Raw genomic sequence first — 115,343 nt, forward strand, 5'->3', positions numbered from 1 at the left:
GCCAGAAACAAGATGAACTTGTCGACTATGGGCTCTGGGTCACCACCGAAGAACCACTTCAGATTGAGCTTGGTTCGATCGCCCTCTGTATCCAATCCGACCAGGAATTGCGCAAGAAGCATTGAATGCACATGCCGGGCAACAATACGGTCGGAGCTCAGAGTGACAGTTGGCGCGGCGATCTTGGTGACGAACGGCCACGTAGAATTCCGGAAGACGCGCATTTCCCGTGGGTTTGCCTTGCACAGGGTGTAGGCGATCGCGCGCGATTCCCGGCGCCGGCCGGCACGGCCTGCTCGCTGCAGATAGTTGGCAGGATGAGGAGGCACGTTGTTCATCACGACCGCTGTGACACCGCCGATGTCGACACCCATTTCCATGGTCGTTGAGCAGTTCAATGCATTGATGCGGCCGGTCTTGAACATCGCCTCGTACATCTGGAGCCGATTGGCCTCTTGCTGCGCGGAATGTTCTGCCGTGCGGTAGTAATAGCCACCCTCGGTCGTGCGATCGCAAAGATCGGTCCAGAGACCGTCGCGTCGGAGCGTCGCCACTGTCGGATCTGCGGAGACAAGTCTGCGCACCACGGTGGCGACGGACTCTGCTTCCCCGACGGGGCAAAGCGTACGGTATTGGGCAGGGATACCAGGCTGCAGCGGTAGGCTTCGACGTCGAACTTTGACGGCAGGTAGGCGTTACGCCCCGCAGAGTCGTGTCGATCAATCGGCGGGTCACAGGACATAGCCATGCCCGAGTTGGCAGGGAAAACGTCAGGACATCGCGATCCAGTGCGTAGGTGCCTTCGGATGACACCAGAATCCTGGCGTTGACCAACGCAGTCAGGCCGCCTGCAACCACCCGTCAATCAAGTCAGCTTGGTCGCGTTGCTTTCGATCAAGATCTGCCGCACCTCCAGAATCTTGATCAGGCGTGAAGCTTGCCCGAGTTTTACATGGGGCCATTTCTTGACCGTGCTGCTTTCAAGCATCGGCCGTCGGCGGCATCAGCTTTTTCGGCATAAACCGTGAGCCCATCCAATCGCGCATCGCCGGTAGCACGCTAACGAACGAGTTCTCGCGCACGTGGGAAATCAGCGCAACTTTCAGGAAGTCTCGCCAATCGGCGACATCCAGTGGCCGCCGGTTACCAGCCGCATCAGCAGCAGTTCGCGATGTCCAACTGGCCGGCGCATGTTGAATATCCTCCCAGTCCGCGATATCCGACGCGGAGAAGCCCGAGTGTTTCAGTGCTGTTCTGATTCTTCGGGCGCCGGTAGAACTCTCTGGCTAGCAAGAGTTCGGACATCACCATACTTCCCGCATTGTCCGTGAAGAGCAGAGGGTTTGCGTGGCGGTTGTAGTCGGTAATCGATGTCAAATCCGAGGTGCCGGCTGAGCCTTTGTGCGACAGTCCGCCACTCAACTTCCTTACGAGGCGATGCGTCCCCGCCGGATCGAACGGCAAGTGCTTGTTGCTCAAGCATCAGAGCCTGTTCATTCATTCCAAGGTCGCGCAATGTCTGGAGCTGCCCGATCAAGCTCTTCGGGCGTCTTGTCAGCGCGTGTGAAATTGGCCTCCGAGCTCGCTTGTGCGTTTCGGACCAGCTCGAAAACCAATCCGCGAAGACGCGATCGCTCTGCTTCCTGCTGCATCCTCACCGCCAGTCGTGCTGTCCCTTGGCGGCTGTCAGTAAACGTGATCACGCGGCGACCACGGCCGGGCAGCTCTTCAGGCGATCGGCCATTCAACTCGGACTTCTCAGGATCTGGGCAGAACTCGAGCACCGTCGGCACGATGCCGGTCCAGATAGAACGGGGCGCCTAGGTGAACGCCGCGAAGGAAATCCATGCCGTTCCTGGATGTTGCGTCGCATTCCCAACAGGTCGCGTCGGCCTTCAAGCACATCGAGATCGAGAACGCACCGGGGTCGCTTGCGTGTCCGATGCGGTGGGTTTCGCGCGCAACCCGCTGTAACACATAGCCCTCGCCTGCTTGAGTCAGGGGCGCGAGACAGAGGGCGCTGCGGGAGCTGTCCAACTCAGCTGCGGCTTCGCCATTTGCCTCTTCGCTGTCGGTCGCGACGTCCTCGATGATTGCAAATTCGTCGCCAGCATCGGGCGAGACTTGGCGAAGGACGCCACCTGCATCTTCCGCAAGCAAATGCGGCGCCTTACATCCATTGCAAAAGGCAAGCTCACAGACCGGCGCGCCGCACTCGCACGATCCGCGCTGCGTCGCATAAACATTGCCGAACGCCCATGACCCCAAACTCGCTGGCTTTACCCGACAGTCGGGGTCAACACAGGACCACAGCCCCTGTAACACGCGTTGGAACAAATGGCCACGGACTTTCAGAAAATGATCGCCACCTGCCTTGTCGGCCGTTCCCGTCATCAAATCGATCCATGACAAGACCTCGAACTTGCGCTCCGCATCGGTCACGCCAACAAGTGAGGCAGAAACATGCGCGACGATTTCATCCAGGAGTGCCGGGGTTCCCCTGTCGACGATAAAGTCGCGAATAGAGCGGCCGAGGTAATTCTTCGAGAGTGCTTGGTATCGCGCCGACGACGCCTCGTTTCCGGGATCGATGGCCAGCAAGTGCTCGATTGACTCCTCGCCACCCGGTCTGCCTGCTGCTAGCGATGGGACTGCTCTATTACCGCCGACGACCACTACCTGGTGTTCCGGAACACCAGCTAATCCAGCGAGATACTTCGTCAACTTCTCTCTTGCATCGCCGTCAGCGATCGTCGCCGATGTCGCGACGAACCGAATCTCTTCTGGACGCTTGCCAAAAGCCTGCACGACCCGACGCAGCAACAGTGAAAGCTCCGCGGCCTGCGATCCGACATAGGTATGCGCTTCGTCAAGCACGATCCAGCGAAGAGACTTGGCCTCACGCGATGCCTCGATGATTGGGCTATCGATCTGCCGGATCATCATGTATTCGAGCATCGTCGCGTTGGTCATCAGGATCGGCGCTGGCTCCCGGCGGAGCAGTTCTCGCGACAAGATCTCGTTCGGCCGATTGCTCTGGTCCTTCCTTACACTTTCGGCCCGGTCTTTCGTATTTCCGTTGTACAGGCAGAAACGAATGTCCCCATCAAAGGGTCGCGTCCAGGCGTCCAGGCGTTCTCGCTGAGAGTTGATCAGCGCGTTAAGGGGATACAGAAACAACGCCCGGACGCCTACCAGTTTGCCCGTCTGCTCTCGGTCACTTACAAGATCCTCGAGAATCGGAATCATGAAGCACTCAGTCTTACCTGAGCCGGTCCCGCTGGTGATCACAACCGACCGCGGCTCCTTTTCCAGCAGGGCACGCCAGGCCACCAACTGATGGCTGTACGGCTTCGTTTCTCTGTTGAATTGGTAAAGCCCTGAAGCCGAGAGCCCGTCAAGCAGACGCGTCGATAGCAGCCCACCTTCGAGATCGCTGAGCGGCTTGTCCTCCTGTTGCCAACCAAAGGTGTGCTCGAAAACCGGCGAGCCAAGCAGGCTGTCGCCCGTGCCGCCTGGTTCGTTCGCAAGCAGTTGACGAACATGATCTCGCAACTCGGAGTGGCGGATGCCGAGCAGACCCATTGTTGATTCTCGGGATCGCTGCAACGACTGCGAGATCAAACTGTGAAAGTAGGACATGACACCCCTGGATCAGTTGCTTCTGGCGAGATGACAGGTCATCAGCGCGTGAACAGGCGCGAACCACCTGATTCGGTCAAAATTCGCGACATAGCGTACGGCGTGTTTGAGAAATGCTGGCGAAACACCTGGCAGTTCAAGCGAAGTGCGGCCGGCAGTCACATATGCGAGGAACATCGGCACGTACGTCACCGCACTCACGTGGTTCTGTACCGCAAGCTCCTTTACTGAAGCGGGCAGTTCAGTTGAATCCACCCATCGCCGCAGTTCGGCGCCACATTGTGTGGGCCAGCGGTCGTCCAGATGGTGGTCACGTCGAAGATCGTCATGCCAGTGCTTTAGGACAAGCAGCGGCGAAGCATTGGGTAAAGTGCCCCCTGGAGGTAGTCGCCAAGGTGCAGAAGCCCCGGCCAGAGCGCCTTGATTTTTCGATCAGCGTTTTCTGTGAGCTGCTTGACCAGTAACGGCGGCAGGTCAATTTCGGTTAGCCACCGGGTATAGGCCGTTACTGCATCTCGCCAGTGACCAATAGGGGATGGCCTCCCAGACCACAGCCAACTCGGTTTGAATGCGCAAACAAAGATCCAGGGCAGATCTGCTCGAAGCACCGCGAGCGCGAGGCAGCGCGCATCGCCGGCGACTGCCTTCCAGAACTCGAAAACCGAAAGCGGTAGATGCGAATAACCGTCCTTTAGCTTTCGCAGATAGTCCCACCCGGGGTGATTGACATCGGACCCCATTTCGGAAATTTGCTCGGCGATCAACGTAGGACGATTGACCGGATGAAATTGTCGGATCGCTTCGCCAAGTGGCCCGACTTCGTCGATGGTCCGACGTTCTGGATTTCCACGAATGAACAACGGACGAAACCGATTCGCGATTCACGGGAGCGAAGACAATCCAAGGCCCATCGTTCTCAAGTTGCTTAGGAACACTATAAACACCCGTATCGAGTGAAAAGTCTTCCCGGAACTCTAGGGGAGACGCGTCGGGAGTAGGTATGCACATTGCCGCAACAGCAACGTCGCTTTCCCGCGTCACGTGATCGGTTTCAGAAACTATGATGTGCCCAACTTGCTGCGCAGGCATCGCCCGATACTTGTATCGAGCGACTTGAAATGCGACGTGCGGGATGCCCGATTCGATAGACAATCTCACCTGACCGTCCTGGTTCGGCGACGCGGCAAACAGTGACGCGATATCCTCGGCATAGCTGTTGAGGCGGAGCCGAACTGGCTCGTCGGCGACACGAATATTGGAATACTGCGTGGGCGTAGCACCCTTTTCGCCAATCAAAGTGAGGACGACACGAAACGTTGTCGCGCTGTCGGTACCCCCAAATAGCAGCGCTCCATTCCAGGTAGATGGCCAGCGGTGTCACACAAGCGATACTGCACAGCACCGCAGACTAACCCCCCGCTAAGCGCACGACGTTGTCCGTTGACGACATGTTGAACATCTTGCGCGGCACGGCTACCAGAGTCATCACGCAAGATGCGCGGCCATCCAAGATACGTCTGTTCAGGCCGCGTCGCCGTCAAAGAGACGGTTCCGGAAAGTCTGTATTGGCAGGAATCGACTTCAGAAAATCCAATCCTGACGCGCTCTTCATTTGCGGTGAAGGTCACATTTGAGCTGACCTCAATCCATGAAGCACTCTCGTCAGTCGCAACAACCTCGCCATGTCCGGATTCGATGGCCCAATCTGCTGGCAACCGAACTCGCACGCGTTCCGAGCGGGTATTGCAAGAGTCCGACGCGAGGTACGACCAGACGCCCTCACCGCCGAGCTCAAAAGTGACGGGAGACTCTGAGCCGACAATTGCCGAACCAGTGAGGGAAATGGCAAGGACTGTCGCACCTGCGTCAAGCACTCTGAGGCTGAGCGAGAGACTCACATCGCTTCGGCGCACCTCGATTCGCGCCTTAGGACTCTTGAAGCGAACCTGGCCATCGACGCACTCGGCATACACAACGCCAACCTGTTGAACAAGGCGTTCGCTTTCAAAACAGGTGAGTTCGAGCCGAGTACTCGATAGGCCAAGTGCAGGGATGGGAAAGGAAATTTGCCGTTGAATTTCGATGATTGAAACGACTTCACGAAGACTGGTTGCATCTCCCGTCAAGCGATGTGCGCAGGTGCTTGGCCGATCAAGCAGTCTTCGTTCCTGGTCGCGCCTTCCGCGGTCGGCTTCACGCAGCCATTCACTGATGACTTGACCCGCATTGGCGTCGTCAAGTGGGATTGGAAAATCGCTGCGCCATGTCTGCATCTCCTTATCAAGCGTTTCGAGCGGATCCGCGCCCTCGCGGAGCCGACAGTGTTCGACGATCGCAATTAACTTTGCCCGACGATGCCCGCAAGAAGTAAGCACACTTCCTCGGACCGAAACGAACGAGGAAATATTCTTGAAACTCTGTCATCCGACCGGCAACCGACCGGTTGCTTTCATTGTCTTCATAGAAGTGGAGAATGCCACTTCTTACCGCGCGGCCGAATCCATGAACCGGCGATCTCAATAGGGCCCAAGGTAGGCCGCCCTCTGCGAACAAGGAACCCAGATAGTCATTTCCTCGTTCGTATCGACGAACCGGCCGCTTCCAATACTTCAGTCCGGCGAGGGTGATCTCGCCCTTGTCGGTCGGCAAAATCTCGAGCCCGAGTGGCCGATCGAATTGTTCCCAAGTCCAGCCTTGCTCCGGATCGTGATTGCGTCGATAGGACTCCGCAATGTAGATCGCGTAGCAACCAGCCCAGTGTTTAAAGGATCCAGGATTTCGCCAGTTTCTTCCTTCAGTCCGCAAGACTACTTTGAGTTCCGCGAATTCTTCTTCCGAAACACGATACGCATACAGCGCTCCTCCCGAAGGTTCTCTGATTCTCCGATCAAAGAAGAACTGCGCAAGCCAAAGTGTTGCTTGGGACACCATGACACCCTCCCTCAAGCACGAACTTCTCTGTGCTCTATTCGACCCAATGAGATCCGTGAACAGAAAGCTTGGACTCTCCGAAGGCAATTTGATGTGAGCTATGCGGCCACGTTTGCTTCCGGACTGACTTGCGGTCGATAGTAGTTCGCTTCCGCTTTGTCAGGCGAGACGTTCAAGACCGACTCCGGCAGCCGGTGGCCGCCCTCCCTGGCGACATCGTGCCGTTGGTGCTGATCCTTATGCTCGACGCGCACACGCTCGACTATGGCGCGATCGAGAATCCGGTTCTGCCTCACGCCTGATTGGTCTGCGTTTGCGCAATCGCTCTGTCCATCACGACGACATGATGGTGGCCGCAGTCTTTTGCGCTGTCGTCAGATCGATCGGAGTTGCAAGCAAGCGCGGCTCCATCTGGATCATGCGCTTGAGGCCAGCCAATTCCGACGCCGGGCGGTTACTGGCGATGGCCAGTGCCTCGACCAACGCAAGCCATTCGCTGGGTCCCGATGCGTGCCCGCTGATCGCGTGAAGGATCGTCTGATGCGCGCCGCGTACACGCTTCCAGCGCAGGATCGCCGCAGAAACTGCATCGTAGACATCGCCGCCTGCCTTCACGATCGCATCCAATTCAGCGAACAACCATTGCAGGAACGCTGCGAACTCCTGCGCGCTCCACTTCACTGCGGATGGTTTCGATTTTCTGCGCAGGAAACTCGAGACATCGAGGTAGTCCTCCAAAGCAAGCGGCTTCAATGCACGAGACGCGCGCGCTTGTGGCGCGCGCCGCAATCGGGCGCAGGCGCTGAACGATCCGAGTTCGCAGGCGTCCGCAACCATTCCGCCCCAGCCCGCCGCCATCATCTGCGGTACCCGAACGACCTCCGGTGTATCGCCGGCCTTGTCGCTTTCGGCACGCACCGCACCAGGGATCGCCGAGGTGACATCGGTGAGCAGTTGGTAGTCGAGCGCGATCTGGACACGTTCGCCGCCGCGGCTCTCAGCAAACCGATGCGACGCGGCCATGCGCGACAGGGTCGACACCGAGGCTTCGGCGTTGCCATGACGGATCGGCAGCGAAACGCGTCCCGGTTGGCCAGCCTGCCACTGCACGTCGACTGCGCCTTCGACCTTCTGGTCGAATCGGGCGAAGATGCGGATCGTGTCGCCGGAGTAGAACTGCTGCGGCACATGCGTCCACGTCGGCGTGCCCGGCCACTGGATGCCGATGATCTTGCCGGCGCCCTTGCGCACGCGCTGGAAGTGGCGCACGACACGCGTGGCCATGTCCTCGTTCGGATGCACGATTTCGGCCGCGCCACCGGTCGCCTTGGCGAAGGCCTGGAAGACGTCGACGCCACCTGCGAGTCCGACGCCGACCACGAAGATGCGGATGCCGGACGCGCGGCAGCGTGCCGTCAGCGCGTCGATCTGCGTGGAATGAATGGCGCCGTCGGTGATCAGGAAGATGATGCGCGTGCGCTCATCCTTGCGATTCGTCCGCTCAAGAATCGTCGCGGCGGCCTGCAGGGCCGGGACGGTTTCGGTGCCACCCAGATTTGCGTCGGTAGCGGTGATGTATTGCTCGAGCAGGCTGCGTGTATCGCGCGTCAGTTCGCGCATCGCGCCGAATGCGGCGGCGTGGCTGGATCCAAAACGAATCAGTTCGACGCGGTCGGTCTCTTGCAGTCCGGCGACAATCTGCTTCATGGCGCTGCGCGCTTGCGCAATCGACGTGCCGCCCATCGATCCGCTGCAGTCGACGACCAGTGCGACGTCCAGCTGTTCGTCCGTGCCCTCGAAATCCGCCGCGATCGCGACCGACACGATGTCGCCGTCGTGATCCCGGTCGGCGACGGCGCTGCAACGATCGACGTCGTCGAAACGCGCATCGAGCAGGAAGTCGCGATCCATCCACGCGGACTTCAGTGTGAGCACCGTCGCGTCGCCATTCTGGCCCATCACCAACAGATGCGAGGGCGATGCGAGTTGCGACTTCGCGAGCAGACCGCGCACGCGCACCTCGGCCGCGAACTGGTATTGCGCGAGCAGGTCGGTGACTGGTTGGTCGCGCGGCGACATGTCGGGCGTGCCATAACGGGGTGCGATGGCCGTCGGCATGCGAAAGCGGACGTCGTTGCCGTTGAACGCCAGCCACTCGGCGAACTTCAGGCGCACCGAGATGGTCTCGCCGGGACGCAGGTTGCCGATGTTCGCGGTGAGCATGCCGTCGTGGGTGCGTTCGACCAGGATCGCGCTGTCACCTGCGGCGATGGCTTCTTCGTATTCGCGGTTCGCCTGCTGTTTCTCGACGACGCGACCTTCAAGTTCGCGTTCACCCAGCGTCGCTGACAAGCCGAGGAACACGGCGTCGACCGGAATCGGGAACGTAAACACAGCTTCGATATCGGTAGAAGACGCATTGCGAAAGCGCTGCGTCAGTGTGTATGCGGCGAGCAGATCGTCGATCGCGACGTCGATGCGGGCGCCTTCCAGCGGGGACAAGCCGGGACCCACGAGAATCTGGGTGTGCGCGGCGACGGACGGAGATGCAACAGCCATGGGCCTACTCCTTGCGTTTCGGGGACGGACCAACGGCTTTGTCGGTCGCGTCGAGGATGCTGCGGATCAACTGCCGCAGTTCAGCTTGGTCGAGTTCGATCTCATCGGGCGAGATGACCAGTTCGATGCCGGCGCGCAGGTGCACATGCGTGCGCACGGCGATTGTCCCGGGCTCGGGCGCGAGCTTCGGCGGTGCGGCGTCGGAGGAGAGAAGTCGCGCGATGCGTTCCAGCGACAGCCCGTCTTCGGACCAGCGGCGAATGCGCAGCAACTGCTCGACATGCTTCGTCGAGTAGTACGCGCCGCGTTTCTCCCCGAACGGTCGATCCACCAGCTCACGCTGGATGTAATAGCGGATCGTCCGCGCCGGCACGCCGGTCGCGGCCTCGAGTTCGAACAGGGTGTATTGGGTGTCGTCCATGGGCTGGCTTTATACGCCAGCATTAACGACAGTGCAAGTGTCTATTAAAATCGCTTCTGCTCGAAGTGATGTCGCCAGCCGGACAAAGGCATTTTCGTATGCGTAGTCGTGTGTGGATGCACGACGCTGTAGCCAAAGTCCCTTGAGGGCGCAATGAATCGATCCACTCTCCGATCAATACCCAAAATAAACTTGCTTTTGCAAGCGGGAGATGTAATTTAATTTGGTATGGCAAAGCGAACCCCTCCCACCCATCCCCGCATGCAGCGCCAGATCGAAGCGCTGGGGCAGCGCCTGCGCGCCGCCCGGATGCGCCGCTCAATGACGCAACAAGTGTTGGCGGAACGCGTCGGGGTCAGCGTCCCGACGATGGCCAAATTGGAGAGCGGCGATCCGTCGACCAGTCTGGCGACCGTGCTGCGCGCGCTGACCGTGCTGGGTCTGGCTGGTGACATTGATTTGGTCGCTGCGCAGGATGTTTTGGGTCGCGAATTACAGGACAACGCACTTCGGCGCACCAACGCCCGACCGCGGACGCCGAAGTCGTGAATCGTCTGGACGTTTGGATCGATGACGCATCCCTCGGTGGCTCGGCCCTGATCGGCCGCCTGACGAAGACGGCGAACAGGACCGGCGACACGATCAGCTTCGAATACGACGCCGGTTGGCTGGCGGGTGCCGGCCCGGTGGCGGCGTTCCCGCTGGATCACGCGCTCCACTTGGGCGCCGGGCCGCATTATGCGAAAGCAGGTGCCAGCGCGCTGTCGGGCATCTTCCAGGATGGTGCGCCGGATCGTTGGGGCCAACGCCTGATGGATCGTCGTGAGGCGATCGAGGCGCGCGAAGCCGGGCGCAAGGTGCGCAACCTGCGCGCACGGGTTATCTGGTCGGCGTCCATGACGCGTCCCGCATGGGCGCGCTGCGTCTCGTGGATGCGCAGTCCAATCATTACGTGGACGATCGCCCGCTCAGCGTCCCGCCGACCACCGAGCTGCGCCAGCTTGAAGCGATCGCCGCTCACATCGAGCGCGGCGACGCCGATCTGTCCGGCTGAGATGGTCCGCTGGATCAAGCAGATCGTGGCGCCCGGCGCGTCACTCGGCGGCGCACGACCGAAAGCCAGCTTCCGTGATCCATCGGGACAGCTGTGGCTCGCCAAGTTTCCTTCCCTGGATGACCGAATCGACGTGGGCCTGTGGGAGTACCTCACCTACCAACTCTCACGCGACGCCGGCATCGACATGCCCGAGGCAAAGCTGATGCAACTCTCGGATCGTGGCCACACATACGCGGTGCAGCGTTTCGATCGCACCCCGACGTCGCGCCGCATGTTCTCGTCGGCTGACGCGACTGGACGTCGCCGAGAGCGAGGCTGCAGTTACCTGGACCTCGTGCGGGCCATCGAGACCAGCGGCACCTCGACGCAAATTGCGCGCGAACTTGAACAGCTGTTCCGGCGCGTCCTCTTCAACATCCTGATCGGCAACCGCGACGATCATCTGCGCAATCACGGCTTCCTGCGTGTGGGCGACGGCTGGCAGCTGTCGCCGGCGTTCGACGTCAACCCGAACCGGACAAGGATCATCACGTGCTCGCCATCGACGATCGGGACACATCGCCCGATTCGCGCCTGCTGCTGACCACCGCCGACTACTACCGCATCCCCAAGAAGTCCGTGGACATGGTGGCGGGGCAGGTGTGCACAGCGGTGCGTGGCTGGGAGAAACGCGCACGCGCGCTGGGCGCACCTTTGGGCGAAATTGCATTGATGCAGACGGTTATCGATCCGGACCGGTAAGTCTCGCCGGTCCAAGTTGACACGTGGCTGCGCCACGGTCGGAAATCGGCCGCAGCAAACCATCGAAGTGGCGATGCGCCCAGGGGACACACGATAGGCCCAAGATGGGCAAGCGGCTGGCTAGGCAACACCTTTGAATTGGGCGGCGCCGTGCATGTTCGCCAAGTCCGCGCGGCATTTAAGAACAGGGATCGCAATTCAAGCGAATTGCACGGTCGAGTGGGAGCACAGCCATGTAATGACGAAGCTGCTTGATGTCATGAGGCGTCGGAGCGTGTTGCTTGCATTCCACGATGACGGCTCGTCCCTCCCTATCTATCAGGAGCACGTCGAGGCGAGTTTTGTCTTTGAACACACGCTCTCTGATTTTCGAGTTTGGATGGGGAAGAAGTCCGTCCTCGAGTCGGTTCGGGTAGTTCGCTATGAAATCTGACAACGCGCTCTCGTATCGAAAGCTGCCGAGAAGGTTGACCCAGTTCGACTGGTCATTCATTTGTCCTTTCACGTCGTCTAACGACATTGACTTGACGCGCGACACTGTTGGTCGAAGCTCGCCATTTGAAAGGGTTTTCCCTGTGGGTAGCTGGACTACCAAGTCTGCGTTATCAGGGCCAACGGTGAGATCCCAGCGAACGAGAATGCGCCGACCCATTTCGCCATCAGGAAGGCCAGGCCCCTTCGGCACAATGGCGCCCAATGTTCATCCCGACTTCGCCCAGCCGTAATTTTGCCCCAGTCGGCCAATTCGGTGTCCACGCAACCCAACAACCACGGGAGTCGCCAAGCTGCATCGCCTTCAGGGCATTGCGCGCGGCACTCCACCCTTTCCGCCTTCGGACTTTCATCCAGCTTGTAGCCCCAGTCCGCAGCCCAGCCATTGGCAACGCATTGATTTTTGTACCAACGTTGCCACATGCCGGGATATACGTCTTCTTGGCAAGCAACCTTCCATAGAATCGTCATGCTTCCTCTGTGATCAATAGATCGAAAGCGCAGCATCTTCGATCCTGACCGAGCAAATCGGCGCGATCAAGGCCGAAGGAGGCTTAAAGCGCGCGCTACTGTATTAGCTGGGCAACCTTCGCGCGGTGGCGCTCACCATCCCTAGCGGCGAGGATTGGGGGAAAGATGAGCTGGAAAGATGTACAGACATTGCGCAAGCAGGGGGACGTGCCGGCCGCGAAACGATTGGCCTACGAGCTTTTAGAAAAGGACCCCAAGGATTTTCGAGTTCGGTCCCAACTGGAGTGGGCAATCTACGACGGGATCAAGCCGACTCTGAAAAAGGCACAGCTCGCGATCAAGGAAGACAAGCGTCCACAGCAGGGAGACATTCGGAAGATCGATGAGGCATTGATCAGGTTCACCAAGATTCACCAGACGGCGAGGCATGGCGTGTTCCGTGCTGCTTAGTCAGCTCTGTCGAGTTGCGCCGGAATTTCCGAGTTCGCCGCGTTTGCGGAATGGGTGGGCGTAGGGGACCTACGCGAAGACTGGCAACCTCATGAGTTCGAGGGCGGCCAGTATCCTGCCCTCGTTGTTCTTGTCGCTCGAGCACTCGCGAAATGGGCCAAGGGACGCGCAGATGCAACCAAAGGAGCGTCTTGAGCAGGTGTTGAACTGGCTGGACGCGAGCCGGCCAGCGCATCGGGCGACGACCAGTTATGGCTGGAGTGGGACAGCGCCGGGATCCTTCGACGATTGGGGCGGCACGCGGAGGCCGCCAAAGTTCTATCGACAGTCATTAAGGCGAAACGCAACGAATTTTGGGTCTGGGCCGAAGCCGGAAGGCTGCATGTGCATGACGATCCAGATCTCGCGCTCGCATGCTTTTGTCGTGCACTCGAGTGCCCCACCGATGCGGAATTCGTAGTCAAGGTCCGTAGAGAGCTTGCAGAGCTCCTGGCGGAGCGATGTGAGTATGCTCAAGCCAGCATCGAGATAACCACCGCGGCCGCAGCGCGTGTAGCGCAAGGCTGGGGTCTGGGAAAGGAGCTTGAGGCCCTGATGGGCGAAAGCTGGTACGAGCAGGAACCGAAAGGTGCCGAGGAGCCGAAGCGATACTACGCGCAGCACTCTGGCGAGGCCCTGACTCTGTGCTTCGACCACGTGGAAACACGGCCGGCCAACTACCTCGGCTTGTTTGTGCCTCCGCCCAGTACCTCGAAGCCGGATCGAAAGCCGCGCCCAAAACCGCGCTTTGCGATCATGAACTCAGACGGCGAATCGCTGAGCATTCTCGGGCCGCACTCACGCAAGACGAAATGGAAACCAGGCGAGCCCCTGTCCTTGATAACAGGACGCATGAACAACCACCCGCACGAAGTGGTCATCCAGATCCTGCCGCGCGCTGACGGACAGAGCTGGGACCGAACGTTACCCGGCGTCGGGGTCGTGACTCGAGCCTTATCTTCCGCATCGTCAATGCACGTGTTTGCTGGAAAGGAAATCAGCGACATCACTGTCGACCGCGATGTCTGCCCTTCTGAGCCCATCGCCGTGGGGACGGAGTTCAGCTGCAGCTAACCCGCAATGGGATTAGTGGTCGGTACGAGGGCCATGCGGTTCAACCGGGGCCGTTCCCGGCAGGGGACGTGGAGTCAGGTGCAGGGGCGTTTGAAGCGGTCAAAGACGGCGCCTTTGCCTTCGTGGAGGATGCGTTCGTCTCGCCGCCGATCTTGAAGACCGTTTCACCGGACGTCGTAGAAGTCTCCGCGATCTGTATTTATTCCTGGAATGACAAGAAGAAAGAATTCAGCTGGCGCGCCATACGCATCGATGCTGTGACTTAGATTCTCTTGAGCGCCCGTCCAAAGGCATCAACAAGAGAATGATCGCCGGGTGGCTTTCCGACCCAGTTCGAACTCTTGATTCGGCCCCTACCGTCGCTGTAAATGGCCACCTGGGCCTGAGTCTTAGGGTTCGAAAGAGTGATGCGAAGATTCCAAGACTCCTCCACGACACTCATCACTTCCAATCCCTCGGCATTTACAGCTGCCCGAAACACTGGAAAGAACTCGTTGAAGACTTCCCTGGCGAACTTCCCCAGCGCGGGATCGGGCGCGTTGTCATGGAGAAACCGACGGCCAATAAGGGGGGAAAGACGTGCGGCGATCGCCACTCCAAAGGTCAGATCGAGGAATCGGATAACGCTACCCACCACGCCCCTCCGTTGTAGGAGATGTTCACTCTCGCTGAGCCCATCCGTCCGAAACGTGCACCGCTTCCTGGTACGCATGGTGATCAATGCCATCCACCTTGAAATCGGCGGATTCGCCCTGAGAGCTCAATTACCGCAGCGTCGAGGCGTTCGACAAGTCTTGCTTCTCGCATTCGTCACCATTCGGTCGAGGCACTTGAGCAGGATCTGCAGGCTCTTCGATGTCGCTCCAAGGAGTGAACCTCGGAGCACCAAGCAGGTGAAGCTTCCCCTTGGCGCGGGTGATCGCCGTGTAAATCCAGCGAAAGTACGCCTCACTGGACATGCTCATGCCGCCCATCCTGCAGCTTACGAACGCACTCTCCCACTCGCTACCTTGGGCCTTATGGCAGGTCAGGGCATATCCAAATTTGACTCGGAGGGCGTTGAAATAAGCGTCTGCCCGAAGCGCGTCCCGCAGCAACTTTCCATGCCTCGACAAGCCCGGGTTACGTATCCTGAAATCAATGTAAAGCGCCTTGCTTTCGTCCGGAACTCAGATTCGCTGATCGTTGTACGCAAGGGTTTCGATGATCTTCACTCTCGCGTAGTAAGCGGTTCCGCTCGAGTCGCGGTACCCGATCCGCATGTCACCGGAACGCAAGCTTGATGTCGATCTCGGTGACGGCCCGGTATCCGGGTTCTTTGACTTCAATCGGACGGTACGAATCTCGGGCTCCGAGCCAACCTCCGTGACATAGACAAGGTCACCGTTGTTGAGGGCGATCCCATCGAGAACGCAGTTGGTGACCACGACAAGCTTGTCACCCGCGTACGCGAAGCTATCGGGGAAAAGTCGACTTCGGACAAGTTCATTGAGCGACGCGACATCTGCGTTAGACCACGCGATGATCATTTACGTTGTCGCTGACCCTGCTCACTCGCTTCCAGTTATCTTGAAACAGGATCTGGTTGTCGCGCAGGGGTGAACGTCCGAACTTTCCTCGGGATGCAATCCGGCTGAAAATCTCGTAGTTGAACCCCTGACGTCGCTGGCAGAACGCAATATTCCACTGCCCGATTCTTGCCGAACTACTTGCGTGAGTTCATAGCTGGGCGGCTGATGGACGCCAAACGTCTTGCTGAGGTAACTTGGATTGAGGGCCGGGGAAAATGGCATGCCTATTGGCGGCAGCTGCGCGGGGTCACCAATGAATATCAGCTTCTTGTCGTGATCGTTGTGGTCCAGGTTGATGTACTTGAACAGATCACTTAGTAGCCGCCCGGTTCCAAACCGGAAGAACTCTCCTTCCGAATAGACGTCGGACACCATCGATGACTCGTCCACGATGTACACCGTATTGTCGGCATCCTCGTTGACTCTCAACTCTGCATAGAACTTGTAAGTCTCAGACCCGTCCAGGCCTTCGACCTTGTACTCCTTGACATCGTTTGTTGAGTAGATCTTCTTGTGGATGGTCGTGGCCACCCGGCCTGACTTCTGCGTCAGGACCCTTGCAGCCTTTCCAGTCGGCGCGGCGAGAACGCATTTTCGTCCCGTTGCGGAAAGGAAGTTGGACATCCACTTCCCGCGGCGAACGTCGCTCCGGTTCCGGCATAACCGTTCATCAGGAAAACGCCGCCTCGAATCCTCAGAAGGCCTGAAGCTCTGCAACGAGATCGGATTGGTCAGCTGTCAGCTGATCGTCAAGAAAGCATCTGCCAGGGTTATGTGTGGTGTCCACTCCGCACTTGTCTGCCTAGCGGCCTCGTGCGCACGAATTGCAAGCGCGTCATAGTCAACTTGCTTGGCCTGGTTCAGAGCAGCAGTCTCGCGGAGGCGCGCATCAAAGCTTGCCTTGAGCCGATCAACTTCCCGGCTCTGCTCCTCGGCGAGGGCGAAGGACGCGTCGGCATCCCGACTTCGCTCTTCGAGGAGGCACCGGGCCTTTTCTTCCTCTTCCCTGAGAGATTCGATGAGCGCGGTGTTGACGGCGCTAGATTCCCGCTCTTTGTCCAGCAGAGCTTTCAGGCGGTCAATTTCAATCCTGAGCGTGCGTTCCTCGTCGTGCCAGTCGCGCGAGGCGATGGGCGGGCCAGGCGGAAGTCGGGCCGGGGTTTCCGAAGTGCTCGGTGGTACCAGATACGGAAACTCTCGTGCCGGAGCGGAGCGCATCGACAACGTCACTTCAGAAAACTCTGCTTAGCTCATGCGCCGCATCGTTGCCCTTCACCCGCAAGTGGTGAAGCAGACGGACGACCTTGGTGTCCATCTGGATTCGAGGAGCGACCGCCGCGATAAGGTCGGCGAAAATCATTTCTCGACCGGACGTGAGCCCGACCTGTGCTGCAAGGGACCTGACCAAGTGTTCCGCCAGTTGGCGGAGCTTAACGAGGGTCGAGTTTGGGTCCTTTGAGAACGTATTCTCCGGCGAGGCGGCGATTTCCAGTAGAGGGGGATCGTGCCCGACGAGTAACCCCAGTTCGGCGAGAAGGTCTTCCCCATCTGTCGTTCCACAGGTCATGGCTTGGGTCCCCGGTACGGAGAGTGTAGTCCCCTCGCAATGTCTTTTAGCGACTGGTCTGACCTGCCGGCTCTCATCGGCATGTGTCAGCCAGCGCCTCAAAAATCTACGCCTCATATGCGCCTCCGTACAAGGTCGGCTTGAACCCTGTTCGGCGAGCTTCTGAACACCCGCGGTGGTCCGCCAACGAATCAAACCGGGCGGTCGATATCGGAACGACGATCAATCTTGCGCCGCGCACTTACGTCACCGACACGCCGGCCCAGAATTTTCCTCTCATCATGTCCGTGTGCCTACATCGCGCTTCGCTCCGCCGCTGCCTGCAATCGCTCAAGCACTTCGCGAGTCCGGTCTGCGTCCAAATGAGCGTCGTCGGGGATGTAGCGCCGCACTTGCATCTCGCCCACGATGCCGGCGAAGTCGGCTGCACGGCACATAACCAGGCGGCGGACAGCGTTGACGTGTTCGAGGCGCGAATCGCGCTGGGTCTGATGGGCGATCCATTGCCAGAACGCGTCCGTCAGTTGGTGCGGGCGCAGCCGGTATTCGGGCTGGTTCGGCGTCTGTGTTCCTGGCGCAATGCGTGCCGAAATCGCCAGCAAGAGGTGGCGGCAGCGCGCAGCTAATTCGGCACGCTCGACGGGAATGCGCGTACGAACCTCGGCAAGGTCTCTCGTGGTCTTCTGCGCAACGGTGTAGAGCGCGTCGAGCGCGAGGTCGTTGTACGGATTGGGGAGGCGAGGCTTCATCGGCGCGACGGTATCGCCGTCGAGTCTCAGCGGTTGGGCAATACCCCACCTTTTCGCCCACGAGCTAGATCCGATCTTTCGGCTGCTCACGCGCTGAGACAAAGCCATGCATCCTTGGCGCATGGCGACTTCCTACAACACGTGGACCCTGCGCATTGAAGGCACCGCCTACGCCTTGTCGATGCGACGCATTTACGAGCACGTGGTGTACCGGCAGGTTTGGCCGTTCCCGGCCGACATCGACGGCACACGGGATCCGACTGCCGTCATCGACGTGGTGCGCTTAGAACTCGGTCAGGAATATCTGGCCGGCTTCACGCTCGCAGAGTTGCAGGGCGAAGACTCGCCGGACGTGATGCGTCGATCGCTGACCGAATGTCTTGCGAAGACTCCGACACTTCAGACGTGGATCGACGGCGTCCGTGGCCGGCTCCAAGAACGACGGGCGCGGCGCGGTTTGCGCAACCGGCCGGAGCGTTTTCTGCCGACCGATACGGATGCGCCGTTCCGGTTGCTCAGCCTGCGTTCGGCATTGCTCGACTGGTTGCACGCGCACCGCAACGACGTGATGCCGCCCGCGCAGTGGGCGGGTCGTCTGCGCAACCTGCCTGGCCTGCGCCGAGATGAAGTCGAGTGGCTACGGCTCGACGATCTCCTAGCGGCTTTCCCAAAGAGCGCACGAATCCGTGGCAACGAGCTGCTCGCGGGAATCGATGCGCGATCGTTACGGCTGAGCGTGATTCCAGTGACGGTGCAAGGTAACGCCCAGCTCGACCTGAGGCCGGTCGATTCCATCTATTGGCCGCGATTGCCGCGGGCGCGGTCGCGACGCCTGAAGCAGGTGGTCGAGGTCTTGCGCGATCCGTTCCTCGGCTATTCGATGGAACGTCGATGCTGGGACGACCTATTCGGCGCGATGGAGATCTGGATGATCTACGACCATCGCGGTGAACTGATCCGCACCCGCGCCGCGCCGCGCGGTCACTTCCTGAGCCGTGACCAGGCGCTCAAGGCAGCGCAACGCCATGCCGGCGAGATTTACCCGAAGCTGTCGACGATGGGACGTTGGTCACACCATCGTCTGACCGGCGGTGCGCGGTATCGCGAATGGCTGGTCACGTTGCCGTGGTTTGCAGCGAGCTACTTCACATCGCACTTCCCGCACCGGAACATCCTGCTGCATGTGCGCGGTGACCTGCGGGAGGGGTTGCAGGGTGAGCGCGTGCTGTTCCTTCAGGAAATCCAGAGCGACTGGGCGCAAACGGCGCGCCGTAATCTCAAGGACGGCGACGCGTCGACACTGGTACCGCCCTGGCTCGACGAATGGCCAGCGTTGGCCCTCAAGTTGATGCTCATGCATGCCGTGGACCAGGGGTTCGAGGCGATCGCGTGGACCACCGGACGTGAGCAGGCAAAACGCTGGGACAAATTGGGCGAACGCGGCCTGCGCGAACTGTACGATCGCACGATTCCGCGAGAAGCCTCCCGACTTCTGAAGCCTTTGGGTGCCGCAGTCACGGACATCGCCTTTTACCGGCCGATGAACTTCGCCATCGAACCGACGGACGATGGCTATGTCGTTCTGGATGCGGGCGGCGAGGTGGCGGCCGAGTGCAAGCAGTGGAGCGAAGTCGCCGCCGCGATCCCCTGCGGCGCTGTCGAGGACGCGCTCACCATGCCCGGCATCCGCATCGATGCGGCGCTGAAGTCGGCGATCGCGAAGCATGGGCTACATGCATGGGGCAATGCCTTGGGTTGGTGATGGCCGGGCGCGGCACCGGTCGACGATGGGCCAGTCACGCCCCGGCGTTCCAACGATGAAGATCCGTTGGCGGCGCTCAGTTGCTTCAGAGTTCGCACGGAGGTCGCTTTCAATCCAATGCAAGAGTTCAGGCACCAAAGCCTTTTCGTTGCGTTCATCCCGCTGCCGCAGCCTCCGTCTGCGGCACCTCGGCAGCCTCTACCCGCAGGAACACGCAGGTCACGCCGCCATTGGTCACCACAACGCTGTATCGCAAATCGCAATTTGCAGCGGCGAATATCACTGGCAGTTGCTCGTTGCCGAAGCGGCTGGGCAGGAAGACGATGCGCTGGCCGGGCTTGCAGTGTGCGGGCGCTGCCATCTCCTGAGTCTCGCAATACTCGCCTTGATTGAGCGTCGATGGATCGTCCTGTGAAATCGGACTCACCGAGGCTGGGTTGTTGCAGCCAACGAGGTTCGAGAGGACAGCCGCGGTCACGATGACGTTGATGATTCGGCTCATGGCGTCAGTTGTCCTTCGCTTCGCTGGCCGCGGCCAGCGAACCATTGAGCACTTGTCCAACGTCGTCGATCTTGTGGCGCTTGAATGCGAGTTGGGCTTCCATGCTGAGGCCGCCATCTTCCTTGGGCTCGACCGCGAACCAGAGAATGCCGAGCTTGCGCTAGAAGGCGTTGAACCTCGCCCCGGAGTCCAGCGCGATCACATTGACCTCGCGCGCGCCGTCTTCTTTGGCGATGGCGATCGGGCCGAACTTGGTCTGAACCCACGTCAGCGCCCAGAAGTAGTGGGAGTAATTCGGCCGACCATCGGTTTCCCAGATCGAATCCCAAGATCGCCAGCCACTGCACTTGTTCACGAAATCGTTCTGCCGCACGCAACCGGTGCCCTGCCCGACCGACTTGCCGTCATCGGACAGAAACAGCCCGACAGTCTTGCCGGTCTCGATATGCAACAGCGCATAGTCCTGAGTGTCGTCGCGCTTGCCGAAGAGATGGCCCACGGACTTGCCGATCTCCTTGAACGAAACTTCTTCTTGCGGAATCCGCTCGATCAAAACGAATCCGGTTCCGGATACATCGCCGTTCTGGAGCGGGGCGACATTGAAACCGTCGGGGATCGCGAATGCTTTGGCGCCTTTGCCGATCGAATAGCGCGCGATGCTCTCCTTGCGGGTCACGATCAACCCGTCGCTGACAGGCACCACAGACTCACCGCCTGCGGTCTCGCCACTCACCGCACGAAAGTCGGCTCGATCACCGCGCAGGGCAATCCGGCCAATTAGGATCGGCTCGAGGTCGCTATTGATGTTGTGGTGCTTGACCAGCAGATCGCCATTGCCGATATCGACGAAGTAGGTCACACGTCCCGTCATCGGATCGGCACCAAACTGGTTCACCTTGCCGTCGATGTCGATGAAGACCTGCCCGTTCGCGAGGAAGCCATCGCCCTTGCGCTCGAAGCGGGTGAAACGGGTCGACGCCGTGGGCTCGGCTGCGAGCTGCGAAAAGCGTTGAATCCTGCGCCTGTGCCGGAGGCTGCGCGATCGGTCCTTGCATTGCGCCGGATCCCAGAGCACGGCGCATCCCCATCGCCTCGCCCATCATGCGAATCTGGGTATCGCCCATGTTCTTGATCATGGCGATCTCCTGCTCGGTGGTCATCGCCGGCATGTGGGCGTCTTCCCATTGCTCGCGCATGTCTTTCAGCGCGCGCTTCTCGTCCTTGGTCAGCGGCGGATCGATCGCGAGATCCTGGGCGGATACGGCAGATACGCCAAGCAGCGCGGCGAACAGTATTTTCTTCATCGACATTCCCAGGTAGTGGTTCCGTTGGTTGTGCCCGCACGCCCGGATCGCAGCGGTGCGATTTTCGGCGTCTCCGAGCAATCTGGTTTTTAGATATCCCAAAATCATATCTAGGTTGTGGCCGCCATTCGAGACCGGCGGCCATGTCAAAGACGCTTCATCGACCCGAAACCCAATTGCTGATCGAACTGCTGCGGGATTCCCGGGTGGCGGCCGACCTGACCCAAGCGCAGTTGTCGGAACAACTCGGGCGCGCGCAGTCCTTCGTCAGCGATGTCGAGCGCGGACAGCGCCGGCTCGATCTGGTGCAATTGCGGGATTGGTGCGCCGCCATCGGATCGACGCTGCCCAAGTTGGTTCGCGACTTCGAGCAACGCATCGAGGCCGCGGACAAACCCGCGAAGAGCATGCGTCGGCCACCTACTCGGCACCCCTGACGGGCGATTGCGGAGAATCCGAACGCCATTTGCACGTGGTCATTGCGCATCCGCGCCCCGCGATGCACGTCGGGCTCCGCGCATTCTCCACAACTCATCTGATCAAACGCGTTGACCACGCTACCGATCGCGAGCCGCTTCTTCCGAGCACCGTTGCGCCACTCACCGCCAAGCAGCGCCTGCATCGTCAGACCGACAGACTCATCTGCCTGCATGAGATCAGCGAAGGCCGAGGCCAGCCGGTTGTAGGCGATGCGTTCGTGCCCAAGCGCCTGCGCCTCGCGGGTCTCGGAACCGTCCTCATAGGCCCAAACCTTGCCGAGATCGTGGAGCAACGCCATCGCCACGCCAATGTCGCGCATCTCCGTGGACAGGTTCGCGGCCGAGGCCACCATCGTCGCGACCTCCAGTGTGTGCAGTGCGAGGCCACCGGCCTGCGCGTGGTGATCCCGCAATGATGCGGGGCAAGTCCAGAAGTGGGGGAATGCGCCGTCGAGTGTCAGCGCATGCTCGACAAGCGCCTGAGCGCGGACGAGCCGATCTGCGCGATCAGACCCAGAATCTGTTCAGCGACGCCGTAGATCGGACAAGTCTCGGGCGACACGATGGCGTCGAGCGACATGTGGTCCTCGTACTTGAACCCGAGTGCTGCATAGAGACAACGATCGCCTTCGGGGTCCAGTGAACCCAGGGTCACGAGTCCCGTCAGCACGCGCCCGTAGAGGGCGTCATAGGTATGGGTCGGCATCCAGCTGAGTGCATCGAATTCGCCATTCGCTGAATAGATGCGGATGCGCCAGCCGCCCTGGCTGTCGACGGAGGACAGCGGCTTGATGACGGCTGGAAACTGGTAGATCGACGCAGGAGGGGATTCGCGGACATCGATGCGCTCCTTGCAGGATTATCGGGAGTCGGCCATGGCGAGCAGTTTCTTCAGCTCGTTTGGCGAGGGACTTGAGCTTGATCAGCGCCTCGTCGGCCTTTGTCGGCTGCGCGGGTGGCGTGCTCGCACGATTGACCAGCCCGACGAAGGCCTGTCCGTCCTGACGCGTCAGGTTGGGTACGAAGCGTGAGTAGACGCGGAACAGCATTGACGTGTTGGCGTGTCCCAGCACCATCGCGATCCATTCCGACTCTCGCCAGAGGCCAGCATCAGCGTCGCCGCCGTATGGCGGGTCTGGTACGGCGGCGCTTCTCCAGCTCCAGAAAGCGCAACAGCGGATACCAGATGCGATTCGTGAAGTTGCGCCCGTCGATCGGGCCGCCAGTTCCGGTCGAAACACCCATGGGCATTCAGGATCTCGGTCCTGAACTGCGCGTCTATCGCAGCACGGACCATGGGCAGCATCGGAAGTCAGCGCTGCGAAGACTCGGTCTTGGTGCCTTCCTCGGCCTCGCCCTCGACGAGGGTTTCCCGAACGAGGATCAGGTTGCGCTCGAAGTCGATGTACTTCCACTTCAGACCGTTGATCTCTCCGGTGCGCATCCCGGTGAAGAATCGCGTGGTCATGTAGTTGCGGTAGTCGGCGCGAATCGTGTCCAGAATGCGCTGCACTTCATCCATCGAAAACGGATGCACGTCGCTCTTCTTCATCTTCAGCGGCTTGACCTTGCGGAACGCCGGCGTAAATTCGAACCGGTCGGCGGCCTCGTTGAGGATCTGACGCAGGAAGCACATGATCTTGTTGATGCGCCCCGGCGTCAGCGTTTCAGACTTGCGGCCCGGCAGCTTCGCCAGATGCGCGCGGAACGCTAGCACATCCGACTTTTGAATCGACGCGACCGGGCGTGAGCCGAACAGCGGCAGGATGTGCTTGTCGAGCACGTCGCGTACGCAGGCACGATGCGACCGCCGCCACTGTGGCGTCATTTCGGCGAACCAGACGTCACTGAATTCGGAGTGGCGGCGTCGCAGATGCAGGCAGCGCCGCAGTAATCGCCGTCGCCACCGCGTTCCGGGCAAGCTCATCATCACGCGCGAAAGCGATTGCGCGCGGACTACCCGGAAAGGTCGCCGCGTAGTCAAAGGACCCGCGTGAGATTTCCTTCTCGACGCGATTGAGCTGTGTCTGGACCTTCTTGCGATTCTCCGGGGTGTCGGCGAGCGCCGTCAGCTCGCGGCATCGCTTCCCACGAAAATAGAAGTCCAGAAACAGATTGCCGTTGTCCGGCCGCGCCCGCACCTTAGCCATGCGCGACGCTCCCGTTCGCCATCGGGATCGCGGGCGCGTGCCGGGCCGAGGCTTGGGAGATGTCGCGCTGGATGGTTTCCCAGATGAACAGCAACTTGCGCCCGCCAAACGGGCGGATGTAGTGCACGCCTTCCAGCAGCACCACATCCTTGAGGCGCGTCCGGATGGTGCGAGCGTCGTAGTGGATGCGCTCGGCCAACTGGTCAGTGGTCAGGTACGTTTCGCTCATTTGCGTGCTCCATTGCTTGCTATGATTGTCGAATGATCATTTGCGTGATCATTTGACGATAGTTGTAGCACGCTTCTGATGGTTGTCAACATCATTTGATAACTATTTTGATCTTTTGACGATCAGGACTGCAAAATGCTCCGGTTCAAAGTCTCGGAACGAATCGCCGACAAGGAGTTCAGGAGCGGCGTCGGATTACCGCCATAGAGATTTCGAGGCGATGGGCATCAATCGGATGACGCTGTCAAATTGATGAACAAGCACGGTGCAAACGTGCAGACGGGATGCCTCTTGAACGGCTGTGCCGCTATTTTGAGTGTCGAGTTGGGGACTATGTGAGCATGTCGCCGAGTAATTCAGCTGCTCAGCGCGACGAATGATCTGAAAGACGCAATGTTGGTAGTCGTTGCCGACATTCGAGATCGGATGTCCGTTCAACTGCCCTCTCCATACTTCCCCTTCGCGATTGCGTCGCAATGATCGCGGCGACCAGATCCGCCCCGTCCAGAGGTCCGTTATGAACCCAAGCATTCGGGATTCATCCGGCGCCTATTGCCCAGGTCAATCGACAAAATGTTTCCCGTGGGCTTGGTGGATAACCACGCCCACGACAGCTCTGCGTCTTCGGCGATGCCGATGACGATCCAGAGTCATATCAACTGGGAAACAAGGCGACAGACCATGAACGCGAATGATCGAAGAATTGCCGGATGCGGCAGAGCAAGTGCGAATCCAACCCTTGGAAGAGGTTCGACCCAGAGCTCGAACTTATGGTCGACCCGACTTCGGGGAAGCAGTCATGAGCGTGCGCCGCGACAAGCAGTTCGACTCGGTGTTCTGTTGTCCGCATTGCTTCGCATTGGCTGCCGTGAAGCGCACGCTCCCAAGCGAGGCGCTCGGCGTCCGCAGCTACACAGATGGTTTGGTCATCGGCCGTCGTTCATTGACACCCGCTCATCGCCCGCTGCGCCTCCTGCCACCACTTCTATTGGTGCGACGACGGCGATGCAGCATTTGCCTTGCGACGCTGTGAGCTGTCGGATGCCGAGTATGCGACCGAACTCGCGGGCGTAAACTGGATTGACGACCTGGCCGAGTCTGAAGTTTACGAAGCGCTTCGCATCGGGCCTGCGCGAAAACGTCGATGACGAAATGAGGCTCCGCCGCGAAGCCTTGCAGCGCCGTAACGACGCCTATCGCCATTCGGACCCGGACGAAATCGCCGAAGCCCCTTTCATGCTCGATGATTGCTGTGCGAATCTGCGCGCTCTCATCGACATCCTTGACGAGAAGGACTCGATGCAGGCTTTGCTGAAGTGCGAGGCGCTCCGCGAGCATTCCCAGTTCGAGTCTGCTCTGAAGTTGCTATGTCGCATTACCGACAAGAAGCTGGCCGCGCGTGTCGCGAAGCAGCAGGAACTTTGCCTTGCTCACGACTCTCGCGTTCGACAGTACCCCGTGGAGAAGCGTCGAGCGCGGAAGCGCGCGCAGCAGCCCGCTTAGTCCTACCTCAATGTCGTCGTAGAAAGCGCTGATCGCAAGAAGGCCGCATTGCTCGCGGTGCTGTGCATCAACTCGGTGACCTTTGCGGCAATAACAGCCTGATCCGCTCCGCCTGCCTCTGCGGCCTTGCCCGCTGCGTCGTAGGCGGCGCGCACGTCCGCACCGGTGATCTCGTAGCCATGCCCGCGGGCGATCCAGTGCAGGGCGATCAGTGCGCAGTTCTGGGCGAACGTCGGTCGTGACGTTGCGAAATCGCGCGCGGCGCGGGTCAGGGTGAGCGGGTCGGTTGGGCTGCGTGCGGCGAGTTCGACCGCCATGTCGAACAGCTCGGCGTCCTTGGCCGCAGCGAACCATTTGCCCTCGCTACCGGGATGTCGCACCACCAGGTCGCGCAGAATGTCGCTATCGCTCTTGTGTGGATAGCGCTTCGCTATCGCGCGAAAGGTCGCGAGGTTGGTTTGGCCGATGTTGGCTGCCAGCGCATATTGTTCGTAAGCATCGTCGATCCGACCCATCGACAACAGGATCGATTCGCATGTCGCCGCGATCCGTGACGACGGCATGTTCCGGCCTTCGGAATCTTGCGCGTAACGCAACGCTTCTTCCATCTTGCCCTGCGCGACCAACGCCTTCGACCGCCCATTCCGGTAGTTCCAGAGCGGCGCGCGTGCCGTGGCCACCAACGTCAGCAATTCTTCGTGGCGGCCGGCCGCGAACAATGAGGCCAGAACGATGATCGTGCCCTTGAAGTATCCGAAACCGGAACGGTCGTTCCACGCCATATGCACGATATGCAGGAAGCGGTCCGCCCATTCATTCGCGATTTCGGCGGACGCACAGAGATCGCCCCAGAAGTCACCGATGTACTCGCTGTACGAAATCTCGTCTTCGTCGATCGCGATCCAAAGCCGCTCCAACCACTTCCGACGCGTGCGAAGGTCAACCTCCGCTTTCGCAATCACCGGCACCAGAGTTTCGATCGCGCGGTTCACCGCCGTGGTCATCGCGCCCGACGAACTATCTACCTGACCGAGCGACGCCGAGATCTTCTCCAAAAATTTCACGGCGCCTTCAGCGGCGACGATCGGTTCGGTACGCGCAACCTTGCGGATCTCGGCGACCGCCTCCTTGATCCGCTTGATCGGCAAATCGGATCGCCAACCGGAGGCGTTGCGACGGAAACGCGAAGCGAACTGCCATGTATGTGTGGACTTGGTCATGCGGTAGTTTCTTGGGTGCGTTGTGATCTGTCGAGGACGCGGAGCATTCCGCCGGTCTGGCTTCTGCTGCGCAGCGCACCACGTGGCTGGACGGCAGAAGCAACTCGAGTTGATCGCTGGCGCCGATTGTCGCTCAACAGCTTCGATTGTGGTGGCCGAATGCATGTGACCAAGTGAAGACCTTTGAAGGTTCACTCTGATCCCGGAGCTGACCGGGGTATCAAATTCGACCAACCTGCGTACAGCTCGCTCGGCGCTACTTCCGAATTGAACAAGCGAAGTAAGCATTTTGTAGGTGCCGCCGCTAGGCTTGATGCGATAGGAAATTCGCACTCTATTGAAGAACCAAATCGGTGAGCGGTGAGGGGAGTATGTCGATTCTGCAAGAAGTACTTGCTTGGACACAGACGCTACCCGCGTGGCAAAGCGATGCCGTTGCGCGCCTACTCACGAAGGGATCCCCAACCAAAGACGACCATGACGACTTGTTCGCGCTCTTGAAACTTACGCATGGCATCCCCGATGCGAAGGGACGGATCCCCAAGCCTCTTACTGCCGAGCAAATTCCGGCGCCGGTCAGTAAGTCCACGCATATCGTGTTGCTGGCGATGAAGGACATGCGCCACGTCAACGCGATTGCGGAGAACCAGCGACTGCCAATCAGCGCCACTGGCATGACCATCATTTATGGTGACAACGGTTCAGGAAAATCGGGATATTCACGCGTCCTAAAACTTGCCTGCCGCGCCCGCGATCAAGCCGAGGCGATCCATCCGAACGCCAATTTGCCGGCCAACATGACCGGGATTGCGAAAGCTATTTTCGAAATCGCGGTGGATGGCGTCGCCAAGGACGTGCTGTGGACACAGGGCAAGGCAGCACCTCCCGAGTTGTCTTCGTTTTCGATCTTTGACGCGCGCTGCGCTCGCGCGTATCTCGACAGCGAAGATGATTTCTCCTATGTCCCCCAAGGTCTCGACGTCTTCGAGGCACTCGCAAAGGTCTGCAAGCAGCTGAAGACATCTCTTGACGCAGAAATCGCGCAGTCTGCCGTTGACCTCTCGGCGTTCGCGCTTCTGCAGGGAGACACGGCAGTCGGCAAATTGATCAGGGCACTTTCCTTTCTACGAACGCCGTCACCAAGGGCGCGGTCCTGGATAGCGCCGTCGTTACCAAACTGCGTGGACTCGCCGACAGCTTTCGTGCAGCGCAGGCGGCTGCAGCTCTTGCTGCCACCGACTTCAAAGAGCGCGAGCGCTTGCTGCCTGGCACCGGCGGCGAAGCTTGGCGAGACCTCTTTGACGCTGCTCGGAAGTTCGCAATCGAATCCCATCCCGGCAAGACTTTCCCTGCGCTGGGCGAAGACGTGCCCTGCCCTCTGTGCCAGCAGCCGCTGGCCGAGGGGGCCGACCGTCTGCAGCGGTTTGAGATTTTCATACAGCAGGAGTCGGAGAAAGCTGCGCAGTCACGCCGTGCCGCCCTATGGCGGCGGAATATAGGCCATTCATGGCGCACAGCTTGGCTCTGAACTTCGACGACGCAACCCACGACGAGATAAACGCTCTGGATCCGCAACTTGCGGCCGACACGAAGGCATTCGAGGCGCAGCTACTCGGCACGTCGAGAAGCCATCAAGTCAGCGGTGATCTCCCACGAGTGGGGTGATGTCCCGGAAGCTTTGGCAAGCCCCGCGACGCGACTGCGGGCGCTCGCCGATAGGCTCAACACCGAGGCCCAGACATTGGAGGACGCGTCCGACGAGAAGTCCCGTGCAGCTCTTCAGAAGCAGTTCGCGGAACTCGATGCGCGAGTCAAGCTGAGACAGATCAGGGACGCAGTAGTCGCAGCAGTAGGCAAACTCATCCACCAGGCTAAGCTCTCCGAGTGCCTCTCGGCAGTGAAGACCAATGCCATTTCGCTTAAGGCATCGGAGATGGCCGAGAAAGTTGTCTCGAAAGAGCTGGCTGATGCGCTGAACCGCGAATTCAAAGCGTTGGGCGTCGGCGCCTTGAGGGTTTCGCTGCAGAGTCGCGCCGACCGCGGCAAGGCATTGCACAAGCTCAAGCTGGAGCTGCCGCAGAACCGTAATCCAGGTGACATTCTGAGCGAAGGCGAACAACGCGCCGTGGCGATCGGCTCATTCCTTGCCGAAGTGGGACTGAGCGGGGGCAACAGCGGAATTGTGTTCGACGACCCCGTGTCCTCGCTCGACCATCGCCGGCGAGAGCGCGTCGCTAAGCGTCTTGCCAAAGAAGCATCCATTCGCCAGACGGTGGTGTTCACCCATGACATCTACTTCCTGTGCCTGCTGATGGAAGAAGCCAAGCTGTCCGGCACGACGATTTCCACGCAAAGCCTCGTCCGCCGCGCCGAGGGATTCGGATTCGCAGATCCAGAACTGCCATTTGAGGGCAAGAGTGCTAGCAAGCGAATCGGCGCGCTGAAAGCTCAGCAGCAGTTGATCGCCAAGCTGCACAGGGACGGCGACGAGCAAGAGCATCGGAAGCAGACTGTAGACGCCTACGTCCGGCTACGCATGACTTGGGAACGTGCCGTCGAGGAGGTTCTACTGCGTGAGGTTGTAATTCCGTTTCCGAAAGGGCGTGGAAACCCAGCGGCTCGCCGGCGTCGTGGTTGACGACGGGGACTACGCGAAGATTAGCGCCGGCATGTCGAGGTGCTCCAACTACGCCCACGATAAAGCTATAGAGGGCGGCATTGCGATTCCCGACCCCGACGAGTTGCTGGCCGACATCAATACGCTGGAAACTTGGCGCTCGGATGTGGAGAAGCGCAGCGTCGAAACAGGCAAGAAGCGCAAGGCAGGTAGCTCGTGATTTTCACGAAATTTCGGCAATTCAGTGGCTAGATGTCCGCTGAGGGTCGATAGCACTCGGTCGGTACACGCGCACAGGAAAGTCGCAGCGCAGAATCCCGCTCGTCAAATTCTGACACCCGAACTAAACACGTCGAGTCCGATTTCAGTCAGGCCCGATGCCGCCGGCTTGCGCCGACAGTTTTGGGCACGAAGTGCCAGGGTCATTCGAGTCGCAAACGCGGACACGGCCGAAAAATCTTGGGCACAGATTGGGCACGAACCGGGCACGGACGGTTTTTGACGACAATTCTCCCCCCCTCGAACGCGCCGAAGCTTGCGACGCGAAGTTCGCTTTTGTGCCCGGTTACCGGGCACAAAAAAGCCCGCATCGATGGCGGGGTGATTGTCGCAAGCAACTGATTCGCTTGCATAATTTGGTGGCTATGGGTGGACTCGAACCACCGACCTCGGCATTATGAGTGCCACGCTCTAACCGGCTGAGCTACATAGCCATTTCGACAAATTCTACTGCTTTGACCCCAGCCTTATGAGTGCCACGCTCTAACCGGCTGAGCTACATAGCCACGGGGGGCGCGCATTGTTGGCATCGGGTGGGTGCTTGTCAAGGACGGAGCCAATGACTGGACGTGCCGGGGCAGCGTCGAGCCGTGTTTCCTTGTCGGCGCTTGCTGCGCTGTGGAAGAATCCTCGCAGTGAATTTTCTGGAGCGGGCCGTGATCGACCCTGACGGCTACCGACCCAATGTGGGCATTGTGCTGATGCACGACGATGGGCGCCTGTTCTGGGCGCGCCGGGTCGGTCGCGACGGCTGGCAGTTCCCGCAGGGCGGCATGAATTCCGACGAAACGCCGCTGGAAGCGATGTATCGCGAGTTGTTCGAGGAAACCGGGCTGCATCCGCACCACGTCGAGGTGCTGGGTTCGACGCCGGGATGGTTGCGATACCGGTTGCCGAAGCGCTTCGTGCGCCGGCGCGAACGACCCACCTGTATCGGCCAGAAGCAGGTCTGGTTCCTGCTGCGCATGCTCGGCGACGAGTCGGAGGTGCGTCTCGACCATTCCGATCGACCCGAGTTCGACTCGTTCACCTGGGTGAATTTCTGGTATCCGGTCGGCAATGTGGTGGACTTCAAACGCGACGTGTACCAGCGCGCTTTGGCGCATCTGGCGGGCGTGGCACGCAAGCATGGCGTCGATCCCGGGCATGCACCGGCTGTCGAACCGCCACCTCTGGTCACTGCACGCTGAATGTCGACACAGAACCTATTGCGAATCACTCGTATTTGCGATTGAATGGCGGCCACGGAGGTTCGCCATGTTCGTGTGTGTCTGCAGTGCAGTGACCGATCGCCAGATCGAACGCGCCATCGCCGGCGGTGCCGATCACTTGGACGCCATCGCCGCGGAGACCGGTGCCGGAGCCTGTTGCGGCAGCTGCCGTCCGCTGCTGCTGGACATCATCGAACAGCACGCAGGCGCACTCCCGCTCGCGGCCTGACCGAGCCTCGCCGTCCCCACGGCAACGGCGTATCCTGCCCCTCCAGCCAACGGAGCGGGCCATGAAAGGCGACCCCAAGACCATCGAGTTCCTCAACAAGGCGTTGACGAACGAACTCACCGCGATCAACCAGTATTTCCTGCACGCGAAGATGTTCGCCAACTGGGGCTTCAAGGAGATCGCGGCGCACGAGCATCATGAATCGATCGACGAGATGAAGCACGCCGACAAGCTGATCGAGCGCATCCTGTTCCTCGATGGCTTGCCGAACCTGCAGCGCCTCGACAAGTTGATGATCGGCGAAAGCCCGCGCGAAGCCTTGCAGTGTGATCTCAAGCTGGAGCTGCAGGCCGTGCCTGATCTCAAGGCCGCGATCGCGCATTGCGAACAGATCGCCGACTATGTGTCTCGCGACCTGTTCGCCGCGATCCTGACCTCGGAAGAGGAACATATCGACTGGATCGAAACCCAGCTGGGCCTGATCGAGCGCCTCGGCGAAGCGCCCTACCTGCAGACCAAGATCGGCGACTGATCGCCGGGCGTCACGGCGCCATCTGCGACAGCAGCTGGCGCAGGTGCAAGGACACGCGCTGGAACTCGTGGGTGAGCTGGGCAACCAGCAACACTGGCTCGCCAATCGTGCCGGAACGCGCGCCGTGCTCGATGCGCTTGGCCATGTCGGCCAGCATCAGGGCACCGAGATTGGCACTGGTCGACTTCAGCGAATGCGCAGGCGCGATCAACCCGTCCAGGTCATTGCTGGTCGCCGCGCGCTCCAGGATCGCCAGGGCCTTCGGCGAATCCTCCAGATAGACGCGCACCAGATCGGCGAACTCGGCGCCCATCATGTCCATGAGGTCGTTGACGATCTGCGCATTGATCGGCGTGGCGTCCGCGTGCGTCGGCGCCGGCGCGATCGGCATCACCGGACGCGCAATCGGCGCCGGTGCCGGCGCCATCGTGCGCGAGGTCGCGCCGGGAGGCAGCCATTTCTGCAGCATCTGCTCCAGCAGGCCGCGATTCAGCGGCTTGCTCATGTAGTCGTCCATTCCCGAAGCAATGCATTTTTCGCGATCGCCGACCATCGCGTTCGCGGTCATTGCGACGATCGGGAACTTCGGCAGCGCGTCCTCGCCCTGCAGCTTGCGGATGTAGCGCGTCGCGGTATAGCCGTCCATGATCGGCATCTGGCAGTCCATCAGCACCGCATCGAACCTGGCGCCGGACTCAAGCTTTTCGACGGCCAATCGACCATTCTCGGCGTGCTCATGGCTGAGGCCGATCAGCGTCAGGAGCCGCTGCGCCACCTGACGATTGACCGGGTTGTCCTCGACCAGCAGCACGTGACCGCCCAGTCCGCCGGCACGCGGTTCTGCGGCCGCATAGACCGGTGCACTGGCCGCAGCAGGGACGGCCGCGACGGGCGCCGCGCCGCCGGCGGGAGCCTCCAGCATCTCGACCTGGACGTTCTGGCTGGTTGCGGTCGGCGTGCCGGTCAGCATCGCCTTCATGGCCGCACGCAGATCGCCGTCACTGAAGCCGCGTTCCAGCACGGTGCAGCGTGGTGCGGTGCGCACCTCTTCGGGAAGCTGGTCGTCGCCGCCGACCGCGATCACGTGCAGTTGCTCGAGTGCCACCTCGCGACTGACGCCGCGCAGGATCGAGAGCGCGGTCGCGCGCATCGATCCGAAATCGAGGACCAGGAAATCGACCGCCATGCTGCCGCCGGCCGACGCCTTGAGCTTGGCGGCCACTTCGGCCGCCGCATTGTTCTGGGTAAAGGGCATCTTCCACGACGTCAGCGTGGTGCCGATCCGTTTCAGGAAGGACTGGTCACCGGTGACGATCAGGGCGCGCGAACCCTCGATCTCGCTGCGCGCCGGCTGCACGTCGCCCAGCGCCTTCAGCAAGGGCACGGTGAACCAGAACACGGACCCCTTGCCGACCTCCGACTTCACGCCGATCTGGCCGCCCATCAGGTCGACGATGCGCTTGCAGATCGACAAGCCGAGGCCGGTGCCGCCGAAGGTCCGCGTGGTCGAGTTGTCGGCCTGCGAGAACTCCTGGAACAGCTTCTTCTGACCTTCCGCGGAAATGCCGACGCCGGTGTCGCGGATCGCGAACAGCAGCTCGGTATGGGTCCGGGTTTCCGAACGCTTGTTGACCTGGATCGCGACCGCACCGCGCTCGGTAAACTTGATCGCGTTGCTGACCAGATTGGTCAGCACCTGGCGCAGCCGCGTCGGGTCGCCGCGCATCGCGAGCCGCACGTTCGGATCGATTGTCGCCGAGTACTGCAAGCTCTTGCTCTCGGCGTTGCGCGCCATCAGGCGGCTGACGCCGTCGACGATTTCCTTGAGGTTGATGCCGGTGGTCTCGAGTTCGAGCTTGTTCGCTTCGAGCTTCGAGAAATCGAGGATGTCATCGACGATCGACAGCAACTGCTTCGAAGACTGATACGCGGTGGTCAGGTATTCCTTCTGGTCCGGCGCGAGCTTGGTGCTGAGCACCAGATCGAGCAGCGGGATGATGCCGTTCAGGGGCGTGCGAATCTCGTGGCTCATGGTCGCGAGAAACTCGCCCTTGGCCATCATCGCCGCTTCGGCATCGACTTTCGCGGAAGTGAGATCGCGCTCGACATTGCGCAGGCGTTCGATCTCGGTTTCCAGTTCGCGTTGATTCGTCGGTGCCACCGATGCCGCCACGGGTGCCGCACGCTGGACCACCGGTGCAGCGATCATCGGCTTCGCTTCGACCGCCTCCAGCAATCGCGTCCAGCGCCGTCGCGCCGACAGCGCCGCAATGATCGCGATGATCGTGAACAGCATGGACGCTCCGGCCGCGGCATAGCGCAGCATCGGCTTGACACGGTCGCCCAGCCCCGTCGCGATCAGCACCGCCGCCATGGCAAGCATGAGCAGGGTAATGACCAGGCCCAAACCAGGCCGTACTGTCGCGTTGCGTTCCGTGCTCGTCATGCCTGCTCCATCATCGTCTGGGTTGCCCGGTCACAAGGCCGAAGCATTGAAATCGAATTCGAGATCCTGGGTCGCCTGTTGCACGAAGTTCCCCTGGATGTAGTCCACACCGGTACTCCACAGCCCCGCAGCGACCTGGGCGTCCTCGACCTGTGGCGCGACGATGCGAATGCCGCGTTCGCGCAGATGGGTGATGGCCTGGCGCAACTCGGCGCGCATCTTCGCGCTCTGCCCGTCGGCACCGGTGTACTTGGCGGCCATCTTCACGTAATCGACGTGCACATGTTGCAGCAACTGGAAATTGGCCATGGTGGCGTCGAAGCTCGACAGGCACAGGCGGATGCCCAGCCGCTTCGCGTTTTCCTGGAAGGACACCAGCTGGCGGATGCGCGCCAAGGCATCGGCGGTGCGGAACTCGATGACCAGATGTTCCGGACTGATGCGCCGCGTCTCGATGCCCTGCTTGAGCCAGGTCAGTCGCTGCGGATCATTCAAGCTGTCGATCGACTGACTCACGAACAGGCGCACCGGGTGACCGTCGCGAGCACGCTCGGAAATGACCAGCAGCGCGCGCGACAGTACCCAGCGATCAACGCCGTGGATCAGCCCGGCGCGCTCGGCCAAGGGCACGACGACCGCGGCCGTGTAGGTACGTCCGCCATCGCCACGCAGGCGCAACAAGGTCTGGAACTGTTCGTCGTGACCGCCGCGCAAGGACGCGATCGGCTGGAACAGCAACTGGAAGCTCTCGTTGCGGATGGCCTCGCGGATCGCGCCGACCAGCATGTCTTCGTCGGCATCGCCGGCCTGGCTGATCTGGGTCTGGAACAGCGCGACGCGCTGGTCCGGATCCTGGCGGGCAATCACGCAGGCACGCTCGGCCGCATTGACCATCGCGGCCGCTTCGCCGAGGTTCTGCGCAAACGTCGCGACGCCGATCGCAATCGCCAGGGTGATGCTGCGGTCACCGATCTCGAACACGTGCTGGTCGAAGGCCATGCGCACGTTGTTCGCCAACACCAGCAGTTCGGCCTCCGAGAGCTCGGGCACCAGTCCGATGAAACTGGTATCACCAAAGCGCGCACAGACATCGCGCGACTGCACCAACCCGGTCAACAGCGCGCCGGCCTGTCCCATCAACTGGTCAAAGGCGGACAAGCCGATGCGCTCACGGATGTTCTGCGCGCCGTCGACCAGCAGGAACAGCAAGCCGCCGCCCATCCGGTGCGCCTCGTCGTGCGCCAGCGACTCGCCCAGACGTTCCAGGACATGGGCGCGGTCGTACAGTCCGGTCACCGGATCACGCGGGTTGTGCGCCTGCACGCGCTTGCTGGTGACGCGCGCACGGCGCACGCGATTGGTCACGGCGGAAATCAGGTGCTTCGGGCGAATCGGCTTCTCGAGATAGTCGTCGCCACCGGCCGACAAGGCGTCGAAGCGCTTTTCCTCGTCATGCTCGCCGGACAGGAACACGATCGGGACATTGGTATAGGCCTCGCGCTCGCGGATCAGCGTGGTCAGTTCCATGCCGTCGCAATCGGGCATGTACAAGTCCATCAGGATCAGTTCCGGGCGAAACGCGTTCAGCTCTTCCAGCGCGGAGATCGGATCCATCACCGCGCGCGTCTCCATGCCGGCCTTGCGCAGGATCGACTCGGCGAACAGTGCCTGCGAACGATCGTCCTCGATGATGAGCACGCGGAACGGCTCGCCGCTCTCGCCGTCGAGCAGTTCCTCGATGCGCGTGAGCGCGTCGCCGGCCGGCACCGGCAGGGTGATGAAGGCATCGGCACCGGCACGCATCGCCTTCAGGCGCGTGGCGATGTCGTTGTTGTCGGCGAACACGACCAGTGCGACTTTCTGGCTGGTGCGGGCGCGCGCCAGGCGCAGGCTGTCGCCGATCGCGTCGAGCTGCGGCAGGAACGCGGCATCGACGATGACCATCGCCGGCGCAAACGCGCCCAGCATTTCGCGCAGCGTTTCGGCATCCTCGATCAGATCGAACGGATAGCGCGAGTTCTCGAGCTTCTGGTCGATCTCGGACGCAAACGCACTGCCATCACCGAGGTGATAGATGCGCTTCTCGGCATTGGCCCGGATCGGCTTCGACTGCGTTCGCGCCGGCGCCGGCGCCGGGCTGGATGGCGCGATCGCAGCCGCAGGTCCGGACCCGATCGCAGTGACGGTTGCACGCGCCGCGGCGTGCGCTTCCATCGATGCCTTTGGTGCCGCGATGGCCGAGGCCACGGCGCTGTCGACATCACCGACGCCCCAGCGGCGCCAGTACTCGCGCGGCGGAATCACCAGGGTCTGGATACCGCCCCGCTCGGCCACCAGGGGCCCGGTCGTTCCCGGTGCCATCACCGCGACCTTTTCCGGTACGTGTTTCGCGATCAATGCGCCGAGCGCATCGACGACACGCTGGAACTGCGGAAGCTCGGTCGCGTCCGGAAGCGTCAGGCGCTCAAGATGCGGCGCAACAAACGTCTCGATGCCGTAGAGAATTTCGCCGGCATCGAGCACGCCGTAGCGCCCACAGGCACCGGCCAGTGCCTGCACATCGTGGAAGAACACGGTGAGCACATTGACGTCCCAGCCCTGCATCGTCAGGCGACGCGCGCGCCGGTGCACGGTGTCCAGACGCTTCGGCAGCGTCTTCACGAACACTTGGCGGAGTTCGGCGCTTTGTTGGGACTCGTCCGGACTGAGCATTGCAGGCGATCTCGGCGGGTCGCCGGACTATATAGCAGGGGCAGACAAGCCGCACCCCGGTCCACGCTCAGAACGGCCGAACCACCACGAGGATCACGATGCCGATCAGCAGCAGTGCCGGCACTTCGTTGTAGATGCGGAACCAGCGCCCGCTGCGGCTATTGCGACGCTCGCGGAAGCGGCGCACGAACATGGCCATGCTGGCGTGGTAAGCGATCAGCACCATGACCAGCGTCAGCTTCGCGTGTAGCCAACCCTGCCTGAGATACTCCGGCGCCAGCGACAGCCACCCGACCAGCAGGGCGACGCCGAAAACGATCGCGAGCGCAGCGCCGAGATGGGTGATGCCGAGCAGGCGTCGCTCCATCACCACGAAGCGGTCGTGGGACGCCTGGTCGGCCACATCGACGTGGTACACGAACAGTCGCGGCAGGTAGAACAGCCCGGCGAACCAGGTCACCACGAAGATGATGTGGAAGGCCTTGAGCCAGAGCATCAGGCGACCGCAGCCCGCACCCGGCGCGCAACATGCCGTGCCAGGCGATACAGCAGCACGATGCTGACGATGAATGCGATCGTCGCGACCACCAGCAGCGCCAGCGCCCACAGCGGATGCGCAACGGCGAGTGCCAGGGCGGCCAACACGAGCCCGTCCTCGGCGATCGAGGCGGTCCAGTTGCTGGCCGGTTCGGGCGACGTGTTGATCAACGCCCGCGTGCCGCTTTTCAAGCCATGACTCAAAGCCGCAACGGTGCCGCCGAGAACCATGCCGGTGACGCTGGCCTCGCCGCCATCGGTGGGCAGCGCGATGCCGCCGAGAAACGCGCCCGCGGGGATTCGGACCAGGGTGTGCACGAGATCCCAAACGGAATCGACGCCGGGCAGCTTGTCGGTCAGGAACTCGACGAGCGCGAGTGCGCCGCAGACACCCAGCACCACCGGCGACTTCGCCAATGCGATCGACTCCGGCAAATCCATCCAGCCGAGATAGCCGGCGAGCCCGACCCCGAAAATCGTGAGGTACACACGTACGCCGGCCAGCCAGGCCAGCACGATGCCCAACGCGAATGGTGCAGCGGGGTGCGTCGAAATATCGATCATGTTCCGCAGTATAGCCTTCGATGTTCGAACGCGCGGCAACAACAGCACGCGGCCGATTGATTTTCCGGATGCGAAAAAACCCGCTTGCGTTCGTGGATCGCATCGCTAGACTCCCCACCCCCGTTTGCACTCGCATGCTTGCGGCGCACAAGAACCAACAACAAGAAGCAGCACGATGAATGCGTTCCAGCCCCTGCGTGTCGAAACGGCCACAACACCCGAGTCCGCTCCGGCGTTGAGCGAGTGCGTGGCGCGCGCGGTGCGCCGTTACCTCGCGCATTCGGGCAAGGACTGCGCCCAGGACCTGTATCGCCTGGTGCTCGCCGATGTCGAAGCGCCGATGCTGCGCGAGACGTTGCGCCACACCGACGGCAACCTGACGCGTGCCGCGGAACTGCTGGGCATCACCCGCGCGACGCTGCGCAAGAAGATGGCCGAGCACCGCCTCGGATAAGCCAGACCGGCGCGCGCCGACCCGGCCTTATACTGCGCGCCTCCCAAGGCACCGGAAAGTCCCCATGACCGCGTCAACGACCGTGGCCGTGCGCCGCGCGCTGCTGTCCGTCTCCGACAAGACGGGTTTGATCGACCTCGCCCGCGCACTGGCCGCACGCGGCATCGAGTTGCTCTCAACCGGCGGCACCGCGAAAGCGATCCGGGACGCCGGCCTGCCGGTCAATGACGTGTCCGACCTCACCGGCTTCCCCGAGATCATGGACGGCCGCGTCAAGACGCTGCACCCGAGGGTGCATGGCGGCCTGCTCGGGCGCCGCGGCCTGGACGATGCGGTCATGGCCGAGCACGGCATCGCGCCGATCGACTTGCTGGTATTGAATCTGTATCCGTTCGAACGCGTGTCGATGGACCCGGACAGCACGTTCGCCGACATCGTCGAGAACATCGACATCGGCGGCCCGGCCATGTTGCGTGCCGCAGCCAAGAACTTCGCCCATGTCGCGGTTGCGACCGATCCTTCGCAATACGCCGGGTTGCTGGCCGAACTCGATGCGAACAACGGCGCGCTGTCCGCGAAGACGCGTTTCGCGCTCGCGGTCGCCGCGTTCAACCGCGTCGCGCAGTACGACGCCTTCATCAGCAACTATTTGTCCGCCGTGCAGGACGACGGCTCGCTCGCGCTGTTCTCGGGCCAGAGCAACGGCAACTTCGTCAAGGTGATGGACTTGCGCTACGGCGAGAATCCGCACCAGCAGGCGGCGTTCTACCGAGACCTTTGGCCGGTTCCGGGCACGCTCGCGACCTTCACCCAATTGCAGGGCAAGGAACTGAGCTACAACAACATTGCCGATGCGGACGCGGCCTGGGAGTGCGTGCGCCAGTTCGAGCAACCGGCCTGCGTGATCGTCAAGCACGCCAATCCCTGTGGTGTCGCCGTGGGTGCGAGCTGCGCCGATACCTACGAGGCCGCATACGCCACCGATCCGACGTCGGCCTTCGGCGGCATCCTCGCGTTCAACACGACGCTCGATGGCGCGACCGCGAAGACCATCCTCGACCGCCAGTTCGTCGAGGTGCTGATCGCGCCCGATTACGACGACGCAGCACTCGCCTACTGCACGAAAAAGGCCAACGTGCGCGTGCTGCGCATCCCGCACGGCGCCGGAAAGAACAACATCGACGTGAAGCGCGTCGGCTCGGGCCTGCTGATGCAGACCGCCGACATTCGCGAAGTCACCCGCGATGAACTGAAGGTCGTGAGCGCGCGCGCGCCGAGCGAATCGGAATTGAACGATCTGTTGTTCGCGTGGCGGGTCGCCAAGTACGTGAAATCGAACGCCATCGTGTACGCGAAGGACCGCCGCACCATCGGGGTCGGCGCCGGCCAGATGAGCCGCGTCGTCAGCGCGAAGATCGCCGGCCTGAAAGCCGAGGAGGCCGGCCTGGTCGTGCCGGGTTCGGTGATGGCGTCGGATGCGTTCTTCCCTTTCCGGGACGGCATCGATGCCGCCGCGCAGGCCGGCATCTGCGCCGTGATACAGCCCGGCGGATCGATGCGCGATGCCGAGGTGATCGCCGCTGCGAACGACCACGGCCTGGCCATGGTCTTCACCGGCATTCGCCATTTCCGTCACTGAGCGAGGCGAGGGTTCATGAAGATTCTGGTGATCGGTTCCGGCGGGCGCGAACACGCGCTGGCCTGGCGATTGAAGCAGTCGATCCGCGTCTCGGAGGTGATTGTCGCGCCCGGCAATGCCGGCACCGCGCGTGACCACGGCCTGCGCAATGCCGACGTGCGGGTCGATGACATCGAGGGTCTGCTGGCACTGGCGCAGCGCGAGCACATCGATCTGACCGTCGTTGGTCCGGAAGTGCCGCTGGTACTCGGCGTCGTCGATCGCTTCCGCGATGCCGGGCTGCGCATCTTCGGCCCGCGCGCCGCTGCGGCCCAGCTCGAAGGCTCGAAAGCCTACGCCAAGGATTTTCTCGCGCGCCACCGGATTCCGACCGCGAAGTATCAGGTGTTCACCGCGCTCGAACCGGCGCTCGCCTACGTGCGCCGCGAAGGCGCGCCGATCGTGATCAAGGCCGACGGGCTCGCGGCCGGCAAGGGCGTCGTGGTCGCGCTCACGCTCGGCGATGCCGAACAGGCGCTGCGCGACATGCTCGGCGGCCAGCGTCTCGGCGACGCCGGTGCGCGCGTCGTCGTCGAGGAATTTCTGGAGGGCGAGGAAGCCAGTTTCATCGCCATGTGCGACGGTGAGCACGCGTTGGCGATGGCGACCAGCCAGGACCACAAGCGCGCGTTCGACGGCGACCTCGGTCCGAACACCGGCGGCATGGGCGCCTATTCGCCGGCGCCGGTGGTCACGCCGGAGATCCACCAACGCGTCATGGACACGGTGATCCTGCCGACCCTGGCCGGCATGCGCCAGGACGGCCGGCCCTTCATCGGATTCCTGTACGCCGGGCTCATGATCAACGCGCGCAACGAGATCAAGGTGCTCGAGTTCAACGTGCGCTTCGGTGATCCCGAGACGCAGCCGATCCTGCTGCGCCTGCAGTCCGACCTCGTCGATCTGCTCGAAGCCGCACTCGATGGCCGACTGCATGAAGTGACGGCCACCTGGGACCCACGCCCGGCGATCGGCGTCGTGTTGGCCGCACACGGTTATCCGGCCACGGTGCGCAATGGCGACGTGATCCGCGGCCTCGACGCCACCCACGCGCCGGACACCAAGATCTTCCATGCCGGCACGAAACTCGACGGCGCGAACGTCGTCACCGCCGGCGGCCGCGTGCTCACCGTCTGCGCCCTCGGCAGCGACATCGTCGACGCGCGGGCCAAGGCCTACGCCGAAATCGACCAACTCCGCATCGACGGGGCGCACTGGCGCCGCGACATCGCGCATCGTGCGATCGGGCGCAGTTGATCGGCGCGGTCCCGGCGCTGGCATCACCCACTGACAACCTCCGCCCCTGGACGGAGGTCTTGCGGCGGAGGGCTCTCTTAGACTCACCGGTCAACCGTCGCTGGCACGGTGGGAACGGAGTGCCATCGTGGCCGACTCATTGACCTTACGCACGGCGCTCGCCGCCGCCATTTCGCTCGCGCTGTGCGCAGCGCCGACCGCATTCGCGGCCGACGCGGACGCGGACCCCGTCGATCAGGCGCACGACGACACCGCCGCGCATCGCACCGAGCAAGTGGTGGTTTCCGCGAAAGGCACTGCTGCGGATGTGCCGGACGCGCTGGCGACGGAGATCGTGCAGGTCGAGGATGCGATCGCACGACCATCCGATCTCCAGGACCTGATCACGCGCATGCCGGGCGTCGGTTCGACCGGCCAGAACGGCATCTTCGAGACCTTCTCGATCCGTGGCAGCGGTGCGAACAACATCGGCATCCTGTTCGCGGGCATGCCCCTGACCTCGCAACGTCGCGCCGGCGTGCCGGTGTCATTCGTCGAACCCGCATTGCTCGGTGCCGTCGCGGTCACGCGTGGTCCAGCGGTCGTGCACTATGGCCCGGGCGCGCTCGGCGGCGCGGTCTCGATCGAACCCCGCTGGTTCGCGCTGCCGTACGCGAGCGCGAGCTACGCAACCGGTGGCGACGAGTCCGTCGTCGCAGCAGGGTTCGGCAGCGACACCTTTTCGCTCGGCGCCGCGCATCACCGGGCGAACGACACGCAAGCCCCCGATGGCACGCCGCTGCATACGCGATTCGAGCGTGCGAGCGCGGTCGTGCAGTTCCGCACCCAGCGCGACGATCTCGAATTCGACGCGATGCTGTCGCCTTCGCGCAGCGAGGACATCGGCAAGTCGAACAGCCGCTTTCCGGCGCGCGACACGATCTATCCCCACGACGACCATACCGTCGGGCGCCTGCGCGTACGTCATGCCAACGGCTTCGAGGCCAGTGTCCAGGGCCACGCCCAGGACCTGCGGACCTGGAACCGGCGCCCCGGTGTCGCCGACACCTTCGCCGACGTGCAGAGCCTCGATCTCGGCGCGACCGTGCAGCAGACCATCGACACCGGCGATGTCGTGCACAACGTCGGTCTCGAATATCTGGGCCGGCGCGATGTCGATGCCTTCGATGCCAGCGGCACGCTGGGCAACCGTCGCTATACCCTGCGCGATGCGAGCGAACAGGGCTGGTCGCTGTTCGCGATCAGCGACTGGGCCGTCGCAGCGGACGTCGCGCTGGAATTCGGTGCGCGCCACTCCACCATCGACCAGACGCAAGCCGGCGCGCATCGCGACGACGGCGATACCGGCCTGACCGCAGGTGCGGTCTGGACACCGGGCGACACACACCGTTTCAGCCTCAACATCGCCAGCGGCTATCGCTTCGCGACGCTGGAGGAACGTTTCTTCAGCGGCGTCACCGCGCAGGGCGACGTCGTCGGCAATCCGGATCTCGGTTCGGAACGTTCGCTCGGTGTCGATCTCGGCCATGCCTGGAGCCGCGGCGAGTGGCATGGCGAGGCCCATCTGTGGCGCACCGATGTCGACGAGCTGATCCAGCTCACTGCAGTCGCGCCGGGCATCAACGGCTTCGAAAACGTCAGCGCCGCCCGACTGTGGGGCGCCGAGGCCATGCTCGGCTGGAACCCGATCGACGACCTCGGGTTGCGCGGCAGCGTGGCCGTCGTCCGCAGCCGTGACGAACGCACCGGCCAGCCGCTGTTCGGCAGCCCGCCGGTCACGACCGAGCTTGAAGCCAAGTACCACGTCAACGCCGCCTGGACGATCGGCGCCCGCTACATGCACCGCTGGAAGCTCGACCGACCCGGCTTCGAGGAAGTGGCGCGTGGTGCAGTCGACCTCGTCGACGCCGAGCTCAGCTACGACCTCGGCGGCGGTCTGGGGATCGGCCTCTACGCGCAGAACCTGTTCGACGAGCGCTATTTCGCAACCGCGGACGCGCTGTCGGCGCTGGCACCGGAACGCTCGTTCGGCGTGCAGATGACCTGGCAAGCGCACTGACGCGGGGCCGGTCAAGGCAGATGGCGCTTCTCGAACTGCAGGCAGTGATGCCCGTCGCGGTAGTGGTACTCGAAATGGTCGGTCAGTGACTTGATCAGGTGGATGCCCAGCCCCCCGATATCGCGCAGCGAGATCGGGGTATGCGTATTCGGGCGCTCCTGGCGATCCGGCCTGAAGGCGAACGCGCGATAGGCGAATTGCGCCTGCACCCGGTCCGGCTGCAGTGCAACGCGCACGAAGATCGGTTCACGCACCGCGCCGGCATGGTGGACCGCGTTGGCCAGAATCTCGTCGCAACAGACCTGCAAGGCGCGCAACACCGGCTCGGGCACGCCGCATGCCGGCAGCCATCGGTCCAGGGTGCCATTCAGCAGTGCGACCGAGGGCAGCTCGCGCGCCAGTTCGAACTCGCGCACCCGCAGACCCAGCTCCGCGCTGTCAACCGAATCGTCCACCGGCACCTCGCGCCGGGGATGCTCGCCAAGCCGGACGGGAAACGCAACTACGTCAGCGCACCCAGGCGTCCAGCTCGCTGCGTTCGAAGGCGCCCGCATGGCGCTTGAGGATGCGGCCATCGGCGCCGATCAGTACCGTGTACGGCAGCACGCCACGGCTGTTGCCGAACTGCAGGGACTCGTCCGGGCTGTCATCGTGGCCGATCAGGATCGGGTAGGACACCGGCGCTTCAGCGAGATAGTCGCGGGCCGCATCGACGGGCTCGACCGCGATCCCGACCACATGCCAATCAGGATGTTCGCGCGCGAATGCATCGAGCACCGGCATTTCGGCGACACAGGGCGGGCACCAGCTGGCCCAGAAATTCAGCAACACCGGCTTGCCGTCGAAACGCGACAACGACACCGCCGCACCCCTCAGGTCGGGCAAGGTCAGATCCGGGCGGCGGTCACCGATCGCGGCCACGCCGGCGATCGGCACCTCGGGATCGGGCACGACCACCGCGGTGCGCAACTGGCGAGCGAGCAGGAAGCCGGCGATCGCAGCGGCGAACGCGGCGGACAGGACGAGCAGAAGAGGACGAATCGACATCCGCCCAGTCTACCTGCGTCGCCAGTATCATCGCGGCTTTGCCGGGAAACATCGCCGATGCGTGCACGCCTGTCCTTGCTGTTGCTGATCCTGCTGGTGGGCGCGAGCGGTGGCGTGCCGGCGCTGCAAATGCCGATTTACGAGGGCGAATCGGTGCTGGCGGCCGGCCAGGACGTGCAGGACGACGGCGCCCTGCGCGCCGCGCTGGTGCAGGTGCTGATGAAAGTCTCGGGTGATCGCAGCATCGCCGCCGACGCCGGACTCGCCGCCGTGCTCGGCGACGCCCGCCGTATCGCGTTGACGGTCGCTGCACGCACGCAGGCAGACGGCACGCGCGTGCTGGTGGCGAACTTCGACCCGGGCGCGGTGCATGATCGCCTGGCGGCGCTTGGCCGCCCGGTCTGGCACGACGACCGGCCACCGGTGCTGGTGTGGCTGGGCATCGACGACGGCAACCAGAAGCAGATCGCGAACGCGAACCAGATCGCGGCATTGAGTGAGATGACGCTGCGGGCGCAGCAGCGCGGGCTGCCGATCCTGCTGCCGCGCATGGACGGTGTCGACCAGAATCGCATCAATCCGGTGACGCTCTGGGGCGCACCGCCGCAAACCATCCTCGCCGCCGGGCAACGCTATGGCGTGCAGACCATGTTGGTGATCCGGCTCAGCCGCGGCACACCGTGGCAGGCGCGTTGCACCCTGATCGATGGCCGCAGCTACGAGGAATGGGAGCAAAGCGATCCGCAGTCGAATGCGCTGCTGGTCGCCGCGATCGACGGTGCCACCGATCGTCTGGCTCGACGCTACGCGGTGGAACCGCAAGGCAGCTCGATCGGCGGCGTCGACTGGTGGATCGAGGGCGTGCGCACGCCGCAGGACTACGCCACCGTGGCCGGTTACCTCGGGAGGCTCGAGTTCGTGCGCGACCTGCGCGTGCTGCGCGCCGAAGGCGATGGCTTGCAGATGCATCTCGATCTCGCGGTCGGCGAGCGCCGCTTGCGCCAGCTGCTGGCCATCGACGGCCGGGTCGAGTTGCTCGATGCCGGGTCGGATACCTCGCCGCGCCTGCGCCTGGTGCATTGATGCGACGATGCCGCACGGCCCGTGTGACACGTGAACGGAGCACGCCATGATTGACGATCGCCGGGTCTGGTCCTGGTTGCTCATCGCTGCGGCGATCGGCCTGTTGCTGTATTTCCTCGCGCCGGTGCTGACGCCCTTCGCGCTGTCGGCGCTGTTCGCCTACCTCGGCAATCCGCTGGTGGAACGGCTCGCCGCGAAGCGCATGTCGCGCGGCAGCGCGGTGGCGATCGTGTTCCTGCTGATGACGCTTGCGGTCGCGCTGCTGCTGGCGATCATCATCCCGGCGCTGATCGATCAGGCACGCAGCGTGCCCGGCTACATCGATGCCCTGCACGACTGGTATGACCGCGTCGCGGCACCGTGGCTGAAGGGCGAATTCAACTTCACCCTGACCGCACTCGATCCCGGTCGTGCCTTCGCCAGCTTGCGCACGCATCTCGACGACATCGGCCGCTTCATGCCGAAGCTTCTGGGCGGATTGACCACCTCGGGCGCGGCGGTGATGGCCTGGGTCGCGAACCTGCTGCTGATCCCGTTGATCACCTTCTACCTGATGCGCGACTGGACACAGATGATCGGCCGCGTGCGCGCGCTGATTCCGCGTCCGCTGGAGCCGACCGTGACGCAACTCGCGCGCGAGTCCGATCTGGTCCTCGGCAGCTTCCTGCGTGGTCAGACCAGCGTGGTGGTCGCGCTTGCCGCGATCTACGCGATTGGGCTGTCGCTGGGCGGCCTGAAGTTCGGCATGCTGATCGGCATCATCGCTGGACTGTGCAGCTTCGTGCCTTACCTCGGTCCGGTCGTCGGCATCGGCGGTGGGCTGGTGTCGGCGATCGTGACCGGCGGCGATATCTGGATGAACGTGGCACTGGTGATCGCCGTGTTCTCGATCGGGCAGGTCATCGAGAGTTTCTTCCTGACCCCCAAACTGGTTGGCGAGAGCATTGGCCTGCATCCGGTCGCGGTGATCTTTGCGGTGCTGGCGGGCGGACAGCTGTTCGGATTCTTCGGCGTGCTGCTGGCGCTGCCGGTGGCGGCGGTGATCCTGGTCGGGCTGCGGCACACGCGCGAGCGCTATCTCGCCAGCGACATCTATGGTGCCGAGCGTGCGCCGAGCGATGCGGCCGGCGCCGCACTGGTTCCGATCGAGGCGCCAGCGACGCCGCCGGTATCCGAGCAATCGGCAACGCCACTGGACCCCCCGGCGTGACCCATCGGCAATTGCCCCTGGCCTTGCGCTTTCCGCAAGGCGCGCGCTTCGACCGCTACGCTGCCGATGGCAATGAAGCGGTCGTCGCCGCGCTGCGCGCGCTCGCCGAAGCACCGACGCCCCCCGGCCTCCTGCTGACCGGCGCCAGCGGCACCGGCAAGACCCATCTGGCGATGGCCGTCGTCGCTGCGACGCCGGACGCCGCCTTGCTGCCGCTGGCCGAACTCGGCACCCAGGTCGAGGCGGCAATGGCGGCCACCTCGGCGCGCGCCCTGGTGGTGATCGACGACGTCGACGCGATCGCCGGGCGCCGGGCCGCCGAAGTCGGCTTGTTCGACCTGTTCAACCGCACCTGCGACGCCGGCGGCGCCCTGCTGATCACGGCCCCGACCGCCGTGCCGCGACTCGGCATCGAACTGCCCGACCTCGCCTCGCGCCTCGCCAGCCTTGGCGTGCTCGGCCTGCAGCCGCTCGGCGACGACGCCCGCCGTCGCGTCATCCACGCCCGCGGTGCGGCGCGCGGCATGGAGGTCGGTGATGACGTGCTCGATTTCCTGTTCCGTCGTTATCCGCGTGATCTCGGTGCCTTGCTCGACCTGCTCGACCGCCTCGACCGCGAGACCCTGGCACGCAAGCGCCGCCTGACCGTGCAACTGGTGCGCGACGTCATCCGCGACGCGGACGCCTGATCACCACGGCAGCACGTCGCCGTTGGCGTGCCAGAACGTGCCGCTGTTCGCGGCGTCCAGCGCGTCGATGCGGGCAATCAGCAAGCGTGCCGATTCGGCCGGTTCCAGTTGTCCGTTGCCGCCGGTCATGCGCGTGCGCACGAAGCCCGGATGCAGGATCGCGACCGCCGCGCCCTGCGGCGCGAGGTCGATGGCCAGCGACTTCGCACCCGCATTCAGCGCCGCCTTGCTCATCCGATAGCCGTAGTAGCCGCCCGAGCCGTTGTCGGCGACCGAACCCATGCGGCTGGTGATGAAGGCGAGCTTGCACGGTTTCGCGAGTTGCGCATGCAGGTCCTGGGTCAGCAGGATCGGCGCGAACGCATTCACGGCCATCTGCGCGTCCAGCGATTCCGGATTGATCGATCCGAGCGCATCGTTGGCGAGCACGCCGGCATTGTGGACGACGACATCGAGCCGTCGCGTGCCGATGGCCTGCACGATGCGATGGCGGCCGGCGCCATCGCGCACGTCGGCGCCTTCGATGACCTCGAAGCCGGCGTGCGACTGGCCCTGTGGCCATTGGCGCACGGCAGCAATGACCTGATCGCCGCGCGCAGCGAACTGCTTGACGAATTCGAAACCGATGCCACCAGACGCACCGGTGATGAGAACCAGGGCCATGTTGCGCTCCTTCACGAGGGGAATACCGGGCATTGTCGCGCGAACCGCTACACTCCGCGCCCTCATGCGTGTGCTCGGCATCGAATCCTCCTGCGACGAAACCGGCGTCGCCGTCTACGACACGGCCGCGGGTCTGCGCGCGCACACCGTCTACAGCCAGATCGATCTGCACCAGGCCTATGGCGGCGTGGTGCCGGAACTGGCCTCGCGCGACCATGTCCGCAAGCTGCTGCCGCTGCTGCGCGAAACGCTCGCGTCGGCCGAACTGAGCGTGCGCGATCTCGATGGCGTCGCCTACACCAGCGGCCCCGGCCTCGCCGGTGCGCTGCTGGTCGGGGCCGCGACCGCGCGCGCGCTGGCCTGGTCGCTGGATCTGCCGGCGATCGGCGTGCATCACATGGAAGGGCATCTGCTTGCGCCGCTGATGGAACCCGGTGCGCCGCAGCCCCCCTTCGTCGCGCTGTTGGTGTCGGGTGGCCACACGCAGTTGATCGAAGTGAACGCGATCGGCGATTACCTGTTGCTTGGCGACACCCTCGACGATGCCGCTGGCGAAGCCTTCGACAAGACCGCGAAGATGATGGGCCTGCCCTATCCGGGCGGCCCGGAACTGGCCGCGCTGGCCGGTTCGGGCATGCCCGGTCGCTACACCTTTTCGCGCCCGATGTGCGACCGTCCCGGCCTCGACTTCAGCTTTTCCGGACTGAAGACTCAGGTGCTGCTGGCCTGGGAGAAATCCGACCGGACCGACCAGACCCGCGCCGACATCGCGCGCGGCTTCGAGGAGGCGGTGGTCGCGACCCTCGCGATCAAGTGCCGCCGGGCCATCGAACACAGCAACGCCCGTGCGCTCATCGTGGCCGGTGGCGTCGGCGCGAACCTGCGCCTGCGCGCGTTGCTGCGCGAGGCCGGCGAGCGCGACGGCTTTCAGGTCGCGTTTCCGCGTCCCGAATTCTGCACCGACAACGGCGCGATGATCGCGTTCGCCGGTGCGATGCGCCTGGCTGCCGGGCAGCATCAGGACGCGAGCATTTCGGTACGTCCGCGCTGGCCGCTGGAAGAATTGCTGAAGGTGTGAGCATGGACATCGTTTTCGTCGAAACCCTGAAGATCGATACTCTGATCGGCATCTACGACTGGGAGCGCCGCGCCAAGCAGCCGGTCGTGCTCGATCTGGAAATGGCCTTCGACAACCGCGTCCCGGCCGCGACCGATCGGATCGAGGACACGCTCGACTACAAGGCGGTGTCGAAGCGCCTCGTCGGCTTCGTCGGCGACGCGCAATTCGGTTTGGTCGAAACGCTGGCCGAACGCTGCGCCGAGATCGTGCTGCAGGAGTTCAAGGTGACCTGGCTGCGGCTGCGCATCCGCAAGCCGGGCGCGGTGCGCGGCGCGGCGGCGGTCGGCGTGCAGATCGAACGCGGGCGGCGGCCGGACTGATGGGCCGCGCCTATTTGTCGCTCGGGTCCAACATCGAACCGGCGCGACACCTGCGTGCGGCCATCGTGGCCTTGCGCGAACGTTTCGGCGCGGTGCGCGTGTCACCGGTGTATTGCACGCCGGCCATCGGGTTCGACGGCGACGACTTCCTGAATGCCGCAGCGATCATCGAGTCGGATCTCGACCCGGTTGCGCTGAACGACTGGCTGCACGGACTCGAAGACGCGCACGGTCGCGATCGCAGCGGGCCGCGCTTCGGGCCGCGTCCGCTCGACATCGACATCGTCTTCTACGACGACCTGACGCTGGACGGTCCCGGCCACCTGCAAATTCCGCGCGACGAACTGAAGCATGCCTTCGTGCTGAAGCCACTGGCCGACCTCGCACCGGACTATGTGCACCCGGCGATCGGCCGCTCGCTGGCGGCGTTGTGGGCAGGATCCGGCCTCGCGATCGGACCCGCAATCGAACTTGCATCGACAAACGCCTGAGCTTGCCCTAGCGTTCCGCAGTCGCGCATGGGGCGCACGGGAGTTCGAACATGTTCGCGAAATTTGCGCGCAGCTGGGCACTGGTCAAGGCCAGTGCCGGGGTGTTGAAGCAGGACAAGGAATTGCTGGTGTTCCCGGCGATCTCGGCGGTGGCCTCATTGCTGGTGATGGCGAGTTTCATCCTGCCGCTGTTCGGCCTGCTCGACTTCAAGGCGATGGATCAGGGCGAGCGCGAACCGATGTGGCTTTACGCCTGGGTGTTCCTGTTCTACCTGACGCAGTATTTCGTGATCTTCTACTTCAACACCGCCCTGGTCGGGGCCGCCATGATCCGCCTGCGCGGCGGCGATCCGACCGTGGCGGATGGCCTGAACATCGCCTGGTCCAAGCGCGGCACGATCTTCGGTTATGCACTGATCGCGGCGACGGTCGGCATGATCCTGCGCGCGATCGAGGAACGCGCCGGTGTCATCGGCAAATGGGTTGCCGGCCTGTTCGGCGCGGCCTGGACCGTGATCACCTTCATGACCGTGCCGATCCTCGTCAGTCGTGATATCGGCCCGCTCGACGCGGTCAAGGAAAGCGCGATGATGCTGAAGAAGACCTGGGGCGAAAACCTGATCGGCCAGGGCGGCGTCGGCGTCGTGTTCGGCTTGCTGCAATTCCTGGTGGTCGCGCTGACGGTGGTCGCCCTGATCGCCGTGGCCGGGACGAAATCGATGGCCTTGATCGTCACGGTCGGCGCGCTCGGCGTGATCACCATGATGGCGCTGGCGCTGGTCCAGTCGGCGCTGTCCGGCATCTACTCGGCGGCCCTGTATCGCCATGCGATGGGTGAAGACACCGTCGGCATGGACTCGCAGTTGCTGGCCTCGGCCTTCGCCGCCAAACGCTGATCCCGACCTCCGTTCGCCCCGAGCTGGTCGACGGGCGAACGGAACGGGTGGTCAGCCACGTCGCATCTGTTCGGACACCCATGCGTACAGGCGCTGCCAGGCGGCGCGGGCATTGCCGTCGAAGGCAGGGCCATTGACCTCGGCGAGGGCCGCCATCAGGGCCTCGCCGACTTCGACATAGTGCGCGAACTTCACGCCATAGCCGCGATGGCGCGCACCCAGCGCCTCCAGGGTTCCAGTGAGTTTCTCCGGCTCATCCAGACCGGCCGCGACGACACCGAGCGTCTGCATCAGTTTCATGCGCTGCTGCGTCATGTCGACCGGGAACAAGCGGCGCAGGGCCGGAGCGCGATCAAACAGCTGCGCGTAGAAACGCGTCGCGAAGCCGTCGGGGTCGGCCATCACCGGCGCCAGCGTCGCCCGCAGCATCGGGTTGTCCGAGCGCGTGTAGATATCGAACAGCAATTCGGCAGTGTCGCTCATCGGGCACCTTCAAGGGCGCAGGCCGGTGGATTCCGGCGTGTCGTCCCAGAGGTACGAAGTTTGCGCCAAAAACCGGACATCGGCAGCAGACTTGCCGACAGCGGCACGGATCGGGACACTCGCGGCTTCACCGGAGAACCAGCCATGGGCGAGCGTCCGCAAGTCACCAATCTGCTCGATGCGGTCGGGCGCGGCGAGGCGGCCGCGCAGCGGGAACTGTACGAACTTGCGTACCACGAGCTGAAACGCATCGCCCGTTCGACGCTGAAGAAGGCCGGCGGCGGCGTGACCATGAACCCGAGCACCCTGGTGCACGAGGCCTACATCAAGCTCTCCGGCGATCTGGGCCGCAAGTTCGAGGGCAGCCACCATTTCTACAGCCTGCTGGCGCGGGCCATGCGCCAGGTCATCATCGATTTCTCGCGTGAGCAGATGGCGCAGAAGCGCGGCGTCGGCCTGGTCCGCACGCAACTCACCGAGGGCTTTGTGCAACAAGGCATGGCGCTGGAGGAATTGCTCTCGGTCGACGATGCGCTGCGCAAGCTCGAAGCGGTCGACCCCGAACTCGCCGAGCTGGTCGAATGGCATTTCTTCGCCGGCCTCAGCTTCGTCGAGATCGCCGAAGCCCGCGGCGTCACCGAGCGCACCGTGCGCCGCCACTGGGATACCGCGCGCGCCTTCTTGCTGGATGCGTTGCCTGTGGCCGGTGGGTAGGGCCAATCGCGGGACTGAGCCCGCGATGCATTCAGATCGACAACGCCCGCCCGCCGTCGACGCGGATGATCTCTCCGGTGATGTAGGGCGCGTCGCGCAACAGGAACAGCGCCGTGCGGGCGATGTCGGCGGGCTCGCCGGCCCGCGCCAGCGGCGTGCGGGCAAGCAGGTCGCGGCGCTCGCCTTCCGCCTTGCCGGTTTCGGGCCATAGCACTGCACCGGGTGCGATTCCATTGACGCGCACGGCCGGGCCGAGATCCCTGGCGAGGGCCATCGTCATCATCGCCAGCGCCGCCTTGGCCATGCTGTAGAGCGGATGTCGTGCCAACGGCCGTTCGCCATAGATGTCGACCAGATTGACGATGCAGCCCCCGGTCTTCGCCAGATGCGGCGCGGCCGCCTGGGCGAGGAAGAACGGCGCCTTGGCGTTCGCTGCGAACAATTCATCCCAGTGCGCTTCGGTGGCCGCGCCGATCGGCGTCGGGTAGAAGCTCGATGCATTGTTGATCAGCGCGTCGATGCGGCCATAGTGGGCGAGCACGCGTTCGATGAAGGGCGACAATGCGCCGGTGTCGGACAGGTCCAGCGGCAGCAGCAGGCAGGACTGCGCGCGTTTCGCCTCGCATCGGGCCGCCAATGCCTCGGCTTCGGCCCGGGAATGCCGGTAACTGAGCGCAAGGTCGTAGCCGGCCTCGCACAGGGTGTCCGCCATGACCGCACCGACCCGTTTTGCCGCCCCGGTGATGATCGCGACCGGCCGGGATGAATCCGTCATCGGGTATGCTCCTCGCCCATTCGGACGTCGATTGTGCGTGATTCCCCGTGTCCTTGGCGTCATTCCGGAGATCCGCTTGCTGCCCCATCTCGACACCAGCCCGTTTCCCGCCCCCAGCGCCGATGAACTCGCACACAGCGGCGTCCTCGCCGACTTGATCCGGGCCGAAATCCGCGACCACGGCTCGATCCCGTTCTGGCGGTTCATGGAACTGGCCTTGTATGCGCCCGGACTCGGCTACTACAGCGCCGGCAAGACCAAGTTCGGGGCCAGTGGCGACTTCATCACCGCACCCGAGATCGGCAGCCTGTTCGCGCGCTGTGTCGCACGGGCCACTGCGCCGGTGCTGCGCGCCGGAACGGAGGCCGACTTCCTCGAAGTTGGCGGTGGCAGCGGTGCGTTCGCCGCCGCCGCGCTGGCCGAATGGGAACAGCTCGGCTGCCTGCCGCAGCGCTATCGCATCCTTGACCGCAGCGCCGAACTGCGTGCCCGCCAGCGCGCAACGTTGGAAGCGCGCGTGCCGCATCTGCTCGGTCGCGTCGATTGGCCCGACACGCCCGCCGAACAACCCTGGCGCGGCGTGCTGTTCGCGAACGAGGTGATCGACGCCCTGCCGGTGCACCGCTTCGTGATGCGCGATGGCGAACCGCGCGAGCTGCATGTCGCGGTCGATGCCGAAGGCCGCTTCATCGATGTCGAGCGCGAGGCCGACACCATGCTCACCGCCGCCGTCGCGGCCCTGCAACAGGACCTGCTGGCGCCGCTGCCGGAAGGCTATCGCTCGGAAATCCTGCCGCAACTGCCCTGGTGGATCGACGCGGTCTGCGGACAACTGGTCGCCGGCCTCGCGATCTTCGTCGATTACGGCTATCCGCGCCGCGAGTACTACCTGCCGCAGCGCGATGACGGCACCCTGATCTGCCATTACCACCATCGCGCGCATGGCGACGCATTGCGCTGGCCGGGGCTGCAGGACATCACCAGTTTCGTCGACTTCACCGCGCTCGCGCTGGCCGGCACGCATGCGCGGCTGCCGCTGGCGGGCTTCAACGCCCAGGCCTCGTTCCTGATTGCAGCCGGCATCCTCGACATGGTCGAGGAAGCGACGCAACTGAGCGAGATCGAACGTTACCGGCTGGCGCAGGAAGTGAAACGGCTGACCTTGCCCGGCGAAATGGGCGAACGCTTCAAGCTGATGAGCTTCGCGCGCGCCATCGACCACGTGCCCGAGGCCTTCACCAGCTACGACCAGAGTCGCCGCCTGTGAGCCTGCGTCCGTTCCCGCATCCGCGGTTGTGGCGCGGCTTGTTCGCGCTGGCGATCGCCGGGGTGATCGTGTTGTCGCTGATCTCGAACGAGTCCCTGCGTCAGGTCGACTTCATCGGCAACGACAAGATCGGCCACCTGCTCGCCTACTTCGTGCTGATGGCCTTCGCGGTGCAGTTGCGTGACGCCTCCAACGACTGGTCGCGCGCCGCCTTCGGCCTGTTGCTGATGAGCATCGTGCTGGAATTCCTGCAACAGGCCTCGGGACTGCGCCGCGGCGACATCCACGATGTCTATGCCAATGCCGGCGGCATCGTGCTCGGTGCCCTGACCGGGCTGACGCCGGCGCGAGCCTGGCTGCTGGCGCTGGACCGGCGGTTCAGCACACACTGCGCGCGCTGAGCATCCGGCAGCGTTCCTCGCGTACTGCGGCACCGACCTCGGGACCCCGCAGGCCGCGTTCGAGGAACGGCCGTGCGTCGACCCGCAAGGTGGCGACCAGCGCCTGCGCGACGAGATCGCGCGCCGGATAGACGAAGCGATCGATCGATTCGCCGGCGCGACCGAGTTTGTCGGCCGCACAGGCCAGCGTGATCCGATCGATCCGCTGCGGTTGCCGATAACCATCGAGCCGCTCGATCAAGTCCACCATCGACCCCGGCCGCAGTTCCCTGGCGCGATGCAGGTTCAGGTGCTCGCGACACACCACTTCGGCCAATGCGGCGAAGTCGGCCGGCGCACGCAGGCGCGCACACACGGCGCGCAGTGGCGGCACGCCACGCGATTCGTGTTCCAGATGGCGCGGCAGGACCTCACGCGGGGTCAGCGCCTTGCCGAGATCGTGCAGGAGCACGGCATACCCGACCTGCGCATCGCCCGGGGCCAATCGGGCCGCGGCATCGAGCGCAAGCTCCAGATGCACGCCGGCATCGTATTCGGGATGGAATTCGATCCGTTGCGGCACGCCATACAAGGCGTCGAGCTCCGGAACGATCACGCGCAATGCGCCACACGCACGCAAGACCCGCACGAACACGCCGGGACGCGGTTCGCCGAGGGCCAGCCGCAGTTCCTGGAACACGCGCTCGGGCACCAGATGGTCGGCCTCGCCGGCGCCGACCATTTGCCGCATCAACTGCATCGTCTCCGGCGCGATGCGGAATCCGAGTGGCGCATAACGGGCCGCGAAACGCGCGACCCGGAGAATGCGCACCGGGTCCTCGGAAAACGCGTCCGACACGTGACGCAACACGCGTGCTTCGAGGTCGCGCACACCGCCAAACGGATCGACCAGCGCACCGTCCGGCGCTTCCGCGATCGCGTTGATGGTCAGATCGCGACGACGCAGGTCGTCTTCCAGCGTGACCGTGGCGTCGGCACTGACCACGAAGCCGCGATAGCCGCGGCCGGACTTGCGTTCGGTGCGCGCTAGGGCATGTTCCTCCCTGGTGTGCGGATGCAGGAACACCGGAAAGTCGCGCCCAACCGGCTGGAAGCCCGCGGCCAGCATGGCCTCCGGCGTTTGCCCGACGACGACATGGTCGCGGTCCTTGACGGCACGGCCCAGCAGGCGATCGCGCACCGCACCTCCCACCAGATAGGTGTTCATCGCCGGCACTCGCGTATGCTTGCGCATCCGTCGTTGCACATTCCGTTCACTCCCTGGCCGCCACGCTGCCGAACCTGATTCTCGACGCCATTGCCATGTTGCGCCAGTCCATTCCCGCCCTCGCCCTGTTGCTGCTGCCCGTTGCGTCCTTGCATGCGGCCGACGAAGGACGGCTGAAGGCGACCGGCGGCCTGATGTCGATCGAGGCTGCCGGCGGTGGCGGGCTGGTGCCCTGGGCGGTGCTGTCCGGACTGTCGACACGACCGGGCTTCGATGCGGTCGCGGGTGCGTCGTTCACCCGCGTTGGCGATTTCCGCCTGGAGACCCTCGGCCTGTCGGCGTCCTGGCATGACCGGTTCGAATTGTCGCTTGGGCGCCAGCAATTCAGCGTCGACCGCGGCCTGTTGCCGGAAGGCATCGACCGCCGAATCGGCCAGACCGTGCTTGGCGCGAAGCTGCGGGTCGCCGGCGATCTGATCTATGGCGACCTGCCGCAGATGGCGGTCGGCCTGCAGTACAAGCACAGCGACTCCGATGTGCTGGCGGGTGCGCTCGGCGCGCGCCGCAACGACGATGTCGAGGCCTACTTCAGCGTCACTCGACTGTTCCTCGCCGGCCCCTTCGACCGCAATTGGCTGCTCAACGGCAGCGTGCGCGCGACCCGCGCAAATGAAACCGGATTGCTCGGCTTCGGTTCGCCCGACGACAACGGCTATGCGCTGGTCGGCGAGTTCTCGGCGGCGATGTTCTTCAATCCCGAATTCGCGCTCGGCGCCGAATATCGGCAGAAGCCCGACGGCCTGCCGGGTTTGGGCGAATCCGACTGGCGCGACGTGTTCGTGGCCTGGGTGCCGTCGAAGCGTTTCAGTCTTGCCGTCGCCTGGGTCGATCTCGGCACCATCGCCGCGCGACCGGACCAGGACGGCGTGTTCATCTCGATGACGGGGAACTGGTGATGCGCATGTTCATGGCCACATGGCCGATCGGATTGCTGATCGCCCTGCTCTCGGCTTGCGCGACGACGCGCGAGGCGCGCCTGTACGACGCACTCGGCGGTGAGGCCGGCGTCGCGAAACTGGTCGACGCCATCACCGCGGAATATCGCGAGGACACGAAGATCGGCTTTCTCTTCCAGGACACCGACCAGGATTATTTCCGGGCGCGGCTGCGCGAACACATCTGCCAGATCAGCGATGGCGGTTGCGAATACACCGGGTTGAGCATGGTCGAAGCACATTCCGGCATGGACCTGTCGGAAGCGCAGTTCAATGATTTCGTCGCCGCCTCGCGCCGCGCGATGAGCAAGGCCGGCTTCGCCATCGGCGTGCAGAATCGTCTGCTCGCTCGCCTCGCGCCGATGCGCGGCGAGGTCATCCACCAGTAGCCGAGGCCTTCGGCCGCAGATACAGCGGCACCGACTGCGCCATCGTCGTCTTGGCAATGCCTAGGCGGGTCAGCCCATCCTCGGCACCGACGACCGAATCCACGGCCAGCGAACGAAAGTTGTCGAGCGACAGCGGCTTGTTCGCGAGTGGCCAAAGACCGAACGCCGCGGCCTGGCACCAGCCGAGCGCCTTCGGCATCGGTACGATGAGTCGGCGCAGGCCCAGCCAATGCGCGGCGTGCCGCACGATGTCGGCGAGCGTGACGACGTCCGGTCCGCCGAGTTCGTAGACTTGCCCGATACTCTCGTCGCGCCGGGAGGCACGCGCGAAGGCTTCCGCGACATCCTCGACGGCCACCGGCTGGAAGTGGGCATCGGCCCCCGCCAGCGGCATCACCGGCGACAGTTTCAACAACTCGGCGAAGCGGCAGAACAGGCCGTCGCCACGACCGAAGATCACCGACGGCCGAAAGATCGTCCAGCGCAGGCCGCTGGCCTGCACTGCAGCGTCAGCAGCACCACGCGTGCGCAAGTAGTGACTGTCGCCGCGACCTGCATTCAAGGCGCTCATCTGCAGCAGACGTGTCACTCCGGCTTGTCGACAAGCCGCCACGACTGTCTCCGTGAGTTGCACATGCGCGCGCTCGAACCCGCGACCTCCTGCACCACCGAAACCGGATTCATTGAGGATGCCGACGAGGTTCACCACCACGTCGGCGCCGGTGATCGCCCGCGCCAGCCATGCCCCGTCGTAGACGTCGCCTTCGCGCAGTGACACGCCGGGCTGCAGCGCGACTTCGCGGTGCCAGCTGCGGTTGCGCGTCAGCACCACGACCGTATGACCGTCGCGCACCCATCGCCGCGACAGCACCTGGCCCACGAACCCACTGCCGCCCAACATCACGATGCGCATGCTGATCCCTTCAGACGCAACGATGATGACGCCCCCAGCGTCACGGTTTTGTCGTGGTCGTCACGATCGGGGTCGACGGCAACGGACATGCGACTTCCCGACGCGGCGGTGGCGTACCTTCACCACGCGACATCGCGTAGTCCATCGAAAAGGCCTTGCCATTCAGGCGCCAGTCGTAGATCAGCGCGAACGCGAGCACGCGCGCGACATATTCGCGGGTTTCCTTGAACGGAATCGTCTCGACGAACAGGTCGGGCTCGAGATCGCCGCGCTGCACCAGCCATTGGTCGACGCGCTGCGGACCGGCGTTGTAGGCCGCTGCGGCCAGCCAGTGCGCGCCGTCGTAGCGCTGCAGCATGCCCGACAGGTAACGCGTGCCGAGCGCGACATTCAATGCGGGATCGAACAAGGCGAGCGGATTCGCGAAGTTGCGCTTCTCGGCCTTGGCCATGCGCCGCGCCGTCTCGGGGATCAATTGCATCAGGCCATAGGCATTCGCATGCGACTTCGCGTCCTGCACCCAGGCGCTTTCGGAACGGATCAGGCCGTAGACGAAGGCCGGCGACAGCGCCCGCTGCTGTGCCGACGCGACGATCAGTTCGCGATGGGCGAGCGGGAAACGCAAGCTATAGGCACGCAGGTCGTCGCCGGCATTCAATGCGAATGGCGCGCGGTCGAACCAGCCGCGCTCATCGGCCAATGCGACGGCAGCAAGCCGCGTCGTCGCATCCGCAGCCGACAACGCGGCATCCCATTCACGTCGCGCTTCGGTCATCCAGCCGATCGCATGCAGTTCGAAGGCGCGCGCAAAACCGGGCTGCGCCAGCGCGCTGGCGGCATCGCCGGCCTCCGGCGGCTGGATCGGGCACAGCGCATAGGGCTGGCCGGCGCGCTCGGCGGCGACGAAGCCGAAGTACGTCGGCGACCCGGCGAGCGCGCGATAGAAGCGCGCCGCGGCATCGGCGTCACCGCGCAATTCGGCGACACGGGCACGCCAGTATTGCCAGCGCGGATCGGCGAGCTGGGTCGCATCGAAGCGGTCCACCGCCGCCTGCGCCGCGCCGAGATCACGTCGCGACAAGGCCTCGCGCAAGCGCCATTCGCGCGTCGCGGCCGTGTCCTGACCCACCGGCAGCAGGTCCAGCCAGTTCGCCGCATCGGCTTCGAAGCTGTTGGCGCGATACAAGGCGATGGCGTCGATGACGCGATATTTCTGCCCATCCTCGAACTTGAACTGCTGCGAAAACTCGCGCCACAGGCTGGCGGCCAAGGCGTCATCGCGGGCGGCAATGCGAACGAGTGCGAGCGTCATCGCGCGCCGATGCGCGCCATCGTCGGGCCAGGTCTTCGCACTCCTGCGCGCACGCGCGCTGTCGGCGAGCACGTCGGCGAGGTGCAGTGCGGCCACCTTGTCCTTGCCGGGCAGGTCGGCGGCGAGCGTGCGCAACAGGCCGATCTGGTTCGCCCCGACGGCCAGCTCGATGCGCTGCCAGACGGTGTCGGCATCCAGCGCGCCTTGTTGGCGCAACCAGTGGTCGAGCGGATGGCAGGCCGTCGGCAGCGCCTTGGGGCTGAGCCAGATCGTTCGGATGGCCTCCTTGCGGGCGGCGCCCTGGCCGAGCTCGATCGCCGCATGCTGCTCGTGGCAGCGGTCAGGCAAGGGCAGCGACGGCAGGTCGAGCGACTGCACGCCCGCCCAGTCCTTGCTCTGGATGCGACGCGCGATCAGCTGGCTGCGCAAGGTGCGCGTCAGCGGCTGGTCGCCGTGGCGCGCGATGAACGCCGCGAGCGCGGCGCTGTCGGGGCGCGGCGTGCGCATCAGCGCTGCATGTTCGAGGTAGGGCCGCAGCGGATACGATGCCATGTCCGGCGCGGCTTTCTGCCAGTCGAGTCCGGCCTTGGCGAGCTTGTGCGCGACCAGGAACTGGGTGCGCGCCGTGCTTGAATCGGCCGCGATGCCGGTGCTCGCGGCGCTGGCGGCAAGGAGGATGCAGAAGATGCGACGTTTCATGTCGGCAAGTCTAAGCCGGCTGCAGATGCCAAAGGCGTGACGATGTCGATGCTGTTCGCACTCGCTGCATTCGGACTGGTCGTGGGCGTGGTCGCCGGCTTCCTGGCCGGGCTGTTCGGCATCGGCGGCGGCATGATCATGGTCGCCGCGCTCGCCTTCGCCCTGCCCTACCTCGGCGTGCCCGAGGCGCATGTGATGCACATGGCGCTCGCGACCTCGCTGGCCTGCATCGTGCTGACAGCGATCGCATCGACGCGGGCGCATGCGCAGCGCGGTTCGGTGATGTGGCCGGCGATGGCCTGGCTAGCGCCCGGACTCGTCCTCGGCGGCGGGATCGGCGCATCGCTGGCCGGCCGCGCCCCGGATGCGTGGCTGCGCATCGGCTTTGCGATCTACTGCTTGCTGACGGCGGCGACCCTGTTCGCCGCACGAAAGGCACCCGCGAGCGACGGCCGACACACCGCGCACGGCCCGCTGCTGAGCGTCGCCGCCCTGCCGATCGGCGCAGTGTCGGCGCTGGTCGGCATCGGCGGCGGTTCGATGCTGGTGCCGCTGCTGGTCTGGCGCGGCCATGCCGCCGTGCGCGCGGTCGGCACGTCGGCGGCGTGCGGACTGCCGGTCGCGCTCGCCTCGGCGCTCGGCTACGTCGTCGCCGCGCGCCATACCGATGCGGTGCTGCCGATCGGTGCGATCGGCTACGTGCACCTGCCCGCGGCCGCCCTGCTGGCCCTCGGCAGCACCACCGCCACCCGCCACGGCGCCGCGCTCGCCCACCGCCTCAGCCACCACCATCTCAATCGGGCCTTCGCAACGTTGCTGATGGCGATGGGCCTCGCGATGGTTATCGCGATCCTGCGCTGACGCTCAGCGTTCGATGATGTAGTTCAGGCTCGCGCGTGATTGTTCGCCGCTGGTGGCTTCGAACTCGACGTCGTCGCGGATCAGGTAGCGGACGATCAGCACGCTGCCGCGGCGGGCGAGGCCGATGCCGTAACCGATGAAGAGCTTGGGTGTGAGGTATTTGCCGATGGTGAAGGCTTCGGTGCCGCGCGCCGCGTCGCCGGTGATGCCGATCTCGGCGCCGAGATTGCTGGCGAGCAAGTCGCCGCCGATGGTGCCGAGCGCGAGTGCGGCGTTCGACAGGCGCTGGCGGTCGGCACCGCTGACACCGCGCAGATTGCGCCCGGTGACCAGCAAGGCCAGCGCCTCCGATTCCGGCAAGGCCGGGCGCGCGTAGATCTCGGTCTGCGGCAGGCGCGCGGTGCCGGTGACGCGCACGCCGGCGACAGCGCTGCCGGCCTTGCGCTCGGCTTCGATGTCGAGCGTCGGTTCGTCGAGCGGACTGTTCGCAAACAGAATGCGGCCACGACGAATGGTCAGGCGTTGCCCGTACGCGGCGTAGCGGCCGCTCACCTGCAGCTGGCCTTGCCCGTAGGCGTTGTCGCCGCTGCGCTGGCGCAGGCGCAGATCGCCGCGCAGACGGCCATCAAACCCGTAGCCAATCAGTTTCGCCTGTTCGCCGAAGGTCAGGGTGACATCGGCGTTCCAGCGTGCCGCATCGGCTGCTTCCGCATCGTCGGCATCGACGATCACGACATCGCTGCTGGCGTCGGTCGGCGGCGCCAGCACTTCGGCATCGATCAGCGCTTCGGGAATCGTGACGCGACCGCCGAGCAGCCAGTCACGCTCGCGCTGCTGCAAGGTCAAGTCCGGACTCAACACCAGACGCAGCGCCGGCGTATCGGCCAGCACCGCATTCTCGCCGCTCAGCGCGAAATGCCAGGGCGCGTGCGCTTCGGCCGCACGACCGCCGTCGAGGATCAACTGACCGCCGCCGGAGGTGATCGCGCCGCGCACGATGATCCCGGTCGGTACCGCCGCGATCGCGAGCGCTCCGTCGCTCAGCTGCAGGCCCAGGTCCGGAAGCTCCGCGGCAAAACCGGTGACCGCGAAGGCGCCGCTCCATTGCGGCCGCTCCAGGCCGCGACCACGGAACTGCATGTCACCGCTCATGTCGCCGCGCGGTGACGCGAACTGCGACGTGAACGCCTCGATCGCATCGAAGCGGTGCACGCTCGCATGCACGTCGCCTTCGTACTGCCACTCGCCGTCGACACGGGTCAGACGACCGCTGGACGAGACCTGGCCTTCGGGACGCAGCGTTGCGCTTGCGGTCCACGTACCCGCGCCATCATCGACCTTCAGATCGAGCGCCAGGTCGCGATAGCCGAGATCGAGATCGGGACGCTCGTCGACGCGCATCGCGCCCTCGGCACTGTCGAGACGTGCATTCAACGCAACCAGTTTGCCGCCGACCAAGGTCAGGTCGGCGCTCCCGGACAGACGCGCTTCGGTCCGGAACGGCGCCTTGGGTGCCAGCAGGTTCGTCAACGGTTGCAGATCCAGCGCGACGACTTCGGCACTGGCGTCGATGCGCGCCACATCCTGAGCAAACTGCAGGCAGACCCGTCCGCCCGCTTCTCCGGCCAGACAGCTGCGCGCCAGCGAAAGTTGCCCGGTATGCCAGACCATGGCCGCGGGCTCGATCAACGATGCACGCAGCTCCGGCGCGAGCAGGTCGAGCCCGACCATCCGTCCGCGCCACGCGCCCTGCGGACTCCACGCGCCCTCGGCCGCGACCTGCAGTTGTCGGGCGCCGGCCTGCACATCGAGGTCGACCCGATGGGCCGCGCGCGTGCCGTCGACGGCGACCTGTACACGTTCGAAGGATTGCCCGCCAAGGACGAACCCGCGCAAGGTGCTCTGGATCGTGACCGGCGCCGCGAGGTCGCTGCCGGCGCGGCCATGCACGCGGCCCTGGGCCAGCGTGAACTGCGGCAACATGACCTCCGCCGCGTCGACATCGAACTCCCAATCGCGATCAATGCGGGCGGTGGCGTGCACGTGGCCGTGCCCGTCGGGCAGCAGATCCGCAAGATCCGGCACATCAAGCAACAGGTCCAACGGCGCCTGCTGCGATGCGCGCGTCAATTGCAGCGACGATGCACCCGCAGACAGGTTCAGGCGCGCGCTGGCGAGATCGCCTTCGAGCAGGACCACCGTGCCGGCCCCTTGCAACGCCCGCTCACGCAAGCTTCCGGACAATCGCTCGATCACCAGCTCGCCGTTCAATCCTTGCGCGCCGAAACCGCCGTGCCAGACCAGATCGGCATCGATCGCGCCCGGCCAGTCCGGCGACAGCAAGGCCGGGTCGAACTGAACCAGCTGCAGGTTCAAGGCTGCGGGCGTCGCCGTCGCCGTGGTCAAGGCGCCATCGAGTTTCAGGCTGCTGCGGCCGGACACCAAGTGCAGATCGTCGGCCAGCCAAGCATCCGCCTGCTGCACGATGCGGCCATCGAGGGTCGCGCTCGGCCAGCCGTCGCGATCGAGCGTCAGGTCGGGCGCAAGCACCAGCGCAGCGCGGGAACCGGACAGCGCCATCGCGCCGGCCACCCGCAGCGGCGGCGCGTCGTCGGCAGCAAACGACAACGCAGTCGTCGCGGCTTCGAGCGTGAGTGGTGCAGTCGCGTCAAAAGGGATCCTACCCTGCAACGAGACGCGTCCCTGCGGCGCCGAAAGATCGAAGGATGACGATGCGATCTGCAAGGCATCGTCCTCGATGCGTGCGATGGCCGTGATCGCTGCCAGATGCAACGTGTCGTAGCTCGCATCACCCTGCATGCGCAGCGCGCCCTGCTGGGTTTGCAGCTGCAACGACGCGGCGACGGGCGTGTCGTGCCACGTTTGCCGCGGAATTTCGACCCGTGCCTGCCAATCATCGATGTCGCGCACATCGGACAATGCGACAACCGCCAGCAGTGGCGACTGCAGGGCAAGGGTCAGCCCGGTGCGGCCGCGCTCGGTGCGCGCCTCCAGACCGCCGGCCACATGCTGCTCGTCGAGGGTGACATCGACCGCAAGCCGCGCCGACTGCAACGGCAAATCGCGCGCCAGATCGAGCGCGAGATCGCCATCGACGCGGCCCATCGCGGCGGTCAGATGCAGATCGTCCAGCGCCACGGTTTGATTGTGCATCGAGACGCGCGCATCGACGCGATCGATTGCCCAACGCTGCTCGGTCTGCACGATCTCCAGCGCCGAAACGCGCAATCGGTCGATCTGCACGTCGGGCAGGACCGGTGCGGCCTTGGCGGCCGTCGTCGCGCCTGCGCCGGGCTCAGGCCATTCGAGGGTGACGCCCGCGAGGTTCGCCGAGCGAATCCGCACCGCCCCGCGCCATAACGGTGCGAGCGCCAGATCGATGTGCGCCTCGCGCACCGAAAGTCTCAGCGCCGGCGTGTCGATCCGGAGACCCTGCGCATCGATGCCCGACCAGACACTGCCCTGCACGGTCGCTACCTGCGCGCTGCCGTCCGCGGGCAAGGCGCGCGCGACCATGAAACGCAGGCCGCTGTTCGCGAACAGCAGCCACGCGAACACGATCGCGAAGAACGCGAGCAGCAGCCCGATCAGTCGCCGCGTGCGCCTCACAGATCGGGCCCCGCCGACAGATGCAGCTGCCAGCCGCCGGCGATGTCATCGAAGCCGCGCGCGATATCGATGCGGATCGGACCAACCGGCGATTGCCAGCGCAGGCCCGCGCCGACCCCCAATTCGAGATGCGGTTCGCCGCGCGACCAGACATCACCGGCGTCGACGAAGCCGGCGGCGCTCCAGCCGGGCATGAACTCGCGTTCGTATTCGATCGAGGTCGTGGCGAGATAGCGTCCGCCGATGGCGAGGCCTTCCTCGTCGCGATCGCCGAGGTCCTGGTAGCCATAGCCGCGCACGCTGCGGTCGCCGCCCGCGAAGAAGCGCAATTCCGGAGGCAGACGCGCGAAGTCCTCGGTCGACGTCGCACCGAGCGTGAGTTGCGCGATCAGGCGTGCACCGAATCCGGCCGGCGCGATGCCCTTCAGCGTCGCCCGGCCCTGCAGCAACGAGACGTCGCTCAACACGCGGTCGCTGGCAGCGAGCACGCGCACGTCGAGCGACGCACCGCGCGCCGGATGCACACGGTCTTCGGCGAGCACACGTTCGTAGCGCAGCTCCGGGTAGACGACGCGCGTGCTTTGGCGCTCCTGTCCGGCACTGCGCGCGCCGACCAGGAAGCTGCCGTCGAGCGCGTTCAGCGACGCCTGCGCGTACCAGTGATGGCCGCGCGCAATGGCGTTGCCGCTGAGCAGGAAAGAGCGCGCATCGATGTTGTCGGTCTGCTCGTCCTGCCAGCGCGTCGCGATCGTGTAGCGCGAAATTCGTGCCGCGAACTGCGGGAATGCGTATTCGGCATACAGCGCCGACCGGCGTTGCGCGACTTCGGCCTCACCGTAGAGCTGGTGGCCACGCCCGTTCACCCAACGCCGCTCGATGCCGCCGCGGACACCGGCGCCCTCATCGGTGCCGTAGGACACGCCAGCGACATAGCGCGTGCGCAGGTTCGGGCTGAGTTGCACCTGCAAGGGCACGCGCAGGGTCAAGGGATCGATCTCGCCCTGGCTGATCTCGATATGGTCGAAATAGTTGCTCGCCGCCAGCGACTGCTGCAGCGCCTCGACCCGCGCCTGGTCAAAGCGGTAGCCGTCCGGCCAGGGCACGAAGCGCTGCATCAGGCCATCGTCGAACTGCGCACCCTGGAAACTCACTTTGCCTAGGAAATGGCGCGTGCCCGATTCGTAGCGCAACACGATGCGGGCACTGGCCGCACCGCGGTCGATCTCGACGCGCCGCTCGACCAGCCGTTGCATCAGATAGCCGCGACGCAACAGTGCCCGTTCGATCGCGGCCTTGCTGGCCTCGTAGACACGATGATCGAAGACCTCGCCGAGCGCAGGCTTGAAGTCGCTGATCAAGCTGCCGATGCGCTCGTTGCGCATGGCCGCGCCGGCGATGCCGACGTCGATCGCGCGCACGCGCACCGGCTCGCCGAGCGCCACGTCGAGGTGTACGAGATAGCGTCCCTGCGCCAGCGGATCGACCCGAACCGCGGTGGTTGCCGCGTAGTAGCCGAAGACCTCCAGCGCGCCGTCGACCTCGGCCTCGACCTGACGCAGCAGGCGCTGCAGGCGACGGTCACCGATGCTGGCGCGGTTGCGGTAACTGGCAACTTCGAGCGCCGGCAGCACGGCCGCCATCTGCTCCTCGTCGAGGCCCTTGATGTCGAGCGTGACCACCCCGGTCGCATTCTTCGGCCCCGGCCGCGCAGACGCGATTGGCACCGCCGCGAACAGGCCGATCGTCAGGATGAGGTGGAGGATGGAGCGCCAGCGCATCCGGCGAGTGTCAGCGATCCGACCGGAATTCCCAAGCTTCATGCGTCACGGTTGCCGGTGTTCGGTCCTCGGCAACACGCAGCCGTCGGGCAGATGCAGGTCGACCGCGACCGGCAGATGGTCGGACACGCGCAGTGGCAGCACTTCGTAGCGGCGCACGTCGATCGCCGCCGTGGTCAGGACCTGGTCGATCGAGCGTTGCGGCTGCCAACTCGGAAAGCTCGGCGCACACGCCGCCGGCTGCAAGCGCGTACGGGCGAACAGCGGTGCGATCGAATGGCTGTCGGGCTCGCAATTGAAGTCGCCGAGCACGACCGCATGCACGCATTCACCGACCAGGTCGGCGATGAACTCGGCCTGGCGCAGGCGCGCGCCGGGGGTCAGCGCCAGATGCACGATGAACACGCGCAAGGCCGCGTCTTCCTCGCCGAAGCGCACCTCCAGCGTGCCGCGGCCGGGAATGCGCCCCGGGAGGCGGTGATCGATGATGCTGCTCGGCGCGAAGCGCGACAGCAGCCCGTTGCCGGGCTCGGCCAACGCGAGCGCACGGTTGCGCTGATGGCTCCAGTACGGGAAATCGGCGTTCTCGGCGAGCACCTGCACCTGATGCTGGAAGCCGCTGCGCACGCTGTGGCTGTCGGCTTCCTGCAATGCGACCACGTCGAAACCGCGCGCCAGAGCCGCGACCTGGGCCAGGTTCGCGCGCTTGCCGCGATGCGGCAGCAAGGTCTGCCAGCCGCGCGTGAAGTATTCGCGGTAGGCATTGGTCTGCGCCCCGGCCTGGATGTTGAAGCTCAGCAGTCGCAGATGGCGTTCGTGGTCGCGTGCATCGGTCATGCCCTGATCATGCGTCCACCGCGCCAATTGGCAAGCCAAGAAACGAAACGCGAGGTGATCGAGGTCAACCGGCTGCTGCCGCAGCGGGTGGCGCCGACGTCTGCGCCGCGGTCTCCTTCGCGATCAGGAAATCGGCCACGTCGAACATCTGCGCATGGCCACCGGCGGACTTCGTGGTGATGCGGTACTTGCCGGCGACGATCAGGGTCGGCGTGCCCTCGACCTGGTAGCGCGGCACCAGCAACTTGGCCTGCTTGAGCTTGGCGTCGACGCCGAAACTCTTGGTCGCGGCCAGGAACTGCTGCGTGGTCTTGCCGTACTGGGCGTAGACCTTGGCGACATCGTCGAGCGTGCGCAGCGAACGCTGCACATGCACGCCATCGAACAGCGCCTGATGGCCCTGCTCGGCGATGCCGAGCGCGGCCGCGGCATAGTAGGCGCGGGCAAACATTTCCCAGGTCGGGTTGTATTGAACCGGCAGCAGGGTGAACTGCACGTTCGCAGGCTTGCGCTTGCGCCACTCGCGCGCCTGCGGCTCGAACGCGGCGCAGGCACCACAGGCATAGCTGAAGGCTTCGACCACTTCGATGCGATCACCGACCCGGCCCGGCTGCGCCGGATGGATCGGGAAATAATGCGTACCGGACTGGTAGCGCTCCATCATGGCCTGCGCGTCGACGACGATCGGCGTGATCGCGAGCACGACCAGGGTGAACCATCGGATCAGCATCGGTCGATCTCCATGTCAGAGGAAGCTCACAGACGCCGTGACCACGAGCAAAGTTCCCGGCGCCGAAACGCAAACGGGGCGCTAGCGCGCCCCGTCCGGATCTCGCGATGGTTGGCGCGAATCAGCTCTTGGCCGGCGCTGCGGCGGCAGCAGCCACTTTCTTCGCCGACGCTTCCTTGGCGACCAGGAAGTTCACGACGTCGAAGACCTTTTCCGGGCTGCCGGCAGAACCGACGGTGACGCGGTACTTGCCGGCCACGACGACGGTCGGCGTGCCATCCACGCCATAACGCGGCACCATCTGCTTGGTGCGATTGATCTTCATCTCGACACCGAAGCTCTTGGTCGCATCGAGGAACTGTTGCTCGGTCTTGCCGTACTTGGCATAGACCTTGGCGATGTCTTCCAGATTGCGCACGTCGCGGCGCACGTGCACGCCGTCGAACAGGTCCTGGTGCGCTTTCTCGGCAATGCCGAGCACTTCACCGGCGTAGTAGGCGCGGGCGAATATTTCCCAGCTCGAGTTGAAGATCGCCGGCAGGTAGCTGAAAGAGGCCGCCGCCGGCATCTTCTGCTTCCAGGCCTGCACCTGCGGTTCGAAATGGGCGCAATGGATGCAGGCGTAGCTGAACACCTCGACCACCTCGACCTTGTCACCGGAACTGGTCGGCTGCGGCGGATCGATCGGGAAGTAATGCGTCCCCGCCTGATAGGGCTCGACGCCCACCTGCGCGCAGGCGGAGACCGAGACGAGGGCAAAGGCGGCAGCAGCCAGAAGGCGGATCAGCATGGGGCAACTCCATCAGGAAGAACGGTCACGCAGGGACCGCGACCCGGCATGGAACCCGGCCGCGGGCGAAAAGTTCCCGGCGATCAGGGCTGGGTCGCGGCCGTCTGGGCGTCGGCGCGGTGGTGCAGGCCTTCCAGATAGGACGAGATCGCGAGGATTTCCTCGTCGCTCAGGCGCGCGGCGACATCGGCCATGACCGCGTACAACGGATCCTTCAAGGCCGGTGCGCCGACCGGCGTGGCCTTGAACAGGTTGAGCACGGTGCCGAGGTAACCGGCATGCTGGCCGCCGATCGACGGATAACTCGGGCCGGGCATGCCGCGACCGGCCGGACCATGACAGGCCATGCACGCCGGAACGCCGCGGGCGGCGTCGCCACCGCGATAGAGCCGCGCGCCGACATCGACGATGCGCTGGCCGTTGTAGGGGCTGAGTTCGTTGCTGATCGCCGACTCGTCCGCCAATCCGGCCTGTACCTTCTGCGTCGCGAAATAGGCGCCGATGTCGCGCATGTCCTGCGGACCGAGGCCGGCCGCGAAGCCGAGCATGATCGGATTCGGGCGCGCACCGAGCTTGAACAGGGTCAACTGGCGGGCGATATAGCCCTCGTGCTGGCCCGCGAGCTTCGGATACATCGGATCGGCCGAGTTGCCGTCCAGGCCGTGGCACGCGGCACAGGCCGCCGCCTTGCCGGCACCGGCCTGGGCGTCTCCCGGCTTGGCCTTCGCAAGCTCGGCAAAGGCCGCGCCCACCGCGGCCAGCGGATCGACCGGCGCGGCCGCAACTGGCTCGATCGGCGCTGCTTCCGGCGTGGCAGGCGCAGCGGCCGCCGTCGCAGCATCCTGCGCCCACAGCGCCGACGACATCGAAAGGGCGAACACAGCGAGAGAAAGACGCAGCTTCATGGCCATCAACTCCAAGGAAATCCGGGGGCATGCCCGGAACCCGGGCACGCGAAGGCCGGAGAGTTTACATGAGGGCCGGAGGGGATTCAGCCGCGGTCGAACCGATGCCCCGGACCGGACGTGCGCACTTCCAGCTTTTTTATACGGGAACACCCAGACTGACCGCATGGATCACCTCCCCGAACCCGGTACCGGCATCACAAGCGATCGGCGCCATCCGTTCTTCGCGGCCGTGCTGGCCTGCGCGGCGCTGTCCCTGCTGCTGTTGCCTGCCTACCAGCACCTCGCGACTGCCAACATCGCGATGATCCTGCTGCTGTCGGTCGCACTCGTGGCGTTTCGATACGGGCGTGGCCCGGCGATCCTGGCCAGCGTGCTCAACGTCGCGGTGTTCGATGTCGGCTTCGTGCCACCGCGCGGGTCGTTCACGGTACAGAATGCGGAATACCTGATCGTGTTCGCGGTAATGCTGGCCGTCGCCCTGATCATTTCCCACGTCAGCGGCAAGCTGCATGCCCAACAGCAATCGGCGAGTGTCGGCGAAGCGCGGCAACGCGCCCTGTACGAACTGGCCGCCGAACTGAACGCCTCGCTGCGCCGCGAACAGGTGATTGATGGCGTTGTCGCCTTCCTGCGCCGACAGCTCGATGGCGAGGCCCGCTGTCATCCGGCGGACACGGAGACGCCGACGGTCGATGCCGCCATCCGCTCGGTGCTCGGCGCAGGCGCGTCGGCACAGATCAACGATGGCGAGGCCCTGAGACCGGTGCGCAACCTGCAGCCGCTGCGTGGGGCGACACGACTACGCGGCGTGCTGGAAACGCGACTGCCCACGCTGCGTCCACCCGACGACCTGAATCGCCAGAACCTGCTGTCCACCGTCGCCGAATTGATGGCGGCCGCACTCGAACGTCTGCACTATCTGGATGTTGCGGCGCGCACGCAGTCCGAAATGGAGGCCGAACGCCTGCGCAACAGCCTGCTCGCGACGCTGTCGCACGATTTGCGCACGCCGCTGACCGTGCTCTTCGGTCGCGCCGATGCCCTGCGCGATGCCGCAGCCGACACCCCTGGCGTGCGCGACCTCGCTGCCGCCGTCTGTGACGAAGCGCTGCGCGCGAACCGCTTGTGTGAAAGCCTGCTCGACCTCGCGCAGGCACGTGGTTCGGCCAGCCTATTGCGGCGCGACTGGGTGGCGCTGGACGAAGTGGTGGGCGCCGCATTGGCAACGCTGAGTGGCGTACCAGGCAGCGCGCGCGTGCGCACCGACCTGCCCACGGACCTGCCCTGGCTGCGACTGGACGCCGCGATGTTCGAGCGGGTCGTCGCCAATCTCATCGACAACGCGCTCAAGCAGGGCGGCGAGCATCAAGACGTCAGCGTGTCGGCCGATGTCGAGGCCGATGCCGTGCGTCTGCGCGTGCGCAACACCGGCTCGCGGTTTCCGGACCGCCCCGAGGAACTTCTCGCCGCTTTTGCGCGCGGCGAACGCACCGATCGCGGTGGCTTCGGCATCGGTCTCGCAACCTGCCAGGCCGTCGTCGCTGCGCATGGCGGCCGTTTGCATCTGCGAAATCGCGACGACGCGGCCGAGGTCGAGATTCTGCTCGCGACGCCGCGCGAATCCATGCCCGCGCTGCCGGATTCGGAGCCGGCGCATGGCTGAGCGCGACGCCACCATCGTGCTGGTGATCGAGGACGATTTCTCGATCCGCCGCCTGTTGCAAGAGCGTCTTGAGCATGCCGGTCTGATGGTTCACGCGGCGGCCGACCTGGGCGCTGCGCGACTGGCGTTGTCCGCGAACCGGGTCGAAATCGTCCTGCTCGATCTCGGCTTGCCCGACGGTGATGGCGTCGATTTCGTGCGCGAGCTGCGGCGCTGGTCCGAACTGCCCGTGCTGATCCTGTCGGCGCGTCATCAGGATGCCGACAAGATCGCCGCGCTCGACGCCGGCGCCGACGACTATCTGGCCAAGCCGTTTTCGAGCGGCGAATTGCTGGCGCGCATTCGCGCCTTGACCCGCCGCCTGCGGCCCGAACGCACCCCACCCACCGCCCGTGTCGGCGAGCTTGAAATCGATTTCGCGGCGCGACGCGTGCAGCGCAGCGGCGAACTCGTGCATCTCACGCCCATCGAGTTCGACGTACTCGCGGTGCTCGCCGCCCATGCCGGCCAAGTGATGACTTATCGACAACTGTTGGCGGACGCCTGGGGACCGGAAGCGGCCGGGCAGCACCACTACGTGCGCATCGTCGTGGGCCATCTGCGCCGCAAGCTCGAAGCGGATCCGCTGCGGCCCCGCCATCTGCTGACCGACACCGGTGTCGGCTACCGCTTCCAACCCTGATTCCCGCAACGAGCCCCCCCATGAAATCCTCGCGTTCCGCCCTGGTCCTCGCGGCCCTCGGCATCGTTTACGGCGATATCGGCACCAGTCCGCTGTACGCCTTCAAGGAAGCCTTCACGCCCGGCCACGGCCTGACACCGACGCCGGAGCACGTCCTGGTCACGCTGTCGGCGCTGTTCTGGGCCGTCACCCTCGTCATCTCGATCAAGTACGTTTGGGTCGTGCTGCGCCACGACAACGACGGCGAAGGCGGCGTACTCGCGTTGACCGCGCTCGCGCATCGCGCCAGCCAGTCGCATCCGCGACTCGCCGCTGGGGCCATCGTTCTCGGCGTGTTCGCGGCCGCGCTGTTCTACGGCGATGCCATCATCACGCCGGCGATTTCGGTGCTGTCGGCGATCGAAGGCGTGGCCGTGGCCGCGCCTGCACTGTCGCACTGGGTCATTCCGATCACGATCGGGATCCTGGTCAGCCTGTTCCTGGTGCAGCGACATGGCACCGGTCGTGTCGGCGCCTCGTTCGGACCGGTCACGCTGATCTGGTTTGCGACGCTCGGCGTGCTCGGGATCATCAGCATCCTGCAGACGCCGGCCGTGCTCGGCGCGCTCGATCCACGCCACGCGCTGCAGTTCGCGGCCGATCATCCGCAGGCCGCGTTCGTGCTGATGAGCGCGGTCTTCCTTGCGCTCACCGGCGGCGAAGCCCTGTACGCGGACATGGGCCATTTCGGCGCCTGGCCGGTGCGCGTGGCCTGGTATGGACTGGTCTGTCCGGCGCTGCTGCTGAACTATTTCGGCCAGGGCGCTCTGGTGATGCGCGATCCGGCCGCCGCCGCGAATCCGTTCTATGCGTTGGCGCCGGACGGGTTCCTGTGGCCACTGGTCGCACTGGCTGCGGCCGCCACCGTGATCGCTTCGCAAGCCACGATTTCGGGTGCCTATTCGATCACGCTGCAAGCCTCGCGCCTTGGCTACCTGCCCCGCATCCGCCTGTCGCACACGTCCGACACCGAGCGCGGCCAGATCTACGTCCCGGCGGTGAACTGGCTGATGCTCGGCGGCGTGTTGCTGCTCGTGGTCGCGTTCGGTTCATCGAGTGCCTTGGCTGCCGCGTATGGCATCGCCGTGTCCGGGACGATGATCGTGACCACGCTGCTGACCGCCGTCATCGCAGCGCAACGGCGCGCGAAGCGGCGCATTGTGCTGATCGCCTTCCTCGCGCTCGTGTTCCTGGTCGAGTGCGTGTTTTTCGGCTCGAACGCGATGAAGTTCCTGCACGGCGGCTGGTTCCCGCTGGTGCTCGGTGCGCTGATCTTCGTGCTGCTGACGACATGGCGCCGCGGCAGCGCGCTGGTCGCGGAAGAACGCACGCGTCTCGACCTGCCGATGGACGGCTGCGCCGCCGCGCTGGTCGCCGGCGTCACACGCGTCGCAGGCACGGCGGTCTACCTGAACTCCGATCCAGGCCGGGTGCCCAGTGCCCTGCTGCACGGCCTCAAGCACTTCAAGGTGCTGCACGAGCGCGTGTTGTTCGTGCACATCGAGTTCATGGAAACGCCCTACGCCAAACCCGACGAGCGCGTGACCGCCACCGCACTCGGCGGCAACATGCACGACGTGCGTGTGCGCTTCGGCTTCCGTGAGGAACCCGACCTGCCGAAGGCGCTGCGACTACTCGATGCGGCCTACGCTGTCGGCGAGGACATAGCGGTCACCTATGTCGTCGCGCGTTCGACCATCGCGAACGGTCCGGGCCGCCTGCCTGCTTGGCGTGCCGGCCTGTATGCCGCCATGAGCCGCCAGGCCGACGACCCCGGCTCCTACTTCGCGCTGCCGGCAAATCAAGTCGTCGAATTGGGGACGCGGGTGTTGTTGTGACGATCCGCTAGTAAGCGAATTCGCGATACACCGGATCGACGGAGCCGTTCCATTCGCCGTGGAAGAGTTCGAGTTTGCGTTCGGCCGGGGTCTGGTTGGCCTGGGCGAATTCGATCAGGGGTTCGAGGAACAGGGATTCGTCGATGCCGCGGGTGTTGAGACGGGCGCGGCGCTTGAGGCCGTAGGCGGCGATCTTCAGGGCTTCCAGTGCCAGGTCACGCGCGGTGCCGTTGCGGAACGGGGTCTTCAGCGCGAGCTTCGGCACGCCGTTGCGCAGCGCTTCGCGTTCGTCGAGGGTGAAGTCCTTGACCAGATCCCAGGCGGCATCGAGCGCGGTCTGGTCGTAGAGCAGGCCGACGAAGAACGCCGGCAGTGCGCACAGGCGATTCCACGGACCGCCGTCGGCGCCGCGCATCTCCAGATACTTCTTCAACCGCACTTCCGGGAAGGCCGTGGTCAGGTGATCGTTGAAGTCCTTCAGCGTCGGCTTCTCGCCGGGCAGCACATCGAGCTTGCCGGCGAGGAAATCGCGGAAGTTCTTGCCGCTGGCATCGATGTACTGGCCATCGCGATAGACGAAGTACATCGGCACGTCGAGGATGTAGTCGACATAGCGCTCGTAGCTGAAGCCATCCTCGAACACGAAGCCAAGCATGCCGGTGCGGTCCGGATCGGTGTCGCTCCAGACATTCGAGCGGAAACTGAGGAAGCCGTTCGGCTTGCCCTCGGTGAACGGCGAATCCGCGAACAACGCAGTCGCGATCGGCTGCAGCGCCAGCGACACGCGGAACTTCTTCACCATGTCGGCTTCGCTGCCGTAGTCGAGGTTCACTTGCACGGTACAGGTGCGCTGCATCATGTCGAGGCCGAGATTCCCGCGCTTCGGCATGTACTCGCGCATGATCTTGTAGCGACCCTTCGGCATCCACGGCAGTTCGTCGCGGCGCCACTTCGGGTTGAAACCCATGCCGAGGAAGCCGAGCCCGAGCTGGTCGCCGATCTGCTTGCATTCGCGCAAGTGCGCGTCGACTTCGCAGCAGGTCTGGTGAATCGTTTCGAGCGGCGCACCCGAGAGTTCGAATTGTCCCGCCGGCTCCAGCGACACCGAGGCCAGCCCCTTGGTCAGCGCGATCGGATTCCCGTGTTCGAGAAACGGCGTCCAGCCGAACTCGCGGGCCATGCCCTCGAGCAGGGCGCGAATGCCGCGCGGACCCTCGTAGGGCGGCGCGCGCAGGTCTTCCAGCTGATAGACGAATTTCTCGTGCTCGGTGCCGATGCGCCAATCCTCGATCGGCTTCTCGCCGCTGGCGAGGAAGTCGATCAGATCCTGTTTCGACTCGATGGACGCGGACGCGCCTTGGCTGGGATTCGACACATCACACTCCTTGACGACGCAGGACCAGACCGGTCGCGGTCTTGAATCCTCGCAGATGCGGCGTGACGGCGCGATTGCAAGGGATCAGCGCGCGAACCAGGGCTTCGGATCGAGCGGACGGCCCTGATGGCGCAGCTCGATGTACAGGCCGGCCTGCGCCGCGCCACCACTGGCACCGACCGTGCTGATGACATCGCCGGCGGCAACCCAGTCGCCGACATCCTTCAACAGCGATTCGTTCTGCGCATACAGGCTCATGTAGCCGTCGCCGTGATCGAGAATCAGCAGCAGGCCGAAGCCCTTCAGCCAGTCGGCGAACGCGACCCGCCCGGGCGCGACCGCGCGCACCTCGTCGCCGGCACCGGCATCGAGCAGCCAGCCCTCGCTCAAGCGTCCGGTCGCGATGCTCTGGCCGAACCCCACCTGCACGCTGCCGGCATGCGGGCGGCGCAAACGACCCTTCAGCGTCGCGAAGGGCTGCGCGGCATCGAGCTGCTTCGGAATATCGGCGAAGATGTCGCGCAATTCCTCCAGCAGGCGCAGCAAATCCTGCTCATCGCGACCCAGTGCGGCCAGGCGCGTCTTGCCTTCCTTGAGCTTCGCATCGAACTCGACCAGCACCGCTTCACGCTGCACGCGATCGGCCGCGAGCTGCGCCGATTGCGCATGTTCCTTCTGCTGTTCGGCCGCCAGCGTGGCCTTGGTCGCGGCGATGGCCTGCTCGACGGCGAGCAGGTCCGACAACTCGGCCATCAGTTCCTGCACGCGGGTCAGCCGATCGCGCTGCAAATAGCGGTAATAGGCCAGGGCGCGACTGCTGTCGCCGATGCGGTCGCGTGCCAGCAACGCCTTCAGCGATTCGCCGCGACCGATCATGTAGACCGAGCGCAGCAGGTCCGCGAGTGTCTCGCGACTGTGTCCGAGGGTTCGGCTCAGCACCACGCGTTCGGCCTCGCGCTCGGCGAGCAGGCGGTTCTGCGTGTCGATGCCGGCGTCGAGCTCGCGCAGGCGGCGCGCACTGCCGCTGACCCGGGTATCGATCTCGCGCAAGGCCACGACCCCTTCGTCACGCTGTGCCGCGAGTTCGGCGCGCGCCGCCGACAGGGTCGCGATCTCGGCGCGCAATGCCTCGAGCTTCGCTTCGGTCTCGGCCTCGCGTTCGGCATTCTGCGGCACCACCGGCGCCGCGACGACCTGCGCCATGCCGAACAGCAGCGCGTAGGCCGCGCGCCATCGCACTCAGGCGGCTCCGACGATCAGCGAGCGTCCGCTCATTTCCGCAGGCTGCGGCAAGTCGAGCAATTGCAGCAGCGTCGGCGCCAGGTCGCAGAGCGCTCCATGCCGCAACTGCGCGGCTCGACCGACCAGCACCACCGGCACCGGCCCGACCGTGTGCTGGGTGTGCGGTTCGCCGGTGTCGGGATCACGCATCATTTCCAGGTTGCCGTGATCGGCGGTGACGATCATCGCGCCACCGACCGCGTCGATCGCCGCGCGAATCTCGCCGAGCGCCAAGTCGACCGCCTCGGCCGCCTTCACCGCGGCCGCGAAGATGCCGGTATGGCCAACCATGTCCGGATTGGCGATGTTGCAGACGATCAAATCGAAGGCGCGCGAACGAATCGCGGCGGTCAGTTTGGCGGTGAGTTCGGGGCAGCTCATCTCCGGCTGCAGGTCGTAGGTCGCGACTTTCGGCGACGCGACCAGCACGCGTTCCTCGCCCGGAAACGCGTCCTCGCGGCCACCGTTCAGGAAGAAGGTGACGTGCGCGTACTTCTCGGTCTCGGCGATGCGCAGTTGCGTCAGGCCGTGCGCGGCGACCACCTCCGGCAAGGTGTTGGCCATGCTCTGCGGGGGATACGCAACCGCCGTGACCGGCAGGTCGGCCGCGTATTCGGTCAGGGTCACGTAGGCCGACAGCGCAATCGCGCGGGGCTTCGCGAAGCCGTCGAAATCCGCGCGCACGAAGGCACGCGTCAACTCGCGCGCGCGATCGGCGCGGAAGTTCAGGAACACCACGGCGTCACCGTCGGCGAATCTCGCGCCATCGCCGACGACGGTGGGTTTCACGAATTCGTCGGTCTCGCCACGCGCGTAGGCAGCGTCGAGTGCGGCCATTGCATCAGCGGCACGGAATTCGGCCTGCGCTTCGGTGATCGCACGATAGGCTGGCTCGACCCGTTCCCAGCGGTTGTCGCGATCCATCGCGTAGTAGCGGCCGCTGACGGTGGCGATGCGTGCGCCGGGCAGGGCCGCACATGTGGCGTCGAGCTTCTGCAACGACGCGCCCGCACTCTTCGGCGGCGTGTCGCGACCGTCGGTGAAGGCATGCACCGCGATCGATGTCACGCCCGCGGCGGCGGCCGCACCGAGCAAGGCGAGCACGTGGTCGATCTGTGCATGGACGCCGCCGGGCGACATCAAGCCGAACACGTGCAGGGTGCCGCCGCTCGCCTTCACCGCATCGAATGCACTCACCAGCGCGGGGTTGCCGGCGAAGCGCCCGTCGCGGATGGCCTGGTCGATGCGCGTCAGTTCCTGATACACGACGCGCCCGGCGCCGATGTTCATGTGCCCGACCTCGGAATTGCCCATTTGTCCATCCGGCAGGCCGACGTGTTCGCCATGGGTATCGATCAACTGGTGCGGGCACTCCGCGAGCAGGCGCCGCCAGTTCGGCAGATTGGCCTGCGCGATCGCGTTCCAGTCGGTTTCGATGCGATGGCCCCAGCCATCGAGGATCAGCAGCAGCACAGGTTTCGGCGTGGGCACGAGGCGGTTCCGCAAGGGCGATCCGGCATTCTAACGGCGCGGCGACCATGACCGATGGCCTAGCCCTAAACCCTCGGCGACGGCCCTGCATCTGAGCCCGGGCAACCCCACCAGGAGAATTCCATGCGTCGCATCCCGCTTGCCGTACTGATCAGCGCCCTCTTCGCCACTGCCGCCCTCGCCGGCGGTCCCGAGCACGATGGCGCCCACCACGGCGACATCAGCAAGGTCAATCGCAGCGTCCATGTCGGCGACGGTGAAACCGCCGGCGACGTCGAATCGGTCAACGGCTCGGTCACGATCGGCGACCACGCCATCGTCGAGGCCGCTGAAACCGTGAACGGTTCGGTCCGGATCGGCGCCAACAGCCAGGCCGAGTCGCTGGAAACGGTGAACGGCAGCATCAGCGTCGGCGCCAAGACTGTCGTGCAGGAAGGCATCGACACCGTCAACGGCGCGATCACGCTGGACGAGGATGCCGCCAGCCTCGACAAGATCGAAACCGTGAACGGTCGCATCGAGCTCGGTGCACGCGCCCAGGCCGGCGCCGGCATCGAACTCGTGAACGGCGACGTCGAACTGAAAAACGCCGCGCGCGTGACCGGCGACATCGTCGTGCGCAAGCCGAACAGCTTTGGCTGGTTCAACGGCAAGAGCAAGACCCCGCGCGTGATCCTCGGCCCGAACGCGGTAGTCAACGGCAACCTGGTGTTCGAACGCGAGGTTGAGCTGTACATGCACACCACGGCCAAGGTCACCGGCAAGCAGGACGGCCCCCTCGCCGGCGGCAAGGTGATCAGCTTCAGCGGCGAATCGCCGAATACCTGAGGCATCGCGCGATCCGTTTCACATTTCGTGAAGTTTTGACTTCGCGCGTTCCACGCCCGGCGGTGGCTGACTAGACTGCAGCCACCGCCGGAGGACGATTTGATGATGGACCGCAAACGCGAAATGGCGCTGGCCAACTGGTGCCGTGGCGTATTGAACGACAATCAGATCAAGGTCGCGCCGGCGTCGAGCGACGCCAGCTTTTGCAGCTACCACCGCGTGTCGAGTCGCGACAACAGCTTCATCGTGATGGACGCGCCGCCGGACAAGGAAAACATCGCGCCCTGGCTCGACATCCATGCGCGTCTGCGCAAGGCCAACGTGAATGCGCCGGAGCTGGTGGCCGTCGAGCGCACCCTGGGCTTCATCCTGATGGCCGACCTCGGCGATCTGAGCTACCTCTCGCAATTGAACGAACAGTCCGCCGACCTGCTGTATCGCGACGCGCTGAACACGTTGTACGCGATGCAGACTCGCGTCGACAGCAACGGTCTCGAGACCTACCACTACGGCAAGCTGGTCGCCGAAATGGAACTGTTTCCGGAATGGTTCCTGCAGCGCCATCTCGGACTGCAACCGAATTGCGCCGGCTGGGACACCATCGAGCAGGCCTTTTCGGTACTGACCGCTTCGGCGCTGGAACAGCCGCAGGTGTTCGTGCATCGCGACTTCCACAGTCGCAACCTGATGCGCACGACCCTCAACAATCCGGGCGTGATCGACTTCCAGGACGCGGTGAAGGGGCCGATCACCTACGACCTCGTCTCGCTGCTGCGCGACTGCTACATCGAATGGCCGAAGGAGCGCGTGCTGGCCTGGATGCAGGCCTATCGCGAGCGCGCCGTGGCCGCCAACCTGATCGCGCACAACGAACTCCGCTTCAAGCGCTGGTTCGACCTGATGGGCGTGCAGCGCCACCTGAAAGTGCTCGGCATCTTCTGCCGGCTCTGGTACCGCGACGGCAAGGCGCAGTATCTGAACGATCTGCCGCTGGTGCTCAAGTACACGCTCGAGGTCGCCACCGTGAACAAGGACCTGAAGCCGTTCGGCGAATGGCTGGCGAAGATCACCGCGAACATCGACCTGACGCGGCCACGCGACTGAACCGATGCGTGCCCTGATCTTCGCTGCGGGTCTCGGCGAGCGCATGCGCCCGCTGACCCTGACCACGCCGAAGCCGCTGTTGCCGGTCGGCGGCAAGCCGTTGATCGCCTGGCACATCGAACGCCTGCACGCGATCGGCGTCCGCGACATCGTGATCAACACATCCTGGCTGGCCGAGCGTTTTCCCGAAGTGCTGGGCGACGGCAGCGAATTCGGCCTGCACCTGCATTACAGCTACGAAGGCGACACCCCGCTGGAAACCGGTGGCGGGATGCAGCATGCACTGCCCCTGCTCGGTGAAGCCCCCTTCATCGCGATCAATGGCGATATCTGGAGCACGCATCCGCTCGATACCCTGCCACGCGAGCCTGCGGGGTTGGCGCATGGCGTGTTGATCCCGCTGCCGGCCTTCCGCACGCCTGGCGACTTCGAGGCCGTGGCGTCGCCGTTGCTGGGCAGCGCGGCCGGGCCGCACACGCTGGCCGGCATCGGCGTGTATCGGCCGGAACTGGTTCGCGGGCACCCGGCCGGCAAGTTCTCGATCACGCCGCTGCTGATCGCCGCAGCCCGCGCCGGGCGATATTCGGCGGACAGGCATCAGGGAGACTGGGAGGACGTGGGGACGCCCGAGCGCCTGTCCGCCCTGGATGCCCGGGTTTTTGCTGCGGCGCAGCGCGACTTGTCTGCAACGAACCGTTAAAAAGCGCCCGCGCATGAACCGTGTCACAAGCAGAGCCGGGCACCGGCCGTAGGGACGCGTCATGGTATGGACACACTTCGCGGATAGCGTGCGCGCGCCATTTACCGGGGGAATCCATGCTTCGTTCGACGCGTTTGCGCGCGACTACGCTCGCGCTGTGCCTTGCTGCGGCCTTTTCGGTCCAGTCCGCCCGTCCGGTCAGCCCGGACCACCATGAATTCGAGGCCGCGATCCACGCGCCTTATGCCGCCGACAAGTCGGCCGCACGCGAATTCACCCTCTATTTCAGCTGGATCGACGCCAAGGACCCGTCCACGGTCGCGTGGAAGGTCGAGTTGCTGAGCCAGGACGGCAGCCGCGTGCTGCGCCAGTGGCACGGCGAGGAACGCCTGTTCCAGAAGCAGATCGAGACGGTGCTGCCCTGGGACGGCACCGGGAGCGACAAGCGTGCGCTTGCGGATGGCTTCTACAAGGTGCGCCTGACCGCGACGGCCGGTGATCCGACCACGCAACGTTCGCGCGGTGGCGCATTGGCCAAGCGCGTCGACCAGGCCCTGCTGGAGGACGGCAGCGCCGCCCACGTGCAGGAATGGGATGTCCGCGTCGGTGCGATGCCGAAGATCGCGATGCCCGAATTCAATGCGCTGGCGACGGCCACGTCGGGCAAGTCGCGGGCAGCGACCGGATCACTGCCCTACACCATCTATTTCGGCAACCTGCACGGCCAGAGCAACGACTCGGACGGTGGCGGCGCCATCGGCTCCTGCACCTCGTCGCAGCCCGCGCAGACCGGCGCCTACGGTCCGGCGGACGCGTTCACCTATGCGCGCGGCCGCGGCCTCGACTTCCTGATGGAGTCGGAACACAACCACTACTTCGACGGCTCGTCGAGCACCAACACCTCGGCCAGCCCGACGACGGCAATCAACCGTTACGCCGCCGGCCGCACCGCGATGGCGAACTCGAACAGTGCCAACCCGAGCTTCCTCGCCCTGTACGGCATGGAATGGGGCGTGATCAGCAATGGCGGCCACCTCAACATCATCAATGGCGACAAGCTCGCAGCCTGGGAATACAACAGTTCGAACCAGCTGCTCGGCGATGTCTTCGTCGCCAAAAACGATTACGCCACCCTATACACGACGATGAAGGCGCGCGGCTGGATCGGCCAGTTCAACCATCCGAGCACGTCCGACAGCCAGTTCAAGATCGGCACCACGGTGTTCGGTTATCACGTCGACGGTGACGAGGTGATGGTCGGCGCGGAAATCATGAATACCTCGGCGTTCTCCTCGAACACCACCGAAACCGAGACCAGCCGCAGCAGCTACGAAAGCGCCTTCAACAAGCTGCTGGAAAACGGCTTCCACGTCGCACCGACGACGAACCAGGACAACCATTGCGCGAACTGGGGCGCGAGCTACACCAACCGCACCGGCGTGCTGCTGCCGAGTGGCACGACCTTGAACGAGGCCAACTTCGTCGCCGCGATGAAGGCACGCCGCGTCTACGCGACGATGGACAAGAACTCGCAGTTGGTCACCACGGCCAATGGCAACATCATGGGCAGCCGCATCAGCAATTCGGGTGCACTGAGCCTGGTCGCGAACTTCGCGAACAGCGCCGGTCGCACGGTCTCGCAGGTGCAGTGGTTCGAAGGCGTGCCGAAACGCGGCGGCACCGTCACGGTGCTGGCGTCGACCGCCACGCACAGCTTCACGCCCGCCGCCGGCGAGCATTTCTACTACGCCAAGCTCACGCAGGATGACGGCAAGATCCTGTGGTCGGCACCGGTGTGGGTGACGCAGACCGGTGGTGGCGGCGGCGACACGACCGCACCGACCGTCAGCGCGTCGGTGACCGGCACTTCCGGCACGATCACGCTGAATGCGACGGCCTCGGACAACATCGGCGTGGCCAATGTCGAGTTCCTGATTGACGGCGTCTCGCGCGGCAGCGACAGCACCGCGCCCTACAGTCTGGCGTTCAATTCGGCGACGCTGAGCAACGGCACGCATGCGCTGACCGCACGCGCGTCCGATGCGGCGGGCAACAGCACGACCTCGACGGCCGCAAGCTTCGCCGTCAACAACACGACCGCCGACACCACCGCCCCGACCGTGACCGCGACCGAAACCGGCAGCAGCGGCACGATCACGCTTGGCGCCACGGCCTCCGACAATGTCGGCGTCAGCAAGGTCGAGTTCTATGTCGACAACGTGCTGAAAGGCACCGACACGACCTCGCCCTATGCGCTGACGCTGGATTCGACGACGCTGAGCAATGCCTCGCACGCGCTGGTCGCCAAGGCCTACGACGCCGCGAACAACATCGGCACGTCGGCCACGGTGAACTTCACCATCAGCAACGTGACGAGTGTCGAGCAGATCAAGAACGGCGGCTTCGAATCGGGCAGCACGAACTGGACCGCGACCAGCGGCGTCATCACCAATGACGCCAGCTTTGCGGCCTATGCCGGCAGCTACAAGGCCTGGTTGAACGGATACGGCGCCACGCATACCGACTCGGTCTACCAGACCATCACCATCCCGAGCACGGCGACGCAGGCGACGCTGACCTTCTGGCTGGATGTCGCGACGGACGAGACCACGACGACCACCGCCTACGACACGTTGAAGGCACAGGTGCGCAACACGTCGAACTCGGTGCTGGCCACGCTGGCCACCTATTCGAACCTCAACGCGGCCGGCGGGTACAGCCAGAAGAGCTTCAACCTGCTCGCCTACAAGGGCCAGACCATCCGCGTCTATTTCGAGGGCATCGAAGGCTCGCAGGTCGCGACCTCGTTCGTGCTCGACAACGTCAGCGTGATCACCAAGTAACCGGCGCGATCCGCCGCATACGCAACGGCCCGGTCAGTCCGGGCCGTTTGCTTTTCGGGTGCGGCACTGCGTATAAGCCGCGAACGATGCGTTCACTTTCCTGTCTTCTCCTGCTCGGCGCCTGGTCCGTCTTCGCGACCGACGCCGTGCTCGATCGCGGCAACGGCCCCGAGCCGACGACGCTGGATGCGCATCGCGGCTCCGAGGTGAATGCGCAGAACGTCCTGATGGACCTGTACGAAGGCCTGGTCACGTTCGCGGCCGACGGCACGATCGTGCCCGGAATGGCCGAACGCTGGGCGGTGTCGGCCGATGGGCTGACCTGGACCTTCCACCTGCGCGACAACCTGCGTTGGTCGAACGGCGAAGCGCTCACGGCTGCGCAGTACGTCGCGTCGATGCGGCGTGCGCTCGACCCGGAGACCGCAGCACCGCTCGCATCATTGTTCGCGACTATCCGTCATGCGCCGGCCGTGATGCGCGGCGACGAACCGACGAGTGCACTGGGCATCCACGCGCCGGATGCGCGCACGGTCGTGATCGAATTGACGCAGCCGACCGCGCTGCTCGAACGCCTGACGCTGCCGGTCGCCGCGCCGATCCATCTGCCGTCGCTGCAACGCCATGGTGCGCAGCACACGCGTCCGGGAAATTGGGTCGGCAACGGGCCGTATCGATTGGTCGAATGGACGCCGCAGGCGAGTCTCTTGCTCGAGCGCAATCCGCGCTTCCATGCCGCCGGGGAGGTCGCGATCGACCGCGTGCGCTTCCACGTCACCGAGGATGCGAACACCGAGCAGAAGCGCTTCGTCGCCGGCGACCTCGACCTCACCGAGGTGGTGCCGCCGGGCCGGCTCGATCGGCTGCGCGCACGCTTCGGTTCTCAGCTGCGCATCAGCCCGTATCTCGGCACCTTCTACTTCGGCTACAACCTGCGCCGCGCGCCCTTCGCCGATCAGCCCAAGCTGCGGCGGGCGCTGTCGCTGGCGGTCGACCGCGACATCCTGACGCGCTACATCACGGCCCTGGGCGAAACACCGGCCTACGCGCTGATTCCGCCGGTGATGCTCGGCACCGCCGCGCGCACGCCGCCCGACGCTGCGATGACGCAAGCGGCACGCGTCGCCGAAGCGCAACGACTGTATGCCGAGTCCGGCTATTCGCGCGACGCGCCACTGGAGATCGAGTTGCGCTACAACACGTCGACGCCGCATCGCCGCCTCGCGCTAGCGGTCGCGGCGATGTGGCGCGAACAACTCGGCGTGCGCACGCATCTGGTCAACGAAGAATGGAAAGTGTTCGTGCAGAATCGCCGCAGCGGGCGACTGACCGAAGTGTTCCGCGGCGGCTGGATCGCCGATGTCGACGATCCGCTCGCCTTCCTCGACGCCTTCGACGGTGCCAGCCCGACCAATTGGACCGGGTACGGCGACGCGGCATTTTCGCGTTCGCTCGCTGCAGCGCGTGCAACGCCCGATCCCGCGCTGCGCATGCAGCGTTTTGTCGACGCCGAAACACGGCTGCTGCAGTCGCAGCCGATCCTGCCCATCTACTTCTACGTCTCCAAGCATCTGGTCCGCGACGAAGTCGAAGGCTTCGTGGCCAACCCGCTCGATCGCCATCCCTCGCGCTGGATGCGCCTGCGCGCGGTGAAGCCATGAGGCGTTGGTTGTTTCGCATCGGCGAAGCGCTGCTGACCCTGTGGCTGCTGATGACGCTGTGCTTCGTGCTGATGCGCGCCGCACCCGGCGGGCCGTTCGATGTCGAGCGCGAGGTGACGCCCGAGATTCGCGCACGCCTGGAAGCGCGCTATCACCTGGATGAGCCGCTGCCGACGCAGTATCTGCGCTATCTCGGCCAGATCGCGCAGGGGGATCTCGGTCCGTCGTTCCAGTATCCGGATTACACGGTCGGTGAACTGATTGCGGGCGGACTCACGGTGTCGGCGCCACTCGGTATCGCTGCGCTCGTGCTGGCGCTGCTGGTCGGCGTGCCGCTGGGTCTGGTCGCCGGCTGGCGCGCAGGGCGCATCAGCGATCACGTCGCGAGCGGCATCGGTCTGGTCGGCCTGGCGCTGCCGAAGTTCGTGCTCGCGCCGCTGCTGGTGTTGTGTTTCGCGGTCTGGCTCGGCTGGTTGCCCGCAGGCGGCTGGGATGCGAGCGATCCCCGCTACGCGGTGCTGCCGGTGATCGCACTCGCGGCGCCGAACCTGGCCTACGTGGTGCGACTGACACGCGCCAGCCTGATCGACGTACTCGCCACCGACTACATCCTCGCCGCGCGCGCCCGCGGCATCGAAGGCCGCGATCTGCTGATCCATCACGCGCTGCGCCCGAGCCTGGCACCGATCGTCGCCTGGATCGCACCGGCAACGATCGCGCTGGTCACCGGCTCGGTCGTGGTCGAACAAGTCTTCGGCATCCCCGGCATCGGCCGCTACTTCGTGCAGGGCGCCCTGAACCGCGATTACACCCTCGTGATGGGTGTGGCGCTGACCGCCGGCGTCGCCATCATTCTCATCAACCTCGCCGTCGATGCACTGCGCGGGTGGGTGGATCCGCGGCTGTCCATCGTCACGTCGGACTGATCACCCCCGCGCCGCGCCGCCCTGGCGACGCGCGACCACGATCGCCTTGAGGGCGTTCAGGGCCGCGCTGAGGGCGTAGTCGCTGTCGAGTTCGGGATCACGTTCGGACGCCGAAGCGGCGGCCGGTTCGGCGGATTCGAGATGGCCGCTGAGCGTGGCTTCGGACTCGATGATCTGCGGACCGCTGTCCTCGTGGACCAGTTGCACGTCCGACAAGACGATGTCGGGCGTGATGCCCTGGGCCTGGATCGAGTGCCCGCTCGGGGTGTAGTAGCGCGCAGTGGTGAGCTTGATCGCGCCGCCGGACTCAAGCGGCAGGATGTTCTGCACCGAACCCTTGCCGAAACTGCGCTGGCCGACGATGAGCGCGCGCTGGTGGTCCTTGAGCGCACCGGCGACGATTTCCGAGGCGGACGCGCTGCCGCCATCGATCAGCACCACGACCGGTGCGCCATCGAGCAGATCTCCGGGACCGGCGGCATAACTCGCGTCCGCCGAGGCCAGGCGGCCATCGGTTTTCACGACCAGTCCGCCATCGAGCAAGGCATCACAGACTTCGACGGCCGCCTGCAGCACGCCGCCGGGATTGTCGCGCAGGTCCAGCACCAGGCCGCGCGGCGCACCGCGGTCCGCCTTGAGCTTGCGCAATCGGTCGCGGAACTCGATCCCGGTGTTCTCCTGGAACACGCTGAGCCGCGCGTAGGCATAGCCCGGCTCGAGCCAGCGCGTACGCACCGACTGCGCCAGGATCACCTCGCGCGTCAGCTTGAAGCTGAGCAGGGTGCCGCTGCCGGCCCGGTCGACCGAGAGTTCGACCGACGTTCCGGCGGCGCCGCGCAACTGATCGAGCGCCTCGTCCTCGCGCTCGGCCACGGCGACGCCATCGATCGCGACGATGCTGTCGCCCGCCAGGATGCCGGCCCGCGCCGCCGGCGAATCGTCGATCGGTGCGATCACCCGCAAGACGCCGTCGATACCGATCACTTCGATACCGAGTCCGCCATAGACGCCTTGCACGTCCTCATCCCACTGCTTCAATTCGTCCGCTGTCAGGAATGCGCTGTGCGGGTCGAGATCAGCCAACACGCCGGCAATCGCGCCCTTGAGCAGGGTCGCGTCGTCGACCGGATCGACATAACCGTCCTTGACCGCGCGCAGCACCGACACGAAGGTGCGCAGGTCCTCGGCACCGATCTCGATCGGCGCACGCTCCGGCTGACCCTCGACGGGCGGCACTTCGGTCGCATTCGCAGCCAGCATCGGAAGCATCAGGCAGAACGGCAAGCAACGGCGCATCGGCAGCATTCCAGAGGGATTCCAGGTGGACGATAGCCCGCCCGGGCGCTCCCGTCATCGACTCGTTTGTTTTTCGTTTTGGCCGGGGCTACAATGCCCGCCCTTTTTTCCGGGGTCGCCCCCGGGTCTGTGTCTCAATCGGAGAGATCATGCCAAGCGTCAAAGTCCGCGAAAACGAACCTTTCGAGTTCGCCCTGCGTCGTTTCAAGCGCACCTGCGAAAAGGCCGGCATTCTGGCCGAGACCCGCAAGCGCGAGTTTTACGAAAAGCCGACCCAGGAGCGCAAGCGCAAGGCCGCCGCGGCCGTGAAGCGTACGCTGCGTCGCGTCATGCGCGACGTCACCAAGCGTCAGCGCATGTATTGATCGGCGCCGGGAACGCAAGTTCCCGAACCGATTGCAAGCTGCACTCTCCGTAGCCGGCGCTGCCCTCGCACCGCCGGCTTTTTGTCTTTCCCGTTTTTCGAATTCCACGACCAAGGATCAGCCATGAGCCTCAAGCAGCAACTGACGGACGACATGAAGGCCGCGATGAAGGGCGGCGAAAAGGACAAGCTGCTGGTGATCCGCCTGATCAATGCCGCGATCAAGCAACGCGAAGTCGACGAGCGCATCCAGCTCGACGACACCCAGGTGCTGGCGGTGCTGGAGAAGATGGTCAAGCAACGCAAGGATTCGATCACCCAGTACGAAGCCGCGGCGCGCGAAGACCTGGCCCAGGTCGAACGCTACGAACTCGGCATCATCCAGACCTACCTGCCGGCGCAGATGCCGGCCGAAGAAGTCGAGGCCCTCGTCGTCGCGTCGATCGCCGAAGCCGGCGCGACCAGCGCCAAGGACATGGGCAAGGTCATCGCGCTGGTGAAGCCGAAAGTCGCCGGCCGCACCGACATGGGCAAGCTCTCGGAGCTGGTGAAGCAGAAACTCGCGGCGTTGGGTTGACTCTCAAATTATTTGAAAATCACCCGACACCCCATCAAGGAAGACGCCATGAGACATCTACTATTCTGGTGTGCATTGTTAGTTAGCAGATTGGGGGCCGCAGCCACTGCAGACGTTCACCTCACCGTCGAGGCTTGGCCAGGTTTCGCCGTTGAGCTGCACCAACCCATCACCTTTCGGATCACCGTCGCGAACGACGGACCAGATGAAGCGCCGAACGTTGTTGCATTTAGCTCGTCATTCAATCCATTGATTATCCCCCCTCCTAATCCTGACTCGGGAACGTGTCCGTTCCTTTTAACGTGGGCATCAAACCCTTCTGAAGGAATCGACTATTGGGCTTGGAATATCGACTTCGGAACAATTCAGCCAAATACGACGACTTCATGTGAACTGACGGTGCCTGGTTTAATCGTCGCTGATTCAATTTCAACGACCACCCGAGTCCAGATATTTTCTTCGACGACGGACCCGGCGCCTGACAACAACCTTGTGTACGGCCAAATCACGGGATTTGAGCAATTCAGCAAAATACCAATTTTTTCACTTACAGGGAAAGTAATGATGGCAATTTTTATTGCAGTCCTTGCTCTTATTACATTGCGCAAAAATGGAGCTATTTTTCTCTTGGCATCGTTGACCGCCGTCAACGCTTCTGCTGATGCACCCAGTCCAATCCTTGCTTGGTCTGCCACGTCTGGAGACGCTGACCCAAAGGAATGGGCGGTAGTCACCGACCCCCAAGTAATTTTCCTGCAGCCCACATTGCCAAATCCAGAAACACCGGAAGCAGAGCTTCTAATTTCTCTGCCAAATAATTCACCCAGAATAGCGAGACTCAATAGAAGCTACGGAAATGGCACCTCTTATACTTGGGCTGGCGAATTTGAACCCGGACAATCTGTCATTGCAACCGCAACTCCGGATTCCCTATATCTCACTGTTTTTACCGGCAAAAATATCTATGTGATCCAGCCATACGTAATTGATGGCGGAATTGCCGACGGAAGATGAAGGCTGGGCGTCGAAGACGATTCAGCCTTGAGTTTGTCGTGATGTCATTGTATTTTGGACACAACAATTTTCTATTGCAATGAATGGTGACGTATCTCTGATGCGCAGCTATGCGGCGCATCAGGTGAACGTAATGAATGAAGTATTTCAGAACTCCGGAGTATCGAACGTGACCGTGCGAATGGTAAATGCTAAGCCGTCCGGAAGGATCGACAGCGGCGATTACAATTCTGATCTTAATGGGATTCGACTGGATCAGTTCGTACAAGACGACAGAAACTCATACTTTGCTGACATAGTTGTCCAGATCGGCGAACAATCGCCGGGCGGCATTGCGGGAGTAGCATATGGCAACTCCAACCCAACTTCAGGTGAATCAATCGCTTTCGCTGTAATGTATCACCAAGCCGACCTGGGGGGGCTCACATTCGCCCATGAGGTTGGCCATGTCCTGGGTATGGCTCATCACTATCAATCATCTGGTTTTACCCCGCCGTACCCGTGGTCGTACGGACACGTTGCGTATCCTGACGCTAGTCACACAATGGGTTTCGTTACGACAATGGCGTATACCGGATTTTGTGGCGGATCGCCTCCTTGCTTCAAAGTTCCGTATTACTCAAACCCCGCCATTACCATAGGCGCCGATCCTGTCCAGGGTCGTCCGATCGGAAATTCGAGCAATGCGAACAATGCCCAAACTGCAACTCTAGTTGCGCCAATAGTTGCCGGGTATCGATCACCGCCGCCGCCGCTATTCGCTGATGGCTTTGAAAGCTAGAACTCCTCCCCGCCCGCGACATCATTGAGCTGACCGCAGTGGCGCGCATCCCCGACCGCTTCATCGATGACCTGCTCGCGCGCGTCGACATCGTCGAGGTGATCGAGTCGCGCGTGCCGTTGAAGCGCGCCGGTCGCGACTACACGGCGCGTTGCCCGTTCCACGACGAACGCTCGCCCTCGTTTTCGGTCAGCCCAGCCAAGCAGTTCTATCACTGCTTCGGCTGCGGCGCGCATGGTTCGGCGATCAAGTTCCTGATGGACTACGACCGCCTCGAATTCGTCGATGCGGTCGAAGATCTCGCCGCCCGGGTCGGCATGACCGTGCCGTTCGAAGGTGGCATGGCGCGCGGCCCGCAGGACCAGTTCGCCGAACTGTACGAGGTGCTCGATGCCTCGGCGCGCTGGTTCCAGAAGCAGTTGCCCGGCAGCGAGAAATGCCGCAAGTACCTGGAGAAGCGCGGCCTCGATGCCGCGATGATCCAGCGCTTCGGCCTCGGCTACGCGCCGGACGGATGGGATGGCGTGAAGAACGCCATCGGGACCAGCGACAGCCGCCTCAAGGCGCTGGACGTGTCCGGCATGCTCTCGACCGGCGAGCGCGGCGGTGTCTACGACAAGTTCCGCGATCGGCTGATGTTCCCGATCCAGGACCGGCGCGGCCGCATCATCGCCTTCGGTGGCCGCGTGATGGGCGAGGCCGACGGCCCGAAATATCTGAACTCCCCGGAAACGCCGCTGTTCCACAAGGGTCGCGAGCTGTTCGCGCTGCACCAGGTGCGGCAGTCGCACAGCAAGATCCCGCGGCTGATCGTGGTCGAGGGCTACATGGACGTGATCTCGCTGTTCCAGTTCGGGATCACCCAGGCGGTGGCGACGCTCGGCACCGCGACGACCAAGGATCACGCCGAACTGTTGTTCCGCAACTCCGCCGATGTGTACTTCTGCTTCGACGGCGACAAGGCCGGCCGCAGCGCCGCATGGCGCGCGGTCGAGTCGGTGCTGCCGCGCATGAAGGATGGTCGCCAGGCCCTGTTCCTGTTCCTGCCCGACGGCGAAGACCCGGACACGCTGATCCGCAAGGAAGGCGCGGACGGCTTCGAAGCGAGGCTGAAGGAAGCGACGCCGCTGTCCGAATTCTTCTTCGCCGAACTCGCGAAGGACATCGACCTGCGCGGCCTCGAAGGCAAGGCGCGGCTGGCCGAACGCGCCAAGCCGCTGCTCGCCCAGATTCCCGATGGCGCGTTCCGCGACTTGATGCAGCAAAGCTTGTCGGAACGCACCGGCATGCAGCGCATCGGTCCGGTGTCGCCGACCGCGGCGGCGCAGGTGCACGCGATGACCCAGGCGCGCGGCACCTTCAGCAAGCCGCCGCAGCAACGCAGCGTCGTGCGCGCTGCGGTCGCGCTGCTGGTGCAGAAGCCCGATGTCGCGATGGCGCTTGAGCCGCCCTACGTGTTCGGCGCCTTGCGTCAGCCCGGTGTGCCGCTGCTGATGGAATTGATCACGCTGTGCCGTTCGCGCCCGGACATGAATACCGCGACCTTGCTCAGCCAGTTCGAAGGTCGCGACGACTACGAGCCGTTGGCAAAACTGGCGCAAATGGATTTCCCGTCGGCACCGGAACATTGGCGCATCGAATTCGTCGATGCCTGCGAGCAATTGAACCGCCAGACCTTGCAGCAACGCATCGACGAACTGCTGGCCAAGCAGGAGTCCGGCTTTCCGCTGTCCGCGGCCGAGAAGAGCGAGTTGCGCGCAGCACTCGCCAGCAAGTCGAAGCGCTGAGGGAAGGAGATCGTGAAGATGCGGGCATGCCGAAGTGTGTTGCTGTTGTTGCTGTCCGTCGCCGCCGGCGTAGGCCGGGCACAAGTCGCGGCGCCTGCAGCGGATGCGAACACCGCCACCGCGATCACGGTGATCGACATCGCCCAACGTGCCGAGGCCGATGAGCAACTCGCCGACAGCGTGCAGCGACGCGCGATCGGCAGCGGCAGCGCCGAGTCCTTGGAACAGCGGCTGCAGGCACTGAACGCCTCGCACCAACGGCTGCAGAAAGCGCTGCGCTCGGTCCAGGTCGAGGCCTTGCCGATTCGCCGACTGGAATCGCTGGAACGGCACTGGCGATTTTTGTCACGCGATCTCGAGCGCTGGCGCAGCGATGTTCAGGCCGCGATCCAGCCGCTGTCCGCCGACACCGAGGCGCTCGCCGCACGCCAACTGAACTGGCAGGCCACACTCACCGCTCATACCGGCGCCGACACGCCGTGGACGACACGGGCACGCCAGGTGCTGGCGCGTCTCGACGCCGCGCAACGAGCAATCGCGAAGCCCGGCGCCGCCCTGCTCAGGCTGAGCCAATCCGCAGGCACGGTCGGCAACGAGATCGCGGCCGGGCTGGACCGCGCGCGGCAGCAGATTCGCCTGCACGACCGCGACCTGATGCGCCTCGACAGCACGCCCCTGTGGGCGGCGCATCACTCGGGTACGCATGCAAATTCGCAGGAGATCGCGCGCCAGGGTCTCGCGATCGAAAGCGCCTTTGCGGAGGACTACGACGACCGCTTCCGGCGCAATCGCAACGTGATGACGCTGAGCATGCTCCTGCTGCTGCCGCTGCTGATCTGGATCTCGCGCCGCACGCGTGCCCGCGCCCGTCGCGAACACGTCGCCGACGCCACCCTGGCGGTGTTGTCGCGGCCATTCGCAGCCTGGATCGTGCTGTATGCGATCGCATCCTTGATCTACAACTGGGACGGGCCGGTGATCCGTCACCAGGCCACGTTGTTGATCGCGTGGCTGCCGGTGTTGCGCCTGTTGCCGAGCATCGTGCGCCGCGCCATCGGGCCGTGGGCGTGGATCAGCGCCGTGTTCTACGCCCTCAACTTTGCGGCCTCGCTGTTCGCGATCGATCCGCTGACCTATCGCTACGCACTCGCGGCCTTGAGCACGCTGCTGATCGTAAGCTTGCTGTGGCTGGCACGCCGGCATCGCCGCCACGTCGAGGTTTCGTCGGCCAGCACGCGCACGGTTTGGCTACTGTGCGGCTCGGCGGTGCTGGCGGCGGTGGCCTTGGTCGCGAATGGCGTCGGCAGCATGGCGCTGGCGACGGTGCTGCTGGATGGCCTGCTCGACGCGACCTATCTCGCGGTGGCATTGGCCGCGGTCGCGGCGGTGGTACATGCATTGTCCGATACCGTATTCCGCCGCGGTGCCGACGTGGTGCCGGCACGGATCAGCGCGCGCGCCGGTTCACTGAAACGCGCGGCGATCACGCTCGGTGGTCTGGCGATGGCGCTGATCTGGCTGCTGGCGACGTTGAATGCCTTCCGCATCCTGCGCCCGGCCTACGAACTCGCGACCCGCGTGCTCGGCTATCGGATCGTGCTCGGCGACGCCACGCTGTCGATCGGTGCCGTCGCGCTGTTCGCGCTGAGTGTCTGGATCGCGCTGTGGATTGCACGCACGCTGCGCGACTTGTTGGCCGAAGACCTGTTGCCGAACATGGCCCTGCCGCGCGGCGTCGCGCACAGTGTCTCGACCCTGAGCTACTACGCACTGATCTGCATCGGCCTGCTGGTCGCACTGGCGATCGCCGGCTTCCAGTTGAGTCAGCTGGCCCTGGTGTTCGGCGCGCTTGGCGTCGGAATCGGCCTCGGCCTGCAGGACGTGGTGAAGAATTTCGTCAGCGGTCTGATCCTGATGGTCGAGCGGCCGATCCAGCCCGGCGACGTGGTCGAGATCAATGGCGTGACCGGGCGCGTGCGCGACATCGGCCTGCGCGCGACGCGGCTGATCACCTTCGAGGGCGCCGACGTGGTGGTGCCGAACGGCATGCTGCTGTCCGACCGCCTGACCAACTGGACGCTGAGCAACAGCAGTCGTCGCATCGAGATCAATATCGGTGTCGGCTATGCCAGCGATCCGCAACAGGTACTGACCTTGTTGCGCCACGTGGCCGCACAGACCGAAGGCTTGATCGCCGAGCCGGCGCCGGCGGCCCTGTTCGTCGGCTTCGGCGCAAGCTCGCTCGACTTCACCTTGCGCGCCTGGACACGCGAGGAGTCGGACTGGGTGGCGATCCGCAGCCAGATGGGCCTGTCGGTGCTGCAGGCCTTGCGCGTCGCCGGCATCGCCATTCCCTATCCGCAACAGGACCTGCACCTGCGCAGCCTGTCTCCCGAAACGGCGGCATTGCTTGCACAATCCGCAGCCGCACAACGCACGGAACCGCCCACTGCATGAACACCCCCGCTACCCCGCCGATCGTCCCGTTCTGGCAGCGCCTCGGCGATATCTCGAAGTATCCGCTGCAGTCCGGCGCGATCACCAATGTGCTGTTGTTCACGGTGCTGCGCCTGGCGGACTTGCTGCCCTTGGGCTGGATCGGCGGCACCGTGGTGTCGCTGGTGCTGTGGGCGGGCATTCTCAAGTACGCCGCCGAAGTGCTGGTGGTGACTGCACACGGTCGGGTCGATGCGCCCGAATACAGCATGCAGGTCGGCGAGTCGCAGGCCTGGGACCAGATCAAGCTGCAGATCCTGCTGTGGCTGATGCTCGTGCTCGGCATGCTCGGCTTCGGCCTGCTGCTCGGCGTGCCGGGCATGCTGCTCTGGGGCCTGTTCGTGGTCGTCGCCATTCCCGGCGCGACGATCACCCTGGCGATGACCAACAACCTGTGGGCGGCGCTGAATCCATTGAGCTGGGTGGAACTGATGCAGGCCTTTGGCGGGCCCTATTTCGCGGTCGCGGCCCTGTGCGGCCTGTACCAGCTCGGCGGCGCCAGCGCCCAGTCGTTTGCCGCAGCGATTCCGATGGTGCCCGGCATCGTCACCTTCCTGCTGACCTGGTTCGTCACCCATTTCGTCCTGGTCGCCAGCTTCCACTTGATGGGCTACCTGGTCTACCAGTACGCCGACCGCATCGGTCACGAGGTCAAGCGCGACGAAGCACCGAAGAAGCTGCAGGCGCTGCGCGCCGATCCGGACCAGGGACTGGTCGACGAGGCCGAGCTCATGATCCAGGAAGGCCGCGCCGACGAGGCCGCGACGCGCCTGCGCGAACACATCGCGACCCGCGGCGGCACCGTGCTGCTGCACGAACACTATCGCAAGCTGCTGAAGGCGAAGCAGGACACGCCGGAACTGCTGCGCCATGCGCAAGGCTATGTGCAGGTGCTGCTGGCACAGGACAACCTGAAACGCGGCATCGAGATCCTGCAGGAGAGTTTCGCGCTCGATCCGGCCTTCAGCGCCGACATCGCCGACGACACCCATCGCCTGGCCCAGCGTGCCTCGCAGATCGGCCAGCATCCGCTGGCACTGAAGCTGATCGCCGGTTTCCACAAGCGCTGGCCGAAACACAAGGACATCGCCCGCAACTACCTGTTCGCCGCGAAACTGCTGACCGAAAAACTGCATCGCGACGACCAGGCCCTGCAGCTGCTGACCCAGCTCAAGGCCTTCCGTCCCGACGACCCGCTGATGCCCGAGATCGATGCGCAACTGCAATTTCTTGCGGCGCTCGCGCAAACGGCGAAGCCGGGCGTCGGGGACTGATCAACCCAGCAACAAGGTCGCCTTCCCCGCTTCCGGCGAGTCCGGATGGCGCTGGCGCAGGTGCGCCAGAACGCGACGCGTGGCGGCGTCGTCGCGCTGTTCCTGATGCGCCAGGGCCAGCTTGAACCAGGCGGCGGCGAGCTGCGGATGCGTCGGTTCGACCGCTTCGATCGCCGCAAGCGCAGCGTGCGATTCGGCCAGCAGCCCGACCGGCTGCCAACGCGCAGCCAGCGCCATCAGGGTCGGCGCAGACGCCGGCAACCGCGGTGCATGCGCCTTCATCGACTCTCCGAGCCAGCGATGCTGGCGTTGCGCATCGGCGCGGCCACGGGCACGCCAGTCGAGCGCGTGTGCCGTCGCCGTCGCCGCTTCGCGGCTGTCCTTCGCGAACAACCAGCTGCGCAGCCAGGGCTCGATGATGTCGGGATCCTCGGGATGCCGCTGGATCATTGCGTCGAAGCGTGAACGTGCGGCGTTCAGTTGCAGCTTGCCGAGTTCGGCAAGACCCGCCGCAAGTTCTTCGGCGCGGCGATCACGTGTCTCTTCCTCGTCGAGATAGGCGAGATTCACGCGCTTGAACCGGGTGGCCGCATAGGCCAGCGCGGCGCCCGAGAGGATGCCACCGGCATGCGCGTCGAAGCCGATGCCGGCGTCCGGCGCCATCAGCAGTTGCAGGAATTCCCAGCCGAACCAGATCGGCAGCAGCCACAGCGCGCGCACCCGCGTGTAGTCGAAGATCATGAAGATCCAGTAGAACAAGCGCACGCGCCGCTGGCCCCAGAGCACGGCGTAGGCGCCCATCAATCCGGCGATGGCACCGGACGCACCGAGCAGCCCGCCGCTGTCGCCCCAACGCCAGCCCAGCGAAAACAGGCCGCCACCGATGCCGGCGAGCAGGTACAGCAGCAGGAATCCGAAGGAACCCAGCACCGGCTCGACGACCAGTCCGAGAATGACCAGAAAGACCATGTTGCCGATCAGATGCCCGCTGTCGCCGTGCAGGAACATCGAACTGAACAATCGCGCCGGATCCAGCTCCGACTGACGCAACAGGTGCCGCTCGGTGAACGACGAGCGCCAGCCGGCGTCGAACTGTTGGCGCATGGGTTTCCATTCCGCGTAATCGCGATGTGCCGGTGCAATCGCACGATCGCTGCGCAGCAAGACCAGGAACGCGTCGTCATTGTTGATCTGCAGCGCCAGCACCTGCGTCTGCATCGACGGCGGCAACTGCTGCCAGCGCGACCGCCAGGCAATGCCCGGCGCGCGCTCGATGTAGTCGCGGTAGACCGGCAGCTCGATCTCGGCCAATCGGCTGGACGCATACGCCCCGACCGCTTGCGCCTGGCGCGCGTCGTCCGGCCGCTGCAGCCCGAAATAGACGAACGCATTGATCAGCACCAGCAGCGCGGTGATCCATGGAAACGTCGACAGGGTCGGCTTCTTGTGCAGCGGGATGATCAGCATGCCGATCTCTAGCCGACTTTCTCGAACCCGAAAGCCGCCGGCGCGTGCTGCATCGGCAGCGGTTCGGCGAGGTAATGGTCGATCAGCAGGAAGGCGAACAAGGCCATCAGATAGATGATCGAGTAGCGGAAGGTTTCCATCGCGAACCACTCGTTCGGCGGGTTCATCAGGCGTACGGCGTAGTACAGGAAGCCGGCGCCAAGCACGACGGCGCCGCCGAGGTAGATCACGCCGCTCATGCCGGTCAGCCACGGCAACAGGGTCACGATCACCAGCAGGATCGTGTAGAACAGCACGTGCCAGCGCGTGTATTCGACGCCATGGGTGATCGGCAGCATCGGCACCGCAGCGCGCGCGTAGTCGTCGCGGCGAAAGATCGCCAGCGCCCAGAAATGCGGCGGTGTCCAGATGAAGATGATCAGGAACAGCAGCAGCGCATGCGGGTGCACGTGCCCGGTCACCGCGGCCCAGCCGAGCACCGGCGGCGCGGCGCCGGCGGCACCGCCGAGCACGATGTTCTGCGGCGTCGCCCGCTTCAGGTACTTGGTGTAGATCACCGCGTAGCCGATCAGGGCGCAGAACGTCAGCACGGCGGTCAACACGTTCACGAAAGCGACCAGCAACAGCATCGACAACGCGCCGATGCCGAGCGCGAACCACAGCACCTGGCGCGGCGTCAGCTGCCCAGTCGGCAGCGGTCGATGTGCGGTCCGCGCCATCACCGCGTCGATGCGTGCGTCGAGCAGGTGATTGATCGCGGCAGCCGATGCAGACGCCAGCCAGATGCCGATGCACCCGACGATGGCTTCTCGCCAGGGCGGCAGCCCTGGCACGGCGAGGAACATGCCGACCACCGCCGTGAACACGATCAGGGCGACGACGTTCGGCTTGGTCAACGCCCAGAACTGGGCGAACTGTCGGAATAGCGCCATTGCGGACTCAGCGCGGCGCCGGCGTGGTGCGCGCGAGCAATGCCACCAGCGAGAACAGCAGGGCCGCAGCAATGCCGTTGTGGGCCGTCGCAACCCACAGGGGCAAGCCGAACTTCACGTTGGCGATGCCGAGCAGGATCTGCAGGACCAGCAAGGCACCGATGGCCCGGCCATAGCTGCGCGTCGCCGGTTGGCGCATCGCGGCCAGTGCCAGCACCAGCACATGTCCGGCGACAAGGACTGCGAACCAGCGATGCGTCAGATGGATGGCCGTGCGCGCCGGACCGTCGAGCACGCCACCTTCGTAATCGACCCCGATGCCACGCCAGAGCACGAAGGCCTCGCGGAAATCCGTCGCCGGCCACCACTGCTGCAGGCACGTCGGATAGTCGGTCGCGCAGGCGAAGGCCGCGTAGTTCGCACTGGTCCAGCCGCCGAGCGCGATCTGCAGCGACACCAGCACCAGCGCAACCACGATCAGGCCGCGCTTCACCGTTGCACCGCCATGCACGCCATTCGCGCGCAACGCGGTCCAGGCCAGCATCGCCATGGTCGCCATGCCGCCGAGCAGATGGCCCATCACCACGATGGGCTTGAGCTTCCAGGTCACCGTCCACATGCCGAGCGCCGCCTGGAACAGGATGAAGGCCGCCGCAAACAGCACCGCGCGCCGCGGCTGCGGCAGATGCGCACGATTGCGCCAGGCCAATGCCGCCAGCACGAAGGTGGTGAGCATCAGCAGCCCTGCGAAATAGCGGTGCACCATCTCCTTCCAAGCCTTGTGGACCTCGACCGGCCGGTCCGGATGGGCGGCATTCGCGGCCGCCACCTCCGCTTCATGATTGGGCCAGGTGGCTTCGCCATAACAGCCCGGCCAGTCCGGGCAGCCGAGGCCGGCATGCGACAGGCGGGTGTAGGCGCCCAGCAGGATCACGCCGAACACGAGCGCAACGGCAAACCAGGACAAGCGACGGAACAGGGGAGTAATCATCATGAACCCTTCAACGAATCAGTTTGCCGAGATCCTTGCGCACGCGCTTCAGATCGGCCTGCTCAGGATATCGCAGCATCAAGTAGCCGGCCGGATCGACCAGAGCCAGAGTGAGATCGGTGCGCGCCGGATACAGGCGCTCGGGCAAGACACCCGGCAGATCGGCCAGCGCATAGACCCCGCTGGCCGCGCTCAGCACGCCATCCGCAGGCAGCGGGCGATCGATCGCGATACGCAGCTTCTCGGCATGCCGGCCGAGCGAGATGCGCAGGTTGCCGACCTGGTCGAGGCGTTGTCGACAGAGGCTGTCACAGGCATCGGGAATACGGACGATCAGGGTCCAATGCCACTGCGGCGTCGCCCACGCGAATTCCCCGCCCGCCCGCTGCGTGCCCGCCTGTTCGAGGTGCACCGGCGGATCGACCAGTTCGCCATAGTTGCGGCGCCCTTCCGGCAACCAGCCGGAGAACGCCAGCAGTGCGGCGAACAGGATCGGCGCCGCGAATACCAGCGCGATGAACACCAGCGTGCGACGGCCCCTGCGGACATCGGTCATGGACGGACTTCCTTGCGACGCAAATGGAACATCAGGAACAGAATCAGGCTTGCCACCGCGAAGCTTGCCCACTGCAGCGCGTAGCCGCGGTGACGATCGGCCGCCATGCCGGACGGCTTCCAGTCACGACGGAACGGCGACGCCAATTCGGGCGCGGGCCAGAACACGCGATCGAGCATCGGTTCGAGACGAGGCGCTTCCTGCGCAATCATCAACGGATCGATATCCAGTCTCAGCTGTTCGGGCTGCGAGGGCGCCGGCGCAAGTCGACCGGAATACATCAGGCCCGGAGCTGGCGCTGGCGCGATCAAACCGCGCGCATCGAAATCGGGCAACAGCAACGGCACGACCGGCGAAATGCGGCGTGATCGATCCGCGGCGACCCAGCCCAGATTCACCAGCACGTAGCCGCCGTCGATCGCAAGCGGCACGTAGACATCGACGCCATACTCGCCCTCGACGATGCGGTTGTCGTGCAGGTAGACGCGGTCGATCAGCAGGCGCCCATGCAGGTGCGCTGCGGCGAAATCGCCCGGGAGTCGATCCAGCGCCGGGAAGTCGAGCGGCGACGACGCGTCGTCAGCGGCCAGCGCAGCCGCGAATTCACGCGCGCGCTGGTCCTTGAACGCACCGCGCTGCCACTGCCAGCGTGCCGCCGCGACGAATCCGATCTCGGCCACGATGAACAGCAGCAACAGCCAAGACCGGGGTTGACGAAACGCCAACATCGCCGCTGTCACCCCGCCCTATACTGCTCGCCCGCAGTCGCGGAGCAGGCAGTCGAGGTGTCGGTCATGTGGCAGAAACTGTTCATCGTCATCGTGTTCATCGCGATCGTCTACAACCTCGGTGTCGGCCTGTACTACATGATCACCGACAAGGGCACGACCAATCGCACTGTCAACGCCCTGACCCGCCGAATCGCCATTTCAGTCGCGCTGTTCGCGCTCGTCGGCATCGGCATCTGGATGGGCTGGATTTCACCGCACGGTATCGTCGTGCGCTGAGGAAGACATCGCGGCGTCAGCCGCGATGCTCCGGGCAAATGACATCAAAGCACGTAGACGAACAGGAACAGTCCGAGCCAGACCACGTCGACGAAATGCCAGTACCAGGCAACGGCTTCGAAGCCGAAGTGCTGGTCGCGCGAGAAGTGGCCCTTGGCACAACGGAACCAGATCACCAGCAGCATGATCGTGCCGAGCGTCACGTGCATGCCGTGGAAACCGGTAAGCATGAAGAAGGTGCTGCCGTAGATGCCGGAGCCGAGGGTCAGGCCGAGCTCGTGATAGGCGTGGTAGTACTCGGTGGCCTGGTAATAAAGGAACAGCACACCGAGGGCGACCGTGGCACCGAGGAAGACCAGCAGCTTGCGACGCTCGCCCGCGCGCAGTGCGTGGTGCGCGATGGTGACGGTGATGCCTGACGTCAGCAGGATCAGCGTGTTCAGGAAGGGCAGGCCCCAGGCGCCGATGGTTTCAAACGTGCCGCCGATTTTTGCCGGACCATTGGTCGGCCAGGCGGCGCTGTAGCCGTTCCAGATGAATTCGTGGGTCAGTGCGCCATCACCTTCGCCGCCGAGCCACGGCACCGAGAACATGCGGGCGTAGAACAGCGCGCCGAAGAAGGCTGCAAAGAACATCACTTCCGAGAAAATGAACCAGATCATGCCCATGCGGAAGCTGATGTCGACCTGGCGGTTGTAAAACCCCGTCACCGACTCGCGAATGACGTCGCCGAACCAGCCGAACAGCATGAAGACGAGTGCCGCAATACCGGCGTACAGCACGTAATGTCCGCCAGCCGACTTGTTGACCGTCAGCGCGGCGCCGATCATGGTCGTAAACAGCGCCAGCGTGGCGATGATCGGCCAGCGGCTGCCGTGCGGGACATAGTAGATGTTCGGATCGTGCGTCTCTGTCTGGCCCATGATGGTCCCCGATGGTTTAGCTGTTGGGTGACGACACCGCACTCGTCATCGCGAGCGGTTCCGCCACCGGATTGAACACGTAACGGAAGGTCAGGCGACTGACCTCCGCTGGAAGCTGATCGTCGATCACGAAACGTACCGGCATCTCGCGCGACTGCCCGGCTTCGAGGCGTTGTTCGGTGAAGCAGAAACATTCCGTCTTGCTGAGATGGATCGCCGCTTCGGACGGCGCGACCGTGAAGATCGCGCGACCACTCAGGGCGACACGGCCATCATTGGTCGCGGTGAAGGTCACGGTCGCGGGCTCGCAAGGCCGCACCTTGACCGATTTCTTGGCCGCATCGAGGCGCCACGGCAGTTCCGGGCTGATGCTGGTATCGAACTCGACCAGCAACTCGCGCGTCTGCACCACGCCCGCCGCACACGCGGCCACTTCGCCGGCAGTCTGGCTCGGGCGAATGCCGAACACCTTTTCGCACAACACGTCGTAGAACGGCGCCAGCGCAAAACCGAATGCGAACGCGCCGGCAGTCGCCGCCAGCGCCCAGCGCAGCACGCGGGCATTGCGTTGCTTGAGTGTCGCGTCGTTCATGCGCCGACGATACCGCCCAGCCAGAACAAGCCGTAGATCGCGAAGACGACACCCGCGACGATCCACGCCGTCCGCTTGGCAGCGGCACGGCGGGTTTCGAGTTCGCGGCTGTCGCTCGACATCATCGCAGCAGCCTCAATGCGTCACGTCGCCGTGAGCGAGCATGCTGTCCTTGATTTCCGGCGGCGTGGTGAAGCTGTGATACGGCGGCGGCGAGGACAGCGTCCACTCCAGGCCATGCGCCCCTTCCCAGACCTGTTCGGTCGCCTTGGGCAGCGCCTTGTTCCGCGAGCAGTCCCAGATGATGTACGCGAACAGCAACTGGGTCGCACCGAACGCGAATCCACCGATCGACGACACGAAGTTCCAGTCCGCGAAGGCGACGTTGTAGTCGGGAATGCGGCGCGGCATGCCGGCCAATCCGAGGAAGTGCTGCGGGAAGAACAGCACGTTCACCGAGATCGTCGACAGCCAGAAATGCCACTTGCCGAGCGTCTCGTTGTACATCCGGCCGGTCCACTTCGGCAGCCAGTAGTAGGTCGCGGCCATGATCGAGAAGATCGCGCCGGTCACCAGCACATAGTGGAAATGCGCGACCACGAAATAGGTGTCGTGATACTGGAAGTCGGCCGGCACGATGGCCAGCATCAGGCCGGAGAAGCCACCGATGGTGAACAGGATGACGAAGCCGAGCGCGAACAGCATCGGGGTCTCGAAGGTCATCGAGCCGCGCCACATCGTGAACACCCAGTTGAACACCTTGATGCCGGTGGGTACCGCGATGAGCATCGTCGCGTACATGAAGAACAGCTCGCCGCCGAGCGGCATGCCGACGGTGAACATGTGGTGCGCCCAGACGATGAAGCTCAGGAAGGCGATCGACGCGATCGCATAGACCATGGCCTGGTAACCGAACAGCGGCTTGCGCGAGAAGGTCGGGATGATTTCCGACACGATCCCGAAGGCCGGCAGGATCATGATGTAGACCTCGGGATGCCCGAAGAACCAGAAGATGTGCTGGAACATCACCGGGTCACCACCGCCGGTGGCGGAGAAGAAGGTGGTACCGAAGAACTTGTCGGTCAGCAGCATGGTCACGGCGCCGGCCAACACCGGCATCACCGCGATCAGCAGGAAGGCGGTGATCAGCCACGACCAGACGAACACCGGCATCTTCAGCAGGTCCATGCCTGGGGCGCGCATGTTCAGGATGGTCGCGATGATGTTGATCGCGCCCATGATCGAACTGATGCCCATCATGTGCACGGCGAAGATCGTGAACGCGACCGAATCGCCGCCCTGCAGGGACAGCGGCGGATACAGGGTCCAGCCTCCGGCCGGGCCGCCGCCACCGATGCCGAAGAACACCTTCAGCGCAAGCGGCAGCAGGAGCGTCGTGAATGCGAACGGCATGATCCAGAACGACCAGTTGTTCATGCGCGGCAGGGCCATGTCCGGCGCACCGACCATCATCGGGATCATCCAGTTGGCGAGACCGACGAAGGCCGGCATGACTGCACCGAAGATCATCACCAGCGCGTGCATAGTGGTCATCTGGTTGAAGAACTCCGGCTCGACCAGCTGCAGGCCGGGGTACATCAGCTCGCCGCGGATGACCATCGCCATCAGGCCGCCAATGAAGAACATGACCAGCGAAAACACCAGGTACATCGTGCCGATGTCCTTGTGGTTCGTGGCATAGAGCCAGCGATTCACGAAGCCGTGCGGCTTGTGATCGTGGTCGTCGTGGTGTGCGCTTGCGTCATGGGCCATGACTGATCTCCAGAATGCTTCGTGTTCAGCCCTGGCTCGGCGCAGCTTCTGCTGCAACCGGCTCGGCGGGGGTGGCGACAGGGGCGGTGGCTTCGGCGTTCGCGCCTTGCTGCGCGATCAGCCATTGCTCGAACTCCGCCTTCGGCTTCACTTCCACGACGATCGGCATGAAGCCGTGATCCTTGCCGCAAAGTTCGGCGCACTGGCCACGGTAGAGGCCGGGCTCTTTCACCAGCGTCCACTGGTCATTGATGATTCCGGGAATCGCATCCTGCTTCCAGCCGAGCGCAGGCACCCACCAGGCATGGATCACGTCGCCGGCGGTGATCACGAAACGCACCTTGGTGTCTGCGGGAATGACCAGCGGACGGTCGACGTCGAGCAGATAGTTCTTCACCGTATTCGGATCCATGCCGGAACCGAGCTGGCGCGTATCGTCGCTGTCGCGGGCCAGGGAACTGATGAAGCTCACCCCAGAGTCGACGTAGCGATAGCCCCACTTCCACTGGTAGCCGGTGATCTCGATGGTCATCTCGGCGTCACGGGTGTCGGCCATTTCGATCAGCACCTTGGTCGCCGGCCAGGCCATTGCGACCAGGATCAGCACCGGGATGATGGTCAGCACCACTTCGGCCTTGTCGTTGTGCGCCCACTTGGCCGCCACGGCACCGCGCGACTTGCGGAAACGGAACATCGCGATGCCCATCGCACCGAACACGAGGATGCCGATCACGACGCAGATCCACAGCACGATCATGTGCAAGCCGTACACCTGCTGCGACACATCGGTCACGCCGGGCGTCATGTTCAGCTTCCAACGATCCACCGCGGCCATGCCCGGCAGACTGAACGCCATTGCGGCGACGGCGATGCCGAGCCGCGACAAACCCATGCCGATTCGCTTCATTCTGTCACCCAATCCGGACGTGCCGGCCTCAGTTCTTCAAACCCATCAACACCGGCTGCAAACTTGCAGCCGGTGCATCTCATTCGGACCCGAGCTTGGCGGAGTCGCCTTGCGGCGCGATCGAGCACGCGCGCGCCGCGCTGGGGTCGCGCATGATAGTGGCCGCCCGCCTGCAGGGGCAACCGAAACACGGGCCAATTGCCCGCAAACCTTCGCGTCGCGGCCCGCCGGCCTCGCTACACTACGCGCCCTCGCGCGCCCCGCGGCGCGCACCACGCGACCGATCCCGCCTGCCATGACCGAATCCTCTGCCCTACTTTCCGCTGAACTGCCGGCTCCGGGCGATTCTCTCTGGCAGGCGATGACGGCGGCGTATGCGGCCGATGAAGCCGTTGCATTGAGGCCGCTGCTCGATGCAGCGACCTTGCCGACCACCGAACGCGACGCCGTGCTTGCCCGCGCCGGCGACCTCGTGCAGCGCGTGCGCGCGAAGGCGGCGCAGCAAAGCGCGGTCGAGAGCTTCATGCGCGAATACGACCTGTCTTCTGAGGAAGGCGTGCTCTTGATGTGCGTGGCCGAAGCCCTGCTGCGCATTCCCGACGCCGACACCGCCGACAAGCTGATCCGCGACAAGCTGGGCGACGCCGCCTGGAACAGCCATCTCGGCAAGAGTCCGTCGCTGTTCGTCAACGCCGGCACCTGGGGCTTGATGCTGACCGGCAAGCTGATTTCGCTGGCCGAGGAAACCCAGCAGAACTTCCTCGGCGCGATCAAGCGCCTGGTCGCCCGCAGCGGCGAGCCGGTGGTGCGCCTCGCGGTGCGTCAGGCCATGCGCATCATGGGCCACCAATTCGTGCTTGGCCGCACGATCGGCGAGGCGCTCGATCGGTCTCGCGACAAGGACGGCCGCGCGTATCGGCATTCCTTCGACATGCTCGGCGAAGCGGCGCTGACGCGCCCCGATGCGGCACGCTACTTCGAGGCCTACAAGGCCGCGATCCTCTCGATCGGCGCCCGCGGTCCGTTCGCATCGGTGCTGGAGGCGCCTTCGATTTCGGTCAAGTTGTCGGCCCTGCATCCGCGCTACGAAGTCGCCAAGCGCGCCCGCGTCAAGGCCGAACTGACGCCGATGCTGCTGGAGCTGGCGCAACTGGCGATGGCGCAGAAGATCGGCATGACCGTCGATGCCGAAGAAGCCGATCGCCTGGAGCTGTCGCTGGAGGTGATCGGCGCAGTGTTCCGGCATCCGTCGCTGGAAGGCTGGAACGGATTCGGCCTCGCGATCCAGGCCTACCAGAAGCGCTGCCCACAGGTGATCGACTGGCTGGCCGAGCAGGCGCGCCAAAGCGGCCGGCGCTGGTGCGTGCGCCTGGTCAAGGGTGCGTATTGGGATTCGGAAGTGAAACGCGCCCAGGTCGACGGCCACGTCGATTTCCCGGTATGGACACGCAAGCCGAATACCGATGTCGCCTACCTCGGCTGTGCGCGCAAGCTGTTCGGCTACGGCGAGCTGTTCTATCCGCAGTTCGCGACCCACAACGCGCACACCATCGCCGCCATCCATCATTTCTCGAAGGGGCAGCCGTTCGAATACCAGCGCCTGCACGGCATGGGCGCCGACCTGTATGCCGAGGTCGTCGGCGAGAAGAACCTGAACATTCCGTGCCGCGTCTACGCGCCGGTCGGCTCGCATGAGGATTTGCTGCCCTATCTCGTGCGCCGCCTGCTCGAGAACGGCGCGAACACCAGCTTCGTGAACCGCATCGTCGACGAGAGCCAGGCGATCACCGATATCGTCAAGGACCCGGCCGAAGTCGTGTCCCAGTTCCAGACCCTCCAGCATCCCCGCATCGATACGCCGGCCCGCTTGTTCGGCGACCAACGGAAGAATTCCATGGGCATCAATCTCGCGAACGACAACGACCTGCGCCAACTCGCCGCGCAGATGAATGCGGCTGTGCAACCCTGGAGCGCCGCACCGCTGGTGCCGGGCTATCGCGCGACGCAGGCCACGCTGGCGGTCACCAATCCGGCCGACCGTCGCCAGCAGATCGGCGTCTGGACCCCCGCCGATGCGCAAGGCGTTGCGATCGCGCTCGACAATGCTTCTGCGGCGCAGGCCGCCTGGGACGCGACGCCGCCGGCAGCGCGCGCCAAGATCCTCGAACACGCCGCCGACCTGCTCGAAGCGCGTCGTGCCGAGTTCATGGCCCTGGCGGTGCGCGAAGCCGGCAAGACGCTGTCGGATGCGATTGCCGAAGTCCGTGAAGCCGCAGACTTCTGCCGTTACTACGCCGCGATCACGCGCAGGATGATGGGCACGCCGGAAACCCTGAAGGGCCCGACCGGCGAGCTGAATCAGCTGTCGCTGCATGGCCGTGGCATCTTTGTCTGCATCAGTCCGTGGAATTTTCCGCTCGCGATCTTCATGGGCCAGGTGGCAGCCGCCGTCGTGACCGGCAACGCCGTGATCGCAAAACCGGCCGAGCAGACCAACCTGATTGCCCATGCCGCGGTGAAGTTGCTGCACGAGGCCGGCGTCCCGGAAGCCATCCTGCAATTGCTGCCGGGCGACGGTGCGACGGTCGGGGCCACGCTGACCAAGGATCCGCGCGTGGTCGGTGTCGCCTTCACCGGATCGACCGAGACCGCCCGGCTGATCAATCGCAGTCTCGCCGCGCGCGATGCCTCGATCGCCGTGCTGATCGCCGAAACCGGTGGCCAGAATGCCCTGATCGCGGATTCGTCGGCCTTGCCCGAACAGTTGGTGAAAGACGCGATCGGCTCGGCCTTCGGTTCCGCCGGCCAACGTTGCTCGGCAGCGCGCATCCTGTTCGTGCAGGAAGACATCGCCGACAAGGTCGTGCAGATGCTGGCCGGCGCAATGGATGAGATCGTGGTCGGTGATCCAGCGCTGCTGTCGACCGATATCGGCCCGGTAATCGACAACGATGCCAAGGCCATCCTCGACGCCCATGCCGCACGCATGGACCGGGAGGCCAAACTGATCAAGCAGATCGTGCTCGATCCCGGCACGACCGGCCACGGCAGCTTTTTCGCGCCGCGCGCCTATGAACTCGCCAGCCTGAAGCAATTGCAGCGCGAGATCTTCGGACCGGTGCTGCATGTGATTCGATATGCCGCCAAGGACCTCGATGCCGTACTCGCCGAGATCAATGCGACCGGTTATGGCCTCACGCTCGGCATCCATTCGCGCATCGACGCGACCATCGAGAAGATTTCACGCACGGTGCGGGTCGGCAATTGCTACGTGAACCGCAATCAGATCGGTGCCGTCGTCGGGGTGCAGCCGTTCGGCGGCGAAGGCTTGTCCGGTACCGGACCCAAGGCCGGTGGCCCGCATTACCTCGCACGCTTCGTCACCGAGCGCACGCTGACCGTCAACACTACGGCGGCGGGCGGCAATGCCTCACTGCTGACCCTCGGCGAATGAGGCCGATCATGGATCTGCGCGTCATCCTGTTGACGGCATCCATCGTGATGCTGACGGCATGCGCCGGAGAAGTCCCGCCACCGCAACCGGCGCCCCCGACCGATCGCAACTTCACCGCGACCGTCAACGATCAGCCGGTCGTCGGCGGCACGGCGTCCTTCGAATGCCTGATCCGCAGCGACGGCAAGGATCACCAGAGCCGCTACCTGCTTACCTTCACCGACGATCTCGCCCATACCATCCAGGTCGGGATCGAGCGGGGCGGCGATGCCCCGGGCGCGCGCGCCATCGTCGATGGCATGGCCACCACCACGGGACTGGCGTACGGGCGGCCGCAAGACACGACGGCAACGTTGACCGCGATCGTCCCCACAGCGACCGGAGCGGTGATTTCCGGCAAGTTCAGTGCGCGTTTCGAGGTCGCGAATGCGGCGCCGAACGTGGTGATGCGTGACCCGCTGATCGTGAAGGATGCATTGTTCGAACAAGTCGAATGCATCGACCCGGTCGAGGCACAGGCGGCGCAAAAGCCTTAGTCATGCTCAGTTGCGCAATCGTCGCGCGATCGCGTCGCGCGACAGCAATGCGTAGCCGACACCGCAGGCAAATCCGGCCAGATGCACCGGCCAGGCGATCGGCGAGCCCCCGGGCGTGAGCACGAACATCAGGACCTGAACCAGAACCCACAAGCCGATCAGGCCATAGGCCGGCATGCGCACGAATTCGAAGAAAGCGCCCAGCGGCAACATGAGTCCGAGTCGCGAGCGCGGGAACAGGGTCGCATAGGCACCCACCAGGGCCGACACCGCGCCACTGGAACCGATGATCGGAGCCGACTGGGCCGGGAACCACAAGGCCCCGACCAGATTCGCCGCCATGCCACACAACAGGAACAGGGCGATCAGGCGCGGCGCGCCGAGCGGCTTCTCTGCCGATGCACCGAACACCAGCAGGAACACCAGGTTACCGATCAGGTGCAGTCCGTCCGCGTGCACGAACAGCGCGGTTGCGAGTCGAACGACATGCAGCACGAAGACCTTCGACCCCTGGCTCGCGATCGCCACCCAGTCGCTGGGCAGCACACCGAGCAAGTGCAGCCAGCGCGTACGCGCCTCGGGCGACTGCCCCCACCACGCGATGAACATCGCGATCGACAACGCGACCAGGAAATAGGTCGCGATCGCTGGACGCGGCTTGCGGCGTGACGGGACGTGGACGAACATCAGCGCCCAAGTCGCGGCAGCAGGAAGCGGGTGCCGCGATATTCAAGCAGCAGTGCATCTCGCTCGATCTCGATCAGGTTCAGTTCGTTGCCGACGACCCCCTGTTCATTGACGCGCTTGCCGTCGATGATCGCGAAACGAAGGGTCGGATCCTGGTGATACACCTGCATCGTGACTTTCAACGGCGGCAATGCTTGCCGGGTCGCGAGCGGGAGTTCGAACAGCATCGGCACGGCGGTGCTGCCGTTCGGCGATGAAGGCGAAGCGGGCTGCTGGGAAGGCGGCGGAGCCGTCACAGACGTTACCGGTGTTCCGGATTCTTTCGGCACCGGTGGCGGCAGGGCAGACGGCTCGCTCATCTCGGCCTGCGCTGCTTCGGCGAGCGTGTCGTCGGGCGCGTTCGATTCGGCGATGGGCAACGGAACCGGGACAGGGATCACCGGGACCGAGGCCGCGGATTCGGAGACTTCCGGAGCTTCCTGCAACTCGGGTTCGGCATGGCGTCCCGCCCCCAGTTTCGCCGCGATCGCGTCGGTCTGGGCCGCGGTGAATGCATCGGTCGCGGGCGCCGCGGGTGGTGGCTGACGCAGGGCCAGCGGCTTGCGCGCGACGGGCTCCGCCGGCGCCGGCTCAATCGCGGGCTCGCGTGGGGCGGTTTCAGCAACGGCATCAGCTGCGGACGCCGCAGCTCGCTCATTGCCAGCGGGCATGATCAACGCGCGGTTGGTATAGGCCGCCGCGGCCAGCACCGCCAACCCGATCATGACCCACAAGGTCTTGCGCGAACTGGCCTCGGGGCTACGCCGCATTGGTGTCGCCGAAACCAGTGGCGGCAACTCACCCGCGCGTCGTTCTGCTTCGGCTTTCTGTAGTGCTTCGTGGATCAGGGACATGCGCGCAGTTTCACTGTTGCGGAGCAGAAACGAAAGCGTCGGCATCGACACCATCGGACAAACGCGGACCTTGTGGCTGAAACGCGATGAGCAATGCCATGGTCTCGGGGCCAACCAATCCGTCGGCATTCAGGCCGTATTGATCCTGCAGCCGACGAATGCGCGCCGCAGTGTCGTCGCCATAACGTGCGGGCAGCCTGGCCGCAACGCGATCGAAGCCGAACAGCGCCGCATGGATCAACTCGACCAACGGGCCTTCTGCGCCGGTGGAGATCACGACACCGTCGTAACCTGCCGGGCGCGGTACCACGAGCATGGCATCGCCGAGCCAGCGTGGACCGATGTCCTGCCAGCGCCGGTTGGCGATGCGATTCGGTCCCGCGATCTGCGCAGCCTGCGCCTTCAAACGGCGCAACGCGAACCACGGACGCGCACCCTGGTCGCGCAAATTCAGCGCCAATGGCCGATTCAGCTCTCGCAACATCGACTCGTTCAGACGCAGTCGCGCGCACAACGCGCCGGACGAGGACGCGTCACCGCAACCTACCGACGCATCGTGGCTTGGGCTGCTCCACCAGCCCGCGATGACATCGGCCGCTGGTCCGGCAGACGGAAAAGCGGCAAAAGTGGACTGGTCGTCCGATGGGGCGACTGGCGGACTCGACGTCGGCGCCGCGACGGTTGTCACCGGCATCACCGGATCATCAACGCGCGGCCACCAGAGAATCCACGACAGCACGACCCCCAGAAGCACCAGCACGATGATTGCGATCACGCCAAGGTGCCGCCGATGTCGCGGCGCCGCCATGGTTGGCCCTGCAACTTCGTCCGCGGCCGCTCGAACCAAGTCCGCTTCGATCTGTTCCAGCGAGCGGGCGTAACCACCGAGCAATGCCCGGTCTGCCACGACATTGATCGAGCGCGGAAAACCTTGCGTACGTCGGTGCAATTCTCGCAACGCGTTGGCGGTGAACAGCGGGCGCTTGCGACCGGCGACGGCCAATCGATGTTCGATGTATGTGGCCGTGTCGTCGGCCGAGAGCGGCGCCAGATGAAAGCGGGCGGTGATGCGCTGTGCCAGTTGCCGCAATTCCGGGCGCGACAGCACATCGCGCAACTCCGGCTGTCCGAGCAGGATGATTTGCAGCAGTTTCTGAGTGGGCGTCTCCAGGTTCGTCAGCAAGCGCACCTGCTCCAGGGCATCGAACGAGAGGTTCTGCGCCTCGTCGATGATCAGCACGACACGCAAGCCGCTGGCATAGGATTCAAGCAAGTACCGGGTCAGTGCATCCGTCAACACCTTGATGCTGGAGGTCCGCTTCGGCAGCAGGATGCGCAACTCATCGCAGATCGTGCGCAACAACTCGATCGGTTGTTGCATCGGGTTCAACACCAGAGCAATGCGCACGTTTTCCGGAACCTGGGCCATGAGCAGGCGGCACAGCGTCGTCTTGCCGGTGCCGACTTCCCCGGTGAGCTGCACGAATCCGCCGCCACCGCCCTGGTTGATGCCGAACAGCAGATGCGCCAACGCATCCCGATGCTGCGCAGTCAGATACACGAAACGCGGATCCGGCGTGATCGAGAACGGCGCTTCCCTGAGTTCGAAATGATCGAGGTACATGCGCTCGTCGACGATGGCGTTGCGGTACTGAGACTGATGGCGATACCGCAAGTTCACGGTGCAAATCAGAATTGCGAAAAGAGAAACGCCCCGTCGATTGCTCGACGGGGCGTTCAGTATACAGCCCTTGGCGGTGACCTACTCTTGCATCGCTTAAGCGACACTACCATCGGCGCTGCAGCGTTTCACTTCTGTGTTCGGGAAGGGAACAGGTGGGACCACTGCGCTATGGCCGCCAAGGAGACGGCTGGAGTCGCGCATGAGCGCGGACTCGCATGGGGTGATGGGACGTAACAAGGTAAGAGGCTTGCTTCGATGTGTCATCGAGGCGTAAAGCGTCTTGAGGTTATAGGGACAAGCCACACGGATCATTAGTACAGGTTAGCTGAACCTCACGGTCTTACACACCCTGCCTATCAACGACGTAGTCTTCATCGTTCCTTTGGGGACTTGTGTCCCGGGATATCTCATCTTGAGGCGAGTTTCCCGCTTAGATGCTTTCAGCGGTTATCTCTTCCGTATTTAGCTACCCGGCAATGCCACTGGCGTGACAACCGGAACACCAGAGATACGTCCACTCCGGTCCTCTCGTACTAGGAGCAGCCCCTCTCAAATATCCAACGCCCACGACAGATAGGGACCGAACTGTCTCACGACGTTCTGAACCCAGCTCGCGTACCACTTTAAATGGCGAACAGCCATACCCTTGGGACCGACTACAGCCCCAGGATGTGATGAGCCGACATCGAGGTGCCAAACACCGCCGTCGATATGAACTCTTGGGCGGTATCAGCCTGTTATCCCCGGAGTACCTTTTATCCGTTGAGCGATGGCCCTTCCATACAGAACCACCGGATCACTATGACCTACTTTCGTACCTGCTTGATCCGTCGATCTTGCAGTCAAGCGAGCTTATGCCATTGCACACACTGCGCGATGTCCGACCGCGCTGAGCTCACCTTCGTGCTCCTCCGTTACTCTTTAGGAGGAGACCGCCCCAGTCAAACTACCCACCATACACGGTCCCTGACCCGGATTACGGGCCTAGGTTAGAACGTCAAGCACATCAGGGTGGTATTTCAACGTCGCCTCCATCCAAGCTAGCGCCTGGACTTCAAAGGCTCCCACCTATGCTACACAGACGAACTCAACGTTCAGTGTAAAGCTGTAGTAAAGGTTCACGGGGTCTTTCCGTCTTGCCGCGGGAACGCTGCATCTTCACAGCGATTTCAATTTCACTGAGTCTCGGGTGGAGACAGCGCCGCTGTCGTTACGCCATTCGTGCAGGTCGGAACTTACCCGACAAGGAATTTCGCTACCTTAGGACCGTTATAGTTACGGCCGCCGTTTACCGGGGCTTCGATCAAGAGCTTCGCTTGCGCTGACCCCATCAATTAACCTTCCGGCACCGGGCAGGCGTCACACCCTATACGTCCACTTACGTGTTTGCAGAGTGCTGTGTTTTTGATAAACAGTCGCAGCGGCCTGGTCACTGCGGCCCAATATCGCTCAGTGATGCATATCACCACGATACTGGGCGCACCTTCTCCCGAAGTTACGGTGCTATGTTGCCTAGTTCCTTCACCCGAGTTCTCTCAAGCGCCTTGGGATTCTCACCCTGCCTACCTGTGTCGGTTTACGGTACGGTCCTCGTGATCTGAAGCTTAGAGACTTTTCCTGGAAGCGTGGCCTCGGTGACTTCGTTCTAATGAACTCGTCTCGGTGCTCGGTGTAGAGGGTCCCGGATTTGCCTAAGACCCACACCTACCGCCTTTCCCCGGGACAACCAACGCCCGGTACACCTAGCCTTCTCCGTCATCCCATCGCAATCACGAGCGGTGCTGGAATATTAACCAGCTTTCCATCGACTACGCATTTCTGCCTCGCCTTAGGGGCCGACTCACCCTGCGCCGATGAACGTTGCGCAAGGAAACCTGGGGCTTTCGGCGTGCGGGCTTTTCACCCGCATTATCGTTACTCATGTCAGCATTCGCACTTCTGATACCTCCAGCAGCCTTTACAAGCCACCTTCGCAGGCGTACAGAACGCTCCTCTACCACGCACATTGCTGTGCATCCCTAGCTTCGGTATACCGCTTAGCCCCGTTAAATCTTCCGCGCAGGCCGACTCGACCAGTGAGCTATTACGCTTTCTTTAAAGGGTGGCTGCTTCTAAGCCAACCTCCTGGCTGTTTTAGCCTTCCCACATCGTTTTCCACTGAGCGGTAATTTTGGGACCTTAGCTGAGGGTCTGGGTTGTTTCCCTTTTCACGACGGACGTTCGCACCCGCCGTGTGTCTCCCATACAGTCCGTCTTGGTATTCGGAGTTTGCAATGGTTTGCTAAGTCGCGATGACCCGCTAGCCATAACAGTGCTCTACCCCCAAGAGGATACATATGAGGCGCTACCTAAATAGCTTTCGAGGAGAACCAGCTATCTCCAGGTTCGATTAGCTTTTCACTCCTAGCCACACCTCATCCCCTACCTTTGCAACGGGAGTGGGTTCGGGCCTCCAGTCGGTGTTACCCGACCTTCACCCTGAGCATGGCTAGATCACCTGGTTTCGGGTCTACTGCCCGCGACTATGCGCCCTTATCAGACTCGGTTTCCCTTCGCCTCCCTATACGGTTAAGCTTGCCACGAACAGTAAGTCGCTGACCCATTATACAAAAGGTACGCAGTCACCCTTGCGGGCTTCCACTGCTTGTACGCATACGGTTTCAGGTCTATTTCACTCCCCTCACCGGGGTTCTTTTAACCTTTCCCTCACGGTACTTGTTCACTATCGGTCGGTCAGACGTATTTAGCCTTGGAGGATGGTCCCCCCATATTCAGACAGGGTTTCTCGTGCCCCGCCTTACTCAATTTCATGCACGATGCCCTTTTGCGTACCGGGCTATCACCGTCTATGGCCAGACTTTCCAGACTGTTCCACTAGAACATCATGCACTTAAGGGCTGGTCCCCGTTCGCTCGTCACTACTGGGGGAATCTCGGTTGATTTCTTTTCCTCGAGGTAATGAGATATTTCAGTTCCCTCGGTTCGCTTCCACACCCTATGTATTCAGGTGCGGATACTCCTTGCGGAGTGGGTTTCCCCATTCGGACATCCCCGGATCAAAGTCTGTTGCCGACTCCCCGAGGCTTTTCGCAGGCTGCCACGTCCTTCATCGCCGCTGACCGCCAAGGCATCCACCGTATGCGCTTGTTCGCTTGACCCTATAACCCCAAAACGCCTTCGCGTCCTGGGAGCATCAAACAAACCTCATTCATTTCGCTTACTTGC

Annotated in this window: 103 protein-coding genes, 1 tRNA gene, 2 rRNA genes and 2 pseudogenes; 52 read left to right on the forward strand and 56 right to left on the reverse strand. The window is 64.1% G+C overall.

Annotation, left to right across the window (positions count from 1 at the left end; all coding sequences use genetic code 11):
* The 7 genes from IPP28_00295 to IPP28_00325 all read right to left on the reverse strand — a co-directional run.
* Nucleotides 1-656 (reverse strand): helicase (locus IPP28_00295; GenBank protein MBL0039502.1); only part of this gene is annotated, 656 nt, incomplete at its 3' end.
* Nucleotides 657-1,758: 1,102 nt separating this feature from the next.
* Nucleotides 1,759-3,585, reverse strand: a complete 1,827-nt coding sequence (locus IPP28_00300) for a DEAD/DEAH box helicase (protein ID MBL0039503.1) — start codon at nucleotides 3,583-3,585, stop codon at nucleotides 1,759-1,761.
* Between the two features lie 395 nt (nucleotides 3,586-3,980).
* Nucleotides 3,981-4,502 carry a hypothetical protein gene (locus IPP28_00305; protein MBL0039504.1) on the reverse strand — a complete coding sequence of 174 codons (522 nt, stop codon included), beginning with the start codon at nucleotides 4,500-4,502 and terminating at the stop codon, nucleotides 3,981-3,983.
* A 432-nt stretch (nucleotides 4,503-4,934) separates the two neighbouring features.
* Nucleotides 4,935-5,915 carry a hypothetical protein gene (locus IPP28_00310; protein ID MBL0039505.1) on the reverse strand — a complete coding sequence of 327 codons (981 nt, stop codon included), beginning with the start codon at nucleotides 5,913-5,915 and terminating at the stop codon, nucleotides 4,935-4,937.
* A gap of 7 nt (nucleotides 5,916-5,922) precedes the next feature.
* The gene (locus tag IPP28_00315) at nucleotides 5,923-6,573 is read right to left on the reverse strand and encodes a hypothetical protein (protein MBL0039506.1); all 651 of its coding nucleotides are present in this window, start codon (nucleotides 6,571-6,573) and stop codon (nucleotides 5,923-5,925) included.
* A 333-nt stretch (nucleotides 6,574-6,906) separates the two neighbouring features.
* Nucleotides 6,907-9,132, reverse strand: coding sequence for a VWA domain-containing protein (locus IPP28_00320; protein MBL0039507.1), 2,226 nt, complete (start codon nucleotides 9,130-9,132; stop codon nucleotides 6,907-6,909).
* A 4-nt stretch (nucleotides 9,133-9,136) separates the two neighbouring features.
* Nucleotides 9,137-9,553, reverse strand: coding sequence for a MerR family transcriptional regulator (locus tag IPP28_00325; protein MBL0039508.1), 417 nt, complete (start codon nucleotides 9,551-9,553; stop codon nucleotides 9,137-9,139).
* A gap of 228 nt (nucleotides 9,554-9,781) precedes the next feature.
* Here IPP28_00325 and IPP28_00330 point away from each other — a divergent pair, with 228 nt between their 5' ends.
* The 7 genes from IPP28_00330 to IPP28_00360 all read left to right on the forward strand — a co-directional run bounded on the left by IPP28_00330 (nucleotide 9,782) and on the right by IPP28_00360 (nucleotide 14,143).
* Nucleotides 9,782-10,102, forward strand: coding sequence for a helix-turn-helix domain-containing protein (locus IPP28_00330; GenBank protein MBL0039509.1), 321 nt, complete (start codon nucleotides 9,782-9,784; stop codon nucleotides 10,100-10,102).
* Nucleotides 10,099-11,193: a type II toxin-antitoxin system HipA family toxin gene (locus tag IPP28_00335; protein ID MBL0039510.1), complete on the forward strand. Its 1,095-nt coding sequence runs from the start codon at nucleotides 10,099-10,101 to the stop codon at nucleotides 11,191-11,193. Before IPP28_00330 ends, IPP28_00335 begins: the two co-directional genes overlap by 4 nt.
* The gene (locus tag IPP28_00340) at nucleotides 11,142-11,351 is read left to right on the forward strand and encodes a hypothetical protein (GenBank protein MBL0039511.1); all 210 of its coding nucleotides are present in this window, start codon (nucleotides 11,142-11,144) and stop codon (nucleotides 11,349-11,351) included. The genes IPP28_00335 and IPP28_00340 overlap by 52 nt, the downstream gene beginning before the upstream one ends.
* 154 nt (nucleotides 11,352-11,505) lie before the next feature.
* Nucleotides 11,506-11,784 (forward strand): hypothetical protein, encoded by a 279-nt coding sequence (locus IPP28_00345; GenBank protein MBL0039512.1) that lies wholly within the window; start codon nucleotides 11,506-11,508, stop codon nucleotides 11,782-11,784.
* Nucleotides 11,785-12,479: 695 nt separating this feature from the next.
* A complete protein-coding gene (locus IPP28_00350; GenBank protein ID MBL0039513.1) occupies nucleotides 12,480-12,764 on the forward strand; it encodes a hypothetical protein in 285 nt (94 codons plus the stop codon).
* Nucleotides 12,765-13,358: 594 nt separating this feature from the next.
* Entirely contained in the window at nucleotides 13,359-13,877 is a 519-nt protein-coding gene (locus IPP28_00355) for a hypothetical protein (GenBank protein ID MBL0039514.1), read from the forward strand.
* Nucleotides 13,878-13,945: 68 nt separating this feature from the next.
* Nucleotides 13,946-14,143, forward strand: coding sequence for a hypothetical protein (locus tag IPP28_00360; GenBank protein MBL0039515.1), 198 nt, complete (start codon nucleotides 13,946-13,948; stop codon nucleotides 14,141-14,143).
* Here IPP28_00360 and IPP28_00365 read toward each other — a convergent pair.
* The 6 genes from IPP28_00365 to IPP28_00390 form a co-directional block, all read right to left on the reverse strand.
* Nucleotides 14,140-14,511, reverse strand: coding sequence for a hypothetical protein (locus IPP28_00365; GenBank protein ID MBL0039516.1), 372 nt, complete (start codon nucleotides 14,509-14,511; stop codon nucleotides 14,140-14,142). The two genes, IPP28_00360 and IPP28_00365, sit on opposite strands and share 4 nt — an antisense overlap.
* A 130-nt stretch (nucleotides 14,512-14,641) precedes the next feature.
* Nucleotides 14,642-14,974: an ATP-binding domain-containing protein gene (locus IPP28_00370; protein ID MBL0039517.1), complete on the reverse strand. Its 333-nt coding sequence runs from the start codon at nucleotides 14,972-14,974 to the stop codon at nucleotides 14,642-14,644.
* 453 nt (nucleotides 14,975-15,427) lie between these two features.
* Nucleotides 15,428-16,072, reverse strand: coding sequence for an AAA family ATPase (locus IPP28_00375; protein ID MBL0039518.1), 645 nt, complete (start codon nucleotides 16,070-16,072; stop codon nucleotides 15,428-15,430).
* A gap of 114 nt (nucleotides 16,073-16,186) precedes the next feature.
* The gene (locus tag IPP28_00380) at nucleotides 16,187-16,672 is read right to left on the reverse strand and encodes a hypothetical protein (GenBank protein ID MBL0039519.1); all 486 of its coding nucleotides are present in this window, start codon (nucleotides 16,670-16,672) and stop codon (nucleotides 16,187-16,189) included.
* 7 nt (nucleotides 16,673-16,679) lie between these two features.
* Nucleotides 16,680-17,015 (reverse strand): DUF4145 domain-containing protein, encoded by a 336-nt coding sequence (locus IPP28_00385; protein ID MBL0039520.1) that lies wholly within the window; start codon nucleotides 17,013-17,015, stop codon nucleotides 16,680-16,682.
* 293 nt (nucleotides 17,016-17,308) lie between these two features.
* Complete coding sequence (locus tag IPP28_00390) at nucleotides 17,309-17,887, reverse strand: hypothetical protein (protein MBL0039521.1); 579 nt, start codon at nucleotides 17,885-17,887, stop codon at nucleotides 17,309-17,311.
* Here IPP28_00390 and IPP28_00395 point away from each other — a divergent pair.
* Nucleotides 17,886-19,526, forward strand: coding sequence for a hypothetical protein (locus IPP28_00395; protein ID MBL0039522.1), 1,641 nt, complete (start codon nucleotides 17,886-17,888; stop codon nucleotides 19,524-19,526). The genes IPP28_00390 and IPP28_00395 overlap by 2 nt on opposite strands.
* Nucleotides 19,527-19,680: 154 nt before the next feature.
* On the opposite strand, the gene IPP28_00400 is transcribed toward IPP28_00395, so the two are convergent.
* The gene (locus IPP28_00400; GenBank protein ID MBL0039523.1) at nucleotides 19,681-20,028 is read right to left on the reverse strand and encodes a hypothetical protein; all 348 of its coding nucleotides are present in this window, start codon (nucleotides 20,026-20,028) and stop codon (nucleotides 19,681-19,683) included.
* Nucleotides 20,029-20,188: 160 nt separating this feature from the next.
* A complete protein-coding gene (locus IPP28_00405; protein MBL0039524.1) occupies nucleotides 20,189-21,103 on the reverse strand; it encodes a hypothetical protein in 915 nt (304 codons plus the stop codon).
* 47 nt (nucleotides 21,104-21,150) lie between these two features.
* Between IPP28_00405 and IPP28_00410 the strand changes: the two genes are divergently transcribed.
* Both IPP28_00410 and IPP28_00415 read left to right on the forward strand, forming a co-directional pair.
* The gene (locus IPP28_00410; protein MBL0039525.1) at nucleotides 21,151-21,348 is read left to right on the forward strand and encodes a hypothetical protein; all 198 of its coding nucleotides are present in this window, start codon (nucleotides 21,151-21,153) and stop codon (nucleotides 21,346-21,348) included.
* Between the two features lie 127 nt (nucleotides 21,349-21,475).
* Nucleotides 21,476-21,769, forward strand: coding sequence for a helix-turn-helix transcriptional regulator (locus tag IPP28_00415; GenBank protein MBL0039526.1), 294 nt, complete (start codon nucleotides 21,476-21,478; stop codon nucleotides 21,767-21,769).
* Between the two features lie 499 nt (nucleotides 21,770-22,268).
* Here the strand turns inward: IPP28_00415 and IPP28_00420 are convergent, their stop codons facing one another.
* The 3 genes and pseudogenes from IPP28_00420 to IPP28_00430 all read right to left on the reverse strand — a co-directional run bounded on the left by IPP28_00420 (nucleotide 22,269) and on the right by IPP28_00430 (nucleotide 24,190).
* Nucleotides 22,269-22,517, reverse strand: coding sequence for a hypothetical protein (locus IPP28_00420; GenBank protein ID MBL0039527.1), 249 nt, complete (start codon nucleotides 22,515-22,517; stop codon nucleotides 22,269-22,271).
* Nucleotides 22,498-23,961: pseudogene (locus IPP28_00425) on the reverse strand (site-specific integrase). Before IPP28_00425 ends, IPP28_00420 begins: the two are co-directional and overlap by 20 nt.
* Nucleotides 23,954-24,190 (reverse strand): hypothetical protein, encoded by a 237-nt coding sequence (locus IPP28_00430; protein MBL0039528.1) that lies wholly within the window; start codon nucleotides 24,188-24,190, stop codon nucleotides 23,954-23,956. The pseudogene IPP28_00425 and the gene IPP28_00430 overlap by 8 nt, the downstream one beginning before the upstream one ends.
* Before the next feature lie 799 nt (nucleotides 24,191-24,989).
* Between IPP28_00430 and IPP28_00435 the strand changes: the two genes are divergently transcribed.
* Nucleotides 24,990-25,223, forward strand: a complete 234-nt coding sequence (locus IPP28_00435; protein MBL0039529.1) for a hypothetical protein — start codon at nucleotides 24,990-24,992, stop codon at nucleotides 25,221-25,223.
* Between the two features lie 47 nt (nucleotides 25,224-25,270).
* The gene (locus tag IPP28_00440; protein MBL0039530.1) at nucleotides 25,271-25,693 is read left to right on the forward strand and encodes a hypothetical protein; all 423 of its coding nucleotides are present in this window, start codon (nucleotides 25,271-25,273) and stop codon (nucleotides 25,691-25,693) included.
* A gap of 2 nt (nucleotides 25,694-25,695) precedes the next feature.
* Here IPP28_00440 and IPP28_00445 read toward each other — a convergent pair whose 3' ends face one another.
* Nucleotides 25,696-26,913, reverse strand: a complete 1,218-nt coding sequence (locus tag IPP28_00445) for a hypothetical protein (protein MBL0039531.1) — start codon at nucleotides 26,911-26,913, stop codon at nucleotides 25,696-25,698.
* 371 nt (nucleotides 26,914-27,284) lie between these two features.
* Here IPP28_00445 and IPP28_00450 point away from each other — a divergent pair.
* Nucleotides 27,285-29,750, forward strand: a pseudogene (locus tag IPP28_00450) (AAA family ATPase).
* Between the two features lie 416 nt (nucleotides 29,751-30,166).
* Here IPP28_00450 and IPP28_00455 read toward each other — a convergent pair.
* Nucleotides 30,167-30,243, reverse strand: a tRNA-Met gene (locus tag IPP28_00455).
* Between the two features lie 222 nt (nucleotides 30,244-30,465).
* Between IPP28_00455 and IPP28_00460 the strand changes: the two genes are divergently transcribed.
* The 3 genes from IPP28_00460 (at nucleotide 30,466) to bfr (ending at nucleotide 31,781) form a co-directional block, all read left to right on the forward strand.
* Nucleotides 30,466-30,999: an RNA pyrophosphohydrolase gene (locus IPP28_00460; GenBank protein ID MBL0039532.1), complete on the forward strand. Its 534-nt coding sequence runs from the start codon at nucleotides 30,466-30,468 to the stop codon at nucleotides 30,997-30,999.
* On the forward strand, nucleotides 30,956-31,249 hold the full coding sequence (locus tag IPP28_00465) for a (2Fe-2S)-binding protein (protein ID MBL0039533.1): 294 nt from the start codon (nucleotides 30,956-30,958) through the stop codon (nucleotides 31,247-31,249). The genes IPP28_00460 and IPP28_00465 overlap by 44 nt, the downstream gene beginning before the upstream one ends.
* A 61-nt stretch (nucleotides 31,250-31,310) precedes the next feature.
* On the forward strand, nucleotides 31,311-31,781 hold the full coding sequence (gene bfr / locus IPP28_00470) for a bacterioferritin (protein ID MBL0039534.1): 471 nt from the start codon (nucleotides 31,311-31,313) through the stop codon (nucleotides 31,779-31,781).
* Nucleotides 31,782-31,791: 10 nt separating this feature from the next.
* Here the strand turns inward: bfr and IPP28_00475 are convergent, their stop codons facing one another.
* From IPP28_00475 to IPP28_00490, 4 genes are all read right to left on the reverse strand, one after another.
* The gene (locus tag IPP28_00475) at nucleotides 31,792-34,227 is read right to left on the reverse strand and encodes a response regulator (protein ID MBL0039535.1); all 2,436 of its coding nucleotides are present in this window, start codon (nucleotides 34,225-34,227) and stop codon (nucleotides 31,792-31,794) included.
* 30 nt (nucleotides 34,228-34,257) lie between these two features.
* Nucleotides 34,258-36,888, reverse strand: coding sequence for an EAL domain-containing protein (locus tag IPP28_00480; protein MBL0039536.1), 2,631 nt, complete (start codon nucleotides 36,886-36,888; stop codon nucleotides 34,258-34,260).
* Between the two features lie 118 nt (nucleotides 36,889-37,006).
* Nucleotides 37,007-37,435 carry a CopD family protein gene (locus tag IPP28_00485; protein MBL0039537.1) on the reverse strand — a complete coding sequence of 143 codons (429 nt, stop codon included), beginning with the start codon at nucleotides 37,433-37,435 and terminating at the stop codon, nucleotides 37,007-37,009.
* The gene (locus IPP28_00490; protein ID MBL0039538.1) at nucleotides 37,435-38,040 is read right to left on the reverse strand and encodes a DUF4126 domain-containing protein; all 606 of its coding nucleotides are present in this window, start codon (nucleotides 38,038-38,040) and stop codon (nucleotides 37,435-37,437) included. The genes IPP28_00485 and IPP28_00490 overlap by 1 nt, the downstream gene beginning before the upstream one ends.
* 175 nt (nucleotides 38,041-38,215) lie before the next feature.
* Here IPP28_00490 and IPP28_00495 point away from each other — a divergent pair, with 175 nt between their 5' ends.
* The 4 genes from IPP28_00495 (at nucleotide 38,216) to IPP28_00510 (ending at nucleotide 43,488) form a co-directional block, all read left to right on the forward strand.
* Complete coding sequence (locus IPP28_00495; GenBank protein MBL0039539.1) at nucleotides 38,216-38,494, forward strand: DNA-binding protein; 279 nt, start codon at nucleotides 38,216-38,218, stop codon at nucleotides 38,492-38,494.
* 64 nt (nucleotides 38,495-38,558) lie between these two features.
* Complete coding sequence (gene purH / locus IPP28_00500; GenBank protein ID MBL0039540.1) at nucleotides 38,559-40,133, forward strand: bifunctional phosphoribosylaminoimidazolecarboxamide formyltransferase/IMP cyclohydrolase; 1,575 nt, start codon at nucleotides 38,559-38,561, stop codon at nucleotides 40,131-40,133.
* 15 nt (nucleotides 40,134-40,148) lie between these two features.
* Complete coding sequence (gene purD / locus IPP28_00505; GenBank protein ID MBL0039541.1) at nucleotides 40,149-41,429, forward strand: phosphoribosylamine--glycine ligase; 1,281 nt, start codon at nucleotides 40,149-40,151, stop codon at nucleotides 41,427-41,429.
* Between the two features lie 127 nt (nucleotides 41,430-41,556).
* On the forward strand, nucleotides 41,557-43,488 hold the full coding sequence (locus IPP28_00510; protein ID MBL0039542.1) for a TonB-dependent receptor: 1,932 nt from the start codon (nucleotides 41,557-41,559) through the stop codon (nucleotides 43,486-43,488).
* An 11-nt stretch (nucleotides 43,489-43,499) separates the two neighbouring features.
* Here the strand turns inward: IPP28_00510 and IPP28_00515 are convergent, their stop codons facing one another.
* Nucleotides 43,500-43,943 (reverse strand): ATP-binding protein, encoded by a 444-nt coding sequence (locus IPP28_00515; GenBank protein MBL0039543.1) that lies wholly within the window; start codon nucleotides 43,941-43,943, stop codon nucleotides 43,500-43,502.
* Between the two features lie 52 nt (nucleotides 43,944-43,995).
* Complete coding sequence (locus IPP28_00520) at nucleotides 43,996-44,535, reverse strand: TlpA family protein disulfide reductase (GenBank protein MBL0039544.1); 540 nt, start codon at nucleotides 44,533-44,535, stop codon at nucleotides 43,996-43,998.
* A gap of 57 nt (nucleotides 44,536-44,592) precedes the next feature.
* Between IPP28_00520 and IPP28_00525 the strand changes: the two genes are divergently transcribed.
* Genes IPP28_00525 through IPP28_00535 form a run of 3 tightly spaced genes read left to right on the forward strand, consistent with a single transcriptional unit; the run spans nucleotide 44,593 to nucleotide 47,517 of the window.
* Nucleotides 44,593-45,618 carry a DUF2066 domain-containing protein gene (locus tag IPP28_00525; GenBank protein ID MBL0039545.1) on the forward strand — a complete coding sequence of 342 codons (1,026 nt, stop codon included), beginning with the start codon at nucleotides 44,593-44,595 and terminating at the stop codon, nucleotides 45,616-45,618.
* A 46-nt stretch (nucleotides 45,619-45,664) separates the two neighbouring features.
* Entirely contained in the window at nucleotides 45,665-46,828 is a 1,164-nt protein-coding gene (locus tag IPP28_00530) for an AI-2E family transporter (protein ID MBL0039546.1), read from the forward strand.
* Nucleotides 46,825-47,517: a DnaA regulatory inactivator Hda gene (locus IPP28_00535; protein MBL0039547.1), complete on the forward strand. Its 693-nt coding sequence runs from the start codon at nucleotides 46,825-46,827 to the stop codon at nucleotides 47,515-47,517. Before IPP28_00530 ends, IPP28_00535 begins: the two co-directional genes overlap by 4 nt.
* On the opposite strand, the gene IPP28_00540 is transcribed toward IPP28_00535, so the two are convergent.
* A complete protein-coding gene (locus IPP28_00540; protein ID MBL0039548.1) occupies nucleotides 47,518-48,180 on the reverse strand; it encodes an SDR family oxidoreductase in 663 nt (220 codons plus the stop codon).
* A gap of 64 nt (nucleotides 48,181-48,244) precedes the next feature.
* Between IPP28_00540 and tsaD the strand changes: the two genes are divergently transcribed.
* Genes tsaD through IPP28_00560 form a run of 4 tightly spaced genes read left to right on the forward strand, consistent with a single transcriptional unit; the run spans nucleotide 48,245 to nucleotide 51,007 of the window.
* A complete protein-coding gene (tsaD, locus tag IPP28_00545; GenBank protein MBL0039549.1) occupies nucleotides 48,245-49,258 on the forward strand; it encodes a tRNA (adenosine(37)-N6)-threonylcarbamoyltransferase complex transferase subunit TsaD in 1,014 nt (337 codons plus the stop codon).
* A 2-nt stretch (nucleotides 49,259-49,260) separates the two neighbouring features.
* Entirely contained in the window at nucleotides 49,261-49,620 is a 360-nt protein-coding gene (gene folB / locus IPP28_00550; protein ID MBL0039550.1) for a dihydroneopterin aldolase, read from the forward strand.
* Complete coding sequence (gene folK / locus IPP28_00555) at nucleotides 49,620-50,111, forward strand: 2-amino-4-hydroxy-6-hydroxymethyldihydropteridine diphosphokinase (GenBank protein MBL0039551.1); 492 nt, start codon at nucleotides 49,620-49,622, stop codon at nucleotides 50,109-50,111. Before folB ends, folK begins: the two co-directional genes overlap by 1 nt.
* A gap of 50 nt (nucleotides 50,112-50,161) precedes the next feature.
* A complete protein-coding gene (locus IPP28_00560) occupies nucleotides 50,162-51,007 on the forward strand; it encodes a hypothetical protein (GenBank protein MBL0039552.1) in 846 nt (281 codons plus the stop codon).
* Between the two features lie 51 nt (nucleotides 51,008-51,058).
* Here IPP28_00560 and IPP28_00565 read toward each other — a convergent pair whose 3' ends face one another.
* On the reverse strand, nucleotides 51,059-51,490 hold the full coding sequence (locus tag IPP28_00565; GenBank protein MBL0039553.1) for a hemin receptor: 432 nt from the start codon (nucleotides 51,488-51,490) through the stop codon (nucleotides 51,059-51,061).
* A 144-nt stretch (nucleotides 51,491-51,634) separates the two neighbouring features.
* Between IPP28_00565 and IPP28_00570 the strand changes: the two genes are divergently transcribed.
* Nucleotides 51,635-52,204 (forward strand): sigma-70 family RNA polymerase sigma factor, encoded by a 570-nt coding sequence (locus tag IPP28_00570; GenBank protein MBL0039554.1) that lies wholly within the window; start codon nucleotides 51,635-51,637, stop codon nucleotides 52,202-52,204.
* 31 nt (nucleotides 52,205-52,235) lie between these two features.
* Here the strand turns inward: IPP28_00570 and IPP28_00575 are convergent, their stop codons facing one another.
* Entirely contained in the window at nucleotides 52,236-52,979 is a 744-nt protein-coding gene (locus tag IPP28_00575) for a pteridine reductase (protein ID MBL0039555.1), read from the reverse strand.
* Between IPP28_00575 and IPP28_00580 the strand changes: the two genes are divergently transcribed.
* Nucleotides 52,948-54,246 carry an SAM-dependent methyltransferase gene (locus IPP28_00580; protein MBL0039556.1) on the forward strand — a complete coding sequence of 433 codons (1,299 nt, stop codon included), beginning with the start codon at nucleotides 52,948-52,950 and terminating at the stop codon, nucleotides 54,244-54,246. The genes IPP28_00575 and IPP28_00580 overlap by 32 nt on opposite strands.
* A complete protein-coding gene (locus tag IPP28_00585; GenBank protein MBL0039557.1) occupies nucleotides 54,243-54,647 on the forward strand; it encodes an antibiotic resistance protein VanZ in 405 nt (134 codons plus the stop codon). Before IPP28_00580 ends, IPP28_00585 begins: the two co-directional genes overlap by 4 nt.
* Here the strand turns inward: IPP28_00585 and IPP28_00590 are convergent.
* Entirely contained in the window at nucleotides 54,625-55,854 is a 1,230-nt protein-coding gene (locus tag IPP28_00590) for a multifunctional CCA addition/repair protein (GenBank protein ID MBL0039558.1), read from the reverse strand. The genes IPP28_00585 and IPP28_00590 overlap by 23 nt on opposite strands.
* Nucleotides 55,855-55,949: 95 nt before the next feature.
* Between IPP28_00590 and IPP28_00595 the strand changes: the two genes are divergently transcribed.
* Entirely contained in the window at nucleotides 55,950-56,810 is an 861-nt protein-coding gene (locus IPP28_00595) for a DUF3034 family protein (GenBank protein MBL0039559.1), read from the forward strand.
* Nucleotides 56,811-56,815: 5 nt separating this feature from the next.
* Nucleotides 56,816-57,238 (forward strand): group 1 truncated hemoglobin, encoded by a 423-nt coding sequence (locus IPP28_00600; GenBank protein ID MBL0039560.1) that lies wholly within the window; start codon nucleotides 56,816-56,818, stop codon nucleotides 57,236-57,238.
* On the opposite strand, the gene IPP28_00605 is transcribed toward IPP28_00600, so the two are convergent.
* Both IPP28_00605 and IPP28_00610 read right to left on the reverse strand, forming a co-directional pair.
* The gene (locus IPP28_00605) at nucleotides 57,225-58,151 is read right to left on the reverse strand and encodes a complex I NDUFA9 subunit family protein (GenBank protein MBL0039561.1); all 927 of its coding nucleotides are present in this window, start codon (nucleotides 58,149-58,151) and stop codon (nucleotides 57,225-57,227) included. The genes IPP28_00600 and IPP28_00605 overlap by 14 nt on opposite strands.
* A gap of 40 nt (nucleotides 58,152-58,191) precedes the next feature.
* Nucleotides 58,192-60,162 (reverse strand): transglycosylase SLT domain-containing protein, encoded by a 1,971-nt coding sequence (locus IPP28_00610; GenBank protein MBL0039562.1) that lies wholly within the window; start codon nucleotides 60,160-60,162, stop codon nucleotides 58,192-58,194.
* A 48-nt stretch (nucleotides 60,163-60,210) separates the two neighbouring features.
* Between IPP28_00610 and IPP28_00615 the strand changes: the two genes are divergently transcribed.
* Nucleotides 60,211-61,023 (forward strand): sulfite exporter TauE/SafE family protein, encoded by an 813-nt coding sequence (locus IPP28_00615; protein ID MBL0039563.1) that lies wholly within the window; start codon nucleotides 60,211-60,213, stop codon nucleotides 61,021-61,023.
* A gap of 3 nt (nucleotides 61,024-61,026) precedes the next feature.
* Here IPP28_00615 and IPP28_00620 read toward each other — a convergent pair whose 3' ends face one another.
* From IPP28_00620 to IPP28_00645, 6 genes are all read right to left on the reverse strand, one after another.
* On the reverse strand, nucleotides 61,027-64,653 hold the full coding sequence (locus IPP28_00620; protein MBL0039564.1) for a translocation/assembly module TamB domain-containing protein: 3,627 nt from the start codon (nucleotides 64,651-64,653) through the stop codon (nucleotides 61,027-61,029).
* Nucleotides 64,650-66,431, reverse strand: coding sequence for an outer membrane protein assembly factor (locus IPP28_00625; protein MBL0039565.1), 1,782 nt, complete (start codon nucleotides 66,429-66,431; stop codon nucleotides 64,650-64,652). The genes IPP28_00620 and IPP28_00625 overlap by 4 nt, the downstream gene beginning before the upstream one ends.
* 45 nt (nucleotides 66,432-66,476) lie before the next feature.
* Complete coding sequence (locus IPP28_00630; GenBank protein ID MBL0039566.1) at nucleotides 66,477-67,268, reverse strand: endonuclease/exonuclease/phosphatase family protein; 792 nt, start codon at nucleotides 67,266-67,268, stop codon at nucleotides 66,477-66,479.
* A gap of 64 nt (nucleotides 67,269-67,332) precedes the next feature.
* Entirely contained in the window at nucleotides 67,333-67,998 is a 666-nt protein-coding gene (locus tag IPP28_00635) for a thiol:disulfide interchange protein DsbA/DsbL (protein MBL0039567.1), read from the reverse strand.
* 121 nt (nucleotides 67,999-68,119) lie between these two features.
* Nucleotides 68,120-68,788 carry a thiol:disulfide interchange protein DsbA/DsbL gene (locus tag IPP28_00640; GenBank protein ID MBL0039568.1) on the reverse strand — a complete coding sequence of 223 codons (669 nt, stop codon included), beginning with the start codon at nucleotides 68,786-68,788 and terminating at the stop codon, nucleotides 68,120-68,122.
* A gap of 83 nt (nucleotides 68,789-68,871) precedes the next feature.
* Nucleotides 68,872-69,699, reverse strand: coding sequence for a cytochrome c (locus IPP28_00645; protein ID MBL0039569.1), 828 nt, complete (start codon nucleotides 69,697-69,699; stop codon nucleotides 68,872-68,874).
* A gap of 160 nt (nucleotides 69,700-69,859) precedes the next feature.
* On the opposite strand from IPP28_00645, the gene IPP28_00650 reads away from it, so the two are divergent.
* The 3 genes from IPP28_00650 to IPP28_00660 are packed head-to-tail and all read left to right on the forward strand — an operon-like array spanning nucleotide 69,860 to nucleotide 73,918.
* The gene (locus IPP28_00650; protein ID MBL0039570.1) at nucleotides 69,860-71,359 is read left to right on the forward strand and encodes a DUF4118 domain-containing protein; all 1,500 of its coding nucleotides are present in this window, start codon (nucleotides 69,860-69,862) and stop codon (nucleotides 71,357-71,359) included.
* Complete coding sequence (locus tag IPP28_00655; GenBank protein MBL0039571.1) at nucleotides 71,352-72,041, forward strand: response regulator; 690 nt, start codon at nucleotides 71,352-71,354, stop codon at nucleotides 72,039-72,041. Before IPP28_00650 ends, IPP28_00655 begins: the two co-directional genes overlap by 8 nt.
* Before the next feature lie 20 nt (nucleotides 72,042-72,061).
* Nucleotides 72,062-73,918 carry a KUP/HAK/KT family potassium transporter gene (locus IPP28_00660; GenBank protein ID MBL0039572.1) on the forward strand — a complete coding sequence of 619 codons (1,857 nt, stop codon included), beginning with the start codon at nucleotides 72,062-72,064 and terminating at the stop codon, nucleotides 73,916-73,918.
* Nucleotides 73,919-73,925: 7 nt separating this feature from the next.
* Here IPP28_00660 and IPP28_00665 read toward each other — a convergent pair whose 3' ends face one another.
* From IPP28_00665 to IPP28_00675, 3 genes are all read right to left on the reverse strand, one after another.
* The gene (locus tag IPP28_00665; protein MBL0039573.1) at nucleotides 73,926-75,293 is read right to left on the reverse strand and encodes a glutamate--cysteine ligase; all 1,368 of its coding nucleotides are present in this window, start codon (nucleotides 75,291-75,293) and stop codon (nucleotides 73,926-73,928) included.
* An 84-nt stretch (nucleotides 75,294-75,377) separates the two neighbouring features.
* Entirely contained in the window at nucleotides 75,378-76,532 is a 1,155-nt protein-coding gene (locus IPP28_00670; GenBank protein ID MBL0039574.1) for a peptidoglycan DD-metalloendopeptidase family protein, read from the reverse strand.
* Nucleotides 76,533-78,065, reverse strand: coding sequence for a 2,3-bisphosphoglycerate-independent phosphoglycerate mutase (locus tag IPP28_00675; GenBank protein ID MBL0039575.1), 1,533 nt, complete (start codon nucleotides 78,063-78,065; stop codon nucleotides 76,533-76,535). It lies immediately after the preceding gene.
* Between the two features lie 123 nt (nucleotides 78,066-78,188).
* Here IPP28_00675 and IPP28_00680 point away from each other — a divergent pair, with 123 nt between their 5' ends.
* The 6 genes from IPP28_00680 (at nucleotide 78,189) to IPP28_00705 (ending at nucleotide 86,127) form a co-directional block, all read left to right on the forward strand.
* Nucleotides 78,189-78,893 carry a hypothetical protein gene (locus IPP28_00680; protein MBL0039576.1) on the forward strand — a complete coding sequence of 235 codons (705 nt, stop codon included), beginning with the start codon at nucleotides 78,189-78,191 and terminating at the stop codon, nucleotides 78,891-78,893.
* 123 nt (nucleotides 78,894-79,016) lie between these two features.
* Entirely contained in the window at nucleotides 79,017-79,997 is a 981-nt protein-coding gene (locus tag IPP28_00685; GenBank protein MBL0039577.1) for a phosphotransferase, read from the forward strand.
* Between the two features lie 4 nt (nucleotides 79,998-80,001).
* On the forward strand, nucleotides 80,002-80,697 hold the full coding sequence (locus IPP28_00690; GenBank protein MBL0039578.1) for a nucleotidyltransferase family protein: 696 nt from the start codon (nucleotides 80,002-80,004) through the stop codon (nucleotides 80,695-80,697).
* 116 nt (nucleotides 80,698-80,813) lie between these two features.
* Nucleotides 80,814-83,540 (forward strand): carbohydrate-binding protein CenC, encoded by a 2,727-nt coding sequence (locus tag IPP28_00695; GenBank protein MBL0039579.1) that lies wholly within the window; start codon nucleotides 80,814-80,816, stop codon nucleotides 83,538-83,540.
* A gap of 86 nt (nucleotides 83,541-83,626) precedes the next feature.
* The gene (locus IPP28_00700) at nucleotides 83,627-85,201 is read left to right on the forward strand and encodes a peptide ABC transporter substrate-binding protein (GenBank protein ID MBL0039580.1); all 1,575 of its coding nucleotides are present in this window, start codon (nucleotides 83,627-83,629) and stop codon (nucleotides 85,199-85,201) included.
* Nucleotides 85,198-86,127 (forward strand): ABC transporter permease subunit, encoded by a 930-nt coding sequence (locus tag IPP28_00705; GenBank protein ID MBL0039581.1) that lies wholly within the window; start codon nucleotides 85,198-85,200, stop codon nucleotides 86,125-86,127. The genes IPP28_00700 and IPP28_00705 overlap by 4 nt, the downstream gene beginning before the upstream one ends.
* Here IPP28_00705 and IPP28_00710 read toward each other — a convergent pair whose 3' ends face one another.
* Complete coding sequence (locus IPP28_00710) at nucleotides 86,128-87,423, reverse strand: S41 family peptidase (protein ID MBL0039582.1); 1,296 nt, start codon at nucleotides 87,421-87,423, stop codon at nucleotides 86,128-86,130.
* A gap of 149 nt (nucleotides 87,424-87,572) precedes the next feature.
* On the opposite strand from IPP28_00710, the gene rpsU reads away from it, so the two are divergent.
* From rpsU to IPP28_00745, 7 genes are all read left to right on the forward strand, one after another.
* On the forward strand, nucleotides 87,573-87,788 hold the full coding sequence (rpsU, locus tag IPP28_00715) for a 30S ribosomal protein S21 (GenBank protein MBL0039583.1): 216 nt from the start codon (nucleotides 87,573-87,575) through the stop codon (nucleotides 87,786-87,788).
* Nucleotides 87,789-87,911: 123 nt separating this feature from the next.
* A complete protein-coding gene (locus IPP28_00720) occupies nucleotides 87,912-88,364 on the forward strand; it encodes a GatB/YqeY domain-containing protein (protein MBL0039584.1) in 453 nt (150 codons plus the stop codon).
* 48 nt (nucleotides 88,365-88,412) lie between these two features.
* Complete coding sequence (locus IPP28_00725; GenBank protein MBL0039585.1) at nucleotides 88,413-89,378, forward strand: hypothetical protein; 966 nt, start codon at nucleotides 88,413-88,415, stop codon at nucleotides 89,376-89,378.
* A gap of 79 nt (nucleotides 89,379-89,457) precedes the next feature.
* Complete coding sequence (locus IPP28_00730; protein MBL0039586.1) at nucleotides 89,458-90,159, forward strand: hypothetical protein; 702 nt, start codon at nucleotides 89,458-89,460, stop codon at nucleotides 90,157-90,159.
* A gap of 38 nt (nucleotides 90,160-90,197) precedes the next feature.
* On the forward strand, nucleotides 90,198-91,946 hold the full coding sequence (locus tag IPP28_00735) for a DNA primase (protein ID MBL0039587.1): 1,749 nt from the start codon (nucleotides 90,198-90,200) through the stop codon (nucleotides 91,944-91,946).
* 18 nt (nucleotides 91,947-91,964) lie between these two features.
* The gene (locus IPP28_00740; GenBank protein ID MBL0039588.1) at nucleotides 91,965-94,403 is read left to right on the forward strand and encodes a mechanosensitive ion channel; all 2,439 of its coding nucleotides are present in this window, start codon (nucleotides 91,965-91,967) and stop codon (nucleotides 94,401-94,403) included.
* A complete protein-coding gene (locus tag IPP28_00745; GenBank protein MBL0039589.1) occupies nucleotides 94,400-95,716 on the forward strand; it encodes a hypothetical protein in 1,317 nt (438 codons plus the stop codon). Before IPP28_00740 ends, IPP28_00745 begins: the two co-directional genes overlap by 4 nt.
* On the opposite strand, the gene IPP28_00750 is transcribed toward IPP28_00745, so the two are convergent.
* The 5 genes from IPP28_00750 to IPP28_00770 are packed head-to-tail and all read right to left on the reverse strand — an operon-like array spanning nucleotide 95,717 to nucleotide 100,390.
* Entirely contained in the window at nucleotides 95,717-97,183 is a 1,467-nt protein-coding gene (locus tag IPP28_00750) for a rhomboid family intramembrane serine protease (GenBank protein MBL0039590.1), read from the reverse strand.
* Nucleotides 97,184-97,191: 8 nt separating this feature from the next.
* Nucleotides 97,192-98,115: a protoheme IX farnesyltransferase gene (locus IPP28_00755; GenBank protein ID MBL0039591.1), complete on the reverse strand. Its 924-nt coding sequence runs from the start codon at nucleotides 98,113-98,115 to the stop codon at nucleotides 97,192-97,194.
* 7 nt (nucleotides 98,116-98,122) lie between these two features.
* Nucleotides 98,123-99,109 carry a COX15/CtaA family protein gene (locus tag IPP28_00760; GenBank protein MBL0039592.1) on the reverse strand — a complete coding sequence of 329 codons (987 nt, stop codon included), beginning with the start codon at nucleotides 99,107-99,109 and terminating at the stop codon, nucleotides 98,123-98,125.
* Nucleotides 99,110-99,116: 7 nt separating this feature from the next.
* On the reverse strand, nucleotides 99,117-99,662 hold the full coding sequence (locus IPP28_00765; protein MBL0039593.1) for a hypothetical protein: 546 nt from the start codon (nucleotides 99,660-99,662) through the stop codon (nucleotides 99,117-99,119).
* The gene (locus IPP28_00770; GenBank protein ID MBL0039594.1) at nucleotides 99,659-100,390 is read right to left on the reverse strand and encodes an SURF1 family protein; all 732 of its coding nucleotides are present in this window, start codon (nucleotides 100,388-100,390) and stop codon (nucleotides 99,659-99,661) included. Before IPP28_00770 ends, IPP28_00765 begins: the two co-directional genes overlap by 4 nt.
* A 66-nt stretch (nucleotides 100,391-100,456) precedes the next feature.
* On the opposite strand from IPP28_00770, the gene IPP28_00775 reads away from it, so the two are divergent.
* Nucleotides 100,457-100,669 (forward strand): twin transmembrane helix small protein, encoded by a 213-nt coding sequence (locus tag IPP28_00775; protein ID MBL0039595.1) that lies wholly within the window; start codon nucleotides 100,457-100,459, stop codon nucleotides 100,667-100,669.
* Nucleotides 100,670-100,713: 44 nt separating this feature from the next.
* Here IPP28_00775 and IPP28_00780 read toward each other — a convergent pair whose 3' ends face one another.
* The 4 genes from IPP28_00780 to coxB all read right to left on the reverse strand — a co-directional run bounded on the left by IPP28_00780 (nucleotide 100,714) and on the right by coxB (nucleotide 104,864).
* On the reverse strand, nucleotides 100,714-101,592 hold the full coding sequence (locus tag IPP28_00780; GenBank protein ID MBL0039596.1) for a cytochrome c oxidase subunit 3: 879 nt from the start codon (nucleotides 101,590-101,592) through the stop codon (nucleotides 100,714-100,716).
* A gap of 16 nt (nucleotides 101,593-101,608) precedes the next feature.
* Entirely contained in the window at nucleotides 101,609-102,184 is a 576-nt protein-coding gene (locus IPP28_00785; protein MBL0039597.1) for a cytochrome c oxidase assembly protein, read from the reverse strand.
* Between the two features lie 135 nt (nucleotides 102,185-102,319).
* Complete coding sequence (ctaD, locus tag IPP28_00790; GenBank protein ID MBL0039598.1) at nucleotides 102,320-103,957, reverse strand: cytochrome c oxidase subunit I; 1,638 nt, start codon at nucleotides 103,955-103,957, stop codon at nucleotides 102,320-102,322.
* A gap of 25 nt (nucleotides 103,958-103,982) precedes the next feature.
* Entirely contained in the window at nucleotides 103,983-104,864 is an 882-nt protein-coding gene (gene coxB, locus IPP28_00795; GenBank protein MBL0039599.1) for a cytochrome c oxidase subunit II, read from the reverse strand.
* A gap of 295 nt (nucleotides 104,865-105,159) precedes the next feature.
* On the opposite strand from coxB, the gene putA reads away from it, so the two are divergent.
* Both putA and IPP28_00805 read left to right on the forward strand, forming a co-directional pair.
* Complete coding sequence (gene putA / locus IPP28_00800) at nucleotides 105,160-108,318, forward strand: bifunctional proline dehydrogenase/L-glutamate gamma-semialdehyde dehydrogenase PutA (protein ID MBL0039600.1); 3,159 nt, start codon at nucleotides 105,160-105,162, stop codon at nucleotides 108,316-108,318.
* Nucleotides 108,319-108,326: 8 nt separating this feature from the next.
* On the forward strand, nucleotides 108,327-108,854 hold the full coding sequence (locus IPP28_00805) for a hypothetical protein (GenBank protein MBL0039601.1): 528 nt from the start codon (nucleotides 108,327-108,329) through the stop codon (nucleotides 108,852-108,854).
* A gap of 6 nt (nucleotides 108,855-108,860) precedes the next feature.
* Here the strand turns inward: IPP28_00805 and IPP28_00810 are convergent, their stop codons facing one another.
* From IPP28_00810 to IPP28_00830, 5 genes are all read right to left on the reverse strand, one after another.
* A complete protein-coding gene (locus IPP28_00810) occupies nucleotides 108,861-109,541 on the reverse strand; it encodes a rhomboid family intramembrane serine protease (GenBank protein MBL0039602.1) in 681 nt (226 codons plus the stop codon).
* Nucleotides 109,541-110,488 carry a general secretion pathway protein GspB gene (locus IPP28_00815; GenBank protein MBL0039603.1) on the reverse strand — a complete coding sequence of 316 codons (948 nt, stop codon included), beginning with the start codon at nucleotides 110,486-110,488 and terminating at the stop codon, nucleotides 109,541-109,543. Before IPP28_00815 ends, IPP28_00810 begins: the two co-directional genes overlap by 1 nt.
* Entirely contained in the window at nucleotides 110,445-112,115 is a 1,671-nt protein-coding gene (locus IPP28_00820; protein ID MBL0039604.1) for an AAA family ATPase, read from the reverse strand. The genes IPP28_00815 and IPP28_00820 overlap by 44 nt, the downstream gene beginning before the upstream one ends.
* A gap of 68 nt (nucleotides 112,116-112,183) precedes the next feature.
* Nucleotides 112,184-112,298, reverse strand: a 5S ribosomal RNA gene (gene rrf / locus IPP28_00825).
* Nucleotides 112,299-112,408: 110 nt separating this feature from the next.
* Nucleotides 112,409-115,276, reverse strand: a 23S ribosomal RNA gene (locus IPP28_00830).
* Nucleotides 115,277-115,343 lie beyond the last annotated feature (67 nt).

It is taken from the genome of Lysobacterales bacterium, assembly GCA_016721845.1.
GTDB lineage: Bacteria > Pseudomonadota > Gammaproteobacteria > Xanthomonadales > Ahniellaceae > JADKHK01.

Bases quoted from the DNA above. Each gene is read 5' to 3' on its own strand.
- IPP28_00495 (MBL0039539.1), top strand. From the start codon at position 38,216: ATGAATGCGTTCCAGCCCCTGCGTGTCGAAACGGCCACAACACCCGAG.
- IPP28_00320 (MBL0039507.1), bottom strand. From the start codon at position 9,132: ATGGCTGTTGCATCTCCGTCCGTCGCCGCGCACACCCAGATTCTCGTG.
- IPP28_00390 (MBL0039521.1), bottom strand. From the start codon at position 17,887: ATGCGCCAAGGATGCATGGCTTTGTCTCAGCGCGTGAGCAGCCGAAAG.
- IPP28_00625 (MBL0039565.1), bottom strand. From the start codon at position 66,431: ATGCGCTGGCGCTCCATCCTCCACCTCATCCTGACGATCGGCCTGTTC.
- IPP28_00640 (MBL0039568.1), bottom strand. From the start codon at position 68,788: ATGCTGATCCGCCTTCTGGCTGCTGCCGCCTTTGCCCTCGTCTCGGTC.
- IPP28_00710 (MBL0039582.1), bottom strand. From the start codon at position 87,423: ATGCGCCGTTGCTTGCCGTTCTGCCTGATGCTTCCGATGCTGGCTGCG.
- IPP28_00445 (MBL0039531.1), bottom strand. From the start codon at position 26,913: ATGACCAAGTCCACACATACATGGCAGTTCGCTTCGCGTTTCCGTCGC.
- IPP28_00310 (MBL0039505.1), bottom strand. From the start codon at position 5,915: ATGCAGACATGGCGCAGCGATTTTCCAATCCCACTTGACGACGCCAAT.
- IPP28_00300 (MBL0039503.1), bottom strand. From the start codon at position 3,585: ATGGGTCTGCTCGGCATCCGCCACTCCGAGTTGCGAGATCATGTTCGT.
- IPP28_00350 (MBL0039513.1), top strand. From the start codon at position 12,480: ATGAGCTGGAAAGATGTACAGACATTGCGCAAGCAGGGGGACGTGCCG.
- IPP28_00385 (MBL0039520.1), bottom strand. From the start codon at position 17,015: ATGACCTGTGGAACGACAGATGGGGAAGACCTTCTCGCCGAACTGGGG.
- IPP28_00420 (MBL0039527.1), bottom strand. From the start codon at position 22,517: ATGCCGACCCATACCTATGACGCCCTCTACGGGCGCGTGCTGACGGGA.
- IPP28_00740 (MBL0039588.1), top strand. From the start codon at position 91,965: ATGCGGGCATGCCGAAGTGTGTTGCTGTTGTTGCTGTCCGTCGCCGCC.
- IPP28_00395 (MBL0039522.1), top strand. From the start codon at position 17,886: ATGGCGACTTCCTACAACACGTGGACCCTGCGCATTGAAGGCACCGCC.
- IPP28_00595 (MBL0039559.1), top strand. From the start codon at position 55,950: ATGTTGCGCCAGTCCATTCCCGCCCTCGCCCTGTTGCTGCTGCCCGTT.
- IPP28_00315 (MBL0039506.1), bottom strand. From the start codon at position 6,573: ATGGTGTCCCAAGCAACACTTTGGCTTGCGCAGTTCTTCTTTGATCGG.
- IPP28_00615 (MBL0039563.1), top strand. From the start codon at position 60,211: ATGCTGTTCGCACTCGCTGCATTCGGACTGGTCGTGGGCGTGGTCGCC.
- IPP28_00605 (MBL0039561.1), bottom strand. From the start codon at position 58,151: ATGCGCATCGTGATGTTGGGCGGCAGTGGGTTCGTGGGCCAGGTGCTG.
- IPP28_00610 (MBL0039562.1), bottom strand. From the start codon at position 60,162: ATGAAACGTCGCATCTTCTGCATCCTCCTTGCCGCCAGCGCCGCGAGC.
- IPP28_00685 (MBL0039577.1), top strand. From the start codon at position 79,017: ATGGCGCTGGCCAACTGGTGCCGTGGCGTATTGAACGACAATCAGATC.
- IPP28_00635 (MBL0039567.1), bottom strand. From the start codon at position 67,998: ATGCTGATCCGATGGTTCACCCTGGTCGTGCTCGCGATCACGCCGATC.
- IPP28_00325 (MBL0039508.1), bottom strand. From the start codon at position 9,553: ATGGACGACACCCAATACACCCTGTTCGAACTCGAGGCCGCGACCGGC.
- purH (MBL0039540.1), top strand. From the start codon at position 38,559: ATGACCGCGTCAACGACCGTGGCCGTGCGCCGCGCGCTGCTGTCCGTC.
- IPP28_00690 (MBL0039578.1), top strand. From the start codon at position 80,002: ATGCGTGCCCTGATCTTCGCTGCGGGTCTCGGCGAGCGCATGCGCCCG.
- tsaD (MBL0039549.1), top strand. From the start codon at position 48,245: ATGCGTGTGCTCGGCATCGAATCCTCCTGCGACGAAACCGGCGTCGCC.
- IPP28_00485 (MBL0039537.1), bottom strand. From the start codon at position 37,435: ATGCTCTGGCTCAAGGCCTTCCACATCATCTTCGTGGTGACCTGGTTC.
- IPP28_00730 (MBL0039586.1), top strand. From the start codon at position 89,458: ATGAATGGTGACGTATCTCTGATGCGCAGCTATGCGGCGCATCAGGTG.
- IPP28_00430 (MBL0039528.1), bottom strand. From the start codon at position 24,190: ATGAGCGAAACGTACCTGACCACTGACCAGTTGGCCGAGCGCATCCAC.
- IPP28_00650 (MBL0039570.1), top strand. From the start codon at position 69,860: ATGGATCACCTCCCCGAACCCGGTACCGGCATCACAAGCGATCGGCGC.
- IPP28_00725 (MBL0039585.1), top strand. From the start codon at position 88,413: ATGAGACATCTACTATTCTGGTGTGCATTGTTAGTTAGCAGATTGGGG.
- putA (MBL0039600.1), top strand. From the start codon at position 105,160: ATGACCGAATCCTCTGCCCTACTTTCCGCTGAACTGCCGGCTCCGGGC.
- IPP28_00780 (MBL0039596.1), bottom strand. From the start codon at position 101,592: ATGGGCCAGACAGAGACGCACGATCCGAACATCTACTATGTCCCGCAC.
- folB (MBL0039550.1), top strand. From the start codon at position 49,261: ATGGACATCGTTTTCGTCGAAACCCTGAAGATCGATACTCTGATCGGC.
- IPP28_00575 (MBL0039555.1), bottom strand. From the start codon at position 52,979: ATGACGGATTCATCCCGGCCGGTCGCGATCATCACCGGGGCGGCAAAA.
- IPP28_00570 (MBL0039554.1), top strand. From the start codon at position 51,635: ATGGGCGAGCGTCCGCAAGTCACCAATCTGCTCGATGCGGTCGGGCGC.
- IPP28_00375 (MBL0039518.1), bottom strand. From the start codon at position 16,072: ATGTCCAACTTCCTTTCCGCAACGGGACGAAAATGCGTTCTCGCCGCG.
- IPP28_00435 (MBL0039529.1), top strand. From the start codon at position 24,990: ATGAGCGTGCGCCGCGACAAGCAGTTCGACTCGGTGTTCTGTTGTCCG.
- rpsU (MBL0039583.1), top strand. From the start codon at position 87,573: ATGCCAAGCGTCAAAGTCCGCGAAAACGAACCTTTCGAGTTCGCCCTG.
- IPP28_00415 (MBL0039526.1), top strand. From the start codon at position 21,476: ATGTCAAAGACGCTTCATCGACCCGAAACCCAATTGCTGATCGAACTG.
- IPP28_00530 (MBL0039546.1), top strand. From the start codon at position 45,665: ATGATTGACGATCGCCGGGTCTGGTCCTGGTTGCTCATCGCTGCGGCG.
- IPP28_00755 (MBL0039591.1), bottom strand. From the start codon at position 98,115: ATGGCGCTATTCCGACAGTTCGCCCAGTTCTGGGCGTTGACCAAGCCG.
- folK (MBL0039551.1), top strand. From the start codon at position 49,620: ATGGGCCGCGCCTATTTGTCGCTCGGGTCCAACATCGAACCGGCGCGA.
- IPP28_00565 (MBL0039553.1), bottom strand. From the start codon at position 51,490: ATGAGCGACACTGCCGAATTGCTGTTCGATATCTACACGCGCTCGGAC.
- IPP28_00705 (MBL0039581.1), top strand. From the start codon at position 85,198: ATGAGGCGTTGGTTGTTTCGCATCGGCGAAGCGCTGCTGACCCTGTGG.
- IPP28_00805 (MBL0039601.1), top strand. From the start codon at position 108,327: ATGGATCTGCGCGTCATCCTGTTGACGGCATCCATCGTGATGCTGACG.
- IPP28_00810 (MBL0039602.1), bottom strand. From the start codon at position 109,541: ATGTTCGTCCACGTCCCGTCACGCCGCAAGCCGCGTCCAGCGATCGCG.
- IPP28_00560 (MBL0039552.1), top strand. From the start codon at position 50,162: ATGTTCGCGAAATTTGCGCGCAGCTGGGCACTGGTCAAGGCCAGTGCC.
- IPP28_00580 (MBL0039556.1), top strand. From the start codon at position 52,948: ATGATCGCGACCGGCCGGGATGAATCCGTCATCGGGTATGCTCCTCGC.
- IPP28_00355 (MBL0039514.1), top strand. From the start codon at position 13,359: ATGGGCGAAAGCTGGTACGAGCAGGAACCGAAAGGTGCCGAGGAGCCG.
- IPP28_00540 (MBL0039548.1), bottom strand. From the start codon at position 48,180: ATGGCCCTGGTTCTCATCACCGGTGCGTCTGGTGGCATCGGTTTCGAA.
- IPP28_00630 (MBL0039566.1), bottom strand. From the start codon at position 67,268: ATGACCGATGCACGCGACCACGAACGCCATCTGCGACTGCTGAGCTTC.
- IPP28_00655 (MBL0039571.1), top strand. From the start codon at position 71,352: ATGGCTGAGCGCGACGCCACCATCGTGCTGGTGATCGAGGACGATTTC.
- IPP28_00590 (MBL0039558.1), bottom strand. From the start codon at position 55,854: ATGAACACCTATCTGGTGGGAGGTGCGGTGCGCGATCGCCTGCTGGGC.
- IPP28_00330 (MBL0039509.1), top strand. From the start codon at position 9,782: ATGGCAAAGCGAACCCCTCCCACCCATCCCCGCATGCAGCGCCAGATC.
- IPP28_00775 (MBL0039595.1), top strand. From the start codon at position 100,457: ATGTGGCAGAAACTGTTCATCGTCATCGTGTTCATCGCGATCGTCTAC.
- IPP28_00700 (MBL0039580.1), top strand. From the start codon at position 83,627: ATGCGTTCACTTTCCTGTCTTCTCCTGCTCGGCGCCTGGTCCGTCTTC.
- IPP28_00765 (MBL0039593.1), bottom strand. From the start codon at position 99,662: ATGACCGATGTCCGCAGGGGCCGTCGCACGCTGGTGTTCATCGCGCTG.
- IPP28_00345 (MBL0039512.1), top strand. From the start codon at position 11,506: ATGTTCGCCAAGTCCGCGCGGCATTTAAGAACAGGGATCGCAATTCAA.
- IPP28_00465 (MBL0039533.1), top strand. From the start codon at position 30,956: ATGCACCGGCTGTCGAACCGCCACCTCTGGTCACTGCACGCTGAATGT.
- IPP28_00680 (MBL0039576.1), top strand. From the start codon at position 78,189: ATGCGTCGCATCCCGCTTGCCGTACTGATCAGCGCCCTCTTCGCCACT.
- IPP28_00525 (MBL0039545.1), top strand. From the start codon at position 44,593: ATGCGTGCACGCCTGTCCTTGCTGTTGCTGATCCTGCTGGTGGGCGCG.
- IPP28_00695 (MBL0039579.1), top strand. From the start codon at position 80,814: ATGCTTCGTTCGACGCGTTTGCGCGCGACTACGCTCGCGCTGTGCCTT.
- IPP28_00750 (MBL0039590.1), bottom strand. From the start codon at position 97,183: ATGCTGATCATCCCGCTGCACAAGAAGCCGACCCTGTCGACGTTTCCA.
- IPP28_00660 (MBL0039572.1), top strand. From the start codon at position 72,062: ATGAAATCCTCGCGTTCCGCCCTGGTCCTCGCGGCCCTCGGCATCGTT.
- IPP28_00490 (MBL0039538.1), bottom strand. From the start codon at position 38,040: ATGATCGATATTTCGACGCACCCCGCTGCACCATTCGCGTTGGGCATC.
- bfr (MBL0039534.1), top strand. From the start codon at position 31,311: ATGAAAGGCGACCCCAAGACCATCGAGTTCCTCAACAAGGCGTTGACG.
- IPP28_00520 (MBL0039544.1), bottom strand. From the start codon at position 44,535: ATGTCGATTCGTCCTCTTCTGCTCGTCCTGTCCGCCGCGTTCGCCGCT.
- IPP28_00410 (MBL0039525.1), top strand. From the start codon at position 21,151: ATGTTCTTGATCATGGCGATCTCCTGCTCGGTGGTCATCGCCGGCATG.
- purD (MBL0039541.1), top strand. From the start codon at position 40,149: ATGAAGATTCTGGTGATCGGTTCCGGCGGGCGCGAACACGCGCTGGCC.
- IPP28_00815 (MBL0039603.1), bottom strand. From the start codon at position 110,488: ATGGTGTCGATGCCGACGCTTTCGTTTCTGCTCCGCAACAGTGAAACT.
- ctaD (MBL0039598.1), bottom strand. From the start codon at position 103,957: ATGGCCCATGACGCAAGCGCACACCACGACGACCACGATCACAAGCCG.
- IPP28_00760 (MBL0039592.1), bottom strand. From the start codon at position 99,109: ATGATGATTACTCCCCTGTTCCGTCGCTTGTCCTGGTTTGCCGTTGCG.
- IPP28_00600 (MBL0039560.1), top strand. From the start codon at position 56,816: ATGTTCATGGCCACATGGCCGATCGGATTGCTGATCGCCCTGCTCTCG.
- coxB (MBL0039599.1), bottom strand. From the start codon at position 104,864: ATGAAGCGAATCGGCATGGGTTTGTCGCGGCTCGGCATCGCCGTCGCC.
- IPP28_00785 (MBL0039597.1), bottom strand. From the start codon at position 102,184: ATGAACGACGCGACACTCAAGCAACGCAATGCCCGCGTGCTGCGCTGG.
- IPP28_00745 (MBL0039589.1), top strand. From the start codon at position 94,400: ATGAACACCCCCGCTACCCCGCCGATCGTCCCGTTCTGGCAGCGCCTC.
- IPP28_00475 (MBL0039535.1), bottom strand. From the start codon at position 34,227: ATGACGAGCACGGAACGCAACGCGACAGTACGGCCTGGTTTGGGCCTG.
- IPP28_00645 (MBL0039569.1), bottom strand. From the start codon at position 69,699: ATGGCCATGAAGCTGCGTCTTTCTCTCGCTGTGTTCGCCCTTTCGATG.
- IPP28_00720 (MBL0039584.1), top strand. From the start codon at position 87,912: ATGAGCCTCAAGCAGCAACTGACGGACGACATGAAGGCCGCGATGAAG.
- IPP28_00770 (MBL0039594.1), bottom strand. From the start codon at position 100,390: ATGTTGGCGTTTCGTCAACCCCGGTCTTGGCTGTTGCTGCTGTTCATC.
- IPP28_00400 (MBL0039523.1), bottom strand. From the start codon at position 20,028: ATGAGCCGAATCATCAACGTCATCGTGACCGCGGCTGTCCTCTCGAAC.